Here is a 95,133-nt window from a genome sequence, read left to right on the forward strand (position 1 = left end):
ATGATCAACGATCAAGAGCTCAACGTCTCACCGCCAACCATGCACGAGCTCGTTATAGGCAGCGGCACCGTTGCGCGATCAGTCACCATCCGGAGTACTAGCGAGGTGGCGTTGCAGATCGATGTGTCGAAATTGGTAAACCGCTCCCACTTGGCGTAGCACGCCCCGGTACTGATGGGCATCAGCCAGGAATGCCATGAGATTGCGGGGCAGGCGGTGGCGGAGGGCAAGATGGTACTGAGCTGATGCAAATGCCCCCCAGGCGGTCTTCGTGAAGGCGACGGTCAAGCCGAGCCACAATGCGATCCCCAGAGCCGTGATCTGACCGGTTGCAGATGCACCGTTCACGGCTAGGGGCACCCAGATACCGAGACCCGCGGTAGTGGTGACTGCCAGCGTGAGAGCCCAGAAGATGCGTCGGTCTCGCGACCAGAGTGCCATGGGGCCAACCTCCAAGGCAGTGTCAGCGGCTCTAGCCCCCAGCCCGAAGGTGATGAAGATGGCTAGTCCCACCGTTCCGGCCATGAGAAAGGACAATTGAGCAGCCGTCATCAGGAAAAGAGTCGCGACCGTCCCTATAGCCAGCCAGAGCCAGTTCGGCGTCCAACGCAGCCCGGACGTGGGGCGGCGTGACTCCGTGTCGAAGGCCAACCAGCCTGGCATTACAAGGACGACCCCGAGGATGACTCCGAGGAGGACGCCTGTCAACGGGGCCACGATCTTGGTGAGAATATCGGACGACGCCGCGAAGATGAAGCCGATGGCTGCGAAAGCCGTGCCGAGGAGTAAGCATACGGCCTGAGTAACCAAGGCGGGAATACTGCGCTGGGTAGCTCGCGGAAGCTGCCACCAGGACAGATCAGGTGTGCCGTTCAGGGCTAGGTGAAGGTAACGCGCCAGGAAGACAAAAGTTCTCTGAGCCTGTTGCGGGGTCCACCGGCTGGGGTGGCGTGGATGGGGTCGGTAGGCGGCTGGAATGAAAGCGGAGAACAGATGCCTTTCGATGGCAGCGCGAGTGGGGAATCGGGAAGTGTCGCAAAGTTCTCCAGGGTGGGGCAGGTCCACGTAGCTCTCGCCGACTCGGGGGTTGTAGATGGTGCGTGCCAGGAACAGCATGAGTGGGGTGCGCAACACTGTGCCGACCGGTGTCGTGGTATCCAATCGAGCAGTGACAGGTTCCCAGCGGTCTGCGGAATAACCACTCCCACCCGCGTCACGGCGCAAGTAGGCCGCGGCATCGTCGACCTCTAGTGGACGCAGTTCGATACCTGCTGCTCCTGTCAGCCTCACCGGAAACCCGGAACGGGGACGCACCACATTGCGGTATTCCCCAACACGGCTTGAGAGAACGACAGGATGGCCGAACGGAAGCGCTTCGTTGATCGCACTGAGAGCGGCACTCCGGAGAGGAGTAGCGATCTCGTCGAAACCGTCCAGGACGGGAAGAATCAGACGGTTATCCAGCAGTGCACGAGCGCGATCAATCTTTCCGAATCGTGCGGGGGCGGAGTCGGCCAGATTGGGATAGTCGGCCGCAAGTCGCTGAGACATCCAGGCGTAGAGGTCCTGTCTCGTAGGATTCCATGTCGCTAACGGAAACAAAACTGGAACGGCGGCGACAGAACCAGTTGCGGCGCTCTCCAGACGCCTGTGGAGCAACCCCAGTAAGAGGCGTAAGAGAAGAACTGTCTTGCCTGCCCCAGGCTCTCCAAGCACTAGCAACCGCTTCGTGGGTACCTTTTCTGTGAATGTGCGTGTGATTTCTGCCCCGGTCCCTTCCAATTGCTCAGGAGAGGCTGCCCATTCCTCAGGGACAGCACGCAGCCCTCCAGGCCAGTCGGCAGCCGTGGCCCGCAACAGCGACCACTCTTCGACCAGATCCTCCGGGGCAGCTTTCCACCCCACTGCCATGGGGTAGGGGTCGTTGACGCGCCGTACCCGGGCCTCAGCCTCCCACTGACTCTGCACGGCCTGGGCCAGATGTTCCGCGATCTGATCCAGAGGCAGTTCGGCCCCGCGTTCCGCGCCTGCCCGGAAGGTCACCCAGGACATGAACAACGGAGCCAGCGTGGGTAGCAGCGACGCCGCAGTGGCAGCTGCTCCCAGCTGAAAGTAACGGGCGAACCACAGTGCACCTCCTATCCCGCCCAGCGCAAGGACCACGTAGACGGCGCCCACGTTCCGCGTTCCGGTTCTCCATCCCCCCATGGCCGTCATCATCCTGCTCGCGCCGATTCGACGGAAGACAAACGGACATTCGCCGGGGTCGGCTTGCTTCAGTCATCGAAGAATGTCCGCGAGACGTCAGTCCGGCCGAAGCAGGCTGGATTGTCAGTTTTCCCGCCGCTGGCCAGCAAAGTTGTTAATGCATGAACGGGTTGACTGAGGCTCGGGCAGCGCGGTGACGGGTGCTAACTCGGCGCACGTATGCAGGGCGGTTGCAAGTTCCGGGGTTGTGCGGCTGGTCGGGTTATGACCGGTTGGGGCGCATAACAGCGCAGGCACGGGCTTCGTGATCATTGCGATGTCTAAGCCCGATGATCATGAGGTGGCCCGTGCCTGCTGCTGCGTCCTCTCCCATTCCTGCCGTGCTGGTGAAGCTGGGTCCGCTGGACACAGGTCGGATCGCCGACCCGCGCCCCTACTCCGACTCGGTGCCCGATCCGCGCGCACGGCGGGGCCGGTGGTACTCGCTGACAGCGATCCTGCTGGTGTGCGCCTGCGCGGTCGTCTCGGGAGCGAGGAGCATCGACGAACTCGCCGAGTGGGGCCAGCGTGCCTCGAACGCACTCCTGTCAGTGATCGGGATCCGGCGCCACCTGCTCAGATGGCGGCGCACTCCGTCGCCGGCCACGATCTGCGGTGTGCTGGGGGCTGTTGACGGTGACGCCCTGAACCGGACGGTAGGCGCCTACCTGGCCGACCGGCACCGCGCCGCCACCGAGCCCGCCCAGGCGCCGTCGCCCTCCGCATCCGGGCGTCCGCGCATAATCGCTGTCGACGGCAGAGCACTCAAGGAATCAGCCCGTCTCACCGCGACGCGCCGGCATCTGCTCTCCGCGGTAACTCACGGCACCGTCGTGACCCTCGCCCAGGTGGAGGTCAGCGCGAAGACGAACGAAATCACACACTTCCGTCCGCTGCTGGCACCACTGGTCCTGACCGGCACCGTCGTCACCTTCGATGCCCTGCACTCGGTCAAGGCGAACATCTCCTGGCTGGTCGAGACCAAGAAGGCCCACTACATCGCCGTGATCAAGGCCAACCAGCCCACCGACCACCGTCAGCTCGCGGCCCTGCCATGGCGGGGCATCCCCGTCCAGCACACCGCCTCCGGGACCGGACACGGACGCCGCGAGTCCCGCTCGATCAAAACCTGCGGTATCGCCGACGAACTCGGCGGAATCGCCTTTCCCCACGCCCGCCTGGCCATCCGCGTCCACCGCCGCCACACGCGAGACCCGTGAGAGTGTCTAAGCCGTCACCAGCCTCGACGCCCGTGGCGACCCTCCGCAACCCCGCCATCGGCGTGCTGAAAACCCTCGGAGCCGACAACATCGCCAAGACCACCCGGGCGATCCGCGACGAGCCCCAACGAGCACTCCCCACCCTGGGCATCACCAACGATCCGGACACCTACGGAACTTGATCAAGCCCTGCTGACGTGTCTAATGCACGCCTCGTCAAGCCTCCTGAGCAGCGAAGTTATTACTGCATGAGCAGGGCTTGACCGAGGTCAGTCGCTGGGCAGCTGTTCGCGCAGCACCATGCCCAGGGTGGTGGGTTCGCGGCCGAGCAAAGTGGCCAGTGTTGGGTCGACGGCGGCGAATTCGGCGGCGCGGCTGGCGGCGAAGATGCCGAGGAGCTGGTCTGCCGCCTCGGCGGGGACGCCGCGGCCCACTAGCTGCTCCCGGAACTGGTCGTCGGGTGCGGTGATCCTGGTGATGGTGCGGCCAGTTATGTCGGTGGCGATGCGGGCGATGTCGTCGAAGGTGAGCGCCTGTGCCGCGGTGAGCGACGGCGTGGGGCCCTCAAAGCGGCCTTCGTCCACCAGGATGGCGGCGGCTGCAGCGGCGAGGTCAGCGTGCGCGGTCCAGCTGACCGGCCCGTCCGCGGGGAGGACGACCTCGCCGGATTGCATGGCGTGGCCCAGGAACTGCACCGCGTTGGCGGCGTAGAAGCCGTTACGCAGCGAGGTGAACGGCACGCCGCAGGCACGCAGTGCCTCCTCGGTGGCGGCGTGGTCGCGGCAGGGCTGGAAGTGCGACGACGGGCTGGCGCCCATGTGGCTGGTGTAGAGGATGCGGCGGGCGCCTGCCGCGGCGGCCCCGTCGATCGCGGCACGGTGCCGCTGCACGGCCTCGTCGCCCATCTTGTCGACGGAGACGATGAGCACCTGGGTGGCACCCTCGAAGGCGTGGGCCAGGCTGTCGGCGTCGGTGAAGCTGCCCTGGCGCACCCGTACGCCCTGGTCGGCGAACGCTTGCGCCTTCTTCGGGTCACGGACGCTGAGGCCGACCCGGCCCGCGGGAACGCGGGTCAACAGCTGTTCGACGACCTGGCGTCCGAGCAGTCCGGTGGCTCCGGTCACGATGATCATTATATGCCCCAGCAATCAAGTTCCAGTGGAATCATGATTAGCGTATCACCGATACTAACGGTGGAAATGTTCGCGCGGTATCGTTGATACCTGCCACCGCGTCCGCATATCGCGAACGGTGCTACCGCCGTCGACTCCGACACCGCAGCCGTAGGCCGCGAGCAGGCCCGACAGCGCGTCATTGAGGCCGCCGCCGACCTGCTGGCGCGCGAGGGCCGTGACGCGGTCACCACCCGCGCGGTCGCGGTCGCGGCAGGCATGCAGGCGCCGGCTATCTACCGCCTGTTCGGCGACAAGGACGGACTGCTAGAAGCCGTTGCCGAGCACGGCTTCGCCGCGTTTCTCGCGACCAAGAACGTCGAGGCCCGCCCGCAGGACCCCATCGAGGACCTGAGGGCCGGCTGGGACCTGGCGGTCGAGTTCGGCCTTGCCAATCCCGCCCCGTACACGCTGTTCGAGCGGCACCAACAGACCCTGGGCGTCCCGGTCGGCACTACCTACGTCGGCGAGGACGCGGGCTTCGCGGCCCTGCACGACGTGGCCCTTCTCAGCGCCATGTACGGGATGTTCGCCGGGTCCGCGCACGCCTTCGCCCTGATCCGCAAGGAGGACATCGACCCCGCGGCGCTCGCCCCGCTGCTCGCCGACTGGCTCGTCGCGATGGCCCCGGCAGTTCACCAGACCGCCGACCAGCTGCGGAGCGGTGACTACACCAAGGGTGTCGTCTCCAACCTCGCCATGCAGGTGGCCGGCACACCGACCTTCCTGAGCACCGCCGAGCAGCAGGGGGTCAGCCCGGAACTGCTCAGCCCCTACTTCGAGCTGATGCGGCGCCGCCTGACCGAGGGCAACGGCGAGGAGGACCTGACGGGCGTGATCGACCTGCTGGTGCGCTGACCGGCCATTTGCCGCCCCAGAAGCGACCGTGCTGGTCACGATTCTCAACGAGTAGCTGTGACCAGCACTTTCGAAACACGCCCCAGTAGGACTCCGTTAGGTCTGTCTCGGTCTCGGAGGCCTGGTGTGTCGAAGTTCGAGAGGTTCTTCCGCGCCGCCGCAAGCCTCGATGTGACAGGAACGACCTGAAGCGGTACAGCGACTTCGTCGACTCCAAGCGCTACGACCTGCTGGTCGTCGGCCAGGCGTCGGCCAGGGCCAACGGGCAGGGATACCGTCGAACCGTGGGACCTACCGATCACCAAGGGCCTCCAGGAGAGCATCCACCAGTTCCGGCGGCTCGACGAGGAGGTCGAGCTGAAGCCGATCCTGGAACAGCTCGCCGCGCACCCTCCCCTCGACAGGACACCCACCCAGGAGGCCGAAGAGCGCTACCCCGAGATCATCGGCGGTCTCAGCGTCGCCCTGGCCGAGACGTTCAAAATCATGGATCCGGATGTGAAGAACCCGCAGACCAGTCACTGGTAGGGCGTGACCGCAGTGTTCGACCGGCTGCTGTAGCAGTCGAGCCCCGGCGCGTGTCGCAGGACTGAACAGAGATGCCGGACGGGGAGCGAAAGGTGGCGACGGGGAAACCTTCACCGAGGCTCGGGGCGCCCCAGGCGCTCGGGGATTCGCGATCACCGTTTCAGCGCGGCTGGTCGCCTGACCGGGCCCTCGAGCCGTCGTCAGGAGCGCGCGAGCCGGACCGCGAGATAGGGCGCGGTGGCGCTGCGGCGGGCCCTCGCCACCTTGGCCGGCGGGCCCGCCGCGACCACCTGCCCGCCCGCGTCACCGCCGCCCGGGCCGAGGTCGATGACCCAGTCGGCGGTGGCGACCGTGTCCAGGTCGTGCTCGACGAGGACGACCGTGTTCCCGGCGTCGACGAGCCGGTGCAGCTGTCGCAGCAGCAGCGCGATGTCCGAAGGGTGCAGCCCCGCCGTCGGCTCGTCGAGCAGGTAGAGCGCGTGCCCGCGGCGGGCCCGCTGCAGTTCGGTGGCCAGTTTGATGCGTTGCGCCTCACCACCGCTGAGTTCCGTCGCGGGCTGGCCCAGCCGCAGATACCCCAGCCCCACCTCGCGCAACGTCTCCAGACTGCGGGAGGCGGCCGGGACGGCGGACAGGAATTTGGCGGCGGCGTCGACGGACAGCCCCAGCACTTCCGCGATGTTCTTGCCGCGGTAGGTGACTTCCAGCGTTTCGGCGTTGTACCGGGCGCCCTGGCAGGTCGGGCACGGCGCGTAGGTGCCGGGCAGGAACAGCAGTTCCACCGCGACGAACCCTTCACCCTGGCAGGTCTCGCACCGTCCTTCGGGCACGTTGAAGGAGAACCGCCCGGCCGAGTAGCCGCGCGCCCTGGCTTCGTCCGTCGCCGCGTACAGCTTGCGGACCGCGTCGAACATCCCCGTGTACGTGGCCAGGTTGGACCGGGGAGTTCGGCCGATGGGCCGTTGGTCTACCCGGACCAGCCGGTCGAACGACTCGACCCCCGACGCGTCCTGGACGTCGACCTCCAGCTGCGCCTCCTCGGGCTCCTCCGGCACGAGCCCGAGGTGGCCGCGGACGACCTCGGCGAGCACCTGCGTCACCAGTGTCGACTTTCCGGAACCGGACACGCCGGTCACCGCCGTCAGTACGCGGAGCGGTACGTCGACGGACACGTCGTGCAGGTTGTGGCGGGAGACGCCGCTCAGGTGCAGCCAGCCGTGCGGTGTGCGCGGGCGGTGATCGAGCGGCTGGGCTCGCCCGAACAGGAACTGGCTCGTGGCCGACTCCCCGATCCGCTCAAGACCGGCGACCGGGCCGCTGTACAGCACGCGGCCGCCGCCCTCGCCCGCGCCGGGGCCGATGTCGACCACCCAGTCCGCCCGCCGTACGACGTCCATGTCGTGCTCTACGACGAACAGCGAGTTGCCCGCCGCCTTGAGGCGGTCCAGCACGTCCAGCAGCGGTTCCGCGTCGGCCGGGTGCAGGCCCGCGGAGGGTTCGTCGAGGACGTAGACGACGCCGAACAGCCCCGAGCGCAGCTGGGTGGCGATCCGTAGACGCTGTGCCTCGCCGGGCGACAGGGTCGTCGAGCGGCGCCCGAGGCTGAGATAGCCGAGGCCCAGGTGGAGCAGTACGTCGACCCGCGCGACCAGATCGCCGCAGATCCGGACCGCGACCTCGGTCGTCTCCCCGGATCGGGCGGTCGACGTGGTGGCGTCGGCCTCGGACCGCCCCGCGACGGGCCGCAGCAGCGCCACGACCCCGGTGAGCGGCATCGCGTTGATCTCGGCGATGGAACGTCCGGCGAAGGTCACGGCGAGCGCGTCAGGCCGCAGTCCGCTGCCGTGACACTCGGGGCAGGGCACACTCCTGACGAACCGGAGCGCCCGTTCGCGCATCTTCTCGCTCTTGGAGTCGGCGAGGACGTGCATGACGTGCTTGCGGGCGCTCCAGAACTTGCCCTGGTAGCCGTAGTCGACGCGGTCCTCCTCCGGCTCGATGTACACGGAGGGCTGCTCGTCCGTGTACAGCAGCCAGTCCCGGTCCTTCTTCCTGAGCCTGCGCCACGGCCGGTCGATGTCGATCCCCAGGCCGCTCACGACACTGCGCAGGTTGGCGCCCTGCCAGGCCCCCGGCCAGGCAGCGATCGCCCCCTCGCGGATGCTCAGCGAGGGGTCCGGGACGAGGAGGTCCTCCGCGACGTCGTGCACGACGCCCAGTCCGTGGCACTCCGGGCAGGCGCCGGCCGCGGTGTTGGGTGAGAACGACTCGGCCTCCAGCCGTGCGGCCCCGGGCGGATAGGTGCCGGCGCGGGAGTACAGCATGCGCAGCAGCAGATTGGACAGCGTGGTGATGGTGCCGACCTTCGAGCGCGAGCTGGGCGACCCGCGTCGCTGCTGCAGGGCCACAGCCGGTGGCAGCCCGGTGATTTCCTGCACGTGCGGCGCGCCGACCTGTTGCAACAGTCTTCGGGCGTACGGCGCTACGGACTCGAAGTAGCGCCGCTGGGCCTCCGCGTAGAGCGTGCCGAACGCGAGCGAGGACTTGCCCGAACCGGAGACGCCGGTGAAGGCGACCATCGCGTCCCGCGGAACGTCGACATCGATGTTCCGCAGGTTGTTCTCACTGGCGCCCCGGACATGCACAAAGGGGTCGGTCGCGTCCTTGTTCACCGTTCCTGATTACCTGATCGCGCCGGGAAACGCGCGACAGGCGCCATCACCGGGCTCCGCTCACGCGAGCTTCGGGAGTGTCCCGGATCCATTTTCGATACACGGCTTCAGGCGGCGCAGATTGCGCTGTTGGCGGATGCCGGCAAGGTGGCGTCGCTGCTGGAGACCACCCTTCCCGGGGTTTTCGTCGCCGGCAACGTCGGGAGCGGCTCGGTCAAACGGGTGGTCTCGGCGGCCGGTGAGGGTGCCATGGCTATCCGCCTTGTGTACGAGCACCGGGAGAAGAAGGGCAACCTGTTCCCCGTGGGGCTATGAAGGCCCGGCCGGTGGCGGGCCGTGGAGAGGCACTCGGCATCGTGCTTTTCGAGCTGGGCCTGGTAGCCAAGGAACTGGGCGAGCCGGACCTCGGCCTCTGGCGGGCGGTTCCGTGTTCAGCACGCACACCTTCGCCGATTTCCGGTCGAGGGCGAAGACCGCCGGACAGACCTCGGCGCAGTTCGCGAAGCCACAGCACACGCTGGCGTCGGCGGTCACCTTCATGCCTCATGCCCAGCAAGGTCAACGCCTCGACACCGTCCGCACGTGAGCGCCTGCTGGCCGCCGCCGACGAGCTGTTCTACAGCGAAGGCGTGCAGAGCGTCGGCATCGACCGCATCGTGCGGAAGGCCGGCGTGGCCAAGGCATCGCTCTACAACCTGTTCGGCAGCAAAGAGCAGCTGGTCGAGGCCTATCTCGACGCCCGCCGCGTCACTACCCGTGAGCAGGTCGAGCGCGTCCTGACCCGGTTCCGGACGCCGCGTGAGCGGCTGCTGGGGGTTTTCGATGCGCAGGGCCAGCTGTTCACCGAGCCCGACTTCAACGGCTGTGCGCACATGACGGCCAGCGCCGAGGTACGGCACGGCAGTCCGGTCGAGGGCGCCGCCGACCGCTACCGGCTCTGGGTGCGGACGCTGTTCACGGATCTGGCGCGGGAAGCCGGCGTAGCCGCTCCCGAAGACCTGGCACGGCAACTGCACCTGCTGTACGACGGCGCGGGAGTCTCGGCGCGCATGGATCGCGACCCGTCCGCAGCGACGACCGCCCGCGCAGCAGCCGCGGCGCTGTTCGACGCTGCGGTCAAGCACCAAGAACTGGTCGACGCCGGGCAGTAATCCGCTGAGACGCCGAAGCCCCCGCTGAGGGCCAGAAACACCGAGAGAAGACCACGGATCACGGCCCTACGCGGTATTGGTACGGCTGCGCAGGTCCGCCCGCGTGCTGTCGAGGTTTTCGTCGGCGAGGGCGGGGCTGCATCGGCGACGGCGCGTGCCAGCGGCAGGGCACCGGCCATCTCGCTGAAAAAGCCTTTTGAACTGCCCGCCGCGCTTAGGCATGCTCCATTCTGTGGACACCTATCTGGAGACCGAGCGCCTGACCTTGCGCCGTTTCACTACCGACGACGCGGACTTGCTGATCGAGTTGGACAGCGACGCCGCGGTGATGCGCTATCTGACCGGCGGCAATCCGACCGCCCCGGAGATTGTCCGGGAACGCCACCTGCCAAACATCATCGCCGGCTACGAAAGGTGGGGCGGCGATCTTGGACTCTTCGCCGCGCACGAGAAGGACGGCGGTGCGTTCATCGGCTGGTTCTGCCTGCGTCCCGAGCCGCAGGGCCCCCTGGATGAGGCCGAACTTGGCTACCGGCTGCGGCAGGCGGCTTGGGGTAAAGGTTTTGCCACCGAAGGCTCGCGGGCTTTGCTGGGCAAGGCGTTCACAGAGCTCAGTGTGCGCATGGTCTGGGCTGAGACAATGGCCGTGAACCACGGTTCGCGCAACATCATGGAGAAGCTCGAAATGACGCTCGCGGACACCATCCCCACTCCCCCCGACATGGAGATGGTCATGGGCTCCGAGCACGGGGGCGTGCGGTACGAGATCACCAAGGAACGGTGGGAGCAGCAGTAGCCACTGTGCGAACGGCCGTCCTGCATCCACACCTACTGGAACCCGGTAGGTGGACGATAGAGGTCGCACCAGCGGGGTTGATGTGTTCTCAGGCTTCAATATCGAGTAGTTGGAGTGCATGGTCGGTTCGTGACCGGCAGTGGTTGGTCGCGGCGGCGATGTTCGTCCAGTCGGCTTGGCGGATGAGGCCGATGGCGAGGTTGCGGAGGGTTGCCATCGCGCGAGGTACGGAGGCAGCGACCGACCGGTCCCGAGGCACCACACCTGATGCGCCCGTTGAGACGCGAGGGTTGACGGTACTTCAGCACCCCCTCTAAGTTCACGACTTGTAAAAAGCCGTGAATCCCTTGTTCACCCCACTGATCGTCCACCACAGTCGCATCAGCCTCCCGCCTTCGGAACGCCCCGCCCGATCCAGCGCCCGCACCGCACGCCCGGCATCGGACGAGCGAGTCTCACCGGCTCACACCGAGCGGCAGGCGACATCCCCCACCCGATCAGGAGTTCCCGTGCCTCTGAGACACCCACACTGGTGGCGACCGCGCTCCCGGACCGCCAGTCCCGTGGTGCGCAGCCGTCGGGCCACGCTCGCGCTGACGGCGACGGCGGTCGGCGCGCTGCTCGCACCCGTCGCTCTGAGCACAGTGAACGCACCGTCGGCCCAAGCAGCCGGCGCTCCCGTTCAGGTGTACTTCAGCTCGGAGTCGACCGCCTCGGGATTCGGCCCGGCCAACGCGAACTGGTTCACCAACCCGGCGGCGGGGCTCGCCTCCACCCAATATCAGTTGTCGCGGCAGTCCGACCTCACCGCGGTCACCGCGTCGGGCACGGCCACCATCACCGCTGACACGGCCACCCGTTACCAGTCCGTCCTTGGCGTCGGCTCCTCGCTGGAGGAGTCCACGATCTACAACCTGTCCCGGATGAGTGCCTCCGCGCGTACCGCAGCGCTGCGCAAGCTCGTCGACCCGGTCAACGGTGCCGGGTTCAACATCGCCCGGATCCCGCTGGGTTCGAGCGACTTCACCTCGCGGCAGTTCTACACCTACGACGACGGCGCGGCAGACCCGAGCCTGTCGCGGTTCTCCATCCAGAAGGACATCGACTACAAGATCATCTCGGTCCTCAAGGAAGCGAAGGCGATCAACCCGAACCTGCTGTTGTTCGGCAGTGTGTGGAGCCCCCCGGCCTGGATGAAGAACAACAACAGCCTGATCGGCGGCACGCTTCCCGACGCGAACATCCCGGTGCTCGCCACCTACTTGCGCAAGGCCGTCACCGCCTACGCGGGCCAGGGACTGCCGCTGTACGCCGTCACGATGCAGAACGAACCGCTGTTCTCACCGCCGGACTACCCGGGCATGACGCTCACCGCCGACCAGGAACGCAGGGTTGCCACCGCGCTGCGCACGGAGCTGAACGGCAACGGCGCGTCGGCGACCAAGATCTGGGCCTTCGACCACAACTTCGGCGAAGGCCCATCCTATACCGCCGGGGTCCTCGGCAATCCCGGCTCACCCAGCAGCGCGTTCAACTCGGTCGACGGCGTCGCCTTCCACGACTACGGCGGGGATCCGACCGCCATGGGACAGGTCAAGTCGAGCTACCCGACCAAGGACGTGGCCATGACCGAGCGCGCCGTGTGGGGCACCGCCGGCGCGGACCGGATCGTCCAGTACTTCCGTAACCAGTCGATCATGTACCAGGACTGGGTCACCATGCTCGACCAGAACCGCAGCCCGGAGCAGTGGTCCGGTGCACCCGACCCGACCATGTTCATCCAGTCGCCGAGCAACCCGGACACGTACTGGGCACTGCCCGAGTACTACATCGTCGGCCAGTTCTCGAAGTTCATCGCACGCGGCGCCACCCGGGTCCAGACGAACAACGGCACCAGTGGCAATGTCACCAACGTCGCCTTCCTCAACCCCGACGGCAGCCTGGTGACCGTCGTGGTCAACCAGACAGCTTCCAACCAGCCCTTCACGTTGCGGGCCGCCGGCCAGCAGGTCAGCAGCACGCTGCCCGCCAAGACGGTGGGCACGTACATCTGGCCCGACGTCGGCGGGGGCACCAGCGGATCTGTGGACCCGACGAAGTGGTACACGGTCACCAACGCCAACAGCGGCAAGTGCGTTGACGACGCGGCTGGTTCGACCGCCAACGGCGCCGCCGTGCAGCAGTGGACCTGCGTGTCCGGGAGTACCAACCAGCAGTGGCAGTTCCAGCCCACCGACAGCGGCTACTACAAGGTCGTCAGCCGCAACGCGGCCAACGCCGTCTGGGACGTCACCGGCGGGACGGGAGCCGGCAACGGAGCGAAGATCCAACTCTGGGCCTACGGCGGCGGTACCAATCAGCAGTGGAAGGCGGTTCCTCAGGCAGGCGGCACGTACACCCTGACGCCACGCAGCAATCCCGCCCAGTGCCTGGACGTCACCGATGCCTCCACCACCGACGGCGCCCGGCTCCAGCAGTGGACCTGCTCCGGCGCTGCTGCCCAGTCCTTCACCCTCACCCCTCAGTAGGCCGGATCGGCGCTGCCCGGCGTCCGGCACCCGCGGTGCCGCAGGACGCCGGGCAGCGCCACCCGGGAAAGAGGCCGGTCGGCTGGCTGGGTGCGGCGGCAGCCGCCTGTCAGATTGCCCGGAAGATCCTGATCTGCGGCCCGATGGAGTTCAGGCGAGACGCCGTTGCAGAGTCTGCTCGCCCACCTGGTGGAGGTGGTCCAGGAGGTGAGGGCCTGAGCCGTTCGCGCGCCGAGCACGGCGCGTCCGAGCGAAGCCACGGCGACACATCGACCGCAAGGACCAGGCGCCTGCCGTCGAACCGCGGCAGCGGCAGCCCGGCCAGCACTTTCCGTAGTCGGCCGACGTCGATCCGGCCGTGGTTCAGACCGCCGTACATTGCCCGTGCCCACGGCGATGCTCGGGCAACAGCGTCAGGTCTAACGGGGGCTTCACCGCACCGTCCGCGCACAGCACCGCGTCCACCAGCTCGAACACCTCGTCACGCCGAGCAGTCAGACACTCATAGAACTCGCCCCGGAAGTGACGCTTCCGCGAACGCTTCCCTCCGGACGTCCTCTGGCAGAGGACTCACCCCCCCCCACGGCCTTCGTCGTGGTCACGTGCACCTTGGTCGGAGCACATGATCAGACGAAGGCCGCCCCCACGTCCGGTGAATCCCCAGCCGGGCGATCAAGTTCGGGGCACCTTTCGAAGCGCCGAGCCCCAACCTCAACGGGGCAGCGATACAGTGAGATCCACTTCGACGAGCTGGCCCCCGAAGCCCAGTTGTGCGACGCCAATCAGCCTGCGAACCTTCCCGATCAAGCGGGCACTGACCTGCCAAGTAAGCCGTTCTACCGGCCTCGACAACGGTGATGTGGTGGTAGCCGGGAGTCGCATGCAGTTGCTCAGGATTGATGCGGGTGTTCCCGGGCTCATGCACGTGAGTCTGACGGCCAAACTGTCCGCGCGCACCGCAGTTTGTGAGTCCAGCAGACTCCGCACCAACCGGTAGATAAAGAACAGGTTGAGTGCCTGTTTCACATTCCTTGCGTTGCGAAATCGGCAGGGCGTCTGTCAGGTGCTGTAGCGCGGAAATGGTTTGATCGTTGTCTGCCCAACTGACTGGCTGAGCTGTCGGTTATGCGTCCGATGACCCAAGAGGAACGAGAGGCCTTCCTCGCAGAACCGTATGTCGGAATCCTGAGCGTCACGGCCGAGCCGGAACGTGCCCCTCTGACCACCCCGATCTGGTACGAGTACCAGCCGGGCGGAGTCGTCAAGGTGATCACGGCCCCCGGCGCGCGCAAGGCCCGGCTCATCGAGGAGGCGGGCCGGTTCGCGTTGTGCGCGCAGGTGGCCGAAGTCGAGGACTACCGGTACGTGACGGTGGAAGGTCCGGTGACCGAGATCAGGCCGACCTCGAAGCAGGAGCGTTTCGACATGGCCGCCCGCTACATGGGCGCCGCCGCCACCGACTACGTGAACGCGACGGAGGAGTCCGCGGCCGACAACATCGCGATCCACATGCGGCCCGAACGGTGGCACACCTTCGACTTCCGCAGGATGCTCGACTAGCCCCTGGAACGCTCGGAGGTCCTCGGCAAGGGGGCCCGGCAGCTGCGGGAGCGCACCCCTGCAGAGCAGGCACATGCAGTCCGCCGCATCGCCGAGCTGCGGCACCAACTCATCCACGCGGGGGAAGGACACGAGGGCAGGCTTCAGGCGGCCAGGGAAATCCGACAGTTCCAGGAGTCCCTCAGCCACCGCACCGGCGGTGAACTATCGGCTTCTCAAGCGGGTTCCGGGCAAGACGTACCGGCCTCAGCGCACGCGGTCCGGGGCGGGCCATCCGCCGTGCATCCCCAGGACTGTTCGGGTCCCCCGCACGGCGCGGACGCTGGGCGGGCCCCGCACGGACGAGCATCCGCACGGTACCGACCGGCTGTGCGGGGCCGGTGATCGCGTGTATTCCCGGGCCATACGGCGCGGCCGCGTTCCGCGTGAGGAAGCTCAGGCGGTGCCGTGCCTGCTGGAGCTGGCCCTGCTGCACCCGGATCCCGATGACACGGACTGATTGGTACCGGCCTCCCCGCAGGAGGTTATGGACCGCATGCTGCGCGGACTGTACGCGGAAGTCAGCGCGAGCCAGGCGCGGGTGGGCGACGGGGTCTCCGCGTTCGACTGGTACGCCGGCCTCGGCGGCCCGATGCCAGCCCGTGCGGCTACCGAGGGCGGCAGTGCGATCCGGGTCCTGGAGGGGCTGTCCCGCATCCAGACCGCGATGGACGAGGCGACCGAGGCCTGCTCCAGGGCGGTCCTCACCGTGCAGCCCGGCGGCATCCGCCGCGAGGACGAGCTTGCCGAGGGCATGCACCAGGCGCTCGCCCTGCGGCGCCGGGGAACGTATCGACGGGGGACGCATGAGCGGCAATTCCGCAGAGGCGGGCGGCGAGCGGGCCGTTGCTGCGGGTGGTGATATCGGCAGCGTGTCGACCGGTGACTTCGTCACGCAGGTAGGGCGGGCCACCGTCCTGCCTTCAGAGGCCTTGGACTTCAGCAGGCGGGTATTCCATCTGCCGCAGCGAGCAGAGCAGTTCGTCGGGCGCGAGCGAGAACTGCGCCTGCTGAACGCAGCGTTCGCCAGGCACAGGAGGTGTTGTCGTCCACGCGGTCCATGGACTTGGCGGCATCGGAAAGTCGACGCTGGCCGCGCGCTGGGCAGCCGATCAGGCGGTAGCGGCCTTGCGGCTGACCAGATCGGTGAGAGTGATGCTGACCGGGCGCGGGACCCGGCGGTCGATGCCGTCGAAGGCTTAAATGCCTGCAGTGGGGCCGATGTCTCCTCCTCCGGGTGCCGGTGGCGCGGCGGCCAGAACCGGGGATGGTACTGCTGTTCCTACCCCCGCGACTCGCGACTGCCGTGTTCCCAGAGGATGATCACTGCTCGGGGCGGGGCCAGCCAGGTGAGTTCTTCCCACAGACGTACGACGCAGGGGGCGGCCCGTGGAGGTTTTGCGTCCCTCTGGAACCCCTTCCCCTGCTGCTCCATCCCTCCATCCGATCTGCTCGACCGTGAGGGCCCTGTAATGACACGCTCGATCAGCCGCCGCTTACTCCTGGCCGGTGCAACCGCCACGGCACTGCTGACCCTCGGCGTCTTCTCCGGCAGCGCCAGCGCGTCTGCCGCCCCCGCCACCACCGCGTCGGCCTCGGCCACGGACTCCAGCTCCCGGACCCCCGCCGCAGCTGCTCAGTGGATGTTCTACATGGACAACACCTTCACCGAGTACCTCCTGGGCATCCAGAGCCTGGGCAGCAACGAGGTGACCCTGGTGCGCGGTCCGAACACCCATAGCCAGGCCCTCAACGACTGGATCTACTTGCACGCGGCTCTGCGCAAGAACTTCACCGTCGTGGTGCGTGACTGGGCGGGCAACCCGATCAACAACTACAACTTCGCCTCCGCGCAGCCCATTCGCTACGACAGTACAAACGTCACCTTCCGATTCACACAGGTCATCGTGTCGTAGGCCAGTTCGCTGCGGATCTCCAGCACCGCCGTCAGCCGCCGGGCCGATTCAAAGTCGAAGTGGCCTTGTGAGCGCGGCACCCTCGCCCGGCACCGCCCTGGCCAGAGCACCGCGCCTCGACCCATCCGGCCGTAACCACCTGCCCGCTGTCCCGTAGGCGTCCGGCAGGTCGACCCTGGCTACGGCCTCAAGTAGGTCGACCGGGATTCCGCCCGGGCCTCCTTGCCACAACAGCCGGACCGTGCGAGCCCGGTTGAAGCCCGACCGGTGGAACGGGCTTATACCACCCTCGCCGATCGAGGCGCACCAGCGGAACAGGTGCTGGTGGCAGGGGTGAGTTGTTCAGTGCGTCGGCGAAGGCCCACGCGCCTCGTTCGGACAGCGAGCGCCAGGTGGCGGATGCGTCAACCGGAACGAACATCCCCGTGCGCACAAGGAAGTCCGCCGTCTCGCCCTGGCCGTCAGTGGGAAGTTCGGCCGGCCGAAGTCGCAGGCCGGAAGCCACCGATTGGGGGCGGCCTCGGTGATCAGCTGGGTGAGCCGTGACCGGTCCGCCACCGAGTTGCGTCCGTGTAGACGGATCGGGGCGGCCCCCTTGATCAGAAGCGGGCCCGGCGCCTTCGCCGGGTCCACCCGGACGACCAGAACCATCAGGCCGTCAGTCTCCGGCAGGGTAACTGGGATGATCTCCGGCACCCAGGGCGGCTCCAGCGTCTGATGGAAGCCGTTGACGATATCGACGATCGCGCCCTCCGGACCGCCAGTGATCCGGTCATCCATGTCGCGCTCGGTGACACCGACCAGGATGAGGCCGCCGTAGCTGTTGGCCATCGCCGCGACCGAGACAGGAACCCTGGGGGTGTATTTCTCCTTGTACTCCAAGGTCAGGCTCTCGGGCTGGCCCACGGCGACTAGCTCGCGGACCCGCTCCAGGGTCACGTCCGCAGGGCGACAGGCGAACAGGGAAGCGGCAGAGCCATACCGCCCACTCGCCCGCTGGAATTCTGTGGTTCGAAGGTGTCACCAGGTCAAGCTGGCGAAGCGGGAAGGGCGCAGCGCCCCGGAATGACGACGAGATGTCCGTTCTCAGATCCGCAGGATCCAGTGTCTCGTGCGTCCAAGATCAGGGATCAAGGCCCGGAATCGAGACCGCTGAATTGACCGGCTGTTGAGCCGAAGCAGGACAGTTGTCACAGAGGCGCGCTTGTTGTCACAACGGCGGACATCTGTCACACGCGAGGGATGTGCTGGTCCAGGATCGCCCGTAGCCGCTCGAGGTTCCCAGCCTCATGCACGCCCCGCTTGGGCAAGACGTCGACGCACATGATGTTCGGATCCCGGCTGAGCAGGACAAAGTGACTTGCCGTTTCCCGGTAACCCTGGAAAACGGACCACTTCTGGATCAGTGTGCCGTGGTCGGTACGGCACGTGATCCCGGCCGGAGACACGGTGGCGCGGTACTCGCCCTGCCATCCGACGAGCCGCTGCACCTGGGCGGCTTGCAGCCGCGGGTACCCCCACACCAGCAAGCCGACCAACAGGAACAGAACCGTCGAGACCACGTCGACACTCCCGCGGACCACGGCGGAGACCAGCCACTGCCCTATCCACAGGAGGAGGAACACGCCCCGCAGCAGTAGTCCGGTCCGCTTAATCCGCTCACGGGCCCGCAGGCCGACCAGGGCGTCGGCCGACTGGGGCCGGTACGCCAGTTCAACTACGGTCCGCCCGTCCACGACATTGTCAGAGTTTTCCGTGTGGTTGGTGCGTTGGTCGCTGTGACCTTCGGACATGGTCTCTCCCGGTATAAGTCGTGCGGATCATGACGAACCGAAGTCCGCCCTCAGCCCGGGTCGAAGACCCTCACTCAATCGTGCTTCGGCTCAGCTGTGACCGAATACCTCACTTGGCGAGTGAGCCCACGAGTTGGCGGCTGGTGCGAGTACTTCGTCTGGCTGGTGCGTTTCACGTTCGGCGTGACCAGTCCGCACCGACCTCGGTCCAGCCCTCACCAGGTACCGTGCTGGGAAGAACCCGACCACGGGACCTCTGAACTCACCCTGAGGGACCCGACCAAGGCCTTCGCCCCCACACCGAGTCGGGCGCCAGCATCGCCAGCGCCGCCCGGAACGGCCACCGTCAATGCCGCCCGGAACGGCCACCGTCAATATCGAACGGCGCATGGGTGCGGCCGCCGTCGCCGGAGAACTGCGGTGGGCCGCCGGGGTCGGCCCACCGGAGTTCTGGCGACGTCGATCAGGCGGCGTACACCCGGCCTTCCTTCACCAGGTAGTTCACCGGGTCCGAGCAGCCGATGGACGGCGTGACCAGCAGGCTCACCGCGAGCGGCGCCGGCTCCGTGCTCGCGGTCGAGAACTCACAGATCGCGCCACTGCCCGTGACCGGGAACCAGAACCACCCGTTCACATTGCCCACGGTGACCAGGTCGGTCTCCTTCCAGGCACCGCCGCTCTGCTTGTAGACCTGGAGTTCCACGGTGGCGGCGTACTGGTCCTCCGGTGACTGCAGCGCGGTCAGGGTGATCTTGTAGTCGCTCCCGAGGACGGACGAGGCGATCTGCTTCTTCTGCTGCGCCGGTGTTGACGTACCGGCACTGGACGCCCCGGCGCCGGCGGTCCCCAAGACCCCCGCCATCAGAAGAGTGAGGGCCGCGGTAGAAGCGCGGCGGGTGCGGACACGGTTACGGATGCCCTTGCGGACCATGCTCATGATTTCCCCCGTTGGAACCAGTTTGCGCTGAATGGTCATTGTGCGTCATACGGTAGATATGACGACTCACCAGGCCCAAGGGTTGTACCGCTGTCCGGATCTCGCGCTCGGCTTCAGCTGGCGGCTCCGTGCCCTGTACTTTCCGCACTGTCTCGGGCTACTTCATCGGTGGGCCGTCTCAACTCCACTGCACTTTCCCCGTGGTCCACCAGGCCACCGATGAAGGTGCACGCCGCTGACCCGTGGCGACGACCTCCTGCCCGATCCGGTACCGACCCAAGCCGTCACCGCGGCGATCCTCAATCACCCGAACTTCGTGGACGCCACGCCGGACTCTCCCCGCGAGGACACCAGCACCGTTCAGACCTGGGACCGCATCCGCTGCCAGCTGGTCCTGGACGCCGACTTGAACGCCGAAGCCGTCGATCCCCCACCCCGACCGAAGACGTCTCAGAGGGCCTTTCCTCCCGCTGTTTCATCCCGGGATGCGTCTTTGGGTGAACTGTCGGAGCCCTCGCCAAGGTGGGGTGGAAACCTTGGTAAGGCGCCGGGCCATCAGGGCGAACAGCGCGATGCAGATCATGGCGGTGGAACGGGTCGGGAGGGCTTCGGCGAAGAGCTCCAGGAACTTGCGGTGCTCGGGATCGCTGACGGTCGACAGCTTCTCAGCGAGCCACCGCTGGAACAGCAGCAAGTGCCGGTCGGCCGGCGGCAGGACGCCGCACTGCATGAGCAGGTCGCGCAGGTAGACGACCGATCGCCACGGAGTGAGCTGACTCGGCCCCTCATGGGTGAGCGGGACTTAGTTGCGGGCCAGGGCCTGCAGGTTCCGCTGAACATGGGGCTGGTCGGTCCAGGCCAGCCTTCCCCAAGGGCGTCTTATCTGCCGGAGTGTGTCGAACAGCGGGAGGAGTTCGGGCCGGATGCTGCCCGTGCCGTCGTCGAGGAGTTCGTGGAGACGCTCGGCCAGGACACATCGGCCGCAGACTCCGCGTCGATAGCGTCGTGCTTCCTGTCTGCACCATTCGCAGGTGAAGTCGCCGAGGCCACCGGCGCAGTCGGTGCAGAGCTTCCCGCCGGCCGGTGCGAGGCCCGGGGTGAGCCGGTCGACGCCGCAGCCAGTGCAGGCTCCGTAGGTCTCCAGGGCCTGGCGTTGCAGCCCGCGCAGAGGTAGCCCTCAGGCCAGTGGGCTGCCCCGAGTCGGACGGCCCGGCGGCATCGCGCGCAGAATAGGTATTCGACGCGGGCGTGGGTGCGGCTCATCTTTCGGGCCGGATGCGGGCGCGTTTGGGCCGGACGGCCGACGGATCGACAACCGCGTCGCCGGTGGCGACCTTGCGGACCGTGGCGTTCTCCGCCTTGGTGGCGATCAGATCGGTTGGGATGCAGTCGAAGATGTCGCAGAGCGCGGCCAGCACCGGCAGGGACAGCCGCTCGGGAGTGCCGGTGACCAGGCGGTGGACCTGCTAGAGGGAGAGGTTGATGCCGCGTTCGGCAAGCGGCGGGGTGAGCTCGCTGGTGGTGAACATCCCGGCGGCGGCCATCCGCTCGCGTAGTCGCCACTGGTAGCTGACCTGGCGTTTCATCAGAACCTCCTCGCGGGCTTGAGCGCGGCCTCGACCGTCGCGTCCAGGGCGGGACGCAGGGTGCGGGTGCGGGCCGCTCCCGCACGCGATCAGCGACGGCCGGTGGCCAGGATGACGAGGAACTGGCCGCCGCCCGCCTCAATGTCGGCGGTCACCGGCAACCCCGGTACCAGTCGGGAGAACCGGTCCACCAGCCAATCCGCCGCCTCTTGGGCGTCCCTCCTGGTCGGACAACGGCCCACCATCTCGCGGCCCCCCTTGCGCTCCAGCCTCCCGGCAACAGTGATCAGCGGCGCGGGTTCGACCACGTACAAGCTGTCCGGCCAGGCGATGACCACCTTGACCGCGCCCTTACGGGAATTGCACCCACGGTGCGCGAGCCGCTCGGCAACCTTGGCCTTGCGGTCGGCGGTCCGGCCATCGACGCTGGGCCCCCGCGGGTCGTTCACCGACTCGTCGGGGTCGACCGATTCGTCACACACCCAGCAGCGCCAGCCGTCACGCTCGGCCACATCATCAAGGAGACTCACCCGAGCAAACTAGCCTGCCCGGCCACCACCCCGCACACCAGGTGCTCGAGGAACGGGGCAGCCTGCCTGCCAGCACCCGGCACCACGCCCAGATCTCTTGGCTGCCCGCTCCACGACGACGGCACCCAGGCCAGGACACCACCGGACCGCCCGGCCGCACGGGCCCGGCGGGCCTTCACCGTGAGCGTGGCGGCGCAGCGGGGCGGGCGGCGGAGTCCGGGTCCAGGGGCGAGGTCGGCTTCACCGACTGATGCACCGGTCTGGAAACGACTGCAGCCGGCGACCGAGCCCCATTAGTACAGACCTGTTGACTGACCTGGAAAGCTTCCTTACGATCCCAGCGCAGATACTCGCCTCACGGGCCGCCCCCCTACATCACTCTTGTCATGCGCGCAACATTCACGTGTCGGACAGAAGTTCAGAGAGAGAACCCCCGTGAAGCGCAGACCGCTGGTGCGGAGCCCGAGCGACCTACCGCTTACCCGCAACATCCAGGCTCACCACCTTCAGCAGGAGGCGCGATGACAAGGATCGGGACCAGCAGCGCACGGCTGCGCCGCCGGTTGGCCACAGTGACCACGGCCGGCACGATGGCCGCGGGGCTCCTCGTGGGGGCCGTCGGCAGCAGCTCCGCCACCGGCGCGGGCGTCGACTCCGTCCCCACCGGCATCAGAACCGTCTCCAGCAGCTGGACCATCCCCTGGGGCCTCAGCTGGCTGCCCAGCGGCAGCGCTCTCATCACCGAGCGCAACTCCTTCCGGGTCTACACCCTCACCCAGTCGGGCACCAAGACGCAGGTCGGCACAGTCCCCAACGTGTCCACCACCGGCGGCGAGGGCGGCCTCATGGGCGTCGCCGTCTCGCCGAACTGGAACACCGATCACTACGTCTACTTCATGCACTCGGCCGCGAACGACAACCGCATCGCGCGGATGACCTTCAACGGCACCACGCTCACCGACTACACCACCATCCTGACGGGCATCGCCCGCTCCACTTACCACAACGGCGGCCGGCTGAAGTTCGGCCCGGACGGCTACCTGTACGCCACCACCGGCGACGCCCAAAACTCCGCCAACGCCCAGAACAAGAACTCGCTGAACGGCAAGATCCTGCGCATGACCACCGCGGGCCAAGCGGCGCCGGGCAACCCCTTCGGCACTCTGGTCTACTCGCTGGGCCACCGCAATCCGCAGGGCCTCACCTGGGACGCCCAGGGCAGGCTGTGGGCCGCCGAGTTCGGCAACGTCCAGTTCGACGAGCTCAACCTCATCACGCCCGGCGCCAACTACGGCTGGCCCACCTGCGAGGGCTCCTGCTCCACCGCCGGCATGACCAACCCCAAGCGCCAATGGACCACCGGCGAGGCCTCCCCCAGCGGCCTCACCTTCGCCGACGGCGCGCTGTACCTCGCGGCTCTGAAGGGCCAGCGACTCTGGCGCATCCCGGTGACCGGCACGGAAACCGGCACCCCGGTCGCGTACTACACCAGCTCCTACGGTCGGCTGCGCACCGTGGAGACCGTGCCCGGTCTCAACTCCCTGTGGCTGACCACCACCAACGCCGACGGCAACGGCGGCCAGCCCGCCGGCTCCGACAAGGTCTTCCAGGTCGACCTGAGCTGAGCCCACCACCGCACAACCCCTCCCACGGCGCGGTCCGTACAGTCCGGGACTGCGCCGGACCGTACGGCGGGGATCACCCGCCCCAAAGTCACAGCCGACCCAAGGGAGTTCCCCTCACTCCGGCGCGCCGGCGGAGCCCCAATTGGCCTACCCCGGCCCGTGTCGACACTCGTCGCATCTGGCGTTCCGCAGGGTGCCCAAATCGGCAGGCCATGGAAGCGCATCTCCAACGCCACGGGCTCAAGGCCCTTGGCGGCGACAGCGGGATCTCCAGGAGCGAAGTCTCCTGAATCTGCGGTGGATTGGACGCCCGGCTGGTCATCGTCCGAGACCAGCCGCTGAATCACACCCACTTCCCCTACATCCACCTGACCGCCACCTACTGCAAGGTCCGGGTCAACCACCAGATCGTCTCGCAAGCCGCGATCATCGACACCGGCATCACCGTGGACAGCAACCACGAAGTCCTCGGCGTCACGGTCGGGGACAACGAAACCCTGGCGTTCCGGGCCGAGTTCCTGCGCTCACTGCGAGCCCGCGGCCTGGCCAGCGTGCGGCTGGTCCACGCCGGCGACCGCATGGGGCCGGCCGCCACGATCCACAAAGTGATGCTCGGCGCCGCCTACCAGAGGTGTCGCGTTCATTTCCGACGTCCGCGGGATCCCATGTCGCCGCTGTGCTGAACCACCACGTCGACCCGCAAGCCGGCCGGTGAACTGACCCACCAGAGCCACCGGATCTGCGCGAATACGGTGGGCGCCCTCCTGCGCGATCCGACGTTCACCCGGGCTCACAGGGACCACAAAGCAAGACAGTAACCGTTTTCATTTCCAAGGGATGGTCAAGATCCCCGGGCTGTCGCACCCCGCCTGGCAGAGTCGCCTCCACCCCCATGGTGAGGAGATTCCCAGGTGAGACGATTGCTGACCGCTGTCGCCACAAGCACCTTCCTGCTGTTGACCGTACCGGCGATTCCCGCCGCCGCGACCCCCGCGCGGCCCGCCTCCACCATCGCCTGGAGCACCTGCACGGATACGACGCTGGCCCAGGCCGGCGCCGAATGCGGCACACTCCAGGTCCCTCTCAACTACGCCCAGCCCGCCGGCACCCAGATCACCCTGGCGCTGTCGCGGATCCGGCACACCGTGCCGGACAGCGAGTACCAGGGCGTGGTGCTCGCCGCCCCCAACCCGCTGGGCGGCTCCGGGTACACCGACCCGCTGCAGGGTGCCCTGCTGCCCGAGAACGCGGGCGCCGCCTACGACTGGGTGGGATTCGCCCGGCGCGGCCTGTCCCCGAGCATCCCCGCGCTGTCCTGCGAACCCGGCTACTTCGGCTATGACCGGCCGACGTACGAGCCCGCGACTCCCGTGGAAGAGGAGGCGTGGCTGGACCGGACCGAGGGCTACGCCCAGGCGTGCGACACCGGCAGCCAGTCGGCGCTGCTCGACCACATGAAGGCCACCGACACCGCTGCGGACATGGAGACCATCCGCACCGCACTCGGGGCCGGGCAGCTCAACATTTACGCCCACTCCTACGGCACCTACATCGCCCAGGTCTACGCCACGCTGCACCCGCGGCAGGTCCGCCGGATGGTGCTCGACAGCAATGTCGATCCGACACGCGTCTGGTATGACGCCGCCAACTTCGACCAGAACGTCCAGATGCAGAACAACCTGGAGCTCTGGTTCGCCTGGCTCGCCTCGCACGACGACGTCTACCACCTCGGCGCCACGACCGAGGCCGTGACCCAGCAGTGGGACGACCAGCTCGCCGCGGTGACCACTGCGCCGGCCGGCGGCGCGATAGGCCCCGACGAGTGGATCGACATCTTCCTGGTGTCCCCCTACTTCCAGGCGAGCTGGCCGTTCCTCGGGTCGGCATTCTCCGGCTGGGTACACGACGGCGACGGCGCGACCCTGAAGGCGCTTTTCGACCAGCTCATGCAATACGGCAACGACAACACCTATGCGGCCTTGCTCGCCGAGGTGTGCACTGACGCGCCCTGGCCGTCGGACTGGGCCAAGTGGCAGGCAGACACCCAGGCCACCGCGGCACTGGCGCCGACCACCACCTGGGGCAACACCTGGTTCAACGCGCCCTGCCGGACCTGGGGCGCCGAGGCCGGCACCCCCGTGAAGGTGGACGGCTCGAAGGTGGCCGGCGCGCTGCTGATCGACGAGACGCTGGACGCGGCGACGCCGTTCGAGGGCAGCCTCGAAGCCCGGTCACTGTTCCCGCACTCGTCGCTGGTCAGCGTCCCGGGCGGCACCAGCAACGGCGCCACGCCAGGCAGCAACACCTGCGTGGACGCGACGATCGCCGCCTACCTCACCACCGGCACGCTGCCGACCCGCGTCCCGGGCCGTCAGGCGGATCGTGAGTGCGCGGCGTCGCCGCTGCCCACGCCGACCGGCTGAAACGCTTCCCGAGCGGGACCGGCCGACGGTGACAACCCCGGCCGGGCCCGCTCCCCTGCGCGAACGACTCCACGACCAGGTCGACACCATGGACCGCAAACTCGTCGCTGCCGCCGGCATGGATCCCAAAGCCTCATGAGTTACCCCGCGGACCACATCGATGCAGGACGCCTGCCATACCAGCAAGAACTTCCCGGCCGACGCGGCCGAGGGCGTACGCCATGTGCAACAGGGCCACACGGCCGTGCAAGGCCGTGGTCATGTGGCGTGAGCACGCCGAACTGGCCTGTCCTGCCGGTAGCCGAAGAGCCGAGGCGCTCCCGTCATGTCGCACTTATGATCGGCAAGCTGCGATGCAGCGATCAACCGACCTCAAAAACAGGTCTGTTAAGGGGAGTTGCCGTGCGTCTTCGTCCCATCATTCTCGTCCTGCCCACGCTGCTGTGCCTCGCGGCAGCCGTGTCCTGCAGCGACTCAGACTCATCCGGCGACGACTCGGGCCCCATTGGCGCGAGGCAGCTGGACGGAACGAATCTCTGCACGCTCCTGTCCGAGGACACCATGGCCAAGCTCCTGGGCGTGAAGAAGCTGGAGAGCGATTCGACGGCGGGCGCGGGCGACGACTGCGAGTGGACGGCGCCCGTCGACGGATCCACCGACGGCAAGCTCCAGATGAGCACCTCCTACGTGATGGAAATCGGCGAGCAGACGACTGTCGGTGGTCTTCGCGCGCGCCGCGCCATACAGTCCACGGCCTGCGAGATCTCCATCGACACGACGGGAGCGACCGACCCGGCCGGCGAGTCCGGGAAGGCCGACCCCGCCCTCCGAGTCTGGTTCCTGGGCCCGGCCGACAGCTTCGACGACGCGAAGAACTGCAAGGCGGCCACCCGTCTCGCCGAGGCCGCGATGCGAGCGCTGCCGGAAGGATGAGCCTCTCGCAGCGGTGGCGGAGGTCGCTGCGAGGGACTGGCGCCCGCCTCGACATCGAACTCGTCCAACGCGCTCCCGGCGCGAGAGGGTTCACGCCCGAGCCCAAGCCGTGGGAGGTCGAGGAAACCCTGGGCACCCTCATGCTCCGGCGCCGCCTGGCACGCGGCTACGAGGCGAAGCCGACCAACGCGGTGGCAATGATCCACTGGTCCATGACCGATGTCATGCTCCGCCGCCCTCACCCGCACCTCCACCCAACCTGGCGCGACCCGCCGACCTGGCACTCTGGCTTCGCTCGTTTGTTGCCGCTCTGACCCACTTCGTGTGGTCGCGTACCCGGGGCGACTGTTGATCTTCGCCTACTGGTGGTTTTTAGTGAGTGTTTGGTTCTCCGAATGTCTGTTTCATTTGGATTGGCTGTCGCGCCAGTTGAGGGTGGCCTCGTGGGTGAGGCGGCGGGTCATGAGGTTGATGGCGGCTAGTGGATCATGGCGGCTGAGCGGTGCGGGTGGGTTTCGTAGTCGCGGGCGAGACGGCGGTGGTGCATGAACCAGCCGAGGGTGCGTTCGGCGACCCAGCGGCGGGGTTGGACGTGGAAGCCGCGGGTGGTGGGGCCGCGTTGGACGATTTCCAGGTCGATGCCGAGGTGGGCGCCTGGCCGGGAAGGTTCGCCGGGGCGGTGGCTTCGCCTCGATAGTCTGCACGGCGTGATCAACTCATACGCGAGTTCCGACGATGCTGCAGTTGCGATAGCCGGAGCGCGGGCTGGCGCGGATGTGGTCCGCAATATGTACGGCCAGCGGCTCAACCGCATCGACAAGGGGGCCGGAGACTTTGCCACCGCCGCCGATGTGAAGGCCGAGAAGGCGATCCTCGGCGCTATCCATGCCGCACGGCCCGATGACGCGGTGCTCGGCGAGGAAGGCGGGCAGCAGGGCGCCGTCGACGCTGTGCACCAGTGGTTGGTGGATCCCCTGTGCGGCACGCTGAACTACGCCGTGGGCAACATGCTGGTGGCCGTCAATGTGGCGCTGCGCGATGGTGCGGCGGCGGTGGCCGACCCGTTCAGCGGCGAGGTCTTCTTCACCGATGGGGAGAGCGCCTGGGTGCGCCATGACGGGGCCGACGAGGCACTACTGACGCCCTCGCCTGCTACCCGGTTGGTGGACGTCAACCTGGATCCGCCGTTCCCGAGTGCGCCCGGATTCCGGGCCGTGGATCTGCTGGCCCACCCTGAATTCGTCGAACATTTCCGGCCTCGGGTAGTGTCTACGACGCTGGCGCTGGCCTGGGTCGCTGCCGGCAAGCGCGCCGCGTATGTCACCGATGGCGGCGACCTGTCCAGGAGCGTGCACTTCGCGGCCGGCATCGCTTTGTGCCGGGCTGCTGGCTGCGTTGTCACCGGGATCGACGGTGCTCCGATTGGTGAGGCCGGTCGTGGGCTTGTGGTCGCCGCCGACGACGAGACCCACAGGCTGCTGATGTCGATGACGCGCAGCCGAAGCTAGTGCTGCCACGCATGGGTTTCGCCGGGGTGGGTCAGGCTGCGACTCGGAGAGGCCTGCCGCCCCAGCGGATGCCCTTCTCACTGCGGATCCGGGCACGTTCACGGCGTTGAGCTGCGAGGACGTCTGGGTGGCGGGCGTTGGCGTTGCGCCAGCGCAGGTAGGCGTGGGAGGCCCGCGTCCTCGCAGTGTGGTTGCGGTGGTTGCAGTTGGCGATGGTGAACTGCCGCAGCGGTCCGAAGTGGGCCTCGATCGGGTTGGCCCAGGACGCGTAGGTTGGGGTGAAGCACAGGTTGACCTTGTTCTTCTCCGCCCAGCGACGGATGTCGGCGCCTTTGTGGGCGGACTGTACCAACTGCGCGATCACAAGCACCTGGTTGCCTCCGGCCGAAGCCAGCATCATCGCGCGCCGGTAACGCACCGAACTCGTGCCGCCCCGGCGCACGATCTGCGGCAGCTTCTGCCCCTCCTGGTCGGTCAACCTGCGCACACGGACAAGCTCAGCCACCACAACCCCCACCAGTCGGAGCGAACGTCACCGTGCATCCAACCGCCCGGACGACCGCCCGGACGACCGCCCCGGCGAACCTTCCCGGTCAAGGCACTAGGCAGGCCAGGTACAGGGCCACGGCGGACCGGTGGTCGCGCAGGGGGCATGCGTCTTTTGTGAACCCGCCGGTCTGTGCTGGTAGGGCCGTCCCTCCACAGGAGCTACACCCAATGACGTCGTGGGGCCGGCTGGGTGCCGGATCGGCGTCGAAGACGCAGGTCAGGGTGGCCATCCGTTTGCGGTGCGGCTTCTCGTGCGGGGCGAGCCGGGTGCGCATCGCCCCGGGCGGCCCGGTGGGCCTTGAGGGTGGCGGGCAGCAGGGCCTCGGGGCGCATCAGGATGCCCTTGCCATCGAACTGCAGGACCAGGAGGGTGTCGGCGGTCGTCGGCAGCGGGATCTGCTGCCGGTAGAAAGCGTCGATGTCCCGGGCGGCGATGATGAGGTGTTCGACCTGGCGTTTGCCCAGCACCTTCCCGTACCGCTGGTCGATAGCCGCCTTGGCCTGGTCGTAGGAGCCGCGGACGGCCTCGGCGACCGCCAGCCGGCGCAGGCGGTGGGAGTGCCGGCAGGCGGGCAGGGACAGGGACCGGTCGGAGGGGTGGACACTGGGCAGCCCCTTCTGCCGCCAGGCGCACCGCTCGACGGTGACCGTGCCGAACACGCGGGCCAGCTCGCGGTGATGGCCCGTTTCCCGATAAGGACGCCTCTGCCCGTCCGCACCGGTCACCACCACAGCCGCAGGGCTGGGTTGTTCACGTTCCCGGCGGGCCCCGCACCGGCTGGTCACCGGCCGTCGGTTCCACCGGCTGCTCGGCGACCGAGGCCCCGTCCGAACTGGACATCTCCGCGACCACCTCGGCCACCGTCTCCCGCGTCACCCGCAGCCGCGACCACACCTCCCGCTCGGCCTCCAGCCGCGCCGTCAACTCCGCGATCTGCGACTCAAGCTCCTCCCCCGCACCCGGGCAGCCGCCTCCCGCGCCTCCAACTCCTCGAACAATGACCCCATCAGAGTCGCCTCCTCCACCGCCACGGTAGAGACGGGAAGACCCGAACACACCCCGTTCAGCGTTGCCGCGACCCACGTTCCCTTCAGAGGGGCCGCACCCAATTCGAGGACGACCTCCAACGACGCTACGAAGGCGCCGTCGCCGAGAGCTGGCTCGGCGAGATTGAAGGCATCGGCCTCACACTGCGTTTCCTGCGGGACAAGCGAACCCAGGCCCAGAGACTGCAGCGGATCACCCGCAACGTCGACCTCGGCCCACCCGCCGTCCGAGCCACAAAGAATCGTGATCAAAATGCAGAGACCAGCACCTTCGACACCGCGAACCAGCGGGTCGCTCGCGCCGGGCTGACCTCGGTTCGGCGACCAGTGATCTTCCCGCTGAACGTGTATCGCGGACGTATCGAAAATCGCATACGCCACCGCAACAGTCTCCCGTTTTCAGTGGAGTCATGGACCACAGTGCATCAACGGTCAGTTCGTCCATCGGGAAAGGACTGTGATCATGGACTCGGATTCCGTACGCGGTGTCAACCGGCGGCGGCTGCTCGGGTGGGGCGGGTTGGCGGCCGCCGGCGTGGTGACAGGCGCGTCGCCGGTGAGCGCCCAGCCCGGCCATGCCGACCAGGCCCCAACCGACCCGATCCCGCCAGACACCCGGCCCGACGGCGCCTACGACCGGTACGTGGCGAAGTTGGCCGCCGAGGGCAAGTTCTCCGGCGTGGTGCTGTTGTCGCACCGGGGCCGGACGGTGCTGTCCCGCAGCTACGGCATGGCCGACAAGGAGAAGGGGGTCGCCAACCACGAGGGCATCGCGTTCAGCCTCAGTTCGGCGGGCAAGCCGTTCGGCGCGGTGGCCGTCTTGCAGTTGGCGCAGCAGGGCAAGGTGAAGCTGTCGGACACGGTGGGCACCCATCTGAAGGGCTTCGCCAGGGAGATCGCCGAGCAGGTGACCATCCATCACGTGTTGTCCGGCACCTCCGGGCTCGACAGCCCGGATGAGGACGTGCAACGCGTCTTCCAAAGCCGGGATGAGGTGCACGAGTACTACGAGCAGCGGGCCCGGCAGGCGAAACTGGTGGGCGTCCCGGGCTCCCCTGACACCGCCCATGAGGAGGCGGAGGTCACCATTTCCGCGCTGATCGTGGAGGCCGTGACCGGCGAGACGTACTGGGACTACGTGCAGGAGAACGTCTTCGGGCGCTGCAACATGACCGGCTCGGCGTTCTACACCAGGCCGCAGTGGCTCACCGACGAGCACATCGCGCACCCGTACATGGAACTGGCCGACGGCAGCGTGGTGGATGCCGTCCGCAACCTGGACAAGAGCAGCCCGGACCCGAACGTACTCGGCAGAAATCCGGGCCGCGCCTTCATCGATGCCCCCGGGGACGGTGGCTTCGCCACCGCGCCGGATCTGGTCCGGTTCGCGCGCGCGCTGGGCGACGGAACGGTGCTGGACCGGCCCTGGGCCGACGTGCTCACTGCCGCCAAGATCCCCCACGGACCGGCGTCGTTCGGGGCGTACGGGATTCCGGTCTCCATCGTCAACGGCCAGTGGAACTACCAGCGTGCCGGTGGCAACCCCGGTGTCAGCGCCAACTGGGACATCTACCCGTACACCGGCTGGGTCGGCGTCATCCTCAGCAACCACGACGGCGTGCCGCTGCAGGAGATGATCGGGCAGGAGATGCAGGCCATCACCGGGGCCCCGGCCGGCGGGGGATCAGGTGGCTGAGCTACCTGGGGATTCCGCGTATGCACGGCCAGTGCCGTGCGCGGGGGCCTGGCCGGCGCCGAAGCCGTCCTCAAACTCCGCGCCCTGAACGACAACGACGACTTCGACGAGTACTGGACCTTCCACCTCGCCCAGGAGCACGAACGTCTCTACCCCACCCCCGACCAGCACAACTACCAACTTACGGCCTGGCCCACGGACCTCCCAGAGCTGGAGCTACACCCATCGACGACTGCACACGGCTGCGGGTGCTGCGGATCTATCCGAGCTGAACCAGGCCCTTGCGATCCACTTCCTCGACTACGTCATCCAACGCCCTGCCGTTCCAGGTCGAGGTCATCCAGACCGACAACGGGGCCGAGTTCCAGTCCGCCTTCCACCGGCACGCGCTCGACAAGGGCATCGCCCACAGCTACATCAGGCCCCGAACATCGCGGCTGAACGGCAAGGTTGAACGCTCCCACCGCATCGACGCCGAGGAATTCGACCGGCTGCTCGACGGCGTCATCATCGACGACGCCGACGTCTTCAACGACAAGCTGCGCAAGTGGGAGGACTACTACAACTACCACCGCCCGCACGGCGGCCTCGGCGGCCAGACCCCCTACGAACGCCTCAAGCAGAAGACCACGGCCCAGGCGTAATCGGTGATCGTCAGTTGCACACGACGCGGACTCAGAACAGTCCATCGAGGGGCAGGCGAGCTCGGCTCGGCGTCACAGTCATGCCGATAGCAGTGTCAGTTGGACCAAGTCGGGGACAGAAGAAGCCGGGCGGCGATCCACTCAGCCGCATCAGACCGGTTGGTGCTCCGTCTGCTGCCCCGGAGGAGTCGACGATGCCGCCGGAGAACGCCGGCCCGTCGAAGTGGACCCTGCCGCCGGAGAACGTCACCTCGTCGAAGTGGAAGCCGACCGCAAGTGGCGGCCTATCGCCCCGGCCCGCCGCCCGAAGGTCAAGGCCATCGTCTATGTCGTCGACGGCAGTGTCGTACGCGTACGGTCCGTCGACCCGGATCCGTCCAAGTGGCGTGAGGACGACCGCGGATACGCTGATGTATCCGTGGGCCGCGCGCCCCTGGACAACCTCCAGATCGCCGATCGACTTCCCACCCTCGGCATCCGCAACGGTGACCCGCGCCCGCACGTCCGCGGAAAGCTCTGCGAATACATCGTCCGGTGACCGCCATTCCGCAGAGCCACCTTGCGACTCAGCGAGTAGACCCGATGGGCTGCCGTTGGCAGCCGCTGGCCGCCACGCTGTTGGTACGGCTTCGCGATGACTCGCCGACGGGGGACGTATGCCGGACGACGCTTCGATGAGAACGGGCCACGCTGATACCCAGTCGGCGCTGCACGTCGTCGCCGGGATCGCCGCCGCCCTGCGGGCCCGGGGCCCTGACCGCAGACGCGGTGGCCCTGGAAGCCCGCCTGGCCGCCGAACGCGAAACTCCAGGCGAGCCGGGCCCGGACACGGCCCTGGGACGTATCGCCTCTCCGGTGGTGTCACTGACCGCACGCAGGCTGGCCGCACTGCCCCCGGGCCCCAGGCCGCTGCCCTCGGTGGCCGCCTACGACCAGCTCCTTCGTCACACCCGGCCTCCGGCCGAGCATCCCACCAGTTAAGGGAGTCCCGCGGTGCGCTCCGCCCGTCCCCGTGGTCTGACCGAGCCCGCCGCCGACGCGGCCTGCCGCAACCTGCGCCTGCCCACCATGCGAGGGCAGTTCTCCGAGCTCGCCGACGCCGCGGCCCGCGACGATGAACTACCGCGGGTTCCTGGCCGAGCTGCTGATGGCCGAATGCGACGACCGCAACCGCCGCCGCTCCGAACGCCGGATCAAAGCCGCGGGTTTCCCCCGCGAAAAGGCCGCTGTGTCTGATCGGCGACAGCGGCACCGGCAAGTCGCACCTGCTGATCGCGCTGGGCACTGAGGCCGCGATGGCCGGCTTCCGGGTCAAGTACGTCCTGGCGACCAAACTAGGCAACGAGCTCGTCGAGGCCGCCGACGAAAAGCTGCTGACCAAAACGATCGCCCGCTACGGACGGGCCGATCCTCTCTGTAACGACGAGCTGGGCTATATCGAGCTGGACCGGCGCGGCGCCGAGCTGCTGTTCCAGGTTCTGACCGAGCGCGAGGAGAAGAACAGTATGGCCATCGCCTCCAACGAGTCCTTCTCTACGTGGACCAAGGCGTTCACCGACCCGAGGCTCTGCGCGACCATCGTGGACCGCCTCACCCTCGGCGGCAACATCATCAAGACCGGCACCGACTCCTACCCACTCGCCAACACCAAGGCCCGCGCCGAGCAGGCCCAGTAGTTGGCGGGGGGGGCGGACCAGGTCCTACAGGGCAACCATCAGGTGTGCAGGATGCGCAGGGCGAGCAGTGTCTGCCAGGTCCAGCCGCTCGTGAGTGAGAGACGCTGGATCAGTCCGCCGAGGTCGACCCAGCGTTGATGCTGGCCGAACGCGGCACTGGCCATGACCATCGTCGCTGCGAAGAGCACGCCGCTGGCGATCGAGTAGATGGCCCACCCGGGCGAGTGGGACAGGGCGAATACGAAACAGGCCACCGTAAGGGCGAGGAATCCGATGAGCGAGAACAGGTCGTGCAGCGCCCCTGCGCGGGTGTGGTGCTGGAGCTGATCAGGGGTGCCGGGAGGATAGCCGCTCACCGGATCTGTCCGGAAGGCGCCTGCACCCAGCAGGCCCACCGCCCACACACCGATCAGCAAAGCACCCCAATGGGAAGGCCCCACACGCCACAGGCCCACCGCGAAGATCAGCGACAGTAAGCCCGTGAGGAGGAAGTTGACGGTCTGCGCCCACCCGGCACGGCCGAGGGAGAGCGAACTGACGGGATGACGGAACGGTTGGTAGTCCACACGGCTGGCGCCTTCCAGTAGATACGTGAGGGTGAATACAGGGCCAGCGGCCATCCCGCAGGCAAGAAGCGCTTGATTACCCATCATGTCAACATAGGTTGACGAGGTGGGGCACGTCAACCTATGTTGACATGACTGTGAGCGTCCCCCGAGACTCGCTCAGGCATCGACTCCCGCCTCTGCTCCGCGAGATCAATTGCGGAACAACCCTCAGGGCCCCTGACCGGCATCCGAACTCCACAACACGGCTACAGCGACCCCGTAGTGGGGCCAATCGACTTGTTCAAAGCCAAATACTCAAAGTCTTCAAACTTGCTCAACACCCCACTCACCCTCGCCTGTCAATCCCCCCGTTTCGTGGAGACCTTCCTATGCAGCCAGATCCTCGGCGAGGCTGGCCCAGTAGTCGTGTTAGTCGATCGGGCTGTTCCAGTCGCACACGCTGTGTAGCCGGCGTGTGTTGTAGAAGTCGGTGATCCAAGTCGCGATCCGGATCCAGGCCTCGGCGCGGTGGCGAAGGTGTGCCGGTGGAAGTACTCCACCTTCAGCGCGCTGTTGAACGCCTCACTGACGGCGCTGTCAAAGCACGAACCGACCCGGGCCATGGACTGGGTGACGCCCAGTCTGCGGCAGGCCCGGCGGAATTTGCGAGACGCGTATTCGCTGCCGTGATCAGTAAGGAAGATGACACCGCGGACGTCCCGCCGCGAGTCGGACCAGCCATGTGCAAGGCGGCCACGACCAGGTCGGCGTCGTGCTTGGCGCCTGTCGCATAGCCGAGCAGGCTGCGGGAGAGCAGGTCGATGACCGTGGCCAAGTACAGCTTGCCCTCGCCGGTTTTGATCTCTGTCATGTCCCCGTACCAGACCAGGTCGGGTGCCTCGGCGGTGAAGTCACGGCGCACGAAGTCCGGGGCGGCCGGCCGCTCCCCGGGCCTGGTCAGCCCCCGGCGCCTGCGGATCCCTCGACCCGCAAGACCGAGCTCGGCCATGATCTTCGCGATGGTGTTCACCGAGATCCGCCAGCCCTTGCGGACCAGCGCGATCCAGATCTCCGGCGAGCCGTAGGTGCCGCCGGAGCTGGTGAACTCCTCCTTGACCGCCTGTACCAGCCGTAGGTGGCGCGTCTGCCGCGCGCCGGGCTGTGGGTGCGGTGCTTGTAGAACCACGACTCGCTCACGCACAGGGCGCGGCACGAGACGCACTGCGGAATGCCGTACTCGGTCCTGAAGTCGCTGATCACCCCGACTACTTGGGACGGGTCCGAACGCTTACTCCACCCGCAGGGCCGTGCACCGTTTGGGCACATCACGCTCCATGCCCAGTTCCCTTGTTGTCCCGCTTGAGCTGGGTGTTCTCCCGTCGCAGCCGCTCCAGCTCATCGCTCTCGCCGGCCGGCGCCGTCCCTGCCTGGCGGGCCGGGACACTCAGCTGGCCAGGGTGATGCGAGGTCCTTGGCAACCTCGGCGACCGGCTTTCCGTCCTCTGTCACGATCCGTACAACTCCCTCGCGGAACTCTGGATCGAACGTCCGTCGCTTCTCCGCCATGACTCCCAACTTCCCCTGCAGCCACGGTCTTCACGCTACGAGGGGAGGGACAGGATCCCGACGGCGATCTCCTGCCACACCGCTCTCACATACTCGTGTACGTCGCGATGCTCTCCGGGACATACGCGCCTCCTGGGGGCAGGATGAAGCGAGCAACGGCCGGTCATAATTGGCCGGTTGGCGGGCGGGGGCGCTTCACCCACGACCGCTCGACAACACGGGAGTACAGATCTGCGCAAGGTTCAGGCTCCGGGCCGTACGACGCACTTCACGAACCCGGTCGGTCTCTCGGCGAGTTGGCGGAATCCCTCGTCGAGGTCGTCCAGCCGGGCCTCGTGGGTCAGCAGCGGCTCCAGGGTCAGCCGCCGGGCGGACATCAGGTCCAGGCCGTCGCGGAGCGCCTGGAGCTGGCGGTGGCGCTGTGGGGTGAAGCCGTTGACGATGGTGACGCCCCGGTACCAGAGCTCGATGTCCAGCGTGCGTGGACCGTGGTGGTGGTAGCCGGCGACGCACAACGTGCCGTGTTCCGCTGTGAGTTCGCCGGCCTGCCGCAGTCCTGCCGCCGATCCCGTGAACTCGACGACTATGTCGTACGAGCCGGGGTCGGCGTCGGACGGCACACACGCCTCGTGCGCGCCGAGACTGGTCGCGAGGGCACGGGCCTCGGGCCGCGGATCGACGCCCACGAGATGAACGGGCGCGGCGGCCGCGGCCACTTGGATGGCGATCAGGCCCATGAAGCCCAGCCCGACTACGGCCACCCGTCGCCCCGGAGCCGGCCCGCACCTGGACAGCGCCTCGACCACGCAGGCCACCGGCTCGCCCAGGACCGTGCTGGCGTTCAGGTTGAGCGGCAGCGGGAGCAGGTCCCTGGCCGGGACGTGGACGGTCTCGGCGAAGGCTCCCGAGGCGAATCCGGTGACCTGTTCCCCGACGGTCCAACCGTGGACTCCGGGACCGATCGCGCTGATCTCGCCCGACAGTTCGTGGCCCAGGCGCAGTGGCGTACCTCCGTCATGTCCCGTCCAGGCCGGCAGTTCAGAAGTGCACAGACCGGACAGCGCCGTACGTACGACGACTTCGCCGGGGCGGGGCGGGGCGTCGGGGCCCTGGACCGTCTCACTTGTGCGGGCCGAGATCACCTGGGACCAGCGCATGTCAGTGACCTCCGTGAAGCGCCAGGTTCAGGGCTCCGCGTGCCGGCGGGGCGTCGAGCAGGTGCGGTGCGGTTCCTGGCAGATCATGGGCGAGGCGGTTGGTGACAGCGGTCCACAGGCGCTGCTGGCCGGTGATGACTCCTCCGGCGAAGACGACCGTGTCGGTACGGGCTCCGCGCGCGGCCAGCCGTGTCACCAAGCCGGCCAGAGCGTTTCCCCCCTCCGCGATGACGTCGCGGGCCAGCGCCGAGCCTTCGTCCGCCGCGGTGAAGACCGCCTGGGTGTGGCGCCCCCAGGTCTCCACGCCGCCGTCCCAGCTCATCGCGGCGGCCAGCTCGGGCAGGTCCGCTGCGCCGTAGGAGCTGAGCAGCGCCTTCGTCAAGGGGTCCGCGGTGAGGTCGGTGCCGGTGTCGGCGTGGGTGAGGAGCGCGCGTGCGGCCTCGCGCACGAGAGCGGAGCCCGATCCCTCGTCGCCCAGGACCCAGCCCCAGCCTCCCGCGGACAGCCGGACGCCGGAGTCGCGATGGCGCCCGACCGCTATGGAGCCGGTCCCCGCGACGACTCCGATGCCGTGCTCGAACCCGGCTGCCGGGACGAGCAGTTCGGCGTCGTTGACGACAGTGACCGGGATGCCGCCCAGTGCGCCACCCAGGGCCTCGGCGAGCAGTGAACTCTGCGCCGGCGTCTCGCACCCGTGAGCGCCGACAGCGATACGGACGAGCTCCACGTCACCGGCGATGGCACGCAGCCGGGCGATGAGCCAGTCCGCCGCCCGGCGGAGGTCACGGGTCTGCCAGTCGGTGCTCGGCAGGATGACGTCGTCAGTCACGGTGTGAGCGACGGCGTCGGCGAGGAGGACGTGGGTTTTGGTTCCGCCGATGTCGACGCCTGCTACGACGGACCTCATGCCACGCGCTCCTCGGTCTCGGTACTGCAGGTGCGGGCCCTGAACGCGGTCGGGGTCGGGCTCATCCGACGGCCTCCTGCGTCTTGGTGTCGGCGTGGTGGAAAACGAAGTCCTCGATATCGACGCCCCGCGCCTGGGCCAGCGCACCCGCGAGTCGCTGCACAACACTCGTCTGCAGGACCGTACGGACCGGGAGGGAGAGGTGACCGGGGATCGGGGCGACGTACAGCAAGCCGACGCTGGTGAGGGGGGCGGCGGTGAGAGCAAGGGTGGGGTGGCCCGCCTCGGCCAGGGTGCGGGCGAGGTCGAGTTCGCGGCCGTCTCCGACGGTGACGTGCAGGGTCCGGCCGGCCGACTCCATGGCGCCGTGCAGGTAGTTGCGGGTGACCAGAGCGGTGGCAGGGACCCGGCACACCTCACGCAGCAGAAGCGCTCCGGCCTCCGTGACGGATCGCGCAGCTCCCGAGGCGACGAGGTCCGCGGCGACCATGCCGGCGGTCCGTGCCGCGAACTCGTCGACCGTGGTGCTCGTCGCCCGCTCCTGTTCCTCCAACAGCCCTGCAATACCCGCCCATTCAGCGGTGATCCGCGCCAACGACCAGCCCGCGAGGGCCCGGGCGATCATCGTCAGCGCAATGAGCGTGCCCGTGTAACCAACGGTGGAGGCGTAGCTGTCGGGTTCGCTGCCGAGGTCGATGCGAAGAGTCGCGCTCTCGGCGAGCGGCGAAGGGGCCGCGTTGACCAGGGCGGCGCGGTGTTCGGGTGCGACATACCCGAGCGCTTCGAGCGTCTCGGTGCTGCGGCCGGACTGGGACACCCCCAGGACAAGGTCCGCATCGGCGAACACCGTCCCGGGTACAAGATCACCGGCAAGTGCGCGACGGGCGGGCAGCCCGAACTCCTCGAGCAGTCGTACGGGCAGAGCGAGCGCGGCATGACTCGCGCCGATGCCCGTGAAGACGGGACGTCGTACTGTCAACACGGCGCCCAGTTCGTCGAGTTGAGCGGCGACATGGGACACGATCCGTTCCAGGGCGGCGGGCTGAGCCGCTCGGCCCTGGGAGTACGGAATGGTCCCTTCGGGAGCTGCGGGCACGGGAGTTCCTTTCGTGGGGGGCGCCGATGTCGGCGCCGGGTTATGGCTGCGGACGGCGCCGGAGGCGCTCGAAGCGGCGGGGGCGACTGGAGGTGCGTACGAGACCTGCGGCTGGCGGAATGAGACGTACGAGGAAACGGACACGGAGGAAACAGCCGCCCCACGCCAGACACACGGGTGCCCGGTGCCGGAACGGAATTTCAGCCCCCTGCGCCGGACTCCCCCGCTCTCACAACCCGGGAGGGCGTCGCCTCAGGCCGACCCGCCCCGCGCGAACGATGTCCGCAGCCGGTACCGGTCACCCCGGTAGGTGATGGTCGTGATCAGCACGACCCGCCCCTTGGCGTCCGTCATCGCCGACTCCATGACGAGTACCGGCTCACCGGGAGCCATGTCCAGGTGCGGAGCGAGGTCGGCGGGACAGCCGCGCGACTCGACCATCGACTCGGCGTTGACGGGTTCGGATCCGGTCGCGGTCAGCTCGTCCAGCATGGATGCGTGAGCGAAGTCGACCTGCCCCAGGCCGGGGGCCAGGTTCAGCGGGACCCTCGAGGAGTCGACGCCGATGGGCAGCCCATCGAGCATCCGGACTCGGTCCAGACGGAAGAGTTCCGTCCCTGCTGCCACCCCGAACTCGTCGCCCTCGTCGAGGGTGGCCGGGCTGACGTCTGCGCTCAGCACCAGCGAGGAGGGCGTCAGACCCTTGCGACGGGCGGTCTCGCTGAACGACTCCAGGAAGTTGGGCCATTCCCGGTCCGTGCCGCCGTGTTCCGCGACGTACCAGCCGCGTCCGTGCGAGGAGAGGAGCACCTTCTTCTCGACCAGCTCACGCAGCGCGCGCCGCAACGTGACGCGGCTGATGCCCAGTTGCCCGCACAGCTCACGCTCGGCGGGAAGGCGTCGTCCGGCCGGGAGAGAACCGTCCTTGACCCGCTGCTCGATCGCCGCGACGGCCTGGACCCACAGAGGCTCGTGGTGGTCCGCGGCGATGGGCGCCAAGGTGTCCTCAGGCGTCGTGTTCACCGTGTCCCGACCTTCCCTTTTTCCTGCAGCTTTCCTGCGGTGTCGATGTTCGCGTGGGTTCCGGTCCGTTGTTCGGTTCCGGTCCATTGTTCCATTCGGGCGCCCCGTTTCATCCGGCCAGCCGGTCGAAGGCCGCATCGAGTTCCTTGTCGGTGACCCGGCGCCCGGGCTCGGCGTCGAACCGGTCGACGATGCCGACGGCGCCCTTGCGGAAGGGCGTGCCCGACGTGAACTGCGGGAGCAACCGGTGGAGTTTGCTGTTGTCGTAGATGAGGGAATGACGGAAGTCCTCCGTGAGTACGGTCCCCATCCAGGGGATCTCGCGGCCGATGTCCTCGCTGGAGCGGTGCACGAGCAGCGGCTCGGCGCCTGCGGCGCGGGCGAGCGACGTGTGGATGCCGTCCCAGGTGAGGACCTCGTCCGAGGTGATGTGCAGGGATTCGCCGGTGAGGCGGTCGTCGCCGAGCAGCCCGGTGAGGGCGTGGGCGAAGTCGCGGGCGTGCATGAGGTTCCACAGTGAGGTGCCGTCTCCGTGCACGACGGCGGGCCGTCCGCGCCGCCAGCGGTCGATGACCGTCCAGCCCGCGAGGAGGGGCACGACGGTCTCGTCGTAGACGTGGGCGGGCCGGATGATCACTGCGGGGAACCCGTCGCGGTGGTGGGCGCGTTCCAGGACCTCCTCGCACTCAAGTTTCAACCGGGGGTAGTCGAAGTTCCCGGCGCGGCGGGCCGACGACTCGTCCACGGGGAGGCGGGGTGCGGGACGGGCGTAGACGGATCCGGTGGAGATGAAGACGTACTGTCCTGTCCTGCCGGTGAATCGGGCGACGTCGGCGGCGATGTCGTCGGGGTGGTAGCCGATGAAGTTGACGACGACGTCGAAGAGTTCGGTCCCGCCGAGGGCAGCGCTCATCGCGTCGGTGTCGCGGACGTCCGCGTGGAGGGCCCTGACGTTCGGCGGGACGGGTCGCCGCGTGTCACGGCCGCGCGTGACGATCGTCAACTCCACGTCCTGCTGGGCGAGTTCGGATACGCAGGCGGCGCTGAGCACTCCGGTGCCGCCGAGGAAGAGGACGCGCATCGTGGGACTCACCTCTTTCCGCGGGCCAGTTCGCGCCCGACCAGGTGCGTGTAACTCCGGCCGAGCAGTTCGTACATGTCGTGGTGGGACCGGTCCATTTCCACGATGTTCCAGCGCACGGCCGGGTTCGCGCGGGCGGCGGCCTGCACGTCCACGACACCGTCGCCGAAGGGCACCATGTAGTCGTCCATGCCGCGCGCCGGCCCGTCCTTGAGGTGGACGGAGACAAGGCGGTCGCCCAGCGACGCGGCGAGTGCTGCGGGATCGACTCCTCCGGTGTGGGCCCAGTAGGTGTCGAGCTGGAGGAGTACGCAGGGTTCCAGTGCGTCGAGCAGGATGTCGTACGCGGTACGGCCGTCGAAGACGTTGCGGAATTCCGCGAAGTGGTTGTGGTAGGCGATGGTCATGCCGTGTACGGCGGCGTTCGCGGCAGCGCGGTTGACACGGTCGGCACCCAGATGGATGGCATCGACACTCGTGAACTCCTCGGGCTCCAGGCTCCATACGAGAGTGTCGGCACCCAACTCCTCGTACGCGTCGAGGACGTTGTCGGCGTCCTCGTCGACTGGGAAGGGGGCATGGGCGCTGCACAGTGCGAGGCCGAGAGCATCCAACTCGGCACGCACGCGTGCCGGTTGGTGCCCGTACAGACTGATGGTCTCGACGGCCGGATAGCCGAGGGCCGCGACCTTGGCCAGGACGCCGAACAGGTCGTCGGCTGCCTCGCTGTGCAGCGACCACAGTTGCGCCGCGATCACGGGTGGGGGTGATGGCGTCATGTGCGGTCTCCGATTGTGCGCCCGTTGCCCAGCGGCCAGCGAGTGGACCAGCTCTCCACGGTGTCCGCGTCGTCGAGCCCGGCGGCCCAGACCGCGGCCTGGCGCACCAGCTGCCGGAAGCCCGGGTTGCCCCAGGCGCGCGGGTCATGGCCGAGAGCGCTGTAGCAGACTCGGCCCGCGCCGTGCTCGCGTACGTACACGAGTGGTTCGGTATAGCCGTCGGGTCGCTCGCGGTCGGCGAGGACCTGTACGTCTGCGGCGTATTCGAGGACGTAGTACTCGTCGTCGATGGCGAAGTCGTCCAGGTGGCGGGTGACGGGGTGGTCGCTGCGGATCCGCACGTCGAAGCGGCCTTCGGAGCCTGAGTCGCCGTGCGAGAGGTACCGGGACCCGACGAGTTCGTACGCCGTGCGGTCCGCGTCCAGGCCGCCCTCGCCGAAGCCGAAGAGGTTGCTGGCGTGCAGCACGACGAGGCCCTTCCCGGCGGCCACCAGGTCGGCCAGTGCCTTCTGCTGGCGCGGATCGAAGACGGTCGAGGAGCGGTAGAGGACGTACACGTCGGCTTCTGCGGTGGCGGGCATCGGGTCGGTGAAGCGGTCGAGGCCGACGGCGCGTGCCGTGGACAGTCCGGCTTCGGTGACGATCTCCTGGAGCGCCAGGGCGGCGCCGATGAGGTCGTGGTGGAGGTCGGTTCCCTCCACCACCACCAGAGCCGAGGCGGAGCCTCGCAGTTTCATCCGGGTCCTTCCTGGGGACGGCCGCGTGCGGGGCGCGGCCGTGCGGTGCGGTTACGCCTGCTGTGCGGACTCGGCGTACTCCTTGGCCATCCGGTCGCCGCCGTTCTGCTTCCAGGTGCGCACGGCGTCCTTGAGGCTGGAGGCGGGCGAACGGCCCAGGGTGACGGCCGTGATGGCGTCCCTCATCTGCTGTTCGAGGGAGGAGCCCTTGGTGTTGTACGTCTCGGAGTAGAGGTGGACGGCCGGGTTGGGCAGCAGCGCCGGGGCGGCCTTGCTCTGCCACTCGTGGTACAGGCGGTCGACGCCGGGCGCGCCCTGCGGGTCGCACAGGACCTGCGGTCCGCCCGCGATGTAGGCAAAGCCGAGGTCCTGTTCGCGCTGGCCCCGCGTGGTGAGAACGGCGACCTCGTCCTTGACGGTGTAGTCGTTGCCGCTGCCCTCGACGCCGTAGCTGAGGACGAAGGACTCGTGCGAGCCGAAGGGGGCGGCGAGGTAGTCGAGGACGCGCAGAAAGCGGTCGATCTTCTTCTTGTCGCCGGTCTTCTTCAGCATGGTCATGGCATACGCCCCGGCACCCTGCCAGTGGGTCGCCTTGCCGCCGTCCTTCTCGAACGGATCGATCAGACTGAACTTCAGGTCGTGGTCGTCCGCGACGATGCCGACCCCGCGGACGCCGTCCGCGATGACGGCGATCTTCCCGGAGCGGAACAGCGCGTCTCGCTGCACCTTGCTCATGGTCGCGGTGTCGGGGTGGAAGTAGCCGGCCTTCTTCAGGTCGGCGAGGGCGGCGACAGCGGGTATGAACTGCTCGTGGTCGTAGTAGGTGACGAAACTGCCGTCGCTCTTCTGCGTCCACCGGTTGGGCACGCCGAAGATCATCATCATGCATTCGACGGTGAGCATGTCGCCGACGCCGCTACAGAACGCGTAGACGCCGGCCCGCTTGTCGGTGACCGCCTTCGCCATCTCCTTGAGTTCGGCGAGAGTCTTCGGTGCGGGGTTGGCGCCGGCCTGCTGCAGTACGTCGCTCTTGGCGAAGAGCTGGCTGGTGAACGGCGGGTCCGACTTCGGGACACCGTAGATGCGGCCGTTGAGGTAGCCGTTGAGCCAGTTCGCCTGCTGGATGCCGGCAAGGTTGGGGTACTTCTTCACGGCGTCGCCCGACAGGTACTCGCTGAGGTCGGTGAACTGGGCCTCGGCGAGCTGGGGCAGGCGGGCCACGTTCATGGCCATCGGCACGGACACGACCTCGGGCAGGTCACCACCGGCGACAAGTGCGGGGAACTTCGTGGCGAAGTCGGCGTACGGCACCCTGAGCGGCTTGAGCTGGAGGTTCAACTCCTTGTTGAGCAGCTGCCAGTAGACGTTGTCGTCCAGCGGCGGGGCGGGCTGTCCGTAGGTCATGACCAGGAACTCGAACTCCTTGCCGTCGCCGGGCGCCTCCGTCACCGTGCGCGGGCCGTTCAGCGGGAAGGACTCGTAGACAGCCATGACGCCCTCGGCGGTGGCGGGCAGCAGGGGCTTCGGCGTGTTCACGGGCTCGACGTACGTGGGTACGGGAACCGCCTTGCCGGCGGGGGCGGAGCTCACCCCTGAACCGCCCGAACACGCGGTCAGCGTGGACAACGAAGTGGCGCTCAGCGCGGTGAAGGCGGCGCTCTTGAACAGGGTGCGGCGGCTGAACTGGGGGTTGATCGGCATTCTGTCTGTCTCCTAGCCCTTGATGGCCCCGGTGAGCATGCCTTTGGACATGTGCTTGCTGAGGAAGGGATACGCGCACAGGATCGGAAGCGTGGCGATGACGACGAGGGCCATCTGCACGGACTGGGCCGGCGGCTGGTCCTGGACCGCGGCGATCGCCGAGGTCGAGCTGACATTGCTCGCCAGCACGAAGTTCCGCATGACCAGTTGGAGCGGCCACTTGTTCGAGTCGTTGAGGTAGAGCAGCGGACCGAAGTAGTTGTTCCAGTAGCCGACCGCGATGAAGAGGCCGACGACCGCGATCACCGCTTTCGACAGCGGCAGCACGATGGACGCGAAGATGCGCCACTCCCCCGCGCCGTCCATCCGCGCGGAGTCGAAGAGTTCCTGCGGGATGGCCTGGATGAAGCCCCGCACGATCACGATGTTGAAGGCACTCACCGCGCCGGGGATGATCAGGGCCCAGTAGGTGTCGAGCATGCCGAGCTGCTTGACCATCAGATAGACGGGGATCATGCCGGGCGCGAACAGCAGTGTGATCAGTACGAAGGAGAGCAGTCCGCGCTGGAAGAGCGCTCCCCTGCGGCTGAGGCCGTAGGCGGCGAGGACCGTGCACAGGAGGCTGAAGGCCGTGCCCACCACGGTGACTCCGACGCTCACCACGATGGACCGGGCGACACCCGTGCCGTCGAAGATCTGCCGGTAGGCCTCGAAGGAGACGCTGGTGGGCCACAGCACGTAGCCGCCGTTGGCGTCGATCTGCTGCTTGGTGGCCAGGCTGGTGGAGACGACCGTGAGGAAGGGGAAGATCACCACGGCGGCGATCAGGACCAGTGCGAGGCCCTTGAGGACGAGTGCGATCGGCTTCGGCTTGCCCTGCCACACAGGGCGGTGGACGGAGGTGGTCATCGCCGGTAGATCCCTTCCTCGCCGAAGCGGTGGGCGAGCTTGTTCGCGGCGAGGACGAGGGCGAGACTGACCACGCCCTTCAGGAGGCCCGCCGCGGTGGCCACGCCCCAGTTGCCGTCCTGGACTCCGTTGAAGTACACGAATGTGTCGAGGACTTCGGCCGCTCCGGGGCCGACGGCGTCGCGCTGAAGCAGGATCTGTTCGAAGCCGACGGTGAGGGCGTCGCCCAGCCTGAGGATCAGCATCAGGACGATGATGGGGCGCATGCCGGGCAGCGTGATGTGCCAGAACCTGCGCAGCGCTCCGGCGCCGTCCATGGCGGCGGACTCGTACAGCTGCGGGTCGATGGCGGCGATCGCGGCGAGGAAGACGATGGTTCCCCAGCCGGCGTCCTTCCAGATGGCCTGCGAGGTGAGCAGGAGCTGGAAGGTACCCGGGTCCGACATGATGTCGAGGCCGCTTTTCCCGTGGGTGACGAGAATGCGGCTGATGACTCCGCCGCCGCCGAGCATCTGCTGGAACAGCGCGACGATGATCACCCAGGACAGGAAGTGCGGCAGGTAGATCACCGACTGCACGAAGTTCCTCACCGCAGGCATCGCCACCGAGTTGAAGAGCACGGCGAGCAGGACCGGCACGGGGAAGAAGAGGAGCAGTTGGAGGAAGGTGATCTCGAAGGTGTTGGTCAGGGCGCCCCAGAAGAGGTCGTCCTGGAAAAGAGCCGTGAAGTTGTCCCAGCCGACCCACTGGGACTGGGTGAAGCCGAGGAACGGCACGTAGTCCATGAAGGCGACGACGCTGCCGAGCAACGGTATGTAGGTGAAGAGCAGCAGGACCAGGACCGCGGGGGCCGTCATCAGCAGCAACGGCGAATCCTGCCGCAGGCGTGTGACGAAGGACTTGGCGCGAGCCGTGCCCGGCTTCTTCCCGGTCTGCTTGTGCGGTGGTGGGTGAACCGGCCGGCCCTGCAAGGACTCGGCCGGGCGTGGCTGCGCGGCATTGACGGTCATAGGGACCTCTCGACTCTGGGGACTGCGCAGGTACCAGAAGAGTTCGGGGAACGTACCACTTGAACCAAAGCAATACAACAAGTAGCGTCGCGGCGGGACTTGAGTGACGAACACTCCGCACCGTCGACAGTTGGGACCCGTCTTGGACGCCTTTCGTGCTCTGCTGCCCCGCCCCGGACGGGCCCAAGTCAGCTCCGGTCATTGCAGGTTGAGCGCCGACATGCCCATCGCTGGAGCCCATTCCCCGCTGGCCGGAGCCATGCTGCGGAGCTTTCTCTCCGAGCTGATCCACGGCACAATGCCGGGCATACCAAGCAATACCACTGAGGACACACGGGTATTGCTCACGGACGGAGCGGAGGGCCATGCGCCGGGCGCCTACACCCTGCGCGTCTCGCCCAACCAGGTCGAGATCACGGCGGGCGGCACCGAGGGGGTCGCGCACGCCCTGACCACACTGCGCCAGCTGCTGCCGGACGCCGTCCACCGGCGTGCGGCCGGTCCGCCGTCCGAGGGGTGGCGGGTGCCCTGCGGGGTCGTCGAGGACGAACCCGTCTTCGCCTGGCGCGGCGCGATGCTCGACGTCGCACGCCACTTCTTCCCCAAGCGGACGGTCCTGCGCTACGTCGACCTGCTGGCCGCCCACCGCTTCAACCGGCTGCACCTGCACCTGTCCGACGACCAGGGCTGGCGGGTGGAGAGCCGCCGCCACCCCGAGCTGCACACCACCGGCTCCTGGCGCACTTCCACCCGGCTCGGCCCCGGCGGCCCCGACGACGGAACCCCGCACGGCGGTTACTACACGCTCGACGACCTCGCGGAGATCGCCGGCTACGCCCGACTGCGCGGCATCACCCTCGTCCCCGAGATCGACGTGCCCGGCCACACCTCGGCCCTGCGTGCGGCGGCTCCCCTGCTCGGCCGCCCCGGAGAACCGCAGGCCGTTCTCGACACGGTGTGGGAGGGCGGCACCTCGGTCGCCCCGGTCGCGCGCACCGAGGCGTATCTGTGCGACGTACTCGAAGAGATCATCGAGGCGACCGGCGCGCCGTACGTCCACCTCGGCGGGGACGAGTGCTCGATGGACTGGTGGGCCGAGGATCCTGAGGTGGCAGCGGCGATGGCGGCGGCCGGATGCACCGAACCACGCGAGATGCACGGGCACTTCCTGCGCTCGCTCGGCCGGTTCCTGGCCGGGCTCGGCGTACGGATGATCGTCTGGGACGAGGGCTACGTCACCGGAGGCGTGCTGCCGGACACGATCGTCATGGCCTGGCGCGGCGACGAGGCCTCGGGCCGTGCCGCGGCCACCCACGACGTCGTACGCTCCCCGCTGTTCCCGACCTACTTCAACTTCGACCAGTCGGACCTCGACGCCGAACGCCGGTCGGAGGGCGGCCCGATCACCCTGACCGACGTGGCACGCTTCGCACCCGCCCCGACCGCCTGGTCCGAGGAGCAGCGAGCCCACGTCCTCGGCGGGCAGTTCCAGATCTGGACGGAGTGGGTGCCCGACGAACGGCACCTGGACTATCTGGCCTTCCCGCGCGCCTGCGCCCTCGCCGAGGTCCTGTGGTCGGGCGGTGTCCCGGACCCTGCCGACTTCGACGCCAGGCTCGTACGCCAGCTGCGGCGGCTCGACGCGATGGGCGTGGAGTACCGGCCGCTCGCCGGTCCCCACCCGTGGCAGACCGGCGGCACCGGCGTATGGAAACGCTCCTCACCCGGCAGAATCGCGGAGACCCGCAAGTGGCTCGACTCGATCTCCAACCAGCCGTGAGCGACCACCAGCCCGGAGGGACCCCGGTGACGAAGATCCTCGTCAGCCACATCGGCTACAACACGGCCGCCTCCAAGAGCGCGATCGTGATGCTCAACTCCCCTCAGGACACAGGTGAGTTGGCCGCCACGGCCACACTGGTCGGCGAGGGCACCCGGCGGCAACTGCCGGTCGGTCCGGCGGAGCACGTCGACCGCTGGTCCGTCGGCTCCTTCCGCCGGATCGACTTCTCCGATCTGCGCACAGCGGGCGTGTACCGCATCGAGTACGGCACCGAGCGCTCCGCCGACTTCCGCGTCGACGCGGCCCTCCTCCAGCGGAGCACGCTCTCGGACGTCCTGTACTACTTCCGCTCGGTGCGCTCCAGCGGCGCCATCGACCGCAAGGACCGCCACACCCGCTTCTACGGGGACGACTCCGGCCGCACGGTCGACGCGCGCGGCGGATGGCTCGACGCCTCGGGAGACTTCAGCAAGTTCCTCAGCCATCTGAACTACACCCGCATGATGAACCCGCAGCAACTCCCCTTCTGCGCCTGGGCGTTCATGGAGGTCAGCGACACTCTTGCGGACCGTCACCCGCACCTGCACCGGGCACTGGGCGACCGCCTGCGTGACGAGGCGCTGTTCGGAGCCGACTTCCTGGTCCGCTTCCAGTCGCCGGAAGGCTACTTCTACACCGCGATCTTCGACGCCCTCACCAAGGACCTCGACGAGCGCGTCATCAACGCCCCGCTCCAGGAGTGCGTGCGCACCCAGCGCTGGCAGGCGGCCTACCGTCAGGGAGGCGGCCTGGCGATCGCCGCCCTGGCCCGCGCCGCCACTCTGAACGACCACGGCGACTTCGACAGCTCCGAGTACCTGACCGCCGCCCGCCGGGGATTCGAGCATCTTGAGCGGCACAACAAGGAGTACCTGTACGACGGCGAGGAGTCCGTCATCGACGACTACTGCGCGCTGCTCGCAGCCGTGGAGCTGCTGCGGGCCGGCGTCGGGGAGCCCGATCCCGTTGTCCTGGCCGCCGCCGAGCGCCGTGCCGCCGCTCTCACCGACCGCTACACCGACTCGGGCCACGGATTCGGTTACCTCCTGGGCGATGTAACAGGGCGTCCGTTCTTCCACGCCGCTGAATCCGGCCTCCCGGCCGTCGCCCTCCTACGCTTCGCCGGCCTCTGCCCCGACTCCCCGCTCGCCCCGACCGCCCGCGGGACCGCACTCTCCCTGATGCGCGACGCGGCCGCTCTCGCAGACGAGGTGGCCAACCCCTTCGGCTGTGTACGCCAGTATGTGCAGCCGACGGATTCCGCCCCGCGCACCAGCTTCTTCTACCCGCACGACAACGAGACCGGCTACTGGTGGCAGGGCGAGAACGCCAACATCTGCTCGGTGGCCTATGCGGCCCAACTGGCTGCCGAACTCCCCGACTGCCCAACCGAGTTGCGTCCCCGGCTGCTACGCCTGGCGGAGGACCAGCTGCACTGGGTGACCGGCCTCAACCCCTTCGACTCCTCCATGATCAAGGGAATCGGGCGCAACACTGTCGAATACCACCCGGACTATCCCAACGTCCCCGGAGGCATCCTCAACGGGATCACCTCCGGATTCGAGGACGAGCACGACATCGCATTCATGCCCGACCATCACAGGGACACCGGCAACAGCTGGCGCTGGACCGAACAGTGGATCCCGCATTCGGCCTGGTTCCTGCTGGCCGCGGCGGCGGCCCGATGACCGCTGCCGTGCGCCCCTTCGGTCCAGCCGTCGTACGCCCTTTTCATCCGGCCGACCTGCCCGGCATGTACCGGGTGTGTCTCGGTACCGGTGACTCGGGACGGGACGCGACACCGCTCTACCGGGACCCCGATCTGCTCGGTCACATCTACACCGCGCCCTATCCGGCCGCAGACCCCGCACTCACCTTTGTCGCCACCGACGAGCTGGGCCCCCTCGGGTTTGTCGTCGCCACCGCCGACACGTACTCCTTCGAGGAGTGGCAGGAAGAGAACTGGTGGCCCGGTCTGCGCGCTCGTTACCCTTCCGCACTCGCCGTGGACCCGGAGGACGGCACCCATGACTGGCGCCGCGTGGACCATCTCCAGCGCACACGGCCGCACCATGACGACCTGTACGTCCGCCACCCGGCGCACCTGCACATCGACATCCTCCCCCGCGGCCAGGGCAGCGGACTCGGCCGCCGTCTGATGAGCACGCTGACCACGGCCCTGCGTGACAGGGGCGTACCAGGGCTGCACCTCGGCGTGGGCAGCGGGAACCCCGGGGCACGCGCCTTCTACCTGGCGGTCGGCTTCACCGAGCTCAGCCGCCAGGAGTGGGGCTCGCAGATGGTGATGACGCTGGACTGAACGGTGTGGTCTCCGTGCGACAGAAGAATTTTCAGTGGCACGCGGGCCCCTCGCCGTGCCCGCGTCCGTTGCTGCTGCGCGGCACGTCCAGGGTGGGATTGCGGTCGAAGAAGCCGACCGGCTTGAGCCTGAAGCCCGTGTAGTCGACGGGCATGACGGGCCAGTCCTCGGGGCGCGGGAAGTGAGTGAGCCCGAAGGTGTGCCAGAGCACGATGTCCTCGCCGTCCACGCTGCGGTCGGCCGCCGTCCAGGACGGCAGACCGGCGCCGCCCGGGTGCTGGTTGACGAGGTCACCGGCCGGGTAGCGCTCGTCGTCGGCATGCCGGGTGACCCAGAGGTGCTTGGTCGCGAAGGCCGCTCGCAGCGTGACGGACGCCGAGTCGTCGGCGAGCAGGGTGGGCAGGGCTTCGGGCACGAGGGCGTAACCGACCGGCTGGCCCAGGCGGTTGGTGACGTCGGGGTTGACGATGTGCCAGACCCGGCCCTTGCTGCCGTCCGCCTGCCGCTGGGCCTGGCTCTCCGAGGTGAGGCGGGTGACTTGGCGGGCGAAGGCGTTGCCGTACGGGTTCTTCTCGCTGATGGGGATACGGACGGCGTCGACCTCGTCGACCGCGTTGCGCTGCCCGTCGACCGCCATGTCAAGGCGGGCCGAGAAGAGGTGCTGGTGGAAGGGGGCGCCGAGGCCGGGGGCGATCTCGGTGGCGAACTCCCTTCCCTCCTCGGAGTATCCGGAGGTGAAGACGACGCCGGTCGCCTTGGCCTCGCACTCGATGGTGCCGTCCAGGTAGAGGTACCAGTAGAAGCCGTAGTCGTAGTTGCCGACGGTGGTGAAGAAGGAGATGACCATACGGCGCTGGCGACGGGTCTCATTGGAACCCGCGAAGATGTCGCTGTGCTTCCACAGCACCCCGTAGTCCTCCTCGTGCATGCAGATCGCGTTGCGGATGACGGAGGGCTCGCCGAGCTCGTCGGCGATGGTCACATCCGTGTAGTGGATCTCGCCCAGACAGTCACAGCCCAGCTCCAGGGAGTTGGTGTAGCGGCCGAAGAGGTACTCGCCCTGGTCGAAGTAGTTCTGCCAGAACCGGACGGGTGAGGCGTCGGCGTACGGGACTACCATCTCGGCGATCGAGGCACGGTGCACCACGGAGCGATCTCGCCCCAACTCCCTGTCGTAGAAAGAGATCTGGTGAAGCGTCAGTCCCTCGCGGACGTTGAAGCCGATACGCAGCGACCAGTTCTCCCACCGCAGCAGCCCGTCCTCGACCGTGAAGGACGCGCCCTCGGGCTGGGTGATCTCGATGGGCTTGAGGGTGGTGCGAGCGGGGCCGGTGTACTCCGGGTCCTGAAAGTTCCCCGACTCCCGCGGCACGGCGAGGAGTTCGTGGTCGATGATCTCGATGACGGTGCGCGCGGTGAGGTCGACGTACGCCACCAGACCGTCCACGGGGTGGGCCCACGGGTGGTCCCGCTCATGGTCCTGGTGGAAGCCGAAGCTGCGGACGATCCGCCGACCCGCCTCGCCCTCGTATCCGTAGTGGCCGGCCGAGAGCGGGCACGCACGTACGGTCTCAGGGGCAAGCCCGCGCCGGGCGAGCGCCGCCCGCCACCCCTCGTCGGCGTCGAGGATCTCCTGACAGGTCTCGAACTCCGAGTCCAGGATGGGAAGTTGACCGGCGACAGACGTATCGATCTTCTCGAAGGTGTCGACGGCCTCGCGGGTCACCGAAACGGTCACGTCGTACGAGTCGCCGTTCGCCCGGTCGAGCAACATCACCCGCAGCCTCCGGTCCACGGGGCCACCCGGGGCGAACCCCAGCAGCTCGGCCTTGGCCGGCTCCTCGGGGCCGACGAAGACGAAACGTATGTCGCCGCCGAGGTGTCCGGCCTCCTCCAGTACGGCGCGGGCCGTGCGTATCTCCTCGGCGGTGAGCATCGCGAGGGGGTGGGTGGGCGTCATGTGCGTACTCCTCGAACGGGGACCCGGAAACAGCGGATCAGGCGGAGGCGGGCAGTTCGGCAGGCGCGGGCACGCGGTGCCTGCGGGCCCAGCCGAGGACGAAAGCGACGGGGAGCAGACCGAGCAGCAGCGTGGCGAAAGCTGCTGACCCACCAATCAACAAAGGGAAGTTGAGTACGGTCAACACCAGCAGCACGGTCAGTCCGAGGCCGCCGAGCGCCGGCGCCCAGAGCGTCTGCCAGCGGCGGGTGTCGGCGGCGGAGCGCCGGAAGAAGACCAGGACGGCCGCGCAGGTCAGCAGCATCAGCACATCGACGCCCGCGCTGGCGAGGCCGCCCATCCAGGTGAAGACCTCGGTGATCGGGTCCAGCCCTGCGAGGGCGAACACCGCGATCAGCACGGCCGCGCTTGCCGACTGGGCCAGGGACGCCACGTGCGGCGAGTGGTGGCGGGCGTGGGCACGGCCGAGGCGAGCGGGCAGCGCGCCGCGGTCGGCGAGCGAGTGCACATAGCGGGCGATCACATGGTGGAAGGAGAGGATGCAGGCGAACAGGCTGGTCACGAAGAGCACTTGGGCGAGGTGTTCGGCGGACGAGCCGAGGTAGCGGTGCACGGTGGCCATCAGCATGTTCTCCGGATCGCGTCCCGCCTCGGCGACGGCCTCCTCGTCTCCCCAGGCGGAGATCAGCGCCCAGCTGGAGAGCGCGTAGAAGGCTCCGACGAGGACGAGGGCAAGATAGGTGGCGCGCGGGATGGTGCGGTCCGGGTCGCGGGCCTCGTCGCGGAAGACGGCGGTGGCCTCGAAGCCCAGGAAACCGGCGATGGCGAAGGTGACGGCGAGTCCGGGCGCTCCCGAGGTAAGCCGGTCGGGGCTGACCAGTGCGGTGGACAGGCCGTGGTCCCCACCGCGCACCAGGACCGCCGCGTTGAGCACGAGGACGATACCGACCTCGCCGACCATCAGCACGCCGAGGACCTTCCCACTGAGGTCCACCTGGCGGCAGCCGAGCACACCGACCACCACTGCGACCGCTCCGGCCCAGGTCCACCAGGGCAGATGAGGCCCGCCGTACGACTGGACGAGGCTGTCGAGCGTCACCCCGATGTACCCGTACACCGCCGCCTGGATCGCGGTGTACGTGACCAGCGCGAGGTAGGCGGACCCGAGCCCCACGCGTCGGCCGAGGCCCTTGTCGACGTACGCGTAGAACGCTCCCGCTTCCTTGACGTACCGCGCCATCGCGCAGAAGCCGACCGCGAAGAGCAGCAGGACCACGCAGCAGACGACGAAGGCGGCGGGGAAGGCGGCGCCATTACCGAGAGCGATGCCGAGCGGAACGCTGCCACCGACGACGGAGAGCGGGGCGGCGGCAGCAAGAACCATCAGCACGATGGAAGCCGTGCCGAGAGAGCCACGGAGGGCGGGCGGTGCGGTCGTGGTGGGCGGGCTCGCCGTGCTGGTCATCGCGGGCTCCTCTGCGATCGCGGTTGCCGCAAGCGGCCTGTGCCGCAGTCTCAACAGCGCGCATTGCCGAGCCGTCACGCGTCGGTGAAAGCCCCCGTCGCGCCGAACGGGAGAGCCCCGCGCCCGCTTTCCCGTTCCGGAACACGTCCCGGCGATCTGCCGCTCATCCGGCCGAAACAGAACGGTCCTACCGTGCGGTTCGGCACCACGGGTACGGAAGGGGCGGTTGATGAGCGTCCGGAGCACGGCTCCTCCTCCCCTCCTGCGCGGCCACTCCCCCGTCGGCGGCCTCGACCGGCGTTCCCTCGGCCCGCTGCCGGTGCTCGCCCAATCTGTCTCCGCCGTCGCGCCGACCGCCGCGATGGCCACCACGCCAGGCCTGGTCAGGGCGGACACAGGGGTCTTCGCCGTGTGGTCGGTGGCACTGGCGACGGTTCTTGCGCTGCTGGTGGCCGCCTGCGTACGGACCTTCTCGCGCCGGATGGCCGCGCCGGGCGCCCTCTACTCCTTCACCGCCAAGGGGCTCGGCCCGGCCGCCGCGTTCTGCTGCGGTTGTGCGCTTCTGATCGGGTACGGGGTCCTTGCCATGGGCGCACTGACCGGCTCGGGCCTGTACGCACAACAGTTCCTGGCCCGTCTGGACTTGTCACTCGGGCCACCCCAACTCATAGTGGCGGCGGTGGTGTTGGCAACGGGGACTCTCGTCGCGTACTTCCTCCTCCGGGGGGTGCGGCTGTCCGCCGGGCTGACGCTCTGCCTGGAGGCGGCGTCGATCGTCCTGGCGCTGACGTTCTTCGTGGTACTGCTGGTGCGGCACGGCGCCCGTCCCGACATGCGGCAGCTCACCCCGCCGACCTCCGCGCTCGGTCCGGTGATGGCCGGTGCGCTGCCCGCCTTCGCCGCGTTCATCGGCTTCGAGAGCGCCGCGGCGCTCGGCGCCGAGACCCGGCGGCCCTTCCTGACGGTGGGGCGGGCAGTGCGATGGACCGTTGTCTGCTCCGCCGCGCTGTTCCTGCTCGCCGTCTACGCCCAGGTCCTCCCCACAGCCGGGCACACCTCGGTCCGGCTGCCCGCCCTGCTCGATCTGGGCGTCTCCCTCTCCTTCTTCGCCTGCGCCCTGGCGTCGGGCACCGCGCTGGTGCGGCTGCTGTTCTCGATGGGACGCGAACGGATGACCCCGCACCGGCTGGGGCGTACCCACCCCACCCATCACACCCCGCACATCGCCATTGCCCTGGTGCTTCCGGTACTTGTCCTCGTCCCGCTGGCGCTGATCGCGGCGGGGACGGCGCCGCAGGTGCTGTTCGCGCGCCTGGTGAACCTCTGTGTGTACGGGTTCCTCACCGCGTACGCCCTGGTGTGCCTGGCCGCCCCTGTCTTCCTGTACCGCATCGGCGAGCTGACCCACGGTCCGGTGGCCGTCGCGGTGCTAAGCGTGCCGTCGCTGCTCGCCGTCCTGCTCGCCCATGCGGCGACCGGCGGTGCCCTCATCCCCTCGCTCTTCGTGGCGCTGATGGCGGCGGGCACGGCCTGGTTCCTGTGGATGAGCAGACGCGATCCGGCGAGCGTCGGGGCGATCGGCGTCTACGACGAGACGAGCGCCGCCGACGTGTTCCCCGAGCCGCCGCGGTGAGCGCAGAGGCGCTGCCACTCAGCGGCCGCCAACCCCGCGCCGTACGCAACGCGCTTTCGGTGCTCCAGCAGGTGGCACGGGCCGGGCCCGGAGTCACCGCGAAGGAGATCTCGGCGGGGCTGCGACTCGCACCCGCCACGACGTACCGGCTGCTGAATGTGCTCGTGGAGGAAGAGTACTTGGTGCGGATGCCGGATCTACGGGGCTTCGCGCTGGGCCGCAGGGTCTCAAACCTGGCCCCGCCCCGCCCGGTACCCGAAGTCCCCGCCGCCGCGCATGCCGTGGTCGCCCGGCTGCGGGAACGGGTGCGCTTCGGCGTCCACCTGGCAGGTCTCACGGATGGCCTGGTCCACCTCACCGACCCGGACCCGGACCATCCGCCGGCCGACGGCGGGCTGCTGAGGGAGCTGGCGCGCATACGCGACGACGGAGCGGCCGTGCGCCGCTTCGCGCTGGGCCCGCACCAGGCGTGTCTGGTTCGCCCGGTCCACAGCGCCGCGAACGGACGGCTGGCCGCCGCGCTCGCGGTGTGCGGGACGGCCGGCCGCATGGAAGCGCCCGACGACGGGCTCATCCACCAACTGAACGTTTCCGCAGATGAGTTGACGCTCCTCGTGGTGTGAATTCCCCAACGTCTCGTACGGGCGACGGTCAGAAGCCGATCCGCATGACGGCCCGCCCTGTTCGCCTCGTTCCCGGACGACGCCCTCTGCCTGCGGGCATCCAGCCTTCCGAGGAAGGGCACCGGAACTGCAATGATCAGCAAATTCCGGCGCAGCTTCTCCCGTGCCCGCCAAGGGAGTTGAAGCCGCTCGGCATGACCGTCCGGCAGGAGCATCTCCCTGCCCTGGACCTGGATGCCGAGAGCGGTCCCGCCTTCACGAATCGAGCACAAGCACCCGTCTCGACAACCCCATTCCTTCACTCTCTGAAGATATCCAACTCCCTTGAGCCACAGTGATGTTCAATGGTGCAGACCTATTGACTGAACGCCTTCAAGTCCCGAAACATAGCGTCCTGAGACCGGCCGCGTCCTTCCGGCCGGAAGCTGCAGGTGCGTGCTGCGGCGGCGCAAGGCCGACTGGCACACGCCGCCTGGGCCCGCCCGCGTTTCAGGAAGGCATCCCCCCACATGAATCACCGTAAGCATCTGCTAATTCACCGCCCGGACGGACATACGGACACCCCACGTCACCGTATGCGCCACCGCGGTCGGTGGACGGCGCTCGCCGTGGCGGTCGCGGCATCCGCGACCGGCATGACCGCGGCCGCCTGGGCCGACGGCACAGACGGGAGCCCAGCAGCCGCTGCGGCCCCCGCCGCGGTCGCCCCCTACCTCTACAACGGCTGGGGCAGCCCCCCCGACCCTGCCGAGGTCATGGACGCCACGGGCGTCAGCTGGTTCACGCTCGCCTTCGTCCTCGACGCCGGCGGCTGCTCCCCGCAGTGGGACGGCAGCCGCCCCCTCACCGGCGGAGTCGACGAACAGACCGTGAACGCGATCCGCGCCAAGGGCGGTGACGTCGTCCCGTCGTTCGGCGGTGCGAGCGGCGCCAAGCTGGAACAGTCCTGCGCCGACGCCACGGCGCTGGCGGGCGCCTACCAGAAGGTGATCGACGCCTACGGCCTCAAGGCGATCGACATCGACATCGAGGGCGACGCCTACAACGATCCGGCCATCCAGCAGAAGACCATCGACGCCTTGAAGCAGGTCAAGGCCGACAACCCGGGGTTCCTCACCTACGTCACCTTCCCCAGCAATCAGAGCGGCCCCGACGACGGCATGATCCAGCTCGCCGCCGGCTCAGGTCTGGAAGTGGACGGTTGGACGATCATGCCGTTCGACTTCGGCGGCGCCGGGCAGGACATGGGCAGCCTGACCATCCAGGCCACCGACGGACTCAAGAACGCCGTCAAGACCGCCTACGGCTACAGCGACGACGCCGCCTACCGGCACAGCGGCCTCTCCTCGATGAACGGCATCACCGACGTCAACGAGACCGTCAGCACAGGCGACTTCGAGACGATCCTCTCCTACGCCTCCGAACACCACCTGGCACGGCTCGCCTTCTGGTCCGTCAACCGGGACCGTCCGTGCCCGGGTGCCTACCCGAACGACGACACCTGTTCCGGAGCCGCCCAGGACCCCTGGCAGTTCACCGACATCTTCGCCCGGTTCACGGGATGAGGGGGACTACGACGATGATCTTCCGAAGGAACCGCGAGCCCCGCACCGGACACCGCAGAAGTCGGCACACCGCACATTTCGCCCTCGCCCTGGCCGTCCTCGCGGGGGCGGGCACCGCGGCATTCGCTCTGCAGAGCGCCGGTGCGGCGGCGGCCGAGCCCGACCTCGGCCCCAACGTCCAGATCTTCGACCCGTCGATGTCCAGCAGCGACATCCAGGGCAAGCTCGACTCGGTCTTCAGCCAGCAGGAGACCAACCAGTTCGGCGAGGCCCGGCAGGCGCTGCTCTTCAAGCCCGGCTCGTACGACGTCGACGCCAACGTCGGCTTCTACACCCAGGTCGCGGGGCTCGGCCTGTCCCCCGACGACGTCACCATCAACGGCGCTGTGCACGCGGAGGCCGACTGGTTCCAGGGCAACGCCACCCAGAACTTCTGGCGATCGGCGGAGAACCTCGCCGTCAACCCCACGGGCGGCGCGGACCGCTGGGCGGTCTCGCAGGCAGCCCCGTACCGCCGCATACACCTGAAGGGTGACCTGCAGCTCGACGACGGCGGCTGGTCCAGCGGTGGTCTGCTCGCCGACACCAAGGTCGACGGACAGGTCAAGTCCGGCTCGCAGCAGCAGTGGATGTCCCGCAACTCCGAGTGGGGCAGTTGGAGCGGCTCCAACTGGAACATGGTGTTCGTCGGCGACCAGAACGCCCCCGCGGGCACCTTCCCCAGCCCGCCGTACACCACGGTCGACCAGACACCCGTCTCCCGGGAGAAGCCGTTCCTGTACATCGACGACCAGGGCGCCTACAAGGTGTTCGTGCCCGCGCTGCGCAAGGACTCCAGCGGCACGTCCTGGTCGTCCGGCCCCCCCGAGGGTACGTCGATCACGCTGGACGACTTCTTCATCGCCAAGCCGGGCGCGACGGCCGCCGAAATGAACGCGGCGCTGGACGCGGGCAAGCACCTCCTGATCACCCCGGGCGTCTACCATCTCGACGAGACGCTGAAGGTGACGAAGCCCGACACCGTCGTCCTCGGTCTGGGCCTGGCAACCCTCATACCCGACAACGGAGTTACGGCGATGTCCGTGGCCGACGTCGACGGCGTCAATCTCGCCGGTCTGCTCGTCGACGCGGGCACGCAGAACTCCGCCACACTGATGGAGGTCGGCCCGCAGGGGGCGTCCGCCTCACACTCCGCCGATCCGACGTCCTTGCACGACGTGTACTTCCGCGTGGGCGGCGCCGCCGTGGGCAAGGCGTCGCAGAGCCTGGTGGTCAACAGCTCCGATGTGATCGGCGACCACCTGTGGATCTGGCGGGCCGACCACGGCGACGGTGTCGGCTGGGACACCAACACGGCCGACACCGGACTGGTCGTCAACGGCGACGACGTCACCATGTACGGCCTGTTCGTCGAGCACTACCAGAAGAACCAGACCATCTGGAACGGCGAGAACGGCCGCACGTACTTCTACCAGAACGAAATGCCCTACGACCCACCCAACCAGGACGCCTGGATGAACGGCTCGACCCAGGGATACGCCGCCTACAAGGTCGCCGACTCCGTTCAGCACCACGAGGCATGGGGACTCGGCAGCTACTGCTTCTTCAGTGCCAACAACTCCGTAGCCGCCGAACATGCCTTCGAGGTGCCGCAGACGGCCGGGGTGATGTTCCACGACATGGTCACCGTCTCGCTCGGAGGCACCGGCACGATCCAGCACGTCATCAATGACACAGGAGGCCCCTCGAACTCGTCGAGCAATGTCGCCAACCTTGTCAACTATCCCTGAATAAGGGTTAGTTGAAAGGGCAGCTCGGCGCCGGAGGGCGGGCAGGACGAGGGTCACCCCGTCCCCGCCCGTCCTCTGCCGCGCGAGCACAGAGGGCGAGTGCACGACGTCGGAACACGCCGAGCTCACCGACCCGGATCCCGCCGTACCCGCGCACGAGGTCCTCATACTGAGCGCCAAGGCATCGGATGCGCTGAGCCCGTGGCTCCACACCTCGGAAGCACTGACCGGACCTGCAGTCGACCAGCACCTGGCCGAAGCGGCGACACAGTGGGAGTACGACCTGCTCGGTGACCAACTGCCCTGGGACGCCGGGGAGAACGGGGAAGAGATGCGCGCCGAGCTGACTGTCTGGCTGGTCCGCCATGCTCCAACCCGGTTACGTGCCTTCGGCGTACCCGAAGAACTGCTGCACCGGATACGGCTGCTCGGGGTCACCGGTCTTGACCGCTGGGAGGACCCGCACTGGCCCGGCCACCGCTACTGATCCGCCGAACGCGCGATGCCCCCGACGACCCGGCCATGAACGTCACCCGCAGCCGCCTTGGACGCCTCACCCGTCAAGGCTTCCTCACTCAACCTGTACGCGGCCGCTACCAGAAACGGACTTAAAGCCGCTCTTCGCGGGCTGGTATCGGCACGGCCGCCGGCCGCCACTCTCGCCTGATCAACCCGAACACCCACGAGTCGGACACCTCGCCGTTCACGACGCAGTCTTCCCGCAACGTCCCTTCACGCACGAATCCGATCTTCTCCAGGACCCGGGCAGATGCCACGTTGCGCGTATCGGTCTCGGCCTGAACTCGATTCAGGTCCAGGCTGTCGAATGCCCACTGCAGCAAGGCGTGCGCGGCCTCCGTCGCGTAGCCGTGGCCCCACATCGCTTCGTCGAGGACGTAGCCCAACGACGCGCTGCGGTAGTCCGGGTTCCATCCGGTCAGACCGCACCAGCCGACAAAGGCCCCGTCAGAAGCACGGTCGATGGCCACCCGCGCCCCGGTGTCTTCGTCCGCCATCTTCCGGCACATCGCGATGAAGCGCTCGGCGCGGGCCCGTTCGTTCCACGGCGGGGAGTCCCAGTAGCGCATCACGTAGGTGCTGCTGTGCAGCGCGAAGAGGCGGTCCGCGTCAGCGTCGGTGAAGGGGCGCAGCCGCAGGCGAGCGGTGTGCAGTAGGGGGGTGGCCAAAGTCATGCGCACCATCTTGTGTCCTCATGGGGCGAGCAGACACCGAATATCCGATCCCGGTCCGATCCTCACGACCAAGGCACCGCCTACCAGCAGATCATGCACGGCACGACTACTCGGCCTGCCCACCGACAACCCAGACATGAACGTCACCCACAGCCGCCTCGCCCGCCAAGGCTTCCTCACCCAACCCTGACGAGGCCACTACGAGAAGCGGAGTTAACGACCTCTCAGAAGTAGTGTCCGACGCCTGCATGACAGAAGGCAGGTTGTAATCGGTTGGCCAACTGGCTCTGTCGGTGAGTCGTAGTGTCGTTTGTCGTTGAGCGCGGATGTCACCGTTGTTCCGGCAAAAGCGATGTCGCTGTGTTTAGGGGCAGTTGGGGCCTTGCGGTGGGACGATGGCTGTGCTTCTCCCGTTGGGGGCACCGATGCGCCTGTCGAAATCCAAGGCCGATCTGTACGCGGCGATCCGCCGGGACTACCGCGCCGGGATGTCGATGCGCGCTCTGCAGCGCAAGTACGGGGTGACCTGGCAGACGGTCCGCAAGGCATTGGACCTGGTCTGGCCTGAGCCGCGGAAGAAGCTGCCCCCGCGTCCGGCCAGGCTGGATCCCTACAAGCCGCTGATCGACGAGATGCTCCGCAGGGATCTGGACGCGCCGCCGAAGCAGCGGCACACCTCCAAGCGGGTTTTCGACCGGCTGCTGGACGAGTACGCGGCGATGGGGATCTCGTATCAGATGGTCCGTGGCTACATCGCCACGCGTCGTGGGGAGATCCGTCAGGAGGCGGGGCGGGGGCCGTCGGAGGTGTTCGTGCCGCAGACCCATTTGCCGGGCACCGAGGCGGAGGTGGACTTCGGGGACGTGCACATCGTGCTCGCCGGCGTGGTGACCCGCTGCTATCTGTTCTCTTTCCGGCTGTCGTACTCGGGCAAGGCGGTCCACCGACCCGTTCGCGTCCTGCGGCCAGGAGGCGTTCTTCGAGGGCCACGTTCACGCGCTGTCCGTGCTGGGCGGCGCCCCGCGCGGCAAGGTCCGCTACGACAACCTGAAGGCCGCGGTCGCCCAGGTGCTCGGGTTTGCCCGGCGCCGCCAGGAGAGCGAGCGGTGGACCGCGTTTCGCACGCACTGGGGCATCGAGAGCTTCTACTGCAGGCCAGGAATCGAAGGCGCCCACGAAAAAGGTGGTGTCGAGGGGCAGATCGGGTACTTCCGGCGCAACCACTTCGTCCCCGTTCCCGAGGTCGCCTCGCTGGCCGAGCTCAACGAGATGGTCGACCGGTGGGACCTTCAGGACGAGGGCCGCAGGATCCGCTCGCGGGCCAGGACGGTGGGCGAGTATTTCGCCGTCGAGGCGCCGTTGCTCAAGCCGTTGCCGACCGAGGTGTTCGAGACGGGGCGGCTCTTCACGCCGCGGGTCGACCGCTACAGCCAGATCGCCGTCCAGACCAACCGCTACTCGGTTCCGGTCCGGCTGATCGGCCGGACGGTGCGGGTGATGCTGCACGCCAACCACCTCATCGTCTACGACCGGGGCCAGGAGGTCGCCCGCCACGAGCGGCTGAGCACGAAGGCCGGCTCGCGCCTGGAGCTGGACCACTATCTGGAGGCGCTGATCCGCAAGCCCGGTGCCTTCCCCGGCGCCACCGCCCTCGAACAGGCCAAGTCCGCGGGCAAGTTCACGCCGGTCCATGACGACTGGTGGACGGCCGCCCGGGCGGCCCACGGCGACAAGGACGGCACCAGGGCCCTGATCGAGGTCCTGCTGCTGGGCCGGCACATGAGCCACGAACACATCGTCGCCGGGCTGGCGACGGCTCTGCGGGCGGGCGCGTTGACCGCGGACGCGGTCGCCCTGGAGGCCCGCAAGGCCGCTGAAGCCGACGAACTGGCGGCCTCCGCTCCCGCCCATGTTGCTTTGCCAGAGCCGCCTGGGCGGCAGCGGGCGACGGTCACCTTCCTGTCCGACTGGCGGATGGCGCATCTGCCGGCCGACACTCGGCCGCCGCCCTCGGTGGCCCCCTACGACCAGTTGTTACGACACCGCCGCCCAGGCGGTGCCCCTGCCACCGAGGCAGAAGCGACATGAGTGCCCAACGCCGCCACGGCCTGACCGAACAAGCCGCCGACACTGCCATCGACCAGGCATGCCGGATGCTGCGGCTGCCCACCATCCGGGGCCAGTTCCCCGACCTCGCCGAGGCCGCGAAGCGCGATCAGATGTCCTACAAGGGTTTCCTCGCCGAACTGCTGCTGGCCGAGTGCGACGACCGGGCCCGCCGCCGCTCGGAACGGCGGATCAAGGCCGCGGCCTTTCCACGTGAGAAGTCACTGCGGGCGTTCGATTTCGACGCGAACCCCAATGTCGACGCCGCCACAATCAACACGCTCGCGACCTGCGAGTGGGTCAGGAAGGGGCAGCCTCTCTGCCTGATCGGCGACTCGGGCACCGGCAAATCGCATCTGCTGATCGCGCTGGGCACGGAGGCCGCGATGAAGGGCTACCGCGTCCGCTACACCCTCGCCACCAAGCTGGTGAACGAGCTCGTCGAGGCGGCCGACGAGCGGCTGCTGACCAAGACGATCGCCCGCTACGGACGCGTCGATCTCCTCTGCATCGACGAATTAGGCTATATGGAGCTTGACCGCAGGGGCGCCGAGCCGCTGTTCCAGGTCCTGACCGAACGCGAGGAGAAGAACAGCGTCGCCATCGCGTCCAACGAGAGCTTCGGCGGCTGGACGAAGACGTTCACTGATCCGAGGCTCTGCACGGCCATCGTCGACCGGCTCACCTTCGACGCGGCCATCATCGAGACCGGCACAGACTCCTACCGCCTCGCCCAGACCAGAGCCCGAGCCGAGCAGGCCGCCACAGTCTGACCCACCTTCTCCCGCTCAGCAGGCCGTCGGACGAGGCTGAACAGCCACATCACTGGTCTCTGCCCGCCAATACGTCGTATCCGACAAACGTGAACATGCGTGTTCCCGAAATCAGAGGCTGAGACTGGCCCGCGAAACGGTGGACGCCTACGCCGAACCCAGCGTCCGGCTCGGACAGCCACTCCCTGGTGAAGCCGCGTTCCTCCAGCCAGCGGCAGATCTGCGGGAACAGGTCAGGCTGCTTGCGATGCCGAGTCCACACGAGCACCCCGCCCTTCGCGCACAGTTGAGTGCAGAAGCCAACGACGCGCTCGATGTCGTCGTCAGAGATGTTCCCGAACACTCCGCAAACCAGCACGAGATCTGCTGGTGCCATCCCTCCATACTGATCGGTAACTGCGGCGTCACCGACCACGACCTCGACTTGATCCAGGCCAAGACTCGTGGCGACGCGCTTGGCCACCGCCACGTTGCGAGGATCCAACTCCACCAGACGCGCAACCACATCCCCACGACGTGGATGATCGGGCAGAACACCGAGCAGGTCCCGCCCTTCGCCGGCGCAGATGCTCATCACCCGGAGGGGGCCGGGAGGGCTCGCCTCCAGGGCCAGTCCGATCCGTTCCTGGACAACTTGAAGTCGCCGCCCAAGGAAGGAGTCCGGGAGGTCGTAATCGCCATGCCACACATGCCAGTCCATGCGCGGACCCTAGAGGTCCAAGCTTGACTACGCAGTCGAATTTCAGGGCGAAACCGGGCAGTGCAGGTTCAGAGGCACTCATCGAGTGACATCGAAACTCACCGACATTCAGAGGCCCGCATGCTCCCGACTGACATCCGTACTCATCGACAAACGACCTTCGTTGAGACTTACGCAGCCAGCCAACGGCTCGTTGGGCTGGCACGAGTAGTGACACTGCTCGGACGGCCTGAGAGATGGCGCTGGGCTGGGGCGTGTATCGAATGTGCTGCTCTCAGTCACCGCTGCGGCGGGCAGTCCGGAGTCGCGGTACGGAACGATGACTCCATGGCTCATATCGCGTTGTTCCACTCAGTTCTCGGCCTGCGCCCAGCCGAACTTCTCGCCGCCGAGCGGCTACGTCGCGCCGGGCATGAGGTTGTTACGCCCGACCTCTTCGGCGGCGAGACCGCGGTCACCCTCGACCAGGGATTTCAGCTGGTCGACCGGGTCGGCTGGGCAGCTGTGGTCAAGCGCTCCCGGCAGAGCCTCGGGGGTATGCCGGACGAGACCGTGCTCGCCGGTGTTTCCATGGGCGCGGGTGTCGTCGCCCATCTCTGGCCCGAGCGCCCCGCTGCCGTCGGCGCTCTTCTGCTGCACGCCACTGCCGACCTGCCCGCATCCGTTCGTCCAGGTCTCAGGGTCCAGTTGCACGCTGCTCAACCGGACGAGTTCACGCCGCCCGGGCGCGTTGCCGCGCTCTGCCAAGCGGCACGGGAGAGGAGTGTCGACCTGGAGGTTTTCCGCTATCCGGGCGTCGGCCACTTCTACACCGACCGTGACCTTCCCGACCATGACCCAGCCGCAGCCGAGCTGACCTGGCGCCGGGTGCTGGACTTCCTCGACTGAGTCGTGCATCAAGAGAGGATCTTGACTATGTGATGATCTTGGTTCGTGTCGCATGCAGATCTGACAGACGAGCAATGGGCGGTACTGGAACCCCTGTTGCCGTGGGAAGAGAAGGCGGGCCAACCGCCGATATGGACCCGTCGAAAGCTGATCGACGGCATACCTTTCCGAGTGCGCACAGGCATTCCGTGGGCAGGACACGCCGCAGGAGTACGGGCCCGTGGGGCCGACTGTACGACCTGTTCCGCCGCTGGCAGCGCAGCGGCACCTGGCAGCGGATCTTCACCGCCCTCCAATCCCGGGCGGGCGCCAAGAACCTGATCACCCGGCAGATCAACGTCCACTCCACCGCCTGCCGGGCTCACCAGCATGCCGCCGGAGCGAGGAAAAAGGGGACTTACTGATCGTTTCAATATGAACTGGTGAGAGGCATGGTGCCGGGATCTGCCGTAGGTGAGCTGGCGCGAGCGGTCACCAACTGGGGGATGACCGTCCCATCGCGGTCTGCGCGTCGGCTGCCGCGAGCACGGTGTCGGCCAGTTCTGTGACGGAGTGTCCGCCACCAGCATCGATGCGATTCATGCCCAACCTGTCGATGACATCGATCATGAGTGTCTGGTAGCGCTCAGTGCGGGCCAGGAACTTGTCGATCAGGCCCCGTGCCTCGTCTGTTGCTGCTTCATAGCGGCTCGCCACGTGAACGCGGGCGCGTACTACGGAGCCGTCGGCGGTCAGCCACACGGCGGCCGTGCGCGGGACCTGCAGCCTCGCTACGCGGACGGGCCAGAGTGCCGAGCCCTCCAGAACCAGGCCCGTCCTGCTACGGTCCTCGGCCGCATGGACCGTGATCAGCTCTTCGATGCGGGGCCACAACCGATCGTAGTGGCCGAGAACGGAGGTGATCAGTTCGTCAACCGTGAGGGATTCGTAGTGTTCGGCGACGTGCGCCGGCACCTCCCACTCCGGAGTTCTCCAGGGTCGCCCAGGGTGCCGAGCCAGCCCGTCAGTGCTCAGGCAGTCGAACCCGAGCTTCTCCGCCACCATTTGGGCAACGGTCGACTTTCCGACGTTCGACGTCCCGCCGATCAGGACCACCCGTACATCACGCACGCCGACGACCCTACTGATCCTTCCGGGACGATGCCTGCAGTCGGCGGGGACAAATGATGCAGCATGCCAGTTGCAGGAGCCCGTGGTCGAGGCTAGCGCGACGTTCGTATCGGATGCGTAGGCCTTTGAACTGGTGGAGCCGGGCAAAGGTGCGCTCAACCACCCACCGGGTCTTCCCCAGGCCAGAGCCATGGGCGATACCGCGCCTTGCGATATGCGGCTTGATGCCGCGCTTCCACAGCAGGCGGCGGTACTTGTCGAAGGCGTAGCCGCGATCGGCGAACAGTCGTTTGGGCCGATTCCGCGGGCGGGCCCCGTAGCCCGCCTATGCGAGGGATCGCGTCGGGCAGCGAGATCAACTGGGTAACGTCGTGACGGTTTCCGCCCGTCAGCGAAACCGCGAGCGGTGTTCCCCAGCGGTCGACGATCACGTGATGCTTGGATCCAGGCCGACCACGGTCGACGGGCGAAGGCCCGACATGATCCCCCCTTTGAGCGCCCGGACGTGCGAGCCGTCGACTGCGCAGTCGTCCATGCCCAGAGCGTCTGCAGCGCGTAGTTCAGTCAGCAGGGCCTGATGCACGAAGGTGCGCTGCGCGGCCTGGACGCCGTGGCGGACGCCGGGTTCCGGCCGTGGGAAGGCGCGGCGGTCGCCCGGGCGCTGGTGGCCGCTCTCGGCGTCGACACCACCCTGGTCGGGGTTGCAGAGAGGGTCCTCACAGGCCTCGCGGAGGCCCTGCCCGGTCTGCGGGAACTGGTGGACCGGACCTCCTCCCCCTTGTCCGATCCGCCGCGCTGTCGCTCCTGGACCCGCACAATGCGGCGGACGCCGGCACCCCACACGATCTGCCGCTCTTCGTGCGGCACTTGGACTACGCGACTACGTGGGTGCGCCAGGCCGCTGCGGGGGGGATCGCCCACTGGGTGGAGGAGACGGGCACGCTCCCCCCGGGCGAGGAGCGGCTGCGCGACCGGCTCACCGCCCTGGGCTCGGACCCATCCGATTCCGTACGCGACGCGGCAGCCGAGACGCTGCGGGCCCTGGATGACTGCCGGAACAACTGACGAGGCAGGGGTGACAGCGACAACACCGGTGGCACCCCCGCCCTGCACGCCGGAACCGCCAAGCACAGCACAATCTCGGGCTCGTACAGCTCCAGCCACAGTGCCAAGTCCAGGGACCGCTCCAGTCCACGCCGCTCGGCCTGCGTCCTGATCGGGTCGTCCCGGTGGGCGAGTGGGTGCACGTGGTCGCGGTCGACGAGGTCGAAAACCTGGTGGGAGCGGCGACTGAACAGGTCCTTGGCGTGACGTTGCAGAGCGGCCGCGTACTTGGGGCCGTGGGTGGAGGGATAAGGGCTCTTGACACGGTCCTAGACAGACCTGGGGAAGGAGATCCGCGGTGGCCTCCCGCAGCAGGCTCTTCTCGCGCCCGTAGAAGGACTTGAGGGACCAGGGCGTGTTGTAGACGTACCCAACGAGCCGGTGGTCGCAGAACGGGACGCGGACCTCCAGGCCGACGACCATGCCGGCCCGGCGTCGCACGGTACCGGCCGATGACGAGACCGCCCAGTGAAATTACGGCCCGCCGGGGGTCTCCGCGAGACCGGGCTGTGGGGTGATGGGACGATCTTGATGTGACGGCAGTGATCACGGTGTCGGAGCCATCTGGATGGCCCGGCCCACCGAACTGAACCCGCGCGCTTTCCGCGAGGTGTTCACGATGCTGCTCCGCGGGGGAGCCGGAGTACTGCGGCCGGGGAGCCCATGGCCGGTCGGGCAGTCGAACAAGTCGTCCCGGAAGCGTGGCGCTTGCGCGAACGCTTTCCCCCTCCGAGACCGGGGTCAGACAACAGCAGACCTACCTTCACAGCCTTCGCCTTGATCGGTGCACCCGTGGTTGGAGCACATGATCAGACGATGGCCATGCCGACGGCCGACGAACGCCCAGGTGAGCAGGCAAGTTCGAGGCCCGTTTCGACCTCAGACCTTGAAAGACAAGCTGAGCGCGGAGTTCATGGATGAGCAGGACCGGCGCAGGAGTGCGGGCAGTTCGCCCGGTGTGCAGTCGGGCAGCCATTCGTCCAGAGCACAGCGCCAGGCGGCCACGAAGAACTCGATGAGGAGCCGTAGCTCAAGACGGCTCTGTACGTCGAGTCGGCGCGCGATCTCGGCCTGGACCTCGGCGCAGTGCCGCAGCGTGTAACCGTCGAGTGCGGGCGAGTCTGCGATCAGCCGCAGCGTGAGTGGGAAGCGCCGGTACCAGTCCTCATCCATGCGCTCCAGAGTGGTCAGCATGGCGGCGAGGAAGACGTCGGCCAGAGGCCCGGACTTCTTGATGCCGTCCAGGACTTCCAGGTAGACGTCCCAGAGCTGCTTGACCGCGGTGAGCGCCACGTCCTCCTTGGAGCGGAAGTTACGGAAGAAGGTCCGCCGGGACACCTCCACCTGCTCCAGCAGCGCGTCCAGCGGAGTGCTGTCGAATCCGCGTTCGCCGAAGAGCGTGACGGCGGTGTCGGCCAATGCCTGGCGAGTGCGGAACTTCTTGCGTTCGCGCAGGGTGGCGGGCTGTTCGGAGACGGTCATCACGAGCACTTTACCAAGTACGCCGAGATCGCGCATGTGCTCTAATGAAGCAAACGCCACACTGTGGCACTTCATGAAAGGGATCTCCCTGTGCGCGCACTCGTCGTCGACCACACCTCACCCGGACACCTGTCACTGACGGACGTCCCCGCACCGCGGCCCGCCGCCCACGAGGTGCTCGTGCGGGTCGAGGCGGTATCGCTGAACTTCGGCGAGGTCCACGAGGCGACACGTCCGGAGATGCCGAACGGCACCGTGCTCGGCTGGGACGCGGCCGGCGTGGTCGTCTGGGCGGCCGCCGACGGTTCCGGCCCGGCCGAAGGAGAGAAGGTCGTCACCCTCGGCGAGACCGGCTGGGCCGAGCTGCGAGCCATACCCGCTGCCCGGCTCGGCACCGCACCGAAAGACGCCGACCCCGGCGCACTGAGCACCGTCCCCGTGGCCGGACTGAGCGCCCTGCACGTACTGCGCCGGATGGGATCACTGCTCGGTCGCCGCGTGATGGTCACCGGTGCCTCCGGCGGCGTCGGCCGCTACGCCATCCAACTGGCCGCCCGCGCGGGCGCGCACGTCGTTGCCATCAGCCGGTACCCCGCCCAAGCGGACGGACTGCGAGCCTTGGGCGCCCACGAGGTCCACCCCGAGCCGGCCGCCGTGCGGCAGCCCGTGTCAGCCGTCCTCGACAACGTCGGCGGACAGTACCTCGTCGACGCCTTCGCCGCCCTGTCGGCCGGCGGCATCCTCTTCACCGTAGGCCGCTCTTCCGAGGCCGACGTCGTGCTGTCACCGGATGCCCTCCTGGGCAACGAAGGACGGCACGACCGGTCGATCCACACCTTCTTCCTCTTCAGCGACCCCACCACCGACTTCTCCGCCGATCTGACCTGGCTGGCCGGCGAGATCGCCACAGGCCGCCTCGATCCGGGGATCAGCTGGCGCGGCCCCTGGACACGCCACTCCGAGCCAGTACGAGCTCTGCTCGGCCGCCGCCTCCACGGCAAAGCCGTCCTCGATCTCGAGTAGCCGGCCGGATTCAACACCGCCACAACCTCCGCCGGCACCGCACAACTCCAACGGAGGTTAAAAGAGAAGCTCAACGAAACCGGCCGGGCACACTTCCCCGATGAGCGGCAGCGATGTAGCGCATCGCGGCGCCGGTACTGGTTCCGAACAGCCCCATCAGGCGGAGAAGATCGGCCGAGAGATGGGCTTCGCCGAGGATGCGGTCCTCGCGTAGTTGCTACAGCGTGCCTCCAGGGTGCTGACGACGACACGTCCGGCGGCATGCGGGCATGCCCGTACGACGGCCGGACGTACCCGGTGTCCGGGTCCACATAGCGCGGGCTGACGAACTGGTCGGCATGGAACAACGGAGTGTCTGGAAGCAACCGGACCAGGATTGCGGCCAGTTCACCGGTGGTGATCACCTCGCAGGGGCCGGGCAGGGCCGATCAACCCTGTGATGGCGATCTCGGCCGCCTTCCGCTGGACGCCTCCCTCCCGTGCGTCGTACGACTACCTTGGAAGGCTGGCAGTGCGGCATCTCGCCCCGTCCGTCGCGATTTGATCCGAAACGCGGCGCGAGACCACCCTGATGCGCTGGAAGTTGGGTCACACCGCATCGCGGACTCGGGTACGACCGCCTGGTCTGCGCGTTCCAAAGGATCAGTTCCGGCATGGCACGGCGTTGGCGGCGTAGCGGGTACCGAAGCCGCTGTCGGGCAGGATCGCGGCCGGACGGCATGTGGCACCGCGTCCCGTTGACGAGACCGGTCGGGGACTGCTGACGATCACGCCCCCGGTCGCCCATGTGATCCGCGGGAATCATTTCGACGGCTATGTGACGAGTCCGCTTGCTGAGCCATGACGGGTGTTGCGGTCAGGACAGCGGGGGCAACTCTCCGCCGGAGGCACCGTCACTCTCGGAGGAGAGTGACTCCTTGATCGCCCGGAAGAAGGGCCGCCGCTCAGCCAGTTGTGCACCCGGCACCTTGACCAGAGGCTCCGGGCGGCGCCCGAAGCCGGCCGGCGGTAAGGGCAATCCGAGTGCCGAGAACGCCTCGTCGAGGTGCTGCCGCGGATCACCGGTGCCGCGCAGTACCGCGGTGAGCGGACGGTGGTCCGTCATCCCGTGGACAGCCGCCAGCGCGGTCGCCCGCTGCGCCGCCTCCTCCTGCGTCGGCAACTCGGCCGGATCGACCCACCAGACATTGGCGGCCACCAGGCGGCCGTCGCGGTACAGATGGAGTGTCTGGTCCGCGCCCGCGGGAGACACGCCCTCACCAAGTCCCAGTTCGCCGCGGGTGTCCCACTGGGCCGGATCGGGCGCCCGGACGAGGTCGCCGAGGTGGTGGCCTTCCTCGCTTCCGGGCAGAGCAGAGACGAAGGCGAGGAAGGCTGACCGGGCGTTCCCACCGTCGAAAGGAGGGAAGAAGCACCCATCGAGGTAGGTGCGGGCGGCGCGGAGGGTCAGCCTACGGCGAGTCAGCCCTTCGCCTCCGCCCGGTAGGGGCGGAAGAACTCACGCAGTTCCTCTGCGTAGAGCTCCGGCTCCTCGAACGGTGCGAAGTGGCCGCCGCGCGCGGGCTCGGTTACGCGTACGGTGTTCGCCGTGCGCTCCAACCATGCCCGCGGCGGCCGGACGATGTCGGCGTGGAAGAGCGAGAAACCGGACGGCACCTCGACCCTCCGGGCGAGCTGGGCGGGCGGGATCGCGGCGTTCGCGTGGTACATGCGCATCGACGAGCCGATCGTCCCCGTGAGCCAGTAGAGCGTGACGTTCGTCAGGATCTCGTCCTTGGTGAAGCTCCGTTCGATGTCGCCGTCGCAGTCGCTCCACGCCCGGAGCTTCTCGACGATCCACGCGGCGAGCCCGGCCGGCGAGTCGGTGAGCCCGACGGCGGCGGTCTGGGGCTTCGTGCGGTGCATGGCACCGTAGGCGCCCTCGCCCGCGCCCCAGGCAGCGGAGTCCTCGAACCAGGCCCGCTCCTCGGGCGTGAGATCGGCCAGGTCGCCGGTGAGGACGGGAAGGCCCCCGTCCGTACGGTGGACGGCCACGACACGGTCGGGGTGGTCGAGCGCGAGGTAGCGGCTCACGTGGCTGCCGATGTCCCCGCCCGCCGCGCCGAACCGCGCGTAGCCGAGGACGCCCATGAGCTCGGCCCACAGACCGGCGACGGCGATGGAGTCGAGCGGCGGGCCGGTGGGGCGGTCGGAGTACCCGTAGCCCGGCGTGTCGGGCACGACCACGTCGAACGCGTCAGAGGGGTCGCCGCCGTGCGCGCCGGGATCGGTCAGGAGCGGGACGACCTTCGAGTAACGCCAGAACGAGTCCGGCCACCCGTGGCTGAGGACCAGCGGCAGCACGGGGCCGGCCGGCGCGACAGCCCTGGCGTGTACGAAGTGGATCCCGAGGCCGCCGAGCCGGGCACGGAAGCGGGGAAGCTCGGCGAGCGCCGCCTCCTGCGCCGGCCAGTCGAACCCGTCCGCCCAGTAGGCGACGAGTTCACGAAGGTAGGTGATGTCGGTTCCGAGCGACCACCCGGCGTCCTCCGGCGTATCCGGCCAGCGTGTCGCGCGCAGCCGCGCGCGGAGGTCCTCGAGCGCCGCGGGCCCGGTCTGCGAGGTGAACGGCTCCGGGCGAGGCGATACGTCCGACATGGCACGCATGGTAACGCGGCGGGAGGCAACCGCCTGAGCGGGGTCCAGACGCCCGACACACGCGGCGCGCTGGACGCGTATACGTATGCGATTCGTCGACACGCCTGCAGCAGATCGCCTGGTCGGACGGAGAACGCCCTGCGGAAGTACATTCGCCCCCGCAGGATGAGGCCGGCCACTGACCCTGCATGGGTGGTGAGGAGGCGCGGCTAGCCGGTGACGCCGAAGGTGACACGGTAGTAGCAGGCGCCCCTGCACGGCATCGTCGCCTCGTCGTCGAAGGCGTACGAGTAGGCGTAGGGTGCGGCCTTCTTGAACACCTGGGTGTAGTCGACCGACCACTTCGAGGGAACGCAATTCTCGCGGCCCGCCCACTTGTTGAGGCAGCAGTACGTGTCGCCCCCGAACGCCGCGCTGGATTCCGTACTCCAGATAATGGTCGGAGATGAACCGCCAGCGGCCGGTCATCGACCCATCTCCTTCGCAAAATACTGGGCCGCCTTCTTCAGGATCTCCTTCTCCAGCTCCAGTTCACGCACCTGCTTCCGCAGCCGCTTCAGCTCCTCACGCTCCGCGGGCGTCATCGGCTCACCGCCCTCGCCGACAGCAGACGACTCGGCCGCCCGCACCCATTTCCGCAAGGACTCGGTGTCGACTCCGAGGCCCTTGGCCACGGAGTTGATCGACCGTGCGGTTGACGCCACCAACCCGACCGCGTCCCGCTTGAACTCTTCCGAATACCGGGCTGTACCCACCACAACACCTCCGACTCGAATCCCACGATCCTCCTCAAGAGATGTCTACAAACGGGGGCAAACCTCACTGCCCTTCTCGCCCGCCCCGGCGGTCACCGCGCCGCCGAGCCCGTCCCCCTCGGTTGTCCGGTCCTCCTCCCCCACCCCGGCGGCCCCGACGCGGACGGCGGAACCGACCTCCAATCCGACGCGTACCGCCGCGGCCGCGGCTCCGGTGGAGATCGCCTCGTCCGCCAAGAAGGGCGTGGGCGTGTGGTCCTTCAACGGAGTGAACCAGGCGCTCGCCGCGTCCGGGGCAAGCTGGTATTACACCTGGGCCACCCGGCATCCGGGCGTCACGACACCGTCGTCGGCGAACTTCGTGCCGATGATCTGGGGAGCGGCCTCCGTCACGGACGCCTCCCTTGCCGAGGCCCGCGCGCACGGTCCCTATCTACTCGGGTTCAACGAACCCGACATGGCCGAGCAGTCGAACATGACGGTGGAGCAGGCGCTGGGGCTGTGGCCGCGGCTCATGGAGGCCGGCACGGTCCTGGGCAGCCCGGCGGTGGCGGCGGGCGCGGACGTCCCCCGCGGCTGGCTGGACCGCTTCATGTCCGGCGCAGCGGCGAAGGGTTACCGGGTGGACTTCATCGCGCTCCATTGGTACGGCGGGGACTTCCGCACCCCGCAAGCCGTCGAACAGCTGAAGTCGTACCTGGACGCCGTCTACCAGCGCTACCACAAGCCGATCTGGCTCACCGAGTATGCGCTGATCGACTTCGCTCAGGGGACCCGCTTCCCCTCGCCGACGGAGCAGGCCGCCTTCGTCACCGCGTCCACGAAAGCGCTTGACTCCCTTCCCTACCTCCAGCGCTATGCGTGGTTCGGGCTCGGCGCCGACCCGGCGAAGCCGAACAGCGGCCTCTTCACCAACGGCACGACGACGACTGCGGCCGGGCGGGCCTTCCAGGCCGCACGCTGAACCTGGGAACGACGGAAACCTTCCCGGCCGGGGCGTTCTCCGGCCGGGAACAGGCCCACGCCCAGAGGTATGGGACCGGCGGTTCATCCTCTGCACCCGACTTGCTCATGCGCCTGGGCACGGGCGGGTCGCCTTCGCCACAGCAGGCCCACGCGGCCCGCCCGTCGGGGCACCGCCATGGTCCTGGCGGGCATGATCGATGTCCCGTAGGGCTCTTCACCCGTCGGCGGCTTGCCACCCCCGCTACGGGCGGATGAAGTGGAGACCGCGCTGCACAACGCGGTGGGCGTGCTGCGGCTGCGCCGCCCGTGTCCGTAACACGGGGCCTGGCCCTGGTCATCACACCGGCTCCCGGCCGCCCCCGACGGACAGCACCGCACGGAGGAACACCCGGCGAAGGACCGTCTGGGCCCGGATTCTCAGCGCCTTGCGGCCGGATCCTCAACCAGCTCGTGGCTGTTCAGCCCCGACACACAGGTCGCGCGGCAACCCCCACCTTTTCTTTCGAACCGTAGAGCCGTAACTCCCGTTGTGGGGGTGCCGCATGGGACTCCCACCCCGTCCATGTGCGGCGAACGCCCTTCGCCGTCCTCGCCCAGCTCCGGCCGCCCACAGGTGACCTGAAGGACAGGTACGTGCCGACCAGGCCGGGCTCACCTCCGCCGTCCAAGCCCTCAGTCGCTCCCCCTCCTCCTCTCACTGCACAGGAACTGCGTACTCAATGACCAATGCTGGACAGACCGTTGACGGCTTAACCCCCGCGTTCGGCCCATGCGGTCTCACCTTGCTCGGCCCCGCGCCGAGCGATGCCGTACATCTGCCGCAGGGCGGTGCACCGCCCTGCGGCACACCGGTGAAAGGACCCGCACTCCTTTCACAAGCGGCGGCGGACGGCGGTGTGCACGCATGAGATCCAAGATCGACCCACTGTCCGTGGTGGCGATGGCGGTCACCGTCGTCGCCATCTCGGCCACCGCCCCTCTCACCGCCGCCGCCACCGCCTCGCCGCTCGCCATGGCCTTCTGGCGCAACTGCCTGGGCTTCGCCGTACTCGGCCCCCTTCTGCTGCTGTTGCGCCGCCGCGAGGTCGTACGTGTCGTGCGCGGTGAGCGCGGCATCCTGCGCCGGGAACAGTGGCGGCCACTGGTCTTCGGCTTCCTCGCGGCCACCTCGCTGGCCCTCCACTTCGCGGCCTTCATGACCAGCACCCGGCTCACGTCGGTCGCCATGTCCACGGCGCTCGTCGCCACCCAGCCCGTCTGGCAGGCCCTCATCGCGGCAGGCCAGGGTGTACGGACCGCACGCAGGACCTGGGCCGGGCTCGCCCTCGCCGTCCTGGGAGCGACCGCGGCAGCCGGTCTCGACATCAGGTCCGGCGGCACCGCGCTACTGGGAGACCTGCTCGCACTCGCAGGGGCCATCGCCCAGGCCGGTTACACCGCGCTCAGTGAAAAGTCACGCGCCGACGTGAGCACACCCCTCTACTCGACCTTCACCTCCATGATCTGCGGCCTGGAACTCCTCGCCGTCTGCTGGCTCGCCGACATCTCGCTGACCGGTTTCGACAGATCCACCCAACTGTCGCTGCTCGGACTTCTCCTCCTCCCCCAGATCCTCGGACTCGGCTCGCTCAACTTCGTCCTCGGCAGGGTGTCGGCAACAACGATCAGCGTTCTCCTCCTCCTTGAGACGCCCGTGGCCGCACTCGGGGCATGGTGGCTGATGGACCAGGGCATCGAGCCCGCAACCATCCCCGGGCTCCTGCTGATCATCGTCGGCGTCACCGTCGTGGTGACAAGCAGCGCTCAGGAACAACCTGCGGCGCAGCCAGGCAGACAGGGCCAGGATTCGCCCCCGTACCCGGCCTACGCCCCTCACATCCCTCAACCAGCGTTCGCGGCACAGAACCTGACATACCGTCAAGTCGGCCCACCCGATCCCCGGTTGGACTGGGCAAAACACCCCGAACTCGAAAGCCCGACCATCAGATTCAGCTACCACGGCGCAGGTGCCTTCGACACCGTTCACCTCCGCAGACCACGCCTGGAGGACGACGAATACCAACCGGCCTTCCACGAACCCACCGACGCACTGGCCGATCACAGCCCACAAAGGTGACCGGGCTCGACGCGGACACCGCGGATCGAGTAGGGCTGTGTCTCATGGGCTTCCAGTCACTCTCACTCGGCCGGAGGATGAGGACGACCCATGAAGAGTTCCGCGGACGACATCATCCGTGTGGTGGTCGATGCTCTGGAGCAACGAGCCTCCGCTCGGGGAGAAACCGTGCGAGTTCTCGGTTCGGTTCGCGCCCTTGTCGCGAACGATGAGGCGGAAATCGCGGTCGACTACCTCATCAACACGGTCAACTCGTTCCGGCTCGCGCTGCGGCAGGGCGAGTACGACCGGCTCGTGTCGGCAGCCGTCCGTCTTGACTACGCAGACTGTTTGACCGACTTCGATCGTCAGGTGCTCGTCCCCGACGACGAGGACGAGTAGTCGTACCGTCGGCTGGTCGGCGCCCCGGGTGCGGACGACGACCCGCCGGTGGCGCCCGTTTCGCGGCCGTGGTGTCAGTGGGTGGGAGCGTGATGATGCGGGGTCGGCTTGCGGGCCAGGATCTGAATCGCCACTGACTCATGACCGTTCATGGTGGGAACAGTGATGTATCGAGTGCCGCGGGAGTCGAATCCGGCGAGCAAAGAGCTGAGCCGGTCGCGCGAGTGGTGGCGGCACACTGCGCCGTCATCGGTCCTGAACACTCCGTAGGTGTCGTGGTGTTCGGCGAAACCGGCACAGCGGTCGCGATTGTGCTGGTCGTCCTGCAGAAGAAGGTCGCTGAGGTAGAGCAGTCCGCCCGGTTTCAGGACACGTCTCAGCTCCCCGATCGGCCGTGTTTGCGCGTCGTCTCCGGGAATACAGGTCAGCACCGCGAAGAGCAGGACCGTATCGACGCTCTCATCCGGCCACGCCGGTGTCGGCGGCGTGTCCAGCACCGCGAAGGACATCGCGGGGTGCACACGGCGGGCCTCGGCGATCATCCCTGGCGAAGCGTCGATCCATTAGGGTTGCGCGATGTTCGAAGGAAGTTTGGTAAGGCTCCGTGCGCTGCGCGCCGAAGACGCGGCGCATCATCTTCGGTGGCGCAACGACCCCGAAGTCGTGCGCTGGGCCGCGGCCGGCGATCCGTGTTTCGGCCCGGTCACAGCAGAGGCGATCGGGCTCGGCTTCGACACCATGCTGCGCCTGAGCCCGAGGGAGTCGGCCGTGTTCACGGTCGAGGACCTGGCAGGCGGAAGGGTGATAGGCATGGCGGACTATCGGGACCTGGACCCGCACGCCGGAGTGGCCACCCTGGGGGTCACCGTCGGTGAGCGAGAATTCTGGGGTTGCGGCCACGGCAGTGACGCGATGCGGCTGCTCGTGGGCCACCTGTTCGGCGCGTACTGCCTGAGCCGCCTGGAGCTGGACACGTGGAGCGGCAACGAGCGCGCCGTGCGCGCCTTCACCAGGCTGGGCTTCCGTGAGGAAGGTCGCCGCCGGGCGGCGGTGCTGGTGGAGGGAGAGCGCTACGACCGGGTGCTGTTCGGGCTGCTTCGCGAGGAGTGGGCGAACCCCGCGTGACGTCGTAGAAGATCTTCCAAGGGCTGTTCGTGGGAGCGAGAACGAGGGTGCCCAAGATCGTTGTGTGACGAACAACCTGGACACTCTCGCGACAGCACTCCATGTGACAACCGACGACCACGAGCCCGCGGACAGCCCGCTCTGCCGCGAGCAACTGCTCGTAGCTGCTGCCGGTGCCGTTGGCGACGACGACAATGGAGCGACGCGCGTCTTCGGTGAAGCCGGTGTGCACGGTGAACCCTTCCAAGTCCCCTCCGTGGCCCCAGGTGTGCCCACCGCAGGTCAGAGGCTGCTGCATCAGTCCCCAGACCGTATCGCAGGCCGGGGAACCCCACTTCGAAGTCCTTGCCGACGGACACGGTCCTACGCATCTCCGCGAGTCGGGCGGGAGGCAGCAGGCGCCCGCCGAGCAGGGCGGTGAAGAAACGGTCCAGGTCGCGTTCCGTGCCGACGAGGGCAGCGCCCGCATCCACGGACGAGACGTTCCTCGCCGTGGTGTCCGTCCAGGTGCCCGAGCCGGGGAACTGGTGATAGGTGTGCGCGTGCGGAGGCTTCAGGTAAGGCTTGTCGCCGGGGGCGTAGGTGCCGGTCAGGCCGAGTGGGCGGATGATGCGGTCGCACACCTCCACGCCCCAGGGCCGCCCGGTGGCCCTTTCGATGATCATTCCGGCCAGGACGTAGCCGGGGTTGGAGTAGTTCCAGTCGGGCTCGGGTTCATCTGCCGGGGCGGGCGGGAAGTCCGGCCGGTGGCACACCGCTCCGGCGACCAGCTGCTCGGGGTTCCAGTGGTCGAATCGCGTCCGCTCGAAATCGGCTGCGGCGTTCCCGATGTCCTCCTCGGCACGAGGGCCGTGGACACGACGGCGGCAGCGAGCACAGCGGCAGTTGCGAGCCGGGCCCGCGAGGTCATCACTGTTGCCTTCATGCCCTCGTACTCTGCCGGGGCGGGCCGGCCGCGCCCATGGCGGCAGTCTCCGGAAGCGGGGTGGGGATATCTCCAGGCCCCGGGTCGGCCAGCCGGTGAGGGACGTCCCGGACGGTGGCCAGGACGCACCCAGCGCGTGGGCGCAAGGAAGGCGACACCCGGGACACAGGCGACCAGGGCCACTGAACCCCAGAGCCGTTGGAGTCCCCGTTGTCAGCCGCCGGTTGACAACCCCAACCGAGCCATCCGCACTCCCATTACGGTGTCCCCATGCCGCATGCACCCGCGCTCCTCGTCCTTGACATGCAGAACGCCGCCCTAGCCATCGCTCACCGGCCGATGGAGACCATCGCCACGATCGCCTTGCTTCGGGAACGTGCCCGTGCCGCCAACGTGCCTGTCGTTACGGTCCAGCACGACGGCCCTGGGTTGGAGCCCGGCACCGAAGCGTGGCGGATCGTGCCCGAACTGGCCCCTGGTGAGGGCGAGAAGACCGTGCGGAAGGGCAGCGCCGACGCCTTTCTCGACAGCGACCTCGGCCCGTTCCTTTCGGGACTCGGCATCACCGAGATGGTCGTCACCGGGTTCGCCACCGAGTTCTGCGTGGACACGACCGCGCGGCAGGCACTCAGTCGCGGGTACGACCTCGTGCTCGTCGCCGACGGGCACACCACCTCAGCCCGACCGGACGTCGACGGGTTCGTCGCGTCCGACAGGGCCGTCCTGCACCACAACGCCATCTACCGGCACATCAACTTCCTGGCACGCAGCATCCGTGTCCTGCCGGCCGCCGACGTGGACTTCACTGCTCCCCAGGCTCCTGACCACGCTTGAATCTGCGAGCCTCCGCCCTCATCAACACCAAGTGCACCGCTGCAAAGACGTAATCGTCCACGTCCAGGGAGACCCCAGTGTCCAGAACGCCGCAGCAGATCTTCGACAGCTACATCTTCGCCGGCACCATCAGCCGGAATGCCGATGCCCTTGCCGAGAGCTTCACCGAAGATGGCGTCTGGGAGGCACCACTCATGCCTGCTGACGCAGCCTTCCCCAAACGGTTGGCAGGTCGCGAGGAGATCCGAAGCGCAATGGCGACGTACTACGAACAGCCGGTGAAGGACGGCCGCACACCGAACCTTGAGAAGACCGGATACGTACTGCACACCACCTCCAGTCCCGACGTGTTCATCGCCGAAATCGACACGGTATTCGACGGGGACGGCGAGGACACGGTCATCTCGCTGGTGCAGATCTTCCGCATCCGCGACGGAAAGATCGCCCGCCTACGCGACTACTTCGCGCCGGAGCTGATGAATTGACGACGTGACCGTTTCCACATTCCGAAGGGCGAACCAGTACCGAGCAGTTGACCTGGGAAGCCGCCGGGGAGAACGCTGAGTGAGCCCCTCGCTGGACCTGCACCCGAGCAGCGCACCATAGACGATGGCCTCCAATGAGGCTGGCACCAGGGGCTGTCAGGCTGGGACCGCAACGGTGTCGGCGGCACGGGACGCTCGGCTATCGGCTATCGGCTATCGGCTATCGGTGGCTTTATCCGCTCGCCAGGCGGCCCAGGAGGGATCGGGGTCGGTACGGGATGACCTCGCCCAGTGAGATGGCCGTGCTGGTCCGGTCGACTCCGTCGATGGCGAGGATCGCCTTGGTGATGCGGTGCAGGTCCGTGGTGTCCTTGGCGACGACATGCGCGAGGAGATCGGCGTCGCCGGTGGTGTAGTGGACCTCGATGACTTCCGGGAGCGAGCAACCCCTCGTGGCTTCGTCGGCCCCGCCCTCGCCGCATGGCTGGCCACCCGCACCGGCGGCTGGCACTCCACTTGGTGGATGACCTCTGCCTGCGCGACGATGGGCATCGTCCTCAGCCTCCGCCTCAGAAGCCGCGCGAGCCGGGCGTGACAAGGTGAAGGCGTCTCGGCACAGGTGTTGGGCGACTCCCTCGCGTACCGGTTGAAACCGTCGGGAGACGCACCACCCGCTGCAGACGAGTGGGCCCGCTCGTCAAAGCGAGCGAACCCACTCGGCCTCGGTACAGAACCGGTTGAAACAGGGCTTCTCAGTTCGGCCGACGAGCGGTTCCACGCTGCGCGGGCTGCTGCCCCGTCAGCTGTTCTGGGCCCCGTTCCAGACGTTGTACGCGGAGTTGCCGTACGCCGATGTGGCGGCAGCCGATCCGTAGCTACCGGAGTAGGCGCCGGTCTGGATCGCGGAGCCGTCGGGCTGGTAGTTCTCGATCCAGGCACCGCCGCTGGCGCCACCGGACAGGCCGTTGCAGTTGTCCATCAGGCGCTGCCCGTCGGGTCCGGCATAGCCCTGACCCTCGCACCAGACGGCGTAGTCCTTGTCGGCCGGCAGACCGATGATGTGCGCGTAGTTGCTCGACCAGTTGAAGCCGAGCCCGGTAGAGCCCACGACGTCCTGCACACGTCGGCCGCCCGGAGTGTCCAGGACGAGAAAGGCGCTGTCGTTCTCCTGACCGCCTCCCGTGACCCAGCCCGCGCTGCGCCAGCCCCACCAGCCGTAGGGCGCGTTGCCCGTGTTGTAGTTCGGAGCGAAGCGGTAGTTGGTGCCGCCTTCGCCGAATCCGCAGTGCCGAGCGGTGGCCAGCACCGAGCCGTTGTTGCTCGTGACAACGTTGCCAGAACAGATGTAGTCGCCCTTGCCCGGGATCGTGAAGTACAGGCGTCCCACGGTCCCCCACACGCTGGCCTGGGCCTCAACTCCCGAGCTCACCGTCGGTCTTGTAGCGGGGATGTGTACGGGCTCGCCGGTGACCTCGGCAGCCGGGCCCGAGGTGGGCTGCACCTCGGAGACTCTCTCGGGCGCGGGCATCGGCTTGGCCTGTCGGATCCGCTCCGGGGTCCAGTAGGCGTCGAGTTGTGCACGTGACTTGGTGTTGACGACCGCGCCGGTCCCGATGGGGGTACCGGTCGGCCGGTCCTGCGCGACGGCCGAGACCGGCGTCAGCGCGACACACAGACTCGCTGCCGCGGCAAGGGTGGTGAGGGCAAATCGACGTAAGCGCATGGGAACCTTCCGGGTTCGGGAAGTGATCAAACGCGCTCACTGTCGCACGGGGTTCCGCGGGAGATCAACGGTGCGTACCGAGGGGACTTTTCCCGGTGGCGCACCGGGAGTGGGAGGAAGGGATGCCGGCGCATCCCGCAGGGAGGGATGGGTCGCCGGTCGACCAACTCGACTCCGGGACACGGCTGTTGGAGACGCGCGAGGGCTCGTGGTCCACGATCTCATGGGCACCAGGAGCAGCGCGACGGTAGCTCCCCCCGGGACGCGGGAGTTGGAGATACTCCTAGGCGGGCCGCTCTCCCGCCATCGGCACGGCATGACGGGCATGTACCGATGGCCGCCCGCTTCCCAGCCGCACCCGAGTCCGCCCGCTTCCCAGCCGCACCGGAGTCAACCAGCCAAGTCCTGGGCGGTTCCGGCAGCTCACTCCGGTCGGTCCGCGAGCCCGGCCATCCGCGGTCGTAGCCGTGGAGCGGCGGCGAGTCCGCTCGGGTCGGCTGCTCCGGCCTGGTGGCGGGTGCCGGCGTAGTAGTGGTTGGCCCCGGTGGAGGCGACGCGGATGCGCAGGTCGTTGCGTCCTGGACGGAGCACGGACGAGGCGACGTTGCAGCGGAAGGGAGCCCATCCCCACCGGCCCACGGTCTGTCCGTTGATCTCGGCCTCGGCGCTCGTGTGCACGACGGGCAGGACGAGTTCCCAGTCGGGCCAGGCCAGGTCGGCGGCGCTGATGTCGAAGGTGTTCCGGTACTCGCCGATGCCCGAGTACTCGGGCCAACCCTGTTCTTCCCAGCCGCGGTCGACGTCGATCGACTGCTCGGCGGCGTCGAGGGTGAGCTCCCATCCTCGGTCGATGATGAGGGGAGCCGGCACCGTGCGCGGCCCGTGGGTCAGGTGCCAGCAGGCCAGTTCACCGGGAGCCAGGCTCAGGCGCAGTGCGCCGTCGATCTCGAACGGGGCCTCGACCACGCCGGACTCCGGCCGCCATCGAGTGACCTGGGCCGGGAGTTGAGAGGGCCGGACGTGGACGGCTCGCTCGCAGTCGTCGTCGTTGAACAGGGCGATCCGGGTCCCGTCGGCGTCGAGTGTCCGGCGTGACCACACCGCGCCGTCGAAGTCGATCGCCAGGTGGCCGGCGAGCGAGCGGTCCAGATGGGGTTCGACGGATGCCGCCGACGGGATACCCGGCCAGTGCCGGGCCCGTGGTCCGGCGAGCAGTTCCCCGATCCGTCGGCTCACCCGGTCGTCGGCGCCCTGCGTCTGGGTCGCGTGCGGGACCGGGCCCGAGGCCAGCAGTGCTCCCCCGCCGTCCGTGAACTCCGCGAGCGCGTCGAGGGTCTTGTCGTCCTGGACCACGGACACAGCGGGCAGGACCAGGGCCCGGTAACGGCCCGTGAGCCGTCCCGCGCGCAGGTCCCGTTCGTCGACCAGATGGAAGTCGTGTCCCGCACGGGCCAGATACTCGGTCCAGAACGCCGTGTGCTCGCCGTAGGAATGGGTGGGACCCTCCGCCCAGCTCGTCCTGAGGGGATACAGGACGGCGACCTCGTCCAGCGGCCGGGTTCCGTCGAGGAACTCCGACAGCCTGCCCGCCTCCTCCGCGAACTCTCGGTGGTGGGCGAACCACGGCTCGAAGTTCACGCCGGGGGCGAAGTCGAACCGGGGATTGGTGAAGAGCTCGTCGCCCTCGTGCCCGTCGGTGAGCCAGAAGGCGTGCATCAGCAACTGCCTGGCGCCGAGCAGGTGGTGACGAACCGTCTGGTCGCGCAACTGCCCCAGGGTGAGTTCCCAGCGGCCTGCCGCGAAGTGCGATCCGGTCTCGGTGCGGGCGAAGTACTGCTCGACCATGCAGCCGCTGCGACCGTTCGAACGGGCCACGGAATCGCCGAACTTGGCGCTGATCTGGGGGTGTTCGTTGCGTGCGTCGACGGCCGTGATGTCGCGCCAGCGGTCCAGACCGAAGTAGTCGGTGCCGAAGTTCGTCCGCGGATCCTCGGTGATGATCGTGGCGGCGGGATTCCAGGAGGAGACGTAACCCAGCACCTCATGGCCGGACAAGGCCACGCCGTGCTCCGTACACCACTTGGACAGCGTGCCGAAGAACGCGTCGATCCCGACGGCCGAGTAGCGCTCGAAGAAGACGCACCGCCAGGCCGCCGTCAGCGGGCCGACCTCGCGCGCCAGGGACAACAGGACGCGACGGTCGGCGGGCACGACGGTGGGTGCGTACATCAGCGACGAGTCGACGTGGGCGCGGCGCTGTCGCCAGTCGAAGAAACACCCGTGCGGCTGGTCGAAGAAGACGTAGCTCACGGTCGTTCCCAGGTGCTCGCCGAAGGCCTCCGCGTAGGGCTGGTAGCCGACTTCGAGGAAGCGTTGGGCCGCCTCCGGCAGCAGGTAGTTGATCATGCGGCTCGACGCGCACCGTGCGGCGACGAAGACGGTGACGGCCGACTGACCGGCCAGTGCCTGGGCAGGTACGCGCACTCGGCATCCTGACTCGCCGGACTCGATGAGCTGAGCGTGCTCCGTGACGTCCGTGATGGAGTCCTCGGAATCGATGTCTCCGGCCGGATGGGCGAGCGCCGCGACGATCTCCCATTCGTCCCACCGCATGACTCCGCCCGAGAACACCCAGTTCTTTCCGGGCTCCAGCAGATAGTCCACGTCCTTGGCGCGGATCTCGTCGACGGCGCACTCGGCGTACTCTCCGACGGGCTCCCCGGTGGTGCAGAACATGTGCCGTTCGCGCAGTTCATCGCGACCGCTGACGGTACGTCCGCCCGCGTGCCCGGAAAGCCAGTTGTACTCGTCGTAGATGCCCAGCATCAGTCCCCGGCTCGCCGCTTCGTCGGCGGCGAGTCGGCATGCGGCGAGATATTCGGGCCCGAGATAGTCCTCGATCGGGAACGACAGCCGGGTCTGGATCTGGAAGGACTTGAACCCGGCCGCGGCAAGGGTGTCCAACTGCTCCCGGATCTCGTCGGCTGTCGGAATCCGGTGCCAGAACCAGTAGGTCGCCGGCGCGTGCCACTGGTCGGGGCTTTCGAAGGTCATGAGGAAACCCTCGCGAGCTCCGGTTCACGCTGCGCTGCGTAGGTGCCCTTCGGGTCGATCTTCAGCGCGAAGGTGAGGAACGCGTACATCCCGGCGCCGACCGCCATCGCGATCAGGACACCCATGTTGGTGCTGCCGACGACGCCCTTCTTCGCCGAGTCGGACAGCAGGAACCCGACGACCTTGGCGAGGTTGGGGTCGGACGAGGTGACCAGGCCCAGGCCGATCACGGTGGCGACGCCGAGGGACAGGAGCGCCGTCCACCGCCCGCTGCGGCCTCCCTCCCCCGCGCGCTTGGCGAGATCGACGTTCCAGCCCAGCCGCCGCTGGCGGATGAAGTCGAGCAGCTGAATCGAGCCCATGGTTCCCATGACCACCGCGATCAGGGCCAGGAAGGCCTGGAAGGTGGCAAGGAACGAGTCGGAGAGGAAGAGCAGGTAGAAGGCGCCGGCTGAGATGATGACCATGTTGATGACCGTGGTTCCGGCCCGGGATACAGGCACTCCCAGCGCGAGGAGCGCGAGTCCCGAGGAGTAGAGGCCGGTGATCGCAGCGGCGACCAGCGAGATCACGATGACGATCGTGAACGGGATGAAGAACCACAGGGGCAGCAGGTCGGTGAGTGCGCCGATGGGATCGTTCGCGGCCGCGGTACCGAGACCGGAGTCGCCCGCGGCCAGCAGCACACCGAGAACGAGCAGCACGGCGACGGGAAGCACGATGCCGAAGGTGGTCCAGCCGATCACGCTGCCCGCCTTGGTGCTGCGCGGGAGGTAGCGGGCGAAGTCACCGCCGTAGTGCAGGAATCCGATCCCGACCATCGTCATGGCCAGGATGACCCCGCCGACGAAGGTGGCCAGTGATCCGTTCGCCGCGCCGCCGATCCGGTCCCACTGGATATGGGGGACGACCATGCCGATGAACACCACCGTCATCACTCCGGTGAGCCAGGCGATCCACTTCTCCACCTTGAGGATCATCTGGTGGCCGTAGACCGCGACCGTCACGGACACGACGAGCACCGCGATGTACCACAGCACGATCGCCGGAACGGTCGCCTCACCGTGTCCGTCGGCGAAGGGGCCCGGCCACAGCCTGGCGAGGAGATTGGCCCCCGAGGTCGATGCCAGCGTGATGAGGGTGACCTTCCAGCCGACGTTGGACAGGTAGGCGAAGAAGGTGGGGAACTTGTTGCCGTGGAAACCGAAAGCAGACCGGGTCTGGGTGAGGGTCGGCAGGCCCGTACGAGGACCGCCGACAGCGAGGATGCCCACCAGCGTCGAGGACAGCACGTACCCCAGGATCCCCGCCAGGATTGCCTGCCAGACGCTCAGGCCGACACCGAACACGTAGATGCCCAGGCTGACCCCGAGGATCGACACGTTCCAGGAGAACCAGACGGGGAACAAGCCGCCTGGTGTGCCATGCCGTTCCGCGTCCGGGACGGGGTTCACCCCGTTCTGTTCGACAGCCGAGACAACGGGTGGCGACACAGTGGGTGCCGAGATGTCAGTCATGATCTGTTCCCTTCGGGATGGCGCCGCTGATGAGGTGGGCAGGCGACAGCACGTCGTCGGCCGGCCTTCCGCAGTACGTCCTGCGGGGGCGTTCGTGGAATGTGCCGCGGACGGTTCGCCTGCCTCCTGCCGGACGGCAGGGTGTCGGGAAGCGTCAGCCGGCGAGGGGTGTGACCGCCTTCACCAGCGCCGTCGGCTCGGCGCCGGGTCCCTCATAACGTGTCCTCGACAGCCTGGGCGGAGTCGGCGAGGACCGGGGCCGCACGGACACGGTCACCTGTCGCGGGAGTGGCCGGGCGTGCCCCTTCATTGATCACGTAGCTCACCAGGGCGCCGGATGTTCCCGTCTGCCGGGCGACGTCAGCCCGCGCGGGGGCCTTTCCACCGTGCTGCATATCGGAGACATCCGTTCTACTCGAGACGATTCTCGTCATGTCCTGCTGAGTTGACGGTGCGGTGGGAGGCCTCATCAGGGGGGTGTCCCGAGGCTGGGGTGGAATGGGGTACGTCGGCCGGAGGGATGGGGGCCGGCACCCGCGATGGCGGTCGCCCGTCGACCGCGCGCACGGTGTCGATATGAACCGGGCCGGTCACGACGTTGTGCGGTTTCCGAGCGGTTCGCCGGACACACTGCCGGATGCGGCTGGTCGCGATCCGTCCGCCTCCGCCGCGCCGGAAAATTAGTCCGGATGCTGACTATCTCCCGGTGGAGCCTCTCCGTCAAGGGTTGCCTGAACGGATCTCCTCGCGGTCCCGGGCACGCTCTCCGGAGCACCGCGTACGGCGCGAGCTCGCCTCACAGCCGCTGGGCGATCAGGGAAGCCGAGGCCCGGAGTGCGTGAATCGGAGCGAGGGTCTCGGTCAGGCTCCGCCCTGTGCCGCCCTCGCGCAGCGCGATGATCTCCGCCGCGATGGACACGGCGGTTTCCTCCGGGGTGCGTCCGCCCAGGTCGAGCCCTATCGGTGAGCGCAGCCGCGCCAGAGCCCTCTCGTCGACGCCCGCCTCGCGGAGGCGCCGCAGCCGGTCCTCGTGTGTGCGCCTGCTGCCCATGGCTCCGATGTAACCGGCGTCCGTGTGCAGCGCGACCTCCAGCAGGGGGATGTCGAACTTCGGGTCGTGGGTGAGAACACAGATGACGGTACGCCCGTCGACCCTCGTACCGCTCAGCCACCGGTGCGGCCAGTCGACCACGACCTCGTGTGCATCCGGGAATCGGGCAGGCGTGGCAAAGACAGGCCGTGCGTCGCACACCGTGACTCGATACCCCAGAAAGGTGCCGAGTCGTGCCAGTGCTCCGGCGTGGTCGATCGCACCGAAGATCAGCAGGCGCGGGGGCTCCGTGAAGGATTCGAGGAAGAGACGGGTCCCGTCCGGCAGCCTCTCCCGCGTAACTCCCTTGTCCAGGAAGCCCGTTGCCGGAAGGTCGCCGATCTCGGCGCTGTCCGCGCTCATCACTCGGCTGTACGTGGCTCCCCCGCCGTCCGCGCTGCCGGGCCCGTGCCCGTGCCCGTTTGCATCATCGGCCGACGCGGCCCATCCACCGCCCGGGCACGACTCCCCCAGCAGGCCTGACGGGCTGAGCGGTCGCATCCGCAGGAGTGCCTGCGCGTCCAGGTCACGTTCTCCCAGTGAGCCGGTCACCGTGCCGTCCTCCTGCACGAGCAGACATGCTCCCGCCGACGCACCGGACAGCACCGTCGCCATCGCCGCCGCACGGCCCTCCCGGACCGCAGCGGCCAGGGCCGACCACGGGGCGAACTGGCCCTCCGCGACGGGACGTACGAAGATCTCCAGCGTGCCCCCGCAGGTCAGACCCGCCGCGAACGCGTCGTCGTCGGCGACGCCGAATGTCTGCGTGACCGCCTCCCCGGCCTCCAGGGCCTGGCGCGCCAGCTCGTAGACAGCGGCCTCCACGCAACCGCCCGACACACTCCCCGCCACCTCCCCGCTCTCGGACACGGCCATCGCCGCGCCTGGCTGCTTCGGGGACGAGGACCAGGTGGCGACGACGCTTGCGACGGCAAACCGGGTGCCTGTCGCGCACCAGCCGTCGAGGGTCTCCAAGATGTCCCTCATGGGTTCAGGCCGTGGCGGAGCTGGGGACGCGACCGCTCAGCAGGCTGCCGGCGCCGGGCACGAAAGTGGGCAGGCCCAGTGCGGCAAGGATGCGGTATGCCGTGGCGGTGGCCGCGGAGAGCACCGGCAGGCCCGCCGCGTCCTCCACCGGCTGGATCGAGGGGAGCGACGGCATCTGGACACATGCGGACAGGACAAGGGCGTCGGCCCGGGAGAGGTCGAGGCGCCGCCAGTGATCGCGCAGGTCGGCGGGGTCGAGGCGAGCCACCGCCAGGTTGTCCGGCACCTCCAGGCTCAGCGCGTCCACCACCTCGGTGCCCGCGTCCTCGATGTAGTCGGCGACAACGCGGGTCAACGGCTTCATGTACGGGGTGATGATCGCGACCCGCCGTGCCCCCAGGGTCCTGATGCCGTCGAGCAGGGCCCCGGCGCTGGAGATCACGGGCGCCTGTGCACCCTGGTCGCGGAGTACGGCGGTGATCTCGTCCTCCGCGGTGCAGTGGAACCCCGGTCCCTGCGCCATGATCGCCACGAGACAGGCCGTGGCCACCACGTCGGGGCGGGCATCGGCGAGTTCCAGAGCCGCGCGCCCGGTCTGCGCGTTCATGGCACGCAGTTGCTCGGGCGTGACGTGCTGCATGCGCATTCGGCTGCTGTGGAAGACGAACCGGTCCTCGGGACGTACGGATTCACGGTCCCGCAGCATGCGCGGAAGCTCCGTCTCCATGGTCAGGTTCGAGCTGGGCACGATCAGGCCGATGTGGTGGTCGGTCATGGCATCCTCCGGATATCTGGTGTCCGTACGGTGGCGACCCAGAACCCGTGGCGTGCCCGCAGCGAGCGGGTTACGAGTTCTCGGTCAGTCCCTCCCAGTGATCGGCGAGGGAGGTGAGCAGGTGCATGATTTCTTCGCGCCGCTCGGCTCCGAACGGCTCCAGGAGTCGCTGGTCGAGCTGGCGCGCCCGGGTGTTCGCGCCGAGGAGGGTCTGCCGGCCCTCCTCGGTCAGATAGAGCAGCTTGCGGCGGCCGTCCGCGGCGGCCGTCTTGCGTACGATCAGGCCTCGGGTCTCCAGCCGCCTGGCGACGTCCGCCATCGTCGACGTGTCCAGGGCCACCGCCGATGCCAGCGACCGCTGATCGTGGCCCGGTGCCGACTCCACGGTCTGCAGCACCGCGAACTGCGGGCCCGTGAGTGTCGGGTCCACCGCGCGGATCCAGATCGCCAGGTACGCCTGGTAGAGGCGCCGGACCTGATAACCGGGCGCGGCCGTCAGCGCGACGGGAGGCCTGGGCGTGGTGGAGGTCGGGGTAGCGGTTTCGTCAGCCATGCAGCCACTTAAGCACGGCCTTTGCCTGGTTCGGCACCCGGACCGGGGCGGTCCGGAAACGGGGGCCATGGACGGCTGTCAGGTCAGCATCGGGCGCAGTGCCTCCCTCAGCTCGGCGAGTGCGACGGGAGGGTTGTCCCAGAACAGCATGTGGCCGGCGTCCGGGATCTTGCGGAACACGGCCGAGGGGTGCAGCCGGGCCGCCTCCTGCGCGCCCTTGGCGGTGACGACGGGGCTGTCCGCGCCGTACAGCAGGGCCGTAGGGCCCGGTACCGAGGGCCACCACTGGAAGAAGTCCTCGGTCTCGAAGCCGCGGTGGGTGGCCACGACGGCGTCCTGCGCGCAGCTGGCCAGCCAGCGCGCCCGCAGTGCCTGCTCCGGGCGCGGCCAGCGCGGCCACGCCTGTGCCACCTCATCCGCGTCCGTGCCACGCACCGCCTGCGCGAGCTGGCCCAGGAAGGCGTCCAGCGTGGTGGGGTAGGGCCCGCGCCCCGGACCGCTCATCGGTGGGTCCCCCAGCACCGTGCCGCGCACGGCGACCTTGCACCGGACGGCGGTCACGGCCGCGATGCGCGCGCCCATCGAGTGTCCGAAGAGGAGGGGCCGGTCGAGTCCGAGCCCCGTGATGACGGCTTCGGTGTCCTCGGCGTACTCCTCAAGGCTGTACGAACCTCCCGCGTCGGACAGCCCTCGCCCGCGTACGTCGACGACCAACGGCCGTACCAGGTCGGTGAGTTCACGTGCCACGAAGTCCATCGTGATCGCCGGGCCGGTGATGCCGGGGAGCACGACGAGCGGGACGCCCGGGCCGCCGTAGTCCAGGATGTGCAGACGTGTGCCGCCCGAGCGCACCCAGCGACTCGTTGCGGGCACGTCGGCCAGATCGGCGAGCGCGGACTGCGGCAGGCAACGGGCGGGTGGAGCGGAAGTCATGGGGTCCTCGGGCGGTGGGGTCACGGGGCGCTCCTCGGCAGGCCGTCGAGATAGGCGACGGCATCCTTGAGGCCGATCACGTCGCCGTACTTGGCCTGGATGTCGAAGAGGTTGGCCTCGTGCGGGCCGGATGCCCGGTCGCCGACGCACTCGCCGGGCACCAGCACCGAGAACCCGGACTGCACGGCGTCCACGGCCGTCGCCCGTACGCAGCCGCTCGTCGTCGCCCCGCACACCAGCACCGTGTCCCGGCCGAGGCCGGTCAGCAGGGCGGCCAGCGAGGTGCCGAAGAAGGCTGAGGCGCCCTTCTTCACGATCAGGTGGTCCTGCGGTTCGCGCGGCAGCCGGGGATCGACCCTGACCTCCTCGCTGCCTTCGACGAGGGACCGCATGCCCGGCGCCTTGTGCAGCCAGACGACGGCGTCACCGGCCGCCTCGGCCGGTGTGTAGGCGATCGTGGTGAACACGACCGGCACTCCGGCCGGACGTGCCGCCTCGATCAGCTCGCCCGTGGCGCCGACGACATCGGTCAGGTCCGCGCCCGACGGGAAGGCCTCCTCGGTGAAGCCGCGCGTGAGGTCGACCACGACGATCGCGGGCCGGCTGCCACGACGCACGGGGGCGCCGAATCCGGCACGCGCGTAGGTGTGTTCCGTCTCCTGCCCGTACCGCGCGGTGCTCATGACGACCTCCGCAGGGCCCGCAGTTCCCGGGCCTGGGCGGTGAGCCTGCCCAGCAGCCAGCCCTCGAAGAGGCCGACCGCGAACGCCCCTGCGACCAGGCCGTACTTGGCTGCCGCGGGACCGAGCAGCAGGGCCAGGCCGTCGAGTTCGGACTCCTCCGCGAGGGCGGCCTGCGAGGCGGGGGCAGAGGTGACACCCACCCGCGGGGAGTTGGCACCCACGTGTGGGGAAGCAGCCGCTCCCCCGGCCCGGTCCGCGTCCAGCAGGCTGCCCAGATTCTGCGCGAACTGCTGCAGGATCCGGTCCGACACCGCGGCGATCGCGCCCTTGCCGAACTGGGCGATCTTGCCGCGGATCACCAGGTCCGTGGAGAGCTGGAGCAGCGCGCCCTCGGGCGCCGCCACCACATCGAGTGCGACCTCGGCCTCCGCGTCGCCGTTGCCGTGGGTGTCGGCTCCGCGGGCGTGGACCCGCAGTCGCCGTCGCTCGGCGTCGACCTCCAGGAACCGGACCGTGCCCGCGTAAGCGGCGCTGATCGGTCCGACCTTGATCTTGACCCTGCCCTGCCAGACGTCGCCGTCCTGCCCGTCGAGCGCGGCGCCCGGCATGCAGGAGGCGACCCTTTCGACGTCGTTCATCAGGGCGAAGACCTCGTCCGGCGAGGCCTTGACCGGAACCGTGTTGGTCAGCTGCATACGTCACTTCTCCTTGCTGTCACAGAGGTTCGCGCAGGCCCCGCGCCGAGCCGTCGCGCACCCGTCGATCGCCTCGACGATGGTCTGGTAGCCGGTGCACCGGCACAGGTTGGCGGCGACGACCTCACGGATCTCGTCCTTGGTCGCCTCCGGCCGCTCGGCGAGGAACCCCTCGGCGAGCATCAGGAAGCCGGGCGAGCAGAACCCGCACTGCAAGCCGTGGTGCTCACTGAACGCCCGCTGCAGATCACCGAGTTCGGTTCCGTCCGAAAGGGACTCGACCGTACGGATCCGGGCGCCCTCGGCCTGGGCGGCAAACATCAGGCAGGCGCGTACGGGCCGGTCGTCGACCAGCACGGTGCAGGCGCCGCAGATGCCGTGCTCGCAGCCGACATGCGTACCGGTCAGCCGCAGCTCGTGCCGGAGTACGTCGACGAGAGTGCGGCGCGGCTCGGTGATCACCTCGTGCTGCTCGCCGTTGACGTCGAGAACGAGGAGCTGCAACTCCCGCTCGCTCAGGGCTGTTTCCTCGGTCATGAGGTGGCCTCCAGGTGCAGGGCGCGATGCACGGTCTCCGGGGTGATGGGGGTGTTGTCGAGTTCGACGCCGGTGACGCGCAGGGCGTCGTTGACGGCGTTGAGGACGGCGGCGGGGGCCCCGATGGTGCCGCCCTCGCCGGCGCCCTTCGCACCGGTCTCGGTGAACGCGGAGGGCGTCTCCAGGTGGTGGATCAGTACGTCGGGGATCTCGTGGGCGGTGGGCACCTTGTAGTCCATGAAGCTGGTCGCCGACGGTTCGCCCTGGTCGTCGTACGTCACCTGCTCGAACAGCGCGCCCGCGATGCCCTGCGCGATGCCGCCCCGGCACTGTCCCTCGACGACCTGCGGGTTGATGGCGACGCCGCAGTCCTCCACGCACACGTACCGCAGGATCTCCACCTGTCCGGTGCCTTCGTGCAGTTCGACGACGACGCCGTGGGTCGCGTTGGAGAAGGTGCCGTCGTTGAACACGTCGAAGGTGGCGGCGGCCATCAGACCCGGTTCGATGTCCTTGGGCAGCAGGTGCGCCCGGAGGTAGGCGATGTCGGCGATCTCCTCGTAGGTGAGGGCGACGGAGGGCTCGTCCCGGCGACGGGCGACACCGTCCGTCAGCTCCACGTCGTCCGGGTCGATGTCCCAGCGGGCCGCCGCGATGGCGCGCAGCTTCTCGCCGAGCTTCTTGGCAGCGAGGCGTACGGCGCTGCCACCGATGGTGATGGAGCGGCTGGCAAAGGTGCCGAAGCCGTAGGTGATGCGGTCGGTGTCGCCCTGATGGAGCCTCACCTTGGCGATGTCGAGGCCGAGTTCATCGGCGACGATCTGCGCCATCGTCGTCTCGTGGCTCTGTCCGTGGCTCATGGTGCCGGTGGTGACGGTCACCGCGCCGCTGGTGTCCATCCGCACCTCGGAGATGTCGAATCCGGGCACCACCTGCATCTTGCGCTGGGCGAAGGCGGTGGAGCCGTATCCGGTGCGCTCGCTGAAGCACGAGTAGCCGATACCGATGTGCCGGCCCTCGGCCCTCGCCGCGGCCTGCTTCCCGTACCAGCCCTCGTCCTTGACGAGTTGCTCGCAGAGGTTCAGCGACTCCAGATAGGAACCGGGGTCGTAGGTGATGTTGTTGACGCCCGTGTAGGGGAAGTCGGTGATGACGTTGCGGCGGCGGATCTCGACCGCGTCCAGGCCGAGTTCACGCGCGGCGCGTTCGAATAGCCGCTCGACGACCATCACGTACTGCGGGCGGCTCACTCCCCGGTAGGGCCCGGTGGGTGCCTTGTTGGTGGTGATGGCCCGGCCGCGCACCCGGTAGGCGGGCACTTTGTAGACGCCGGGCATCTCGGCGGATGCCATCAGCGGCTCGATGCCGGCGGTGAAGGGGTAGCAGGAGTAGGCGCCCATGTCGCAGACCACGTCCGCGTCGAGGCCGAGGATCCTGCCGTCCGCGTCGAAGGCGGCGCGCACCTGGTAGTGCTGTTCGCGGGCGAGGAAGGACGCGGACAGGGCGTCCTTACGGTCCTCGATCCACTTGACGGGACGGCGCAGGCGCAGTGCGGCGGCGGCGGCCGCGATCTCCTCGCGTCCGACGACGCACTTCTGGCCGAAGCCGCCGCCCATGTCGGGCACCACGACCCGCACCGCGCGCTCGTCGAGCCGCAGGCTGCGGGCGGCCACCGTCCTCACCTGGTGCGGGATTTGGGTACAGGTGTGCAGGACGAGCTGTTCCTCGCGGTCGTCCCAGTGCGCCACGGCGCCGCGGGTCTCCAGCGGCAGCGCGTTCTGCCGGCCCGTTCTGGTCTCGACATGGACGACGTAGGGCGCGGACGCGAAGATCTCGTCGATGCCGTCCGTCGCGAAGAGGGAGACGTCGACGAGGGTGTTGTCGACGGCTTCGGCATGGACGAGCGGAGCGCCGGGCGCGAGCGCCACCTCCTCGGAGACGACCGGCGGCAGCGTCGTGTAGGTGACGCGGGCCGCCTCCAGTCCGTCCTCCACGGCGTAGGCGTCCCGGGCCACGACGATGGCGAGGGGCTCGCCCACGTAGCGGACCTTGTCGCGGGCGAGGACGGGCATCGCCGTGGGGACGAACTCCGTGAGGGGGCGCCCGAGTTGGGCGGTGATGTCGCCCAGCTCCAGGTCGTCCGCCGTGAACGCGGCCACGACGCCAGGGACTTCGCGTACCGCCGAGAGGTCGACCGAGGCGATCTCACCGTGGGCGACCGTGCTGCGTACGAACTGGGCGTGCAGCATGCCGGGCAGTGCGATGTCGTCGACGAACCGGCCGCGCCCGGACAGCAACCGCGGATCCTCGCGGCGTGCCACCGACGTACCCACCAGCTTTTTCCGGCTCATCGGGCCATCGCCTCCTCACAGGCGCGCCGGACCAGTGTCCGGACGAGTTCTTTGCGGTAGTGCGTACTGGCGGACGCGTCGGCGGGAGGCTGGACAGCCGCCGCGGCCGCGGACGCGCAGTCGTCGAAGGAGCCGCCGCCGGCCAGGACGGCTTCTGCCTCAGGCACCCGCACCACCGCGGCCGCCACTCCGCCGAGCGCCACCCGGCCGCCGCGTACGGCGCCTTCGTCGACGTCCAGGTCCACGGCGGCCGCGACGATCGCGAAGTCACCGCGCCGCTCGGCGAATTCGGTGAGGGCCGCGTGC

88 protein-coding genes and 11 pseudogenes are annotated in these 95,133 nt (G+C 68.2%); 43 read left to right on the plus strand and 56 right to left on the minus strand.

The genetic code is table 11. The features are described 5' to 3' along the window. Positions 1-78: 78 nt before the first annotated feature. Positions 79-2,220: an NACHT domain-containing protein gene (locus ACFWP7_RS25670; protein ID WP_384385273.1), complete on the minus strand. Its 2,142-nt coding sequence runs from the start codon at positions 2,218-2,220 to the stop codon at positions 79-81. 368 nt (positions 2,221-2,588) lie between these two features. On the opposite strand from ACFWP7_RS25670, the gene ACFWP7_RS25675 reads away from it, so the two are divergent. Together ACFWP7_RS25675 and ACFWP7_RS25680 are read left to right on the plus strand one after the other, a co-directional pair. Continuing rightward, a complete protein-coding gene (locus ACFWP7_RS25675; protein ID WP_384385275.1) occupies positions 2,589-3,467 on the plus strand; it encodes an ISAs1 family transposase in 879 nt (292 codons plus the stop codon). Positions 3,468-3,499: 32 nt separating this feature from the next. Then, the gene (locus tag ACFWP7_RS25680) at positions 3,500-3,649 is read left to right on the plus strand and encodes a hypothetical protein (protein ID WP_384385278.1); all 150 of its coding nucleotides are present in this window, start codon (positions 3,500-3,502) and stop codon (positions 3,647-3,649) included. 87 nt (positions 3,650-3,736) lie between these two features. Here the strand turns inward: ACFWP7_RS25680 and ACFWP7_RS25685 are convergent, their stop codons facing one another. Further along, positions 3,737-4,600 carry an NAD(P)H-binding protein gene (locus ACFWP7_RS25685; RefSeq protein WP_384385281.1) on the minus strand — a complete coding sequence of 288 codons (864 nt, stop codon included), beginning with the start codon at positions 4,598-4,600 and terminating at the stop codon, positions 3,737-3,739. 108 nt (positions 4,601-4,708) lie between these two features. Between ACFWP7_RS25685 and ACFWP7_RS25690 the strand changes: the two genes are divergently transcribed. Continuing rightward, entirely contained in the window at positions 4,709-5,497 is a 789-nt protein-coding gene (locus ACFWP7_RS25690; protein ID WP_384385494.1) for a TetR family transcriptional regulator, read from the plus strand. A gap of 264 nt (positions 5,498-5,761) precedes the next feature. Further along, positions 5,762-6,025, plus strand: a pseudogene (locus ACFWP7_RS25695) (DUF1931 family protein); the annotation flags it as partial. A 200-nt stretch (positions 6,026-6,225) separates the two neighbouring features. On the opposite strand, the gene uvrA reads toward ACFWP7_RS25695, so the two are convergent. Further along, positions 6,226-8,697: an excinuclease ABC subunit UvrA gene (uvrA, locus tag ACFWP7_RS25700; protein WP_384385283.1), complete on the minus strand. Its 2,472-nt coding sequence runs from the start codon at positions 8,695-8,697 to the stop codon at positions 6,226-6,228. A 129-nt stretch (positions 8,698-8,826) separates the two neighbouring features. Between uvrA and ACFWP7_RS25705 the strand changes: the two genes are divergently transcribed. The 3 genes from ACFWP7_RS25705 to ACFWP7_RS25715 all read left to right on the plus strand — a co-directional run bounded on the left by ACFWP7_RS25705 (position 8,827) and on the right by ACFWP7_RS25715 (position 10,644). Beyond that, positions 8,827-9,012 (plus strand): hypothetical protein, encoded by a 186-nt coding sequence (locus ACFWP7_RS25705; protein ID WP_384385513.1) that lies wholly within the window; start codon positions 8,827-8,829, stop codon positions 9,010-9,012. A gap of 230 nt (positions 9,013-9,242) precedes the next feature. Continuing rightward, entirely contained in the window at positions 9,243-9,848 is a 606-nt protein-coding gene (locus ACFWP7_RS25710; protein WP_384385286.1) for a TetR/AcrR family transcriptional regulator, read from the plus strand. Positions 9,849-10,080: 232 nt separating this feature from the next. Beyond that, positions 10,081-10,644, plus strand: a complete 564-nt coding sequence (locus ACFWP7_RS25715) for a GNAT family N-acetyltransferase (RefSeq protein WP_384385288.1) — start codon at positions 10,081-10,083, stop codon at positions 10,642-10,644. Between the two features lie 88 nt (positions 10,645-10,732). Here ACFWP7_RS25715 and ACFWP7_RS25720 read toward each other — a convergent pair whose 3' ends face one another. Beyond that, positions 10,733-10,861: a hypothetical protein gene (locus tag ACFWP7_RS25720; RefSeq protein ID WP_384385290.1), complete on the minus strand. Its 129-nt coding sequence runs from the start codon at positions 10,859-10,861 to the stop codon at positions 10,733-10,735. Positions 10,862-11,207: 346 nt separating this feature from the next. On the opposite strand from ACFWP7_RS25720, the gene ACFWP7_RS25725 reads away from it, so the two are divergent. Continuing rightward, entirely contained in the window at positions 11,208-13,172 is a 1,965-nt protein-coding gene (locus ACFWP7_RS25725) for an RICIN domain-containing protein (RefSeq protein ID WP_384385293.1), read from the plus strand. Between the two features lie 229 nt (positions 13,173-13,401). On the opposite strand, the pseudogene ACFWP7_RS25730 reads toward ACFWP7_RS25725, so the two are convergent. Next, positions 13,402-13,746 (minus strand): annotated as a pseudogene (locus ACFWP7_RS25730) (transposase); the annotation flags it as partial. 219 nt (positions 13,747-13,965) lie between these two features. Then, positions 13,966-14,097: pseudogene (locus tag ACFWP7_RS25735) on the minus strand (RidA family protein); the annotation flags it as partial. Positions 14,098-14,306: 209 nt separating this feature from the next. On the opposite strand from ACFWP7_RS25735, the gene ACFWP7_RS25740 reads away from it, so the two are divergent. The 3 genes and pseudogenes from ACFWP7_RS25740 to ACFWP7_RS25750 all read left to right on the plus strand — a co-directional run bounded on the left by ACFWP7_RS25740 (position 14,307) and on the right by ACFWP7_RS25750 (position 16,687). After that, positions 14,307-14,732: a pyridoxamine 5'-phosphate oxidase family protein gene (locus ACFWP7_RS25740; RefSeq protein WP_384385295.1), complete on the plus strand. Its 426-nt coding sequence runs from the start codon at positions 14,307-14,309 to the stop codon at positions 14,730-14,732. Between the two features lie 322 nt (positions 14,733-15,054). Then, positions 15,055-15,600 (plus strand): annotated as a pseudogene (locus ACFWP7_RS25745) (LuxR family transcriptional regulator); the annotation flags it as partial. Between the two features lie 643 nt (positions 15,601-16,243). Next, the gene (locus tag ACFWP7_RS25750) at positions 16,244-16,687 is read left to right on the plus strand and encodes a hypothetical protein (RefSeq protein WP_384385297.1); all 444 of its coding nucleotides are present in this window, start codon (positions 16,244-16,246) and stop codon (positions 16,685-16,687) included. A 342-nt stretch (positions 16,688-17,029) separates the two neighbouring features. Here the strand turns inward: ACFWP7_RS25750 and ACFWP7_RS25755 are convergent, their stop codons facing one another. The 3 genes from ACFWP7_RS25755 to ACFWP7_RS25765 all read right to left on the minus strand — a co-directional run bounded on the left by ACFWP7_RS25755 (position 17,030) and on the right by ACFWP7_RS25765 (position 19,417). After that, positions 17,030-17,626, minus strand: coding sequence for a helix-turn-helix domain-containing protein (locus ACFWP7_RS25755; protein WP_384385300.1), 597 nt, complete (start codon positions 17,624-17,626; stop codon positions 17,030-17,032). Between the two features lie 290 nt (positions 17,627-17,916). After that, entirely contained in the window at positions 17,917-18,480 is a 564-nt protein-coding gene (locus tag ACFWP7_RS25760) for a YcxB family protein (protein ID WP_384385303.1), read from the minus strand. Between the two features lie 463 nt (positions 18,481-18,943). After that, a complete protein-coding gene (locus ACFWP7_RS25765; RefSeq protein WP_384385306.1) occupies positions 18,944-19,417 on the minus strand; it encodes a hypothetical protein in 474 nt (157 codons plus the stop codon). Between the two features lie 316 nt (positions 19,418-19,733). Here ACFWP7_RS25765 and ACFWP7_RS25770 point away from each other — a divergent pair, with 316 nt between their 5' ends. Continuing rightward, positions 19,734-20,591, plus strand: coding sequence for a hypothetical protein (locus tag ACFWP7_RS25770; RefSeq protein WP_384385309.1), 858 nt, complete (start codon positions 19,734-19,736; stop codon positions 20,589-20,591). Positions 20,592-20,676: 85 nt separating this feature from the next. Here ACFWP7_RS25770 and ACFWP7_RS25775 read toward each other — a convergent pair whose 3' ends face one another. Both ACFWP7_RS25775 and ACFWP7_RS25780 read right to left on the minus strand, forming a co-directional pair. Continuing rightward, positions 20,677-20,871, minus strand: coding sequence for a helix-turn-helix domain-containing protein (locus ACFWP7_RS25775; RefSeq protein ID WP_384385497.1), 195 nt, complete (start codon positions 20,869-20,871; stop codon positions 20,677-20,679). Between the two features lie 221 nt (positions 20,872-21,092). Next, entirely contained in the window at positions 21,093-21,533 is a 441-nt protein-coding gene (locus tag ACFWP7_RS25780) for a hypothetical protein (protein WP_384385312.1), read from the minus strand. 521 nt (positions 21,534-22,054) lie between these two features. On the opposite strand from ACFWP7_RS25780, the gene ACFWP7_RS25785 reads away from it, so the two are divergent. The 4 genes from ACFWP7_RS25785 to ACFWP7_RS25800 all read left to right on the plus strand — a co-directional run bounded on the left by ACFWP7_RS25785 (position 22,055) and on the right by ACFWP7_RS25800 (position 26,514). Beyond that, on the plus strand, positions 22,055-23,158 hold the full coding sequence (locus ACFWP7_RS25785) for a PQQ-dependent sugar dehydrogenase (RefSeq protein WP_384385315.1): 1,104 nt from the start codon (positions 22,055-22,057) through the stop codon (positions 23,156-23,158). Between the two features lie 302 nt (positions 23,159-23,460). Beyond that, positions 23,461-23,841, plus strand: a complete 381-nt coding sequence (locus tag ACFWP7_RS25790; RefSeq protein ID WP_384385318.1) for a transposase — start codon at positions 23,461-23,463, stop codon at positions 23,839-23,841. A 228-nt stretch (positions 23,842-24,069) separates the two neighbouring features. Next, entirely contained in the window at positions 24,070-25,581 is a 1,512-nt protein-coding gene (locus tag ACFWP7_RS25795; protein ID WP_384385320.1) for an alpha/beta fold hydrolase, read from the plus strand. Positions 25,582-25,983: 402 nt separating this feature from the next. Next, positions 25,984-26,514 carry a hypothetical protein gene (locus ACFWP7_RS25800; protein WP_384385323.1) on the plus strand — a complete coding sequence of 177 codons (531 nt, stop codon included), beginning with the start codon at positions 25,984-25,986 and terminating at the stop codon, positions 26,512-26,514. Between the two features lie 404 nt (positions 26,515-26,918). On the opposite strand, the pseudogene ACFWP7_RS25805 reads toward ACFWP7_RS25800, so the two are convergent. Continuing rightward, a pseudogene (locus ACFWP7_RS25805) lies at positions 26,919-27,169 on the minus strand (transposase); the annotation flags it as partial. Between the two features lie 52 nt (positions 27,170-27,221). Between ACFWP7_RS25805 and ACFWP7_RS25810 the strand changes: the two are divergent. Continuing rightward, positions 27,222-28,022, plus strand: coding sequence for an inositol monophosphatase family protein (locus ACFWP7_RS25810; protein WP_384385326.1), 801 nt, complete (start codon positions 27,222-27,224; stop codon positions 28,020-28,022). 31 nt (positions 28,023-28,053) lie between these two features. Here the strand turns inward: ACFWP7_RS25810 and ACFWP7_RS25815 are convergent, their stop codons facing one another. The 4 genes from ACFWP7_RS25815 to ACFWP7_RS25830 form a co-directional block, all read right to left on the minus strand. Continuing rightward, positions 28,054-28,539: a transposase gene (locus ACFWP7_RS25815; RefSeq protein ID WP_384385329.1), complete on the minus strand. Its 486-nt coding sequence runs from the start codon at positions 28,537-28,539 to the stop codon at positions 28,054-28,056. A gap of 191 nt (positions 28,540-28,730) precedes the next feature. After that, the gene (locus tag ACFWP7_RS25820) at positions 28,731-29,303 is read right to left on the minus strand and encodes a hypothetical protein (protein WP_384385331.1); all 573 of its coding nucleotides are present in this window, start codon (positions 29,301-29,303) and stop codon (positions 28,731-28,733) included. Positions 29,304-29,322: 19 nt separating this feature from the next. After that, positions 29,323-29,496: a hypothetical protein gene (locus ACFWP7_RS25825; RefSeq protein WP_384385335.1), complete on the minus strand. Its 174-nt coding sequence runs from the start codon at positions 29,494-29,496 to the stop codon at positions 29,323-29,325. Continuing rightward, the gene (locus ACFWP7_RS25830; RefSeq protein WP_384385337.1) at positions 29,493-29,999 is read right to left on the minus strand and encodes a hypothetical protein; all 507 of its coding nucleotides are present in this window, start codon (positions 29,997-29,999) and stop codon (positions 29,493-29,495) included. Before ACFWP7_RS25830 ends, ACFWP7_RS25825 begins: the two co-directional genes overlap by 4 nt. An 82-nt stretch (positions 30,000-30,081) precedes the next feature. On the opposite strand from ACFWP7_RS25830, the gene ACFWP7_RS25835 reads away from it, so the two are divergent. The 5 genes and pseudogenes from ACFWP7_RS25835 (at position 30,082) to ACFWP7_RS25855 (ending at position 33,634) form a co-directional block, all read left to right on the plus strand. Beyond that, complete coding sequence (locus ACFWP7_RS25835) at positions 30,082-31,314, plus strand: serine hydrolase domain-containing protein (RefSeq protein WP_384385340.1); 1,233 nt, start codon at positions 30,082-30,084, stop codon at positions 31,312-31,314. 281 nt (positions 31,315-31,595) lie between these two features. After that, positions 31,596-31,958 (plus strand): integrase core domain-containing protein, encoded by a 363-nt coding sequence (locus ACFWP7_RS25840; protein WP_384385343.1) that lies wholly within the window; start codon positions 31,596-31,598, stop codon positions 31,956-31,958. A gap of 259 nt (positions 31,959-32,217) precedes the next feature. Beyond that, positions 32,218-32,496, plus strand: coding sequence for a hypothetical protein (locus tag ACFWP7_RS25845; protein ID WP_384385346.1), 279 nt, complete (start codon positions 32,218-32,220; stop codon positions 32,494-32,496). 230 nt (positions 32,497-32,726) lie between these two features. Further along, complete coding sequence (locus tag ACFWP7_RS25850) at positions 32,727-32,939, plus strand: hypothetical protein (RefSeq protein WP_384385349.1); 213 nt, start codon at positions 32,727-32,729, stop codon at positions 32,937-32,939. A gap of 12 nt (positions 32,940-32,951) precedes the next feature. After that, positions 32,952-33,634: pseudogene (locus ACFWP7_RS25855) on the plus strand (ATP-binding protein). Positions 33,635-33,672: 38 nt separating this feature from the next. Here ACFWP7_RS25855 and ACFWP7_RS25860 read toward each other — a convergent pair. From ACFWP7_RS25860 to ACFWP7_RS25920, 13 genes are all read right to left on the minus strand, one after another. Next, the gene (locus tag ACFWP7_RS25860) at positions 33,673-34,287 is read right to left on the minus strand and encodes a DUF998 domain-containing protein (protein ID WP_384385352.1); all 615 of its coding nucleotides are present in this window, start codon (positions 34,285-34,287) and stop codon (positions 33,673-33,675) included. A 457-nt stretch (positions 34,288-34,744) separates the two neighbouring features. Then, on the minus strand, positions 34,745-35,368 hold the full coding sequence (locus tag ACFWP7_RS25865; protein WP_384385355.1) for an IS3 family transposase: 624 nt from the start codon (positions 35,366-35,368) through the stop codon (positions 34,745-34,747). Between the two features lie 209 nt (positions 35,369-35,577). Continuing rightward, positions 35,578-35,748: a transposase gene (locus ACFWP7_RS25870; RefSeq protein WP_384385358.1), complete on the minus strand. Its 171-nt coding sequence runs from the start codon at positions 35,746-35,748 to the stop codon at positions 35,578-35,580. 242 nt (positions 35,749-35,990) lie between these two features. Further along, on the minus strand, positions 35,991-36,905 hold the full coding sequence (locus ACFWP7_RS25875; protein ID WP_384385361.1) for an alcohol dehydrogenase catalytic domain-containing protein: 915 nt from the start codon (positions 36,903-36,905) through the stop codon (positions 35,991-35,993). A 1-nt stretch (position 36,906) separates the two neighbouring features. After that, positions 36,907-37,812 carry a BadF/BadG/BcrA/BcrD ATPase family protein gene (locus ACFWP7_RS25880; protein ID WP_384385364.1) on the minus strand — a complete coding sequence of 302 codons (906 nt, stop codon included), beginning with the start codon at positions 37,810-37,812 and terminating at the stop codon, positions 36,907-36,909. A gap of 61 nt (positions 37,813-37,873) precedes the next feature. Beyond that, positions 37,874-38,908: an SIS domain-containing protein gene (locus tag ACFWP7_RS25885; protein ID WP_384385367.1), complete on the minus strand. Its 1,035-nt coding sequence runs from the start codon at positions 38,906-38,908 to the stop codon at positions 37,874-37,876. A 252-nt stretch (positions 38,909-39,160) separates the two neighbouring features. Beyond that, positions 39,161-39,931, minus strand: a complete 771-nt coding sequence (locus tag ACFWP7_RS25890; protein WP_384385370.1) for a GntR family transcriptional regulator — start codon at positions 39,929-39,931, stop codon at positions 39,161-39,163. A 109-nt stretch (positions 39,932-40,040) separates the two neighbouring features. Beyond that, a complete protein-coding gene (locus ACFWP7_RS25895; protein ID WP_384385373.1) occupies positions 40,041-41,012 on the minus strand; it encodes an NAD-dependent epimerase/dehydratase family protein in 972 nt (323 codons plus the stop codon). A gap of 8 nt (positions 41,013-41,020) precedes the next feature. Next, the gene (locus ACFWP7_RS25900) at positions 41,021-41,791 is read right to left on the minus strand and encodes a sugar phosphate isomerase/epimerase family protein (protein ID WP_384385376.1); all 771 of its coding nucleotides are present in this window, start codon (positions 41,789-41,791) and stop codon (positions 41,021-41,023) included. Continuing rightward, a complete protein-coding gene (locus ACFWP7_RS25905; protein WP_384385379.1) occupies positions 41,788-42,528 on the minus strand; it encodes a ThuA domain-containing protein in 741 nt (246 codons plus the stop codon). The genes ACFWP7_RS25900 and ACFWP7_RS25905 overlap by 4 nt, the downstream gene beginning before the upstream one ends. Before the next feature lie 51 nt (positions 42,529-42,579). Further along, complete coding sequence (locus ACFWP7_RS25910; protein ID WP_384385381.1) at positions 42,580-44,229, minus strand: extracellular solute-binding protein; 1,650 nt, start codon at positions 44,227-44,229, stop codon at positions 42,580-42,582. A 12-nt stretch (positions 44,230-44,241) separates the two neighbouring features. Beyond that, entirely contained in the window at positions 44,242-45,138 is an 897-nt protein-coding gene (locus ACFWP7_RS25915) for a carbohydrate ABC transporter permease (RefSeq protein WP_384385384.1), read from the minus strand. Continuing rightward, positions 45,135-46,148 (minus strand): ABC transporter permease, encoded by a 1,014-nt coding sequence (locus ACFWP7_RS25920; protein WP_384385386.1) that lies wholly within the window; start codon positions 46,146-46,148, stop codon positions 45,135-45,137. Before ACFWP7_RS25920 ends, ACFWP7_RS25915 begins: the two co-directional genes overlap by 4 nt. Before the next feature lie 103 nt (positions 46,149-46,251). Here ACFWP7_RS25920 and ACFWP7_RS25925 point away from each other — a divergent pair, with 103 nt between their 5' ends. Genes ACFWP7_RS25925 through ACFWP7_RS25935 form a run of 3 tightly spaced genes read left to right on the plus strand, consistent with a single transcriptional unit; the run spans position 46,252 to position 50,290 of the window. Beyond that, the gene (locus ACFWP7_RS25925) at positions 46,252-47,928 is read left to right on the plus strand and encodes a beta-N-acetylhexosaminidase (RefSeq protein ID WP_384385389.1); all 1,677 of its coding nucleotides are present in this window, start codon (positions 46,252-46,254) and stop codon (positions 47,926-47,928) included. A gap of 26 nt (positions 47,929-47,954) precedes the next feature. Continuing rightward, positions 47,955-49,658: a glycoside hydrolase family 9 protein gene (locus ACFWP7_RS25930; protein WP_384385392.1), complete on the plus strand. Its 1,704-nt coding sequence runs from the start codon at positions 47,955-47,957 to the stop codon at positions 49,656-49,658. Next, on the plus strand, positions 49,655-50,290 hold the full coding sequence (locus ACFWP7_RS25935) for a GNAT family N-acetyltransferase (protein ID WP_384385395.1): 636 nt from the start codon (positions 49,655-49,657) through the stop codon (positions 50,288-50,290). Before ACFWP7_RS25930 ends, ACFWP7_RS25935 begins: the two co-directional genes overlap by 4 nt. A 31-nt stretch (positions 50,291-50,321) precedes the next feature. Here the strand turns inward: ACFWP7_RS25935 and ACFWP7_RS25940 are convergent, their stop codons facing one another. Next, positions 50,322-52,250 carry a primary-amine oxidase gene (locus ACFWP7_RS25940; protein WP_384385398.1) on the minus strand — a complete coding sequence of 643 codons (1,929 nt, stop codon included), beginning with the start codon at positions 52,248-52,250 and terminating at the stop codon, positions 50,322-50,324. A gap of 37 nt (positions 52,251-52,287) precedes the next feature. Beyond that, positions 52,288-53,715, minus strand: a complete 1,428-nt coding sequence (locus tag ACFWP7_RS25945) for an APC family permease (protein ID WP_384385401.1) — start codon at positions 53,713-53,715, stop codon at positions 52,288-52,290. A gap of 229 nt (positions 53,716-53,944) precedes the next feature. Between ACFWP7_RS25945 and ACFWP7_RS25950 the strand changes: the two genes are divergently transcribed. The 5 genes from ACFWP7_RS25950 (at position 53,945) to ACFWP7_RS25970 (ending at position 59,813) form a co-directional block, all read left to right on the plus strand. Further along, complete coding sequence (locus ACFWP7_RS25950; RefSeq protein ID WP_384385405.1) at positions 53,945-55,348, plus strand: APC family permease; 1,404 nt, start codon at positions 53,945-53,947, stop codon at positions 55,346-55,348. Then, entirely contained in the window at positions 55,345-55,971 is a 627-nt protein-coding gene (locus tag ACFWP7_RS25955; RefSeq protein WP_384385408.1) for a helix-turn-helix domain-containing protein, read from the plus strand. The genes ACFWP7_RS25950 and ACFWP7_RS25955 overlap by 4 nt, the downstream gene beginning before the upstream one ends. A 575-nt stretch (positions 55,972-56,546) precedes the next feature. Then, the gene (locus ACFWP7_RS25960) at positions 56,547-57,536 is read left to right on the plus strand and encodes a chitinase (RefSeq protein WP_384385411.1); all 990 of its coding nucleotides are present in this window, start codon (positions 56,547-56,549) and stop codon (positions 57,534-57,536) included. Positions 57,537-57,550: 14 nt separating this feature from the next. After that, positions 57,551-59,326, plus strand: coding sequence for a coagulation factor 5/8 type domain-containing protein (locus ACFWP7_RS25965; protein ID WP_384385414.1), 1,776 nt, complete (start codon positions 57,551-57,553; stop codon positions 59,324-59,326). Between the two features lie 331 nt (positions 59,327-59,657). Then, positions 59,658-59,813, plus strand: coding sequence for a hypothetical protein (locus tag ACFWP7_RS25970; RefSeq protein WP_384385417.1), 156 nt, complete (start codon positions 59,658-59,660; stop codon positions 59,811-59,813). A 121-nt stretch (positions 59,814-59,934) separates the two neighbouring features. On the opposite strand, the gene ACFWP7_RS25975 is transcribed toward ACFWP7_RS25970, so the two are convergent. Beyond that, on the minus strand, positions 59,935-60,519 hold the full coding sequence (locus ACFWP7_RS25975) for a GNAT family N-acetyltransferase (protein ID WP_384385500.1): 585 nt from the start codon (positions 60,517-60,519) through the stop codon (positions 59,935-59,937). 425 nt (positions 60,520-60,944) lie between these two features. Here ACFWP7_RS25975 and istA point away from each other — a divergent pair. Next, positions 60,945-62,607 (plus strand): annotated as a pseudogene (istA, locus tag ACFWP7_RS25980) (IS21 family transposase). Further along, positions 62,604-63,398 carry an IS21-like element helper ATPase IstB gene (gene istB, locus ACFWP7_RS25985; protein ID WP_384385420.1) on the plus strand — a complete coding sequence of 265 codons (795 nt, stop codon included), beginning with the start codon at positions 62,604-62,606 and terminating at the stop codon, positions 63,396-63,398. Before istA ends, istB begins: the two are co-directional and overlap by 4 nt. Positions 63,399-63,447: 49 nt before the next feature. On the opposite strand, the gene ACFWP7_RS25990 is transcribed toward istB, so the two are convergent. Beyond that, complete coding sequence (locus ACFWP7_RS25990; protein ID WP_384385423.1) at positions 63,448-64,098, minus strand: class I SAM-dependent methyltransferase; 651 nt, start codon at positions 64,096-64,098, stop codon at positions 63,448-63,450. A gap of 327 nt (positions 64,099-64,425) precedes the next feature. On the opposite strand from ACFWP7_RS25990, the gene ACFWP7_RS25995 reads away from it, so the two are divergent. From ACFWP7_RS25995 to ACFWP7_RS26005, 3 genes and pseudogenes are all read left to right on the plus strand, one after another. Continuing rightward, positions 64,426-64,986: a dienelactone hydrolase family protein gene (locus tag ACFWP7_RS25995; RefSeq protein WP_384385426.1), complete on the plus strand. Its 561-nt coding sequence runs from the start codon at positions 64,426-64,428 to the stop codon at positions 64,984-64,986. 45 nt (positions 64,987-65,031) lie between these two features. Then, positions 65,032-65,121, plus strand: a pseudogene (locus tag ACFWP7_RS26000) (transposase); the annotation flags it as partial. 53 nt (positions 65,122-65,174) lie between these two features. Further along, positions 65,175-65,390, plus strand: a complete 216-nt coding sequence (locus tag ACFWP7_RS26005; protein ID WP_384385515.1) for a hypothetical protein — start codon at positions 65,175-65,177, stop codon at positions 65,388-65,390. Between the two features lie 67 nt (positions 65,391-65,457). Here the strand turns inward: ACFWP7_RS26005 and ACFWP7_RS26010 are convergent, their stop codons facing one another. Further along, a complete protein-coding gene (locus ACFWP7_RS26010) occupies positions 65,458-66,081 on the minus strand; it encodes a hypothetical protein (RefSeq protein ID WP_384385503.1) in 624 nt (207 codons plus the stop codon). 25 nt (positions 66,082-66,106) lie between these two features. Next, a pseudogene (locus tag ACFWP7_RS26015) lies at positions 66,107-66,676 on the minus strand (IS5 family transposase); the annotation flags it as partial. 287 nt (positions 66,677-66,963) lie between these two features. Here ACFWP7_RS26015 and ACFWP7_RS26020 point away from each other — a divergent pair. Continuing rightward, a complete protein-coding gene (locus ACFWP7_RS26020) occupies positions 66,964-67,161 on the plus strand; it encodes a HEAT repeat domain-containing protein (RefSeq protein ID WP_384385428.1) in 198 nt (65 codons plus the stop codon). Positions 67,162-67,226: 65 nt separating this feature from the next. Here ACFWP7_RS26020 and ACFWP7_RS26025 read toward each other — a convergent pair. Together ACFWP7_RS26025 and ACFWP7_RS26030 are read right to left on the minus strand one after the other, a co-directional pair. Then, positions 67,227-67,632: pseudogene (locus ACFWP7_RS26025) on the minus strand (asparagine synthase-related protein); the annotation flags it as partial. Positions 67,633-68,079: 447 nt separating this feature from the next. Beyond that, the gene (locus ACFWP7_RS26030) at positions 68,080-68,682 is read right to left on the minus strand and encodes a TetR/AcrR family transcriptional regulator (RefSeq protein ID WP_384385431.1); all 603 of its coding nucleotides are present in this window, start codon (positions 68,680-68,682) and stop codon (positions 68,080-68,082) included. A gap of 90 nt (positions 68,683-68,772) precedes the next feature. Here ACFWP7_RS26030 and ACFWP7_RS26035 point away from each other — a divergent pair, with 90 nt between their 5' ends. Then, the gene (locus tag ACFWP7_RS26035; RefSeq protein WP_384385434.1) at positions 68,773-69,705 is read left to right on the plus strand and encodes a zinc-binding dehydrogenase; all 933 of its coding nucleotides are present in this window, start codon (positions 68,773-68,775) and stop codon (positions 69,703-69,705) included. Positions 69,706-70,561: 856 nt separating this feature from the next. On the opposite strand, the gene ACFWP7_RS26040 is transcribed toward ACFWP7_RS26035, so the two are convergent. The 4 genes from ACFWP7_RS26040 to ACFWP7_RS26055 all read right to left on the minus strand — a co-directional run bounded on the left by ACFWP7_RS26040 (position 70,562) and on the right by ACFWP7_RS26055 (position 73,097). Continuing rightward, the gene (locus ACFWP7_RS26040; RefSeq protein ID WP_384385437.1) at positions 70,562-70,957 is read right to left on the minus strand and encodes a hypothetical protein; all 396 of its coding nucleotides are present in this window, start codon (positions 70,955-70,957) and stop codon (positions 70,562-70,564) included. A 209-nt stretch (positions 70,958-71,166) separates the two neighbouring features. Beyond that, complete coding sequence (locus ACFWP7_RS26045) at positions 71,167-72,342, minus strand: epoxide hydrolase family protein (protein WP_384385439.1); 1,176 nt, start codon at positions 72,340-72,342, stop codon at positions 71,167-71,169. Between the two features lie 209 nt (positions 72,343-72,551). Beyond that, a complete protein-coding gene (locus ACFWP7_RS26050; RefSeq protein ID WP_384385505.1) occupies positions 72,552-72,779 on the minus strand; it encodes a thaumatin family protein in 228 nt (75 codons plus the stop codon). A 27-nt stretch (positions 72,780-72,806) separates the two neighbouring features. Beyond that, on the minus strand, positions 72,807-73,097 hold the full coding sequence (locus tag ACFWP7_RS26055) for a transposase (RefSeq protein WP_384385442.1): 291 nt from the start codon (positions 73,095-73,097) through the stop codon (positions 72,807-72,809). Between the two features lie 214 nt (positions 73,098-73,311). Between ACFWP7_RS26055 and ACFWP7_RS26060 the strand changes: the two genes are divergently transcribed. From ACFWP7_RS26060 to ACFWP7_RS26070, 3 genes are all read left to right on the plus strand, one after another. Next, positions 73,312-74,061, plus strand: a complete 750-nt coding sequence (locus ACFWP7_RS26060; protein WP_384385445.1) for a glycoside hydrolase family protein — start codon at positions 73,312-73,314, stop codon at positions 74,059-74,061. 906 nt (positions 74,062-74,967) lie between these two features. Further along, entirely contained in the window at positions 74,968-76,179 is a 1,212-nt protein-coding gene (locus ACFWP7_RS26065) for a DMT family transporter (protein WP_384385447.1), read from the plus strand. Between the two features lie 90 nt (positions 76,180-76,269). Next, complete coding sequence (locus ACFWP7_RS26070; RefSeq protein WP_384385449.1) at positions 76,270-76,560, plus strand: hypothetical protein; 291 nt, start codon at positions 76,270-76,272, stop codon at positions 76,558-76,560. 74 nt (positions 76,561-76,634) lie between these two features. On the opposite strand, the gene ACFWP7_RS26075 is transcribed toward ACFWP7_RS26070, so the two are convergent. After that, on the minus strand, positions 76,635-77,120 hold the full coding sequence (locus ACFWP7_RS26075; protein ID WP_384385508.1) for a class I SAM-dependent methyltransferase: 486 nt from the start codon (positions 77,118-77,120) through the stop codon (positions 76,635-76,637). A gap of 16 nt (positions 77,121-77,136) precedes the next feature. On the opposite strand from ACFWP7_RS26075, the gene ACFWP7_RS26080 reads away from it, so the two are divergent. Further along, entirely contained in the window at positions 77,137-77,685 is a 549-nt protein-coding gene (locus ACFWP7_RS26080; RefSeq protein WP_384385452.1) for a GNAT family N-acetyltransferase, read from the plus strand. On the opposite strand, the gene ACFWP7_RS26085 is transcribed toward ACFWP7_RS26080, so the two are convergent. Continuing rightward, entirely contained in the window at positions 77,631-78,893 is a 1,263-nt protein-coding gene (locus ACFWP7_RS26085) for a serine hydrolase domain-containing protein (RefSeq protein WP_384385455.1), read from the minus strand. The genes ACFWP7_RS26080 and ACFWP7_RS26085 overlap by 55 nt on opposite strands. Here ACFWP7_RS26085 and ACFWP7_RS26090 point away from each other — a divergent pair. Both ACFWP7_RS26090 and ACFWP7_RS26095 read left to right on the plus strand, forming a co-directional pair. After that, the gene (locus ACFWP7_RS26090) at positions 78,881-79,444 is read left to right on the plus strand and encodes an isochorismatase family protein (protein ID WP_384385457.1); all 564 of its coding nucleotides are present in this window, start codon (positions 78,881-78,883) and stop codon (positions 79,442-79,444) included. The two genes, ACFWP7_RS26085 and ACFWP7_RS26090, sit on opposite strands and share 13 nt — an antisense overlap. A gap of 77 nt (positions 79,445-79,521) precedes the next feature. Continuing rightward, positions 79,522-79,929 (plus strand): nuclear transport factor 2 family protein, encoded by a 408-nt coding sequence (locus ACFWP7_RS26095; RefSeq protein ID WP_384385460.1) that lies wholly within the window; start codon positions 79,522-79,524, stop codon positions 79,927-79,929. A 232-nt stretch (positions 79,930-80,161) separates the two neighbouring features. Here ACFWP7_RS26095 and ACFWP7_RS26100 read toward each other — a convergent pair whose 3' ends face one another. The 13 genes and pseudogenes from ACFWP7_RS26100 to ACFWP7_RS26160 form a co-directional block, all read right to left on the minus strand. Further along, positions 80,162-80,440 (minus strand): Lrp/AsnC ligand binding domain-containing protein, encoded by a 279-nt coding sequence (locus tag ACFWP7_RS26100; protein ID WP_384385462.1) that lies wholly within the window; start codon positions 80,438-80,440, stop codon positions 80,162-80,164. Between the two features lie 288 nt (positions 80,441-80,728). Then, positions 80,729-81,652: a peptidase gene (locus ACFWP7_RS26105; protein ID WP_384385464.1), complete on the minus strand. Its 924-nt coding sequence runs from the start codon at positions 81,650-81,652 to the stop codon at positions 80,729-80,731. A gap of 423 nt (positions 81,653-82,075) precedes the next feature. After that, positions 82,076-84,706 (minus strand): hypothetical protein, encoded by a 2,631-nt coding sequence (locus ACFWP7_RS26110; protein ID WP_384385466.1) that lies wholly within the window; start codon positions 84,704-84,706, stop codon positions 82,076-82,078. Further along, complete coding sequence (locus ACFWP7_RS26115) at positions 84,703-86,223, minus strand: purine-cytosine permease family protein (RefSeq protein WP_384385469.1); 1,521 nt, start codon at positions 86,221-86,223, stop codon at positions 84,703-84,705. The genes ACFWP7_RS26110 and ACFWP7_RS26115 overlap by 4 nt, the downstream gene beginning before the upstream one ends. 796 nt (positions 86,224-87,019) lie before the next feature. Next, positions 87,020-88,300 (minus strand): XdhC family protein, encoded by a 1,281-nt coding sequence (locus ACFWP7_RS26120; RefSeq protein WP_384385472.1) that lies wholly within the window; start codon positions 88,298-88,300, stop codon positions 87,020-87,022. 4 nt (positions 88,301-88,304) lie between these two features. Next, positions 88,305-89,075 carry an aspartate/glutamate racemase family protein gene (locus ACFWP7_RS26125; protein WP_384385474.1) on the minus strand — a complete coding sequence of 257 codons (771 nt, stop codon included), beginning with the start codon at positions 89,073-89,075 and terminating at the stop codon, positions 88,305-88,307. Positions 89,076-89,145: 70 nt separating this feature from the next. Continuing rightward, positions 89,146-89,628: a MarR family winged helix-turn-helix transcriptional regulator gene (locus ACFWP7_RS26130; protein ID WP_384385477.1), complete on the minus strand. Its 483-nt coding sequence runs from the start codon at positions 89,626-89,628 to the stop codon at positions 89,146-89,148. A gap of 78 nt (positions 89,629-89,706) precedes the next feature. Then, positions 89,707-90,561: an alpha/beta fold hydrolase gene (locus ACFWP7_RS26135; protein WP_384385511.1), complete on the minus strand. Its 855-nt coding sequence runs from the start codon at positions 90,559-90,561 to the stop codon at positions 89,707-89,709. 20 nt (positions 90,562-90,581) lie between these two features. After that, positions 90,582-91,244 (minus strand): isochorismatase family protein, encoded by a 663-nt coding sequence (locus tag ACFWP7_RS26140; protein ID WP_384385480.1) that lies wholly within the window; start codon positions 91,242-91,244, stop codon positions 90,582-90,584. Next, positions 91,241-91,939 (minus strand): SRPBCC family protein, encoded by a 699-nt coding sequence (locus ACFWP7_RS26145; protein WP_384385483.1) that lies wholly within the window; start codon positions 91,937-91,939, stop codon positions 91,241-91,243. The genes ACFWP7_RS26140 and ACFWP7_RS26145 overlap by 4 nt, the downstream gene beginning before the upstream one ends. Before the next feature lie 3 nt (positions 91,940-91,942). Continuing rightward, on the minus strand, positions 91,943-92,476 hold the full coding sequence (locus ACFWP7_RS26150; RefSeq protein WP_384385486.1) for a (2Fe-2S)-binding protein: 534 nt from the start codon (positions 92,474-92,476) through the stop codon (positions 91,943-91,945). Continuing rightward, positions 92,473-94,827, minus strand: a complete 2,355-nt coding sequence (locus ACFWP7_RS26155; protein WP_384385491.1) for a xanthine dehydrogenase family protein molybdopterin-binding subunit — start codon at positions 94,825-94,827, stop codon at positions 92,473-92,475. The genes ACFWP7_RS26150 and ACFWP7_RS26155 overlap by 4 nt, the downstream gene beginning before the upstream one ends. Beyond that, positions 94,824-95,133, minus strand: a pseudogene (locus tag ACFWP7_RS26160) (xanthine dehydrogenase family protein subunit M); the annotation flags it as partial. The pseudogene ACFWP7_RS26160 and the gene ACFWP7_RS26155, both read right to left, overlap by 4 nt.

The sequence above is a fragment of the Streptomyces sp. NPDC058470 genome (assembly GCF_042721055.1).
Lineage (GTDB): Bacteria > Actinomycetota > Actinomycetes > Streptomycetales > Streptomycetaceae > Streptomyces.

Excerpts from the sequence above, each read along its gene's own strand:
- ACFWP7_RS25670 (WP_384385273.1), bottom strand. The coding sequence starts at position 2,220 with ATGATGACGGCCATGGGGGGATGGAGAACCGGAACGCGGAACGTGGGC.
- ACFWP7_RS25685 (WP_384385281.1), bottom strand. The coding sequence starts at position 4,600 with ATGATCATCGTGACCGGAGCCACCGGACTGCTCGGACGCCAGGTCGTC.
- ACFWP7_RS25710 (WP_384385286.1), top strand. The coding sequence starts at position 9,243 with ATGCCCAGCAAGGTCAACGCCTCGACACCGTCCGCACGTGAGCGCCTG.
- ACFWP7_RS25720 (WP_384385290.1), bottom strand. The coding sequence starts at position 10,861 with ATGGCAACCCTCCGCAACCTCGCCATCGGCCTCATCCGCCAAGCCGAC.
- ACFWP7_RS25740 (WP_384385295.1), top strand. The coding sequence starts at position 14,307 with ATGACCCAAGAGGAACGAGAGGCCTTCCTCGCAGAACCGTATGTCGGA.
- ACFWP7_RS25750 (WP_384385297.1), top strand. The coding sequence starts at position 16,244 with ATGACACGCTCGATCAGCCGCCGCTTACTCCTGGCCGGTGCAACCGCC.
- ACFWP7_RS25760 (WP_384385303.1), bottom strand. The coding sequence starts at position 18,480 with ATGTCCGAAGGTCACAGCGACCAACGCACCAACCACACGGAAAACTCT.
- ACFWP7_RS25765 (WP_384385306.1), bottom strand. The coding sequence starts at position 19,417 with ATGAGCATGGTCCGCAAGGGCATCCGTAACCGTGTCCGCACCCGCCGC.
- ACFWP7_RS25785 (WP_384385315.1), top strand. The coding sequence starts at position 22,055 with ATGACAAGGATCGGGACCAGCAGCGCACGGCTGCGCCGCCGGTTGGCC.
- ACFWP7_RS25835 (WP_384385340.1), top strand. The coding sequence starts at position 30,082 with ATGGACTCGGATTCCGTACGCGGTGTCAACCGGCGGCGGCTGCTCGGG.
- ACFWP7_RS25860 (WP_384385352.1), bottom strand. The coding sequence starts at position 34,287 with ATGATGGGTAATCAAGCGCTTCTTGCCTGCGGGATGGCCGCTGGCCCT.
- ACFWP7_RS25870 (WP_384385358.1), bottom strand. The coding sequence starts at position 35,748 with ATGGCGGAGAAGCGACGGACGTTCGATCCAGAGTTCCGCGAGGGAGTT.
- ACFWP7_RS25875 (WP_384385361.1), bottom strand. The coding sequence starts at position 36,905 with ATGCGCTGGTCCCAGGTGATCTCGGCCCGCACAAGTGAGACGGTCCAG.
- ACFWP7_RS25880 (WP_384385364.1), bottom strand. The coding sequence starts at position 37,812 with ATGAGGTCCGTCGTAGCAGGCGTCGACATCGGCGGAACCAAAACCCAC.
- ACFWP7_RS25895 (WP_384385373.1), bottom strand. The coding sequence starts at position 41,012 with ATGCGCGTCCTCTTCCTCGGCGGCACCGGAGTGCTCAGCGCCGCCTGC.
- ACFWP7_RS25900 (WP_384385376.1), bottom strand. The coding sequence starts at position 41,791 with ATGACGCCATCACCCCCACCCGTGATCGCGGCGCAACTGTGGTCGCTG.
- ACFWP7_RS25905 (WP_384385379.1), bottom strand. The coding sequence starts at position 42,528 with ATGAAACTGCGAGGCTCCGCCTCGGCTCTGGTGGTGGTGGAGGGAACC.
- ACFWP7_RS25910 (WP_384385381.1), bottom strand. The coding sequence starts at position 44,229 with ATGCCGATCAACCCCCAGTTCAGCCGCCGCACCCTGTTCAAGAGCGCC.
- ACFWP7_RS25915 (WP_384385384.1), bottom strand. The coding sequence starts at position 45,138 with ATGACCACCTCCGTCCACCGCCCTGTGTGGCAGGGCAAGCCGAAGCCG.
- ACFWP7_RS25920 (WP_384385386.1), bottom strand. The coding sequence starts at position 46,148 with ATGACCGTCAATGCCGCGCAGCCACGCCCGGCCGAGTCCTTGCAGGGC.
- ACFWP7_RS25935 (WP_384385395.1), top strand. The coding sequence starts at position 49,655 with ATGACCGCTGCCGTGCGCCCCTTCGGTCCAGCCGTCGTACGCCCTTTT.
- ACFWP7_RS25940 (WP_384385398.1), bottom strand. The coding sequence starts at position 52,250 with ATGACGCCCACCCACCCCCTCGCGATGCTCACCGCCGAGGAGATACGC.
- ACFWP7_RS25945 (WP_384385401.1), bottom strand. The coding sequence starts at position 53,715 with ATGACCAGCACGGCGAGCCCGCCCACCACGACCGCACCGCCCGCCCTC.
- ACFWP7_RS25950 (WP_384385405.1), top strand. The coding sequence starts at position 53,945 with ATGAGCGTCCGGAGCACGGCTCCTCCTCCCCTCCTGCGCGGCCACTCC.
- ACFWP7_RS25960 (WP_384385411.1), top strand. The coding sequence starts at position 56,547 with ATGCGCCACCGCGGTCGGTGGACGGCGCTCGCCGTGGCGGTCGCGGCA.
- ACFWP7_RS25965 (WP_384385414.1), top strand. The coding sequence starts at position 57,551 with ATGATCTTCCGAAGGAACCGCGAGCCCCGCACCGGACACCGCAGAAGT.
- ACFWP7_RS25970 (WP_384385417.1), top strand. The coding sequence starts at position 59,658 with ATGCGCGCCGAGCTGACTGTCTGGCTGGTCCGCCATGCTCCAACCCGG.
- ACFWP7_RS25975 (WP_384385500.1), bottom strand. The coding sequence starts at position 60,519 with ATGACTTTGGCCACCCCCCTACTGCACACCGCTCGCCTGCGGCTGCGC.
- istB (WP_384385420.1), top strand. The coding sequence starts at position 62,604 with ATGAGTGCCCAACGCCGCCACGGCCTGACCGAACAAGCCGCCGACACT.
- ACFWP7_RS25990 (WP_384385423.1), bottom strand. The coding sequence starts at position 64,098 with ATGGACTGGCATGTGTGGCATGGCGATTACGACCTCCCGGACTCCTTC.
- ACFWP7_RS25995 (WP_384385426.1), top strand. The coding sequence starts at position 64,426 with ATGGCTCATATCGCGTTGTTCCACTCAGTTCTCGGCCTGCGCCCAGCC.
- ACFWP7_RS26030 (WP_384385431.1), bottom strand. The coding sequence starts at position 68,682 with ATGACCGTCTCCGAACAGCCCGCCACCCTGCGCGAACGCAAGAAGTTC.
- ACFWP7_RS26045 (WP_384385439.1), bottom strand. The coding sequence starts at position 72,342 with ATGTCGGACGTATCGCCTCGCCCGGAGCCGTTCACCTCGCAGACCGGG.
- ACFWP7_RS26065 (WP_384385447.1), top strand. The coding sequence starts at position 74,968 with ATGAGATCCAAGATCGACCCACTGTCCGTGGTGGCGATGGCGGTCACC.
- ACFWP7_RS26070 (WP_384385449.1), top strand. The coding sequence starts at position 76,270 with ATGAAGAGTTCCGCGGACGACATCATCCGTGTGGTGGTCGATGCTCTG.
- ACFWP7_RS26080 (WP_384385452.1), top strand. The coding sequence starts at position 77,137 with ATGTTCGAAGGAAGTTTGGTAAGGCTCCGTGCGCTGCGCGCCGAAGAC.
- ACFWP7_RS26090 (WP_384385457.1), top strand. The coding sequence starts at position 78,881 with ATGCCGCATGCACCCGCGCTCCTCGTCCTTGACATGCAGAACGCCGCC.
- ACFWP7_RS26105 (WP_384385464.1), bottom strand. The coding sequence starts at position 81,652 with ATGCGCTTACGTCGATTTGCCCTCACCACCCTTGCCGCGGCAGCGAGT.
- ACFWP7_RS26110 (WP_384385466.1), bottom strand. The coding sequence starts at position 84,706 with ATGACCTTCGAAAGCCCCGACCAGTGGCACGCGCCGGCGACCTACTGG.
- ACFWP7_RS26115 (WP_384385469.1), bottom strand. The coding sequence starts at position 86,223 with ATGACTGACATCTCGGCACCCACTGTGTCGCCACCCGTTGTCTCGGCT.
- ACFWP7_RS26120 (WP_384385472.1), bottom strand. The coding sequence starts at position 88,300 with ATGAGGGACATCTTGGAGACCCTCGACGGCTGGTGCGCGACAGGCACC.
- ACFWP7_RS26125 (WP_384385474.1), bottom strand. The coding sequence starts at position 89,075 with ATGACCGACCACCACATCGGCCTGATCGTGCCCAGCTCGAACCTGACC.
- ACFWP7_RS26130 (WP_384385477.1), bottom strand. The coding sequence starts at position 89,628 with ATGGCTGACGAAACCGCTACCCCGACCTCCACCACGCCCAGGCCTCCC.
- ACFWP7_RS26135 (WP_384385511.1), bottom strand. The coding sequence starts at position 90,561 with ATGACTTCCGCTCCACCCGCCCGTTGCCTGCCGCAGTCCGCGCTCGCC.
- ACFWP7_RS26140 (WP_384385480.1), bottom strand. The coding sequence starts at position 91,244 with ATGAGCACCGCGCGGTACGGGCAGGAGACGGAACACACCTACGCGCGT.
- ACFWP7_RS26145 (WP_384385483.1), bottom strand. The coding sequence starts at position 91,939 with ATGCAGCTGACCAACACGGTTCCGGTCAAGGCCTCGCCGGACGAGGTC.
- ACFWP7_RS26150 (WP_384385486.1), bottom strand. The coding sequence starts at position 92,476 with ATGACCGAGGAAACAGCCCTGAGCGAGCGGGAGTTGCAGCTCCTCGTT.
- ACFWP7_RS26155 (WP_384385491.1), bottom strand. The coding sequence starts at position 94,827 with ATGAGCCGGAAAAAGCTGGTGGGTACGTCGGTGGCACGCCGCGAGGAT.